Here is a 115,343-nt window from a genome sequence, read left to right on the forward strand (position 1 = left end):
GTGTCGGCCTGGCTGCGTTACCTGCCGTTGGGTCCGCATCGCGAGCCGCCGGAGGATCCCGGCGGCGTGGCCTGCGCCGCTCACAGCAAGGGCACCAGCAGCAATGCCACGATGTTGATGATCTTGATCAAGGGGTTGATGGCCGGCCCTGCAGTGTCCTTGTACGGGTCGCCCACGGTGTCGCCGGTGATCGCCGCCTTGTGCGCTTCGCTGCCCTTGCCGCCGAAGTGACCATCCTCGATGTATTTCTTGGCATTGTCCCAGGCGCCGCCGCCGGTGGTCATGGAAATGGCCAGGAACAATCCGGTCACGATCGTGCCGATCAACAGGCCGCCCAGTGCGCGCGGCCCCAGCAACAGCCCCACCACAATCGGCACCACCACCGGCAATAGCGAGGGCACGATCATTTCGCGGATCGCCGAGCGGGTCAGCATGTCGACCGCACGGTCGTATTGCGGCTTGGCGGTGCCGGCCATGATGCCGGGAATCTCGCGGAACTGGCGGCGGACTTCCTCCACTACTGCGCCCGCCGCGCGGCCCACGGCCTCCATTGCCATGGCGCCGAACAGATACGGAATCAGGCCGCCGATGAGCAGGCCAATGATCACCGTGTGGTCGGACAGGTCGAAGGCAAACACCTCGTTCGGATTGGCGGCCTGCAGGTTGTGGGTGTAGTCGGCAAACAACACCAGCGCGGCCAGCGCCGCCGATCCGATCGCATAGCCCTTGGTCACCGCCTTGGTGGTGTTGCCGACCGCATCCAGCGGGTCGGTGATCGCACGCACTTCCGGCGGTAGTTCGGCCATTTCGGCAATGCCGCCGGCGTTGTCGGTGATGGGGCCATAGGCATCCAGCGCCACGATCATGCCGGCCATCGACAGCATGGCGGTGGCCGCGATGGCGATGCCGTACAGGCCACCGAAATGGAATGCACCCCAGATCGCAGCGCACACCGCGATCACCGGCAGTGCGGTGGACTTCATCGAAATGCCGAGACCGGCAATGATGTTGGTGCCGTGCCCGGTGGTGCTGGCCGATGCCACGTGCTGCACGGGTGTGTATTGGGTGCCGGTGTAGTACTCGGTGATCCATACGATCAGGCCGGTAAGGACCAGCCCGATCAAGGCGCACACGTACAACGACGTGGCGCCATGGCTGTTGTCGCGCATCAGCGCCTGGGTGATCGGCCAGTAGGCCAGTGCGGCCAGGACGCCGGAGACGATCACGCCCTTGTAGAGCGCTCCCATGATCGAGCCGCCCGCCTTCACCTTGACGAAGGCCGCACCGACGATCGACGCGATGATCGACACCCCGCCAAGCACCAGTGGATACAGCACCGCATGCGGCCCGGTCTCGGTCAGTGTGAGGCTGCCGAGCAGCATCGTGGCGATCACGGTGACCGCATAGGTCTCGAAGAGGTCCGCTGCCATGCCGGCGCAGTCGCCCACGTTGTCGCCCACGTTGTCGGCGATTACCGCCGGGTTACGCGGATCGTCTTCGGGGATGCCGGCTTCCACCTTGCCTACCAGGTCTGCGCCCACATCCGCGCCCTTGGTGAAAATACCGCCCCCCAGGCGCGCGAAGATCGAAATCAGCGACGACCCGAACGCCAGCCCGACCAGGGCATGCAGGTTCTGCTCCAGCGGAAGCCCCAGGCGCTGCAGCACGGCGTAATACCCGGCCACACCCAGCAGGCCCAGGCCCACCACCAGCATGCCGGTAATCGCGCCACCGCGAAACGCCACATCCATCGCCTTGCCGATCCCGTGGCGTGCGGCCTCGGCGGTGCGCACATTGGCGCGCACCGAGACATTCATTCCGATATAGCCGGCCAGCCCGGAGAGCACTGCACCCAGTGCAAACCCGATTGCGGTGTACCAGCTCAGGAACAGCCCGACCAGCACAAACAACACACCGCCGGCGATCGAGATCGTGAGGTATTGCCGGTTGAGGTAGGCACGTGCGCCTTCCTGGATCGCAGCGGCGATCTCCTGCATGCGCGCGTTACCGCTGGGCTGCGCCACCACCCAGCGCGCCGACACGATTCCGTAGACGATTGCCAGGACCGCACATCCCAGCGCAAGCGATAACCCGTAATGTTCCAGCATGACCCCTCCCAGAGAATGGATGTCATCCGGTCGGGATGAACCAGGGGGCGATGCACGACGAGTAGACGGCGAATACGAACTCGACGGCCGCAAGGGCCACAATGCGCGTCGCGATGTTCAAGTGGCCGGATCGCGGCCGAGTATGCGCCGCAGCGTGCGTGGCTGCCAGCATCGCGGCTTTGGCATGTCGTTCAGTTGCCGCGTGACAGCCTGCGGCCCATCCGTATCGAGCGATCCAAGGAGTGACCATGTCCCACCATGCCGCGTGCAGCCATGCTGCCCTGCTGAGCGCCCTGCTGCTCACCGGCAGCGCGTTTGCTGCAGACCCCACGCCGGAGCTGAAGGCGCGTGCACCCGGGACCGCGCAGGCGGTTGGGGCGGTACACACCTTGCGCCAGATTCCGGAAGCCTGCGCGCGGCTGGAAGGCGTGTTCACCGGCAATGCCGCGCAGCCGTATACCTTCTCGGTGGTGCGTAGCAGCCCCACGTGTCAGCCGCGTGCACGCTTCGTGGACTATGCCAAGGCCGCGCCCAGCGTGGCGTCCGGCTGGATCTTCAATGATGTGATCCGCGTCCCCAGCGCCACCTGTCCGGGGCAGCAGGCGGTCGTGCGTGTCTGGCGCAAGCCGGTGGATGCCAAGCCGCAGCTCGATGGGCAAGGCCAGTCGCGTATCTATTTGGAAGACGCCAAGCAGCAGGCCGCCGCCGGCAAGATCCCGCAGGTGCCGATGTTCGCCGCGCAGCAAACCATGGAAGGCAAGGCCTGTCGGTAACGGCGGCAGGTCATCGTTCTCGGTGATCCCGCCACCAGCATGTCGATGGAGAATGGGGCGTGCTTGGGCGGCTGACCTCTCCTCATGCGGACGCCGCGCTAGCAGGGCATGTCCGATGAGCTGCCGGTGCCGTGCAAGGCCTGACAAACATCGATGCGTCTGGACGTATCCATCGCGCAGCTGTCGCACTGTCGATCCGGCAATTTAAGTCGCTTCGGTCGCGAATTCCTGATCATTTGAATAAACGCATGAAGCGATTTCGTCATTCTCCCGGGCTGCTGGTAGCTCTTGTCCTATCGAACCCGCTATCGGCGCGCGCGGCGGCCAGCATGGTCGTCGACGATGCGAGCGTCACGCCGCGTGGTCAGTGTCAGCTGGAGGCATGGTCGCGTGCAATGCCGGCCACGGCGTTTAGCACACTGGTGCCTGCATGCAATGTTGCGGGGACGGAAATCGCTTTGGGGCTGACCGATGTTCGGCATGGCACCACGTCCATGGACCTTGGCGCCAAGCGTGTCCTGCGTGATCCTGAGCAACATGTGCTGGGGGTTGCAGTGTCAGTGGGCGTGCAGCGCTCCTGGCAGGGGGCGCGACAACGCGCACGCTACATCACGTTGCCCTTGACCTGGTCGTTCGGCGACGCAGCGGCTACCCGCCTTCATGTCAACGCCGGCGTCACAGCAACCCATGCCGGACCCGACACGACCAATGCCGGCATCGGGATCGAGCACGCGGTCACCGCCTCATGGACCCTGCTGGGCGAAGCATTCGGCGACGACCATCGAGGCCAGGGAGGCCAGGCGGGAATGCGCAGGATGGTTGGCAAGGCGTCCAGCATCGATCTGCTTGTGGGCCGCGACCGACTCAACGCACCGCGCGGATGGATCACCCTCGGGATCAACCTGGCGATGGCGCCGTAGCAGCGCTGGCCACCGAGCTGGATGAACTCACTTGACGAGCAGCGTCGCCAGTGTTTCGGCATGTGACGCAGGCTGCGGGCCGTTCTCGTGCATCATTCTGCCGCAAGCCGCAAGCCGCAAGCCGCAAGCCGCAAGCCGCAAGCCGCAAAGCCGCAGCACCCCGCGACAGGCAGCCCCAATTGCAGCAGCTGCTGCTCCCATGTCGCATCGATGTCGATGCCAGCTATTACGCACATTTTCCGGTGCCGCCGCCATGTCATCGGGCTGGAGCGGGGATGCGGCTGCATGCCATCGTTTGCCTGTCCAGGTGCTGATGCGTCACCACCTGGAGCGTGGCCGCCCGGCTGGGCTCAGCCTTCCCAGGCCGCCAGCTTCTTCGCCACCGCGATGTTCTTCAGGCTGACGTATTTGGGCAACCCATCGCTGCCGTAGGCCAGTGGTGCTTCGCCCTTGATCAGTGGGGCGAAATAGCGGCGGGCGCGTTCGGTGATGCCGAATCCGTCCTTGCGCAGGAAGCTGGGCGGCATCTTCTTTTCATGGTTGGCCACCTTGTGCAGCGGGGCCGGCACGATCTTCCAGCGGTACGGCGCGTCGCTGACGCGTTCGATCACCGGAATCACCGCGTTCATGCCCTTGAGTGCGTACTGCACGGCGGCCTTGCCGACAGCCTGGGCCTGTTCCCAATCGGTCTTGGAGGCGAGGTGGCGTGCCGAGCGCTGCAGGTAATCCGGCAGGGTCCAATGCACCTTGTAGCCGAGTTCCTGCTTGACCTGCGCGGCCAGGAACGACGCCACGCCACCGAGTTGTGCGTGGCCGAAAGAGTCGGCTGCGCCGCCTGCGTCGGCGACGAATTTTCCGTGCGCGTCCTGGATGCCCTCGCTGGCAACCACCACGCACCAGCCGACGTTTTCCACCACCTGCTTCACCTTGGCCAGGAACACCGCCTGCTCGTAGGCGCGCTCGGGCAGCAGGATGATCTGCGGTGCGTCGTCCGGGCCTTGCCCCGCCAGGCCTGCCGCTGCGGCCAGCCAGCCGGCGTGGCGGCCCATCGCCTCGTAGATGAAGACCTTGGTGGAGGTATCGGCCATCGCGGCGACATCCAGCGCAGCCTCGCGCACCGACACCGCGGTGTACTTGGCCGCCGAGCCGAAGCCGGGGCAGGTGTCGGTCACCGCCAGATCGTTGTCGATGGTCTTGGGCACGCCGATGCAGTGCAGCGGGTAGCCATAGGCCTTGGCCAGCTGCGAGACCTTCCAGGCGGTGTCGGCCGAATCGTTGCCGCCGTTGTAGAGGAACCAGCGCACGTCGTGCGCGCGCAACACCTCGAGCAGGCGTTCGTACTTGGCGCTGTCTTGTTCCAGCGATTTGAGCTTGTAGCGGCACGAGCCGAATGCACCGCCGGGCGTCTGCGCCAGAGCGGCGATTGCGGCGGCCGACTCCTTGGAGGTATCGATCAGCTCTTCGCGCAATGCGCCCAGGATGCCGTTGCGCGCGGCCAGTACCTTGATCTTGCGCGCGCGTGCTTCGCTGATCACGCCGGCGGCAGTGGCGTTGATGACGGCGGTGACGCCGCCAGACTGGGCATACAACAGATTGCCGGTGGTCATAGGGGACAGGCTCCTCACAGGGCGATGGCGCAAGGGACAGTGCCGGGACATTCCCCGGATGCGGTAAGCTGCACGACCATACGGTCAGCGCTGGCGAAGACCTGAGTCTAACGCCGCCAACCGCAACGCGTTTTTCTTCGAAAGTGGAGTCCACTGATGCGATTGGTTCTGTTGGGACCGCCCGGTTCGGGCAAGGGCACCCAGGCGACACGTCTCAAAGACACGTTTGACATCCCGCACATTTCCACCGGCGACCTGTTGCGCGCCGAAGTGGCCGCCGGCTCGCCACTGGGCCTGAAGGCCAAGGAAGTCATGGCACGCGGCGACCTGGTGTCCGATGACATCCTGCTCGGCATGCTGGAAGCGCGACTGGGTCAGCCCGACGTCGCCAAGGGGTTCATCCTCGATGGCTATCCGCGCAATGTGGCCCAGGCCAATGCGCTGGACAGCCTGCTCAGCAAGATCGGTCAGCCACTGGATGCAGTGGTGCAGTTGGACGTCGCCAGCGAATTGCTGGTCGAACGCATCGCCGGGCGCGCCAAGGCCGAAGGCCGTGAGGACGACAACCCGGAGTCGGTGCGCAAGCGTCTGCAGGTCTATACCGATTCCACCGCACCGGTGATCGGCTTCTACGAGCAGCGCGGCAAGTTGGCGCGCGTCGATGGCGTTGGGTCGCTGGACGAAGTGCTGGAGCGCATCAGCAAGGCGCTCGGCCGCTGAGTCACCCGGGCCGGGCGCAATGCCCGGTCCTGTTCATCGCGCGCCCGTTGGCCGCGTCGTCTGCAGGTCCAGACCCCAGCAAAGAAAAACCCCGGCCATACGAGATGACCGGGGCAGAATAACGCCAGTAGTGAGCTTGCTCAGAGCCCCGACAGCATGAGCTCCCTGGGGATTTGGCCTCTTGGGGAGTAGGACCAAAGGGATGCTGCGACTGGCGTTCAGCATAGTGATGGATGTGACGCAGTTCGCATATCGGGAAATTCCCGACAGTACGGTAGGTGTTTCCCGACACTGGGGCCGGGAGTGGATTGGAATGTCCCGCAACTCCGGTGATCGGCGACAATGTGCGGCATGACCAAACTCCACATCCTCGGCATCGCCGGGACTTTCATGGGCGGTGTGGCCGCCCTGGCGCGCGAGCTGGGCTGGCAGGTGGAGGGCAGCGACCAGGCCATCTATCCACCGATGTCCACTCAGCTGGAAACGCTCGGCATCGCGCTGGCGCAAGGCTACGCGCCGTCGAACATCGCGCCCGATGCCACTGACGTGGTCATCGGCAATGCCTTGTCGCGCGGCAATCCGGCGGTGGAAGCGGTGCTCGATGCCGGCCGTCGCTACACCTCCGGCGCCCAGTGGCTGGCCGAACAGGTATTGCCGGGCCGCGACACGCTCGCGGTGGCCGGCACCCATGGCAAGACCACCACCACCACCATCCTGAGCTATCTGCTCGAAGCTGCCGGGCGGTCGCCCGGCTTCTTGATCGGTGGGGTGGCCGAGGACTTCGGCGTCTCCGCACGGCTGGGCCAGGGCCGCGAATTCGTGGTGGAGGCCGACGAGTACGACACCGCGTTCTTCGACAAGCGCAGCAAGTTCGTGCACTACCGGCCGCTGGTGGCGATCCTCAATAACCTGGAGTACGACCACGCGGATATTTTTCCTGACGTGGCCGCCATCCAGCGGCAATTCCATCATCTGGTGCGCACCGTGCCGGCGCGCGGGCGCTTGATCGTCAACGGCGACGACGCGCGGCTGGCCGAGGTGCTGGCCATGGGCTGCTGGACGCCGGTGGAACGCTTCGGCTTCGATGCCGGGCTGGAGTGGAGCGCGCGCCTGATCGCTGCCGATGGCAGCGCGTTTGCGGTGGCCCACCGCGGTGTGGAGATCGGCCAGATGCAGTGGCCACTGGTGGGCCGGCACAACGTGCTCAACGGGCTGGCCGCATTGGCCGCAGTGCATGCGGTGGGCGTGGATCCGGCGACGGTGATGCCGGCGCTGGCGCAGTTCCAGAGCGTCAAACGGCGACTGGAAGTGCTGGGCCAGGCGCGCGATATCACCGTCTACGACGACTTTGCGCATCACCCCACCGCGATTGCGACCACGCTGCAGGGACTGCGTGCCAAGGTGGGTGCGGCGCGCGTGCTGGTGGCGATGGAGCCGCGCAGCAATTCGATGCGCCTGGGCGCGCATGCGCAGGCACTGGCGCCGTCGCTGCACGATGCCGATGCGGTGGTGTTCCTGCACCGGCCAGAGTTGCCCTGGGACGCGGCGCCGATCATCGCGCAGGTGCGTGGCGATGCGCGCGTGGCGCATGACGTCGATGGATTGCTGCACACCTTGGGAGAGCTGGCGCAGCCGGGCGACCATGTGGTGTTCATGTCCAATGGCGGTTTCGATGGCGCGCCGCGTCGCTTCCTGGCGCAGCTGTCCTGATGGCGCCGGTCCCCGCCACTGCCGATACCAGCGCGTTGCCGCTGTTCCCTTTGCACAGCGTGCTGTTGCCGGGCGCGGCGATGGGCTTGCGCGTGTTTGAACGCCGCTATCTGGATCTGGTACGCGAATGCGGCCGCAACGGCACCAGCTTCGGCGTATGCCTGATCCTGGAAGGCAACGAAGTCGGCGTGCCCGCTACGCCGGCCGCGTTCGGTACCGAAGTACGCATCGAGGATTTCGATGTGGGCGCCGACGGTGTGCTGGTGCTGCGCTTGCGCGGCACGCGGCGTTTCCACGTACAGCGCTCGCGCATTCGCGACAACGGTCTGGTAGTGGGAGATGTCGCCTGGCGCGAACCGGATCCGGATGACGAACTGCGGCCCGAGCACGGTCTGCTGTCCACGGTGCTGGAGCGCATGCTGGAGCAGGTGGGTGGCGAATTTGCATCGGTGGGGCCGGGGTTGATGGATCAGGCCGCCTGGGTTGGTTGGCGATTGGCCGAGCTGCTGCCATTGACCGAGCAGCAGCGGCTCTCTCTGTTGCAGCAGGACGATCCGCATCGGCGGCTGGATCAATTGCTGGCCTGGATGCCTTAGGTGCGACTCATAAAACGACCGCGCCCGCTACACGGGTGCGGGCTGCGCTCCGAACTTTCATGCGCCACGTGTGCACTGTGTTCCCGCACGCCGTGCACACCCAATTGACTGCCGCTCGCTACGCCTTTTCATCACTCCGGTCGCGTGGGGCAATGGTTTCGATCGGCCCCATCACCGTGCTTGCACCGTGGCAACGGCACACTGCGCACGCTTGAGTGCGCTACCGACCGCATCCATGCACTGGATGCGCGCAATGGCGTCACTCGTTTCTTTTGATGGAGTGTGCCTTTGATTGTCGATGTAAAGCCGCGTGTGGCAGATGTGATCAGCCAGGTCTGGCGGACCCTGGCGGTGTTGTTCGTATGGGATGTGTTGATCACCATCATTTACTACGTGCTGCCGTTCCGTGCGCCGGCGTTGCCGCTGACCATCTTTGGTTCTGCGCTGGCGTTGTTCCTGGGCTTTCGCGCCAATTCCACCTATCAACGCTGGTGGGAGGGGCGGGTGCTGTGGGGCCAGATGATCAATGCCTCGCGCAATCTGGTGCGTCTGAGCGTCAGTATCCTGTCTGCACCGGAAGCCGGCGATCTTGGGCGCACCATTGCGCTGCGGCAGATTGCCTACGTCAATGCACTGCGCTGCCAACTGCGCCGGCTGCCGGTGGCGATGGCGTTGTCCCCGCATGTGGACGCCGACGAAGCAGCGGCGGCGGTGGTGCGCACCAACGTGGCGAACGGCTTGCTCGACACCACCGGGCGCAGCGTCGAACAGGCGCGTCGCGAGGGCTGGATCGACAGCATCCAGCAGGCCAGCGTCGAACGCATCCTGGTGGATATCGCCAACGCGCAAGGCGGCATGGAGCGCCTGAAAAATACGCCGCTGCCGTATCAGTATCGCTTCTATCCGAACCTGTTCACGCGGTTGTTCTGCGTGCTGTTGCCAATCGGCCTGGTGGAAACGCTGCAGTACGCCACGCCGGTGGGATCGACGGTGGCCGGCCTGATGTTTCTGGCGGTGCTGAAGATCGGCGATGAACTGGTCGACCCGTTCGCCAACACCATCCACGACCTGCCGCTGGATACCATGTGCCGCACGGTGGAGATCGATGCGCTTCAGGCCATTGGTGAGCAAGCGCCGGAGCCGATGCAGCCGGTGGATGGCGTGTTGTGGTGAGGCATTGCGTGTTAGGCCAATGCGGCCTTTGCATCGCCGAATTGCGCTGACTCGCAATCTCCCGGTCGCCTTGAGAGGCGATTGAACGATGCAGGCAGTTGTGGAGCGGCCAACCTGCGAGTGTTCTGCAGGGCCCTTGCCCGCCCACCGTCGCGGGACACGCTGCAAGTACGTCCTTGTAAGCTCTTACGCGGCATCCATGTCGCGTAAGGTCCCGCGCCGGTGAGCGGGCAAGGACCAGACGAGGGTGTCGGTGCGCATGGTGCAAGCAGTGCATGACGTGCGTTGTTTGGATAGTGGCGCTTTGGGTCTGCATCTCACTGCAGGCAGAGCAATAGGCGGAGGTCTCAACAAAGCAGCCAGCAAACTGTCTGGTGCGGTGTCCTCATCGCTTGCGGGACCGTGTGGCGGCATGGATGCCGCCACCGAGCCCCCAGGGACGGGTTGACGGCGTGTCCTGCAAGCGGTGAGGGCACCGCGCGCTCAACTAGCCAGGCGTTTGACCTAAACATTCCGCTGCATTTAGAGAGGCCAACAAACCGTGGCGAGCGCCCCGCCTGACGGCCGCGCAGTAGCTTTGTTAGCCGCTCTTCAGCGTGTGCCGCCAAAGATCGCCGCCATTGCCTGATCGATCAACGGCGCTGTTGTAACGGACCTGGCGCAGCCGGATCAGACGCAGTGGTTTCCGTCTGCGGCGTATCATCGACCTCTCCCCGCACCGCATTTCCCGAAGTGCTGTCGATCAGGATCACCGGCACCTGCGAGCGGCGACGTTGCTCCACGCGGTGCGGCAGCGGGCCGAGCGCGTCGCGCAATGCGCTGAGTGCAGGGTCCACACCGCGTAGCGGATACCACAGACCGATGAGGCTGAAGTGGCGGCTGTAGCGCAGGGTCTGCGTGCTGCCTACCCACAGTGGCTGCGCATCGGGTTGCAAGCGCGCGGCTGCCGGCCACAAACGCAATACATGTACATGGCCGGGAGCGGCGTGACGCACCATCAGCAAGGCTTCGACCTGGGTGTCCAGCGTGGCCGGCAGGATCGGCACTTCGTCCGGGCGGCCGCTGACATCCAGCAGATGCAGTGCCTGCTCCCAGCCGGCCTGCGGTTGTGCCCGCCAGCCACGCGCTTCGAGCTGGCGCTGCAGTGGTGCCAGCGGGCCGGCCACCTGTACGTCCAGCGGCCAGCGCTGGTCGTCGTCGAATTCGTTGCGGCGCGCCGGCAGCAGTCGCCATTGGCTGGCCCACCATTCGCTGGCGGGCAGCTCCATCAGCAACGGCGGTGGCGGTTCGAACTTGGCCAGCTTGGTGTCGAGGTTGCGTGGCGCAAAGAAGATCGCGCAGCCCAGGAACACACCATAGAAGATCCATGACACCGGCTTGACCCAGAACGCCCGGGTGGCGCGGCGGCGGTAGGCAATGCCCAGCACCAGCAGCCAGAAGATGCCGAACAACATGCCGCCGACCACGTCGCTGAGCCAATGCGCGCCCAGATACAGCCGCGCAAAGCCAATCAGCGAGACGATGGCGCCACTGACCAGGTACGGCCACACCCGGCGCCGGCCGGGCAATTCGCGTGCGATCAGCAGCGCAAAGAAGCCAAAACCAATCGTGGCCATGGTGACTGCCACCGACGGAAACCCGAACCCGCTGCTGGCCGCAGGTGGGCGCACGACCTGTACGGTCGCGCCCAGCAACTGTGTCAACGCAAGGCCGAAGGCCAGTGCGATCACCCAATGCGTCACCGCCATCCAGCGCCGGCGCCAGGCCAGGTAGCCCATCGCCGCGGCGATTGCCGGCAGCAGCACTTGCCAGTCGCCCAGCGAGGCCAGCGCCACCATCGGGTAATCGGCCAGCGGGTTGCGCAGCGCCAGCATCAGGTCGTGCACGGCCAGGTCCACGCGTAGCGGCTCGCCATGTGCCAACACCACCATCAGCAGCACGAACCAGCCCCAGCCGAGCAGCAACAGCATCAGCGCCATCATCGCCAGCGGCACCGATTCGCGGCGCCGTGGGTCGAACACGCTGACCGACCAGTTGCCCAGTACCGGATGGCGATGCGACCACTCCAGCAACCGCGCCAGCAGTGCATCCAGGTGGCCGGCGGACCAGCGATACGAATACAGCACCATGGCCCAGGCCAGCCCGATCACCGCAGCCAGCAATGCCACCACCACGAACAGCCGCCCGGCCACGGCGGCAACCGCGTCGTAGGCGGTGCCCAGCACCCAGCCCGGCACCAGGAACAGCAGTGCCCAGGAAATGCAGGCCAGCCCGCTGGCGATCAGATAGCGCTTGAACGGCATGTGCGACATGCCGGCGATGGCCGGCACGAAGGGCCGCACCGCGCCCACATAACGGGCGATGAGAATGCTCTTGAAGGCATTGCGCCGGAACAGCAGCTCGCCGCGTTCCAGCAATTGCGGATAGCGCCGGAACGGCCAGTAGGTGTGCAACTGGTGGCCCCATCGGTGGCCCACCCAGAAGCTCAGCGCATCGCCGACGAAGGCGCCCAGCGTGGCGCAGACCACCGCATACGGCCCGTTGATCTGGCCGAGCCCGATCAGCACGCCGATGGCGAACAGCAGTGGCAAGGCAGGCACGATGGCCCCCAGCACAATCACCGCATCACAGAATGCGATGGCAAAGATCACCACGCCAGCCAAGGTGGGGTGGTGTCCGATCCACTCCAGCGTGGCGTCGATCCATGAGTTCATTCCCGAATTATAGGTGGGCATGGCGACGACTGACTTGCGCCACGCTCACATCGGGCGGTTTGCTTCACCTCAGGTTGCAACCGCCCCGGCCTTGCATGCCCCCGGCACGGCGGCGCCCGCATTGGCGATGTGGCGATGCGGACCGCCCGTCTACAATGGGCGATGAGCGACGATCCCGCCGGCAACCTGCCGCTGAAGTCCGATACCTTCGGGCGCATCCTGCTGATCCGCGACGCCGGCCGCGTGTTCGTGCGGCGCGACCTGAGCGTGGCACCGTGGCTGCTGCGCGGTGTGGCATGGTGGCTGGCGCGGCGCGAAGCGCTGGCACTGCGGCAGCTGGACGGCCTGCCGCGGACGCCGCGCCTGTTGCATTGGGACGGGCGTCATCTGGACCGCAGCTACCTGGCCGGCGATGCGATGTACCAGCGCCCGCCGCGCGGCGACCTGGCGTATTTCCGGCAGGCGCGCCGGCTGTTGCAGCAGCTGCATCGGCGCGGCGTGGCGCACAACGATCTGGCCAAGGAAGCCAACTGGCTGGTGCAGGACGATGGCAGCCCGGCGGTGATCGATTTCCAGCTGGCGGTGCGCGGCCACCCCCGCGCGCGCTGGATGCGTCTGCTTGCACGTGAAGACCTGCGCCACCTGCTCAAGCACAAGCGCATGTATTGCCCGGCCGCCATCACCCCGGTGGAACGCCGCGTACTCAAGCGCCGCTCCTGGGTGCGCGAGCTGTGGTTCGCCACCGGCAAGCCGGTCTACCGCTTCGTGACCCGCCGCGTGCTGCACTGGGAAGACAACGAGGGGCAGGGGCCGAAGCCCTGAAGGCGGGGAATTGGGAGTGGGGAATCGGGAATGGGTAATGCAGCATCGCGGACCTGAGGGTACGTCGCGCGATCAAGGCGCTAAGCTCCTCCGATTCCCGATTCCCGATTCCCGATTCCCGATTCCCGATTCCCATGACCTTACAAGGCAAAACCCTCTTCATCACCGGTGCCTCGCGCGGGATCGGATTGGCGATCGCGCTGCGGGCGGCACGCGATGGGGCCAACGTGGCGATTGCGGCCAAGTCGGCGGTGGCCAATCCCAAATTGCCGGGCACCATCCATAGCGCGGCTGCGGCGGTGACTGCGGCCGGCGGGCAGGCGCTGGCGCTCAAGTGCGATATCCGCGAAGAAGCGCAGGTGCGCGCGGCGGTGGCGGCGACGGTCGATGCGTTCGGCGGGATCGATATCCTGGTCAACAACGCCAGCGCGATCTGGTTGCGCGGCACGCTGGACACGCCGATGAAGCGCTTCGACCTGATGCAGCAGGTCAATGCGCGCGGCAGTTTCGTCTGCGCGCAGGCCTGCCTGCCGCATCTGCTGCAGGCGCCCAATCCGCACATCCTCAGTCTGGCGCCGCCGCCCTCGTTGAATCCGGCGTGGTGGGGCGCGCATACCGGCTACACGCTGGCCAAGATGGGCATGAGTCTGGTGACGCTGGGGCTGGCCGCCGAATTCGGCCCGCAAGGCGTGGCGGTCAATGCGCTATGGCCGCGCACGGTGATCGCCACCGATGCGATCAACATGCTGCCCGGTGTGGATGCCGCTGCCTGCCGCCGGCCGGAGATCGTGGCCGATGCGGCGCATGCGCTGCTGACCCGCACCGCAGCCGGCTTCCACGGGCAGTTCCTGATCGACGAGCAGGTGCTGGCGCAGGCCGGCATCACCGACTTCCGCGGCTATGCGGTCGATCCGTCGCGCAGCTTGTTGCCCGATCTGTTTCTCGACTAAGAGCAGCGAACAAAACTACGGCGCAGCCGCCAGGCAGGCGCGGCCGGTGCTCGGAATCGGCATGTACCACGCGTACACTCCGGTTCCTCCGCGCCGTCCGCACACGCCCGACGACCGCCCGTTACGTGTTGTTAGCCGCTCTAAGTGCGACGCGTGCGTGCGTGCGTGCGCGCCGCGGTCGGGTAGGGCGTCGTTGCGTGCAGGGCGTTGTAGCACCGGCATGCACGTGGCGAGTATCGCTGCGGCTGCGGCTGCGCCTGGCGACGGTGCGCCACGCATTGGGCTGCGCAGCCTTGCATCAGCCATTGCCGAGCGCCGGCAGCGGCTCGGCGCACTGCCGGCAATAGCGCGCATCCGGCGCGTGGCCTTCCAACCCGCAGCGAACGCAATTGCGAACGTCGCGCTTGCCGGCATGGCCACCTTCGCGCAGCGTGGTGGCCAGTTCGGCGGTATAGATGCCGGTGGGCACGGCGATGATGCTGTAGCCGATCAGGATCAGCGCCGAGGTGACGAAGCGGCCCAGCGTGGTTTGCGGCACCAGATCGCCGAAACCCACCGTGGCCATGGTGACGATGGCCCAGTACATGCTGGTCGGAATGCTGGTGAAGCCATTCTGCGGGCCTTCGATCACATACATCGTGGCACCGGCGATCACGGTGATGGTGAGCACGCTGAACAGGAACACCAGCACCTTGCGGCGGCTGCGCCACAGCGCGTCCACCAATTGCCCGCTTTCCTGGATGTAGCGGGTGAGCTTGAGGATGCGGAACAGGCGCAGGATGCGCAGCACCCGCACCACCAGCAGGGTCTGCGCACCGGGCACGAAGAACGACAGATAGCTGGGCAGGATCGACAGCAGGTCGATCACGCCCCAGCTGCTGAGCGCGTAATGCAATGGCCGCCGCACCACCGCCAGGCGCAAGGCATATTCCAGCGTGAACAGGATCGTAAAGGCCCATTCCAACGGCACCAGCCAGTGTGCCGAGCGCGCATGGATGCGCGGCACGCTGTCGATCATGATCACTCCCACGCTGGCCAGGATGGCCGCCACCAGCATCAGGTCGAAGTTGCGCGAGGGGCGTGTGTCGTGCCGGTAGATGATGTCGAACCAGTGCCGGCGCCAGCCGTGATCGGTGGCGGGCGTGAGCTGGGGATCGGAAAGAGGGCGCATGCGTGCATTGTGCCGCAGGTGCGCGAATGCGCGAGAATGCCCGCTCCCCTTCCGCTTCTGCGACGATCATCATGAGCACCGCTGCCGATTCGCCCCTGTCCCTTGCGCACTACTACCTGCCGGTGTATCGCCCGCGCCAGGTGGTGCTGGAGCGCGGGCAGGGCAGTCGCGTATGGGATGACGCGGGGCGCGAGTATCTGGATCTGTCCTCCGGCATCGCGGTGAGCGGGCTGGGCCATAACGACCCGGACCTGGTTGCCGCGCTCACTGAGCAGGCGGGCAAGCTGTGGCATACCAGCAACATCTTCTACAGCGCGCCGCCATTGAAGCTGGCCGAAGAACTGGTGGGCGCCTCGCGCTTCGCCGAGAAGGTGTTCCTGTGCAATTCCGGCACCGAAGCCAATGAAGCGGCGATCAAGCTGGTGCGCAAGTGGGCCAGCGACCAGGGCCGCCCGCCGGAGCGGCGCGTGATCGTCACCTTCCGCGGCAGTTTCCACGGCCGCACGCTGGCTTCGGTCACCGCCACCGCGCAGCCGAAATACCAGGAAGGCTACGAGCCGCTGCCGGGCGGATTTCGCTATGTGGATTTCAACGATGTGGCGGCGCTGGAAGCGGCGATGGCCGCTGGCGATGTGGCGGCGGTGATGGTGGAGCCGATCCAGGGCGAAGGCGGGGTGATGCCGGCAGCGCCAGGCTTCCTGGCCCGCGCCCGCGCGCTGTGTGACCAGCATGATGCCTTGCTGGTGCTGGACGAGATCCAGTGCGGTATGGGCCGCACCGGCACCTTGTTCGCGCATTGGCAGGAGCAGGCGACGCCGGACATCGTGACCCTGGCCAAGGCCTTGGGCGGCGGTTTTCCGATTGGTGCGATGCTGGCTGGCCCCAAGGTGGCGCAAACCATGCAGTTCGGCGCGCACGGCACCACCTTCGGCGGCAATCCGCTGGCTGCGGCGGTGGCGCGGGTGGCGTTGCGCAAGCTGGCCTCGCCGGAGATCGCGGCCAATGTGGAGCGTCAATCGGCTGCGTTGCGCGCGGGGCTGGAGGCATTGAATGCCGAGTTCGGCCTGTTCGCACAGATCCGCGGGCGCGGCCTGATGCTGGGCGCGGTGCTGGCGCAGGCGCATGCCGGCCAGGCCGGTGCGATCCTCGACCTGGCGGCCAAGCACGGGCTGCTGGTGCTGCAGGCGGGGCCGGATGTACTGCGCTTCGTGCCGGCGCTGAATCTGACCGATGCCGAGCTGGCCGATGGGCTGGCGCGCTTGCGCCTGGCGATTGCCGACTATGCCGCGCAGCGGTAACGGATTGCTTGGTCGGTTGCGTGTTGGTGGCTGGCAGGGCGCTGATTGGTGTCGACGTGCGGGGACGCGAGAACGCTTGCGTTGTGGATTGGCGAAGGCGGTGGCAGGGGCGTGGCCCTGCGTCGCAACACCGTACCCTCACCCCAACCCCTCTCCCGGCGGGAAAGGGGCGAGTGGGTGCAGTTGGGTTTTGCTGACTGGTCTGGTTGCTTATTTGTGCAGGATTGAGCGTGTTTTCTTCCGTGTGCGCGGAGGAGCGTACGCGGGCGGAAGGATATCGATGACCGCGTGCTCGGCCTGATTCACTGCAGCGTGGCGGCATTCGTCCCCTCGGGTGGCGTGTTGCCTGCCAGCGCATTCGCGTGCAGAGGTCAGGTGCCTCGGGCCACTCGGCAGAGCATTGACGTTCCTCGCACGTGTGCGAACGCTGATCCGATTCCCGATTCCCAATCTCACCCCAACCCATACCGCTTCAACACCCGCCGCAATGCGCGCGCATCGCGCACAGTATCGGCATGCAATCCTGCGGCGCGGGCGCCGCGGACATTGACGAACAGGTCATCGATGAACAGGGTGCCAGCCGCGTGTACCCCGAGCGCGTCGAGCGCACGCTGATACACCTGCACGTCCGGCTTGCGCCCGCCGAGTGCGCCGCTGCACAACACGCGCCCTTGCACTAGCGGAAACAGCGACGGCACGATCTGCGCAATCGCCTCGGCCATCAATGGGCCGTTATTGGTCAGCACGGCCACCGCGGTCGTCGTTGATACCGCCAGTACCTGCGCCACCACCGCAGGGTCTGCACGGCATGCGGCCACGCGTGCAGCGATCCAGGTGGCCTGATCGATCGGGTAGCCCAGACCGTCGCTGAGCTGGCTCAGGTACGCCGGCGTGTCGATTGCGCCGGCATCGTAGGCGCGCTCCAGTCCCTGTTCGAACAGTACCTCCTGCACGCGCTGCGGGCTGCAGGCGGCTGCCGTTGCCAGGGCGGCCAGACGGCGTGGTCGCCAATAGCGCGCGAGCACGCCATCGAAGTCGAGCAGTAGCAAGGAAATCGGTGCGGTCGGCATGCGCAGGCCCAGGACGTAGCGCTGCAGCGTTGTCGATTCGCCCCTGCATGGCAAGCGTGCGAGAGCTGCTATGTCCAAAGTGCCGCACGCGGGTAGGCGCGTTGTGCCACGAATGGTTCACGGCCATGCGGCGCAGTGCCAATGCCTGTGTCGCCAATGCCTTGCCACGGAAATACGCGGGCGCAGAGCACACGGATGCTGCGCATTCATAGGGTTCGATTCGGTAGCAGCCTACCCACCTGCGCAGCGCCTACCCTCCGCACTGCCTCTGCTGCGGAACGGTGCTGGGTATGGTCGATCCGTGCCGCATCCGCGGTGTCAGCCGGTCTTGGGGAGCGGGTCCGGTCACTCAGCACGCACCACACTCCAGGGGTCGATTGCATGCCTAAGCGCTTGAATACCGATCAGTTGGCGGCCGCACTGGCCGCCGTTCTCACCGCCACAACGCGTCGCCACACGCTCGCCTCGATGACCCTGCTGGTGGCAGGCGCGCCAGGCCTGCCCGCGTTTGCCCAGGAGGCGCGCACCCTGGATGCGGTCAGCGTGGTGGGTACCGGGTCCACCCGCACCACCGCCTCCATTTCGATGGACGAGATCCAGGCGCAGGTGCCTGGCGTGGCACCGCAACAACTGCTGGCCAGCCTGCCCGGCGTGAATGTGCAGACCACCGACCCGTTCGGGCTGTACGAGTTCGGTGATTCGATGACCATCCGCGGGTTTTCCGCCAACCAGATCGGCGTGACCCTGGACGGCATTCCGATCGAAACCTTCGACACCCGCGAAGGTGGGCCGATCACCCGCTACGTCTCCAGCGAAAACCTGCTCGATGTGACGGTGTCCGCCGGCTCGGGCGATGTCACCCAGCCTTCCTATCACGCACTGGGAGGTGCGATCCGCTACACCAGTCTTCCGCCCAAGGGCGGTGATACCTGGAGCGGCAATCTCACCCAGACCATCGGCTCGGACGATCTGGTGCGCAGTTTTATCCGTCTGGATACGCCGCAGTGGTGGGCGGGCGGGCCGAGTGCGTACCTCTCTGCATCGCGCACGCAGGGCGGGGTGTGGGACATGGCACCGGCCACGCAAAAAAGCGATCACTTCGAAGCCAAGATCCGCCAGGCCTGGGACGCCGGCAGCCTGACCTTGGGCTGGATCTACAACAATCGCAAGGACTACGACGTGCAGTCGTACAACTCCGACGGCTCGGTGTCGTGGGATCTGCACGAACGCATCACCGGCAATCCGGAAGTGGATGCCGAGCATTACAGCGAGTGGCAGAACGGCCGCCGCGATTCGCTGTTGAGCCTGCATGGCGATTTCGTGGTCAACGACGCCATCGGCGTCACCTTCACCGGTTACTACGAAAACAAGCACGGCTACGGCGTCGGCGGCACGCCCCCGAGCACCGCCACCGGGTTGTACAACGATGCGATTGCCGGCACGCCGGGGCGCACCGACATCGCCATCAACGACCCGCAGAGCGTCGATGCCAACGGCAATGTCACCCGGGTCGGTGCGATGACGCGGCGCGAAGAAATCATGGGCGGCGATCGCTACGGCCTGACCACCGCAGTGGCGTGGGAGACCGAGCACAACAAGCTCGAAGTCGGTGCGTGGTACGAGAGCTACGACTTCGATCAGGTGCGTCCGTTGTACAACCTGGACCCGGCCACCGGCGCCTTGCTCAAGAACGCCTTGCCGATCGTCATTTACTACGACAACCACTTCTCCACCGAAGTGAAGCAGCTCTACATCAAGGACACGCTGCGCCTGCTGGGCGATCGGCTCACCATGGAGTTCGGTGCCAAGGGGCTGGACGTCAAACGCGACTACAACGGCATCGCCAATCTGGACGACTTCAATGTCGGTGTGCGCCGCGATGTCACCATCAAGAACAGCGATTGGTTCCAGCCGCAGGTCGGCGCCAGCTTCCAGCTCGCCGAAGGCGTGCAGGTGTTCGCCAACTACGCGGAAAACTTCAGTTCCGCGCCGCGTCTGGCATTGACCTCCGGTGCCTTCAATCCGGACATCGCGCCGGAAGAATCCACCAACATCGATATCGGCATCCGCGCCGAATCCAGCCAGTGGAGCGGCTATATCGCCGCCTACAAGATCGATTATGAAAATCGCATCATCGCGCTGACCGACCCGGACCCGCTGGTGGTTGCCCCCACCGTCTACGCCAACGTCGGCGACGTGCAGACCTACGGTGCGGAAGTCTCCGGCATGTGGAAGCCGGCGCCGGGCTGGCGGCTGGGTGCGTCGCTGACCTGGAATCAATCCGAATTCCAGGACAATTATTTCGGGCCGGTCAGCGGCAACCTGGTGCAGGTGAAGGGCAACGACGTGCCGGATGCGCCGAAGGTGATGGTCAGCGTCAACGGCGGTTGGGAAGGCGAGCACTTCTTCGCCAACCTCGACACCAAATACACCGGCAAGCGTTACGGCGACACGCTCAATACCGACCAGGCGGACGCCACCTTCATCGTCAACGGCAGCGTCGGTTATCAAGGCGGCGATGCCGGCTTTCTTGCCGGTGGGCGGCTGCAGCTGTCGGTCTACAACCTGTTCGACAAGGACGATGCGATCGGTGCGGTGTTTCCCAACGAGAGTTCCGGCTCGTATCAGCTGATCGCACCGCGCCAGCTGTTCGCCAGCCTTTCCTACCGCTTCTGATGGCTCCGCTGCGCGCGGTGTTGCCGGTGACCGCAGGCGGGATACGCCTTGGCGCCGCGCGCGGCCGGGGCATCGAGTTGGCTTTTGTTCCACTACCTGCAGGGGACGTGCGTTGATGCAAGGCAATCACACTGGGGCGATGACGCGGCGGCAATTGCTGGCGCGCATCGGCATGACCGCTGGCGGGGCCATGATGTATCAGGCGATGAGCAGCCTGGGCATGGCCGCCGAGTCAACCTTCACCGGGCCGTTGCAACTGGATGGCGATGCGAAGGGCGCCTCGGTGCTGGTGCTGGGCGCCGGCCTTGCAGGCATGACGGCCGCCTTCGAATTGCGCAAGGCGGGGTATCGCGTGCAGCTGCTGGAATACAACGCCCGTCCGGGTGGGCGTAACTGGACCTTGCGCGGTGGCGATCGCTACACCGAGCTCGGCGGCGCCACCCAGCACTGCAAGTTCGACGAAGGCCATTACCTCAATCCCGGGCCATGGCGCATTCCGCATCATCACCGGGCGGTGTTGAGCTACTGCAAGCAGTTCGGCGTGGCGCTGGAAGCCTTCAACCAGGTCAATTACAACGCGTTGCTTCATAGCCAGAACGGCTTCGATGGCAAGCCGCAGCGCTTTCGCGCCATCGATGCCGACTGCAAGGGGCATGTGTCCGAGCTGCTGGCCAAGTGCACGCAACAGCACGCGCTGGACACGCTGGTCAGCAACGAGGACCAGCAGATCCTGCTCGAATCGCTGCGTACCTGGGGTGCGCTGGATCAAAAGTTCGGTTACGTCAAAGGCAAGGACAGCAGCGAGCGGCGCGGTTTTGCGCGCTATCCCGGCGGCGGGTTGTCGGGCAAGCCGGAATTCTCCCAGCCCTTCAGCGTGCAGGACGTATTGCGCTCGCGGCTGTGGACCACGCTGGCAGCCGGCAACAACTACGAGATGCAGACCACCATGTTTCAGCCAGTCGGTGGCATGGACCAGATCGGCAAGGCGTTTGCGCGTCAGCTCGGCGATGCCATTACCTACAACGCCAAGGTCACCAGGATCGACCAGGATGGCACCGGCGTGCGGGTGTCCTGGCAGGACGCGGTACGCGGCGGCGAAGAGCGCATCGCCAGTGCGGACTGGTGCATCTGCACGATTCCGCTGTCGGTGCTGAGCCGCATTCCGGTCACTGCCAGCGATGCGATGACCACCGCCATCGGCAAGGTGCCGTATGCGGCGTCGGTGAAGGTGGGGCTGCAGTTCAAGCGCCGCTTCTGGGAGGAGGACGAGGCGATCTACGGCGGCATCAGCTACACCGATCTGCCGATTACCTTGATCAGCTATCCCAGTACCGGCTATCACAGCCCTGGCAAGGGCGTGCTGCTCGGCGCCTATGTGTGGGGGCTGGATGCCTACCAGTTCACGTCAATGAGCCCGCAGGAGCGCGTGCGCAAGGCGGTCGAATACGGCACGCAACTGCATCCACAGTATCCGCGCGAATTCGAAACCGGGATCGCGGTCGGTTGGCATCGCGTACCGTTTACCCATGGCTGTTTCGGCATGTGGACCGAGCAGGCCCGCGCCGAGCATTACGCACCGCTGTGCCAGATCGATGGCCGTCTGGCACTGGCCGGCGAGCATGTGTCCTATATCCCGGCCTGGCAGGAGGGCGCGATCCTGTCCGCGCATGATGTCGTGGGCCGGCTGCATCGCACCGTCATTGCCGCAGGAGTCCGCGCATGAGCTGGTTGCCCCGTACGCTGGTTGCCACCGTCGTGCTCGTCATCGGCACGTTGCTGCTTCCACCCGGCATGCGCAGTGCCCGCGCGCAGAGTTCCGATGCCACGGCGCTGTACCCGCAGAAAGGGTTCGCCACCGCGTCCGGCGAGCACGTCTATCGCGCGGTGTGCCAGGGCTGTCACATGCCGGCCGGCACCGGTGCGCAGGGTGCGGGCGAATACCCGGCGCTGGCCGGCAATCCCAAGCTGGCAGCTGCGCCCTACGTCACCATGATGGTACTCGACGGCCATGCGGGCATGCCGGGATTTGGCGACATGCTCACAGACCGTCAGGTGGCCGAAGTGGTGAGCTATGTGCGCACCCATTTCGGCAACGACCATGCCGAGCGCGTTACTGTCGACGACGTCAAACTGCTGCGCCACTGACCTTTCCCAGCCAAGGAGTTGCCATGTCCCGTTCCACGTTGTTTGCCGTCACCGCTGCCGCATTGTGGTGCGCAAGTCTGACCGCCGCGCACGCTGCCGATGTCATCCGCCACAAGATTCCCAATAGCGATTTTCCGATTGCCGCCGCGGTGGAGATTCCTGCCGGCAAGGCCACTGTATACGTCAGCGGCAAGGTGCCGGCGGTGGTGGATGCGAGCGCACCGAAAGATTCACCTGCGGCCTATGGCGACACCAAGGCGCAGACGGTCAGCGTGTTGAAGCAGATCCAGGACCAGCTGAAATCGCTCGGACTGGGCATGGGCGATGTGGTGAAGATGCAGGTGTTTCTGGTCGGCGATCCGGCGATGGGCGGCAAGATGGATTTCAACGGGTTCATGGAAGGCTACCGGCAGTTCTTCGGCACCAAGGAACAGCCCAACCTGCCGGCGCGCTCGGCGTTCCAGATCGCTGCATTGGGCAACCCGCTGTATCGGGTGGAGATCGAAGTGGTGGCCGTACGTCCCTGAGTTGGTGTCGTTGCCTTGCCGGAGAAGCTCATGAAAACCGCCGTGTCGCGTCGCAGATTCCTGCGTGATTCCGCCCTGTTCGCTGGCGCTGCCGGAACCGGTGCCCTACCGCTGCTTGCCAGTGCCGCCGAACGTCCCGCCGCCATCGCGCCACCAACCGCCGGCGCGTTGTCGCCGGTGATGATCGGCTCCAACGAATATCCGGACGGACCATGCCCGGCGGCGATCCGGGCGATCACGCAGATCGCTCCGCAAGGTGGGCGCTATCTGCGTGACGTGCAACTGGAGCTGATGACCACGCTGGCAGCCGAACTCAGGTTGCCGTTGGATCACCTGATGGCGTATGCCGGCTCCACCGAGCCGCTGGACTACACGATGCTGGCGTTTACCTCGCCTGGCGCCTCGCTGGTGACTGCCGATCCCACCTACGAGTCGGGCTGGCGCGCGGCCACGCGCAATGGCGCCAAGCTGATCAAGGTGCCGCTGCGCAAGGATTTTTCGCACGACGTGCAAGCCATGTGCAGTGCCGATGCGCATGCCGGCGTCATCTACATCTGCAATCCCAACAACCCCACCGGTTCGGTGACCGCGCGCAAGGACCTGGACTACGCACTGGCGCACAAGCCCAAGGGCAGCGTGCTGGTGGTGGACGAGGCCTACATCCACTTTGCGCAGAGCACCCGCAGCGTGGTGGACATGGTGGCGGCGGGCGAAGACGTGGTGGTGCTGCGCACCTTCTCCAAGCTCTACGGCATGGCCGGCATCCGCCTGGGCTACGCCGCAGCACGGCCAGAGTTATTGGCCAAGCTGATGTTCTACAGCGTCAACAGCCTGCCGGTAACGGCAGCCGCTGCCGGGCTGGCCAGCTTGCGCGACACCGCATTGGTGCCGCAACGGCGCGCCCGCACCACCGCCACGCGCGAGGACGTGATCGGGTTCCTGCGCGCGCAGGGCTACGCCTGCACCGCATCGGAGAGCAATTGCTTCATGGTCGATGTGAAGCAACCGGCGGCAGGCTTCAAGGATGCCATGACCAGCTTCGGCGTGTTCATCGGACGCAGCTGGCCGGTGTGGCCAACCTGGTCGCGCATCACCGTGGGCACACCCGAGGAGATGGCGCACTTCAAGCAGGCCTTCGTGCAGGTGATGGCCGGCAAGCGCGGCACGTTCCAGGCGCCGCAGGTGGCGTCGGCCACGGACGCGCACATGGACGCATTCTTCCTTCATGCCTGATGCAGACGGTTGAGCCACGCCTGCAGGGTCATGGCGAGGTGTGGCGGTGATACGTGGCACCGGTCATCGCCTGCGCACTGCGATAGCGGCCCGTGGATGGTTCTGTTGACCTCGACAAGGCGTTACCCTGCAAGCGCCGACGCTGTGCGCGCAGCGATGGTTGCCTTGGGCGCGTGGTGTATTTCTTATTGCAGGAGTCATGCCTTGAAACTATTTTCGACGATCGCGGTACTGGGTTTGCTGGGGCTGGCGCCTTCGGCCTGGGCAAAGACCTGCGCGGTGACCATCACTGGCAACGACCAGATGAAATTCGACCAGAGCGCCATCGCCATCGCGCCCGACTGCACCCAGGTGGACGTCACGCTCAAGCATACGGGCAAGATGGCCGCCACCGTGATGGGGCATAACTGGGTGCTGACCAAGACTGCCGATTTCCAGCCGATCGCCAATGCCGGCGTGCGGTCCACCCTTGCCGACAGCTATCTGCCCAAGGCCGATGCGCGCGTGATCGCGCATACCAAGGTCATCGGCGGAGGCGAGAGCACCACGGTCAGCTTTGCCACCGGCAAGTTGACCAAAGGCGGCGCGTATACGTTCTTCTGCTCGTTCCCCGGGCATTGGGCGATGATGAAGGGCACGCTGAGCTTCGGCTGATGTGGTCGCGGGGCGGCGTGCATCTGTGGCGTGTGGAGTGCCGATGCATTGACTTGAGCGTTGCTTGCAGCAGTCACGCGCTGCAGGCGCAGGCGCCGCCGTCGCCGTCGGTGAAGGACGCAGGTCGGGCGAACGCCGCCAGGTGCCCCGCCACTCAGCGCGGTGCATCCTCTGCTTGCTGCGGATCCTGGCCACGCAACACGCCCCGCTGCTGAGCCTGCGCCAGTGCGCCCTCGCGGCTGCGAGCATCGAGCTTGCGATACAGGTTCTTGAGGTGGAACTTGACGGTGTTCTCCGACAGGTGCAGGTGGCGGGCGATCTGCTTGTTGGAGTAACCGCGCGCCAGCTGCGCCAGCACTTCCAGTTCGCGCTCGCTGAACATCTCGCTGGCCGGGTCTTCGTCGCCGCTGAGCCGTTCTAGCAAGGCCTGGATGGTCAATGCACGCGTGGTGCCGCCAACGGTGTGGGGGTCATGCTGGCGCAGCGAACGCAGCATCGCCTTGGCCGGCAGGCCCAGCTCGACGATGGCCTGCCAGCTTTGGGTCAGCGCTACGTGATCCAGTGCGCTGTACAGCGGCGGCAGTGCCTCGAGCAGTTCGCCACGCTGCTGCAGCACCAGTGCCATGCGCGCACGGGTGCGCGCGAGGTGGCAGGCATTGTCGTTGCTCAGGCAGGCGTGCTCGATCTGGCCAAGAATGCTCAGTGCCGCACTGCTGCGTCCGGCCAGCCGATGCCAGCGCGCCAGTGCAAAGCCCATTGCGGCGCGGTCGCGCCAGCGGTGCGCGGCGCGCAACGTGTGGGCCAGGCCGGATTCGCCGCCGGTGCGGGCGATCAGCAGGTCGATGGCCGTCGTGCCGGGGTGCTCCAGCAGCACCATCAATCGCCACGCAGCGGCCAGTTCGGACAGCCGCGCCAGCTTGCGCCCGTGGGCGATCTGTTCGATGTGTTCGAGCAACCCCAGCGCACTGCGTCCGCTGCGATCGCGCATGCGTTCCAGGCCCAGTGCGGTGTCGTAGGCAGCTGCCAGGACATCGGCGCTGCCATCGTGTTGCTCGAGCAGTTCCAGCGCCGGATGCAGCAGGTCGGCCGCATCGTCGTGGTGGCCACGCTCGTAGTGCAGCTGCGCAAGCAGGCACTGACCTGCGGCTTGCACTACACGGTCCAGCTGCGGTGAGCGCGCGCAGCACTGCAGGGCTTGCTGGTAGCAGGCTTCGGCGTCGCCGAGCTGGCCGCGGTAAAACAGACTCTGCCCCAGCGACAGCAACGCCTGGCTGGCACCGAGATCGCTGCCGCCGCGGCGCATGGCATCGCGCGCGGCCAGTGCATGGCGCTCGGCAACTGCAAATGCACCTTGTGCAAGCGCGGTGTTGGCGCAGATGCACAGCAGCATGCCGCGGCCCAGGTGGTCGTCTTCGTCCAGTGCGCCGGCTTGCGCGGCGATCTGACTGAGGCCGTGTGAATTGCCGCAGATTTCATCCAGGCGGTCGCGCAGCAGCGCCACCACCACGGTGTAGTCGCGTTGCTGCGGCTCGCGCAGTGCGGCCGGGAAATCACGGAAGCGCTCCAGCAGCAGGCGTGCGTGGCTGAATTCACCCAGTTTGAGGTGCAGGTGCGCCTGGGTGAGATTGAGCGCCGGTGTGTCGCGGATGGTGCGGTGATCGAAGTGGCGCAACAACCCACGCACCGCGTGCGTACCCTGCGTCAGCAGCAATTGCCAGGTGCCGGCACGCGCGATGTAGCTGGCGGCCAGGTCGCCGCATTCGCCATGCGCGGCATGCCGTACCGCGTCGGCCAGATGCTGGTGCTCGCCAAACCAGCGTGCCGCGCGTTGGTGCAGGTGCACGGCCTGGCCGGGATGCTCGCGGTCGAGCAGTTGCTGCAGGAAGTCGGCAAACAGCGGGTGATAGCGGAACCATTCGCGCTCGCCGTCCAGCGGCACCAGCAGGCCGTGGAAGTGTTCCAGGCGCGCCAACAGCCGACCGCTGTCCTCGCGCTGGCGCAGTGCATCGGCAAGGGACGCATTGACGCGTTCCAGGTGGCTGGTGCGCAGCAACAGGTCGCGCGTGTCCGCATCCAGATCGTTGACGACCTGTTCGGCCAGGTAGGCGGCGATCTGCGCGCTGCGGCCGGAGAAGCGCGCCGTCACTTCCTGCTGGCGTTGCGCATCGCCTTCCAGCCAGAGCCGGGCCAGATGCAAGGCCACCGGCCAGCCCTCGGTGTAGCGCAGCAAGGCGTCCACCACCGGTGCAGGGATCTGCGGTCCCAGCAACGCGCGCGCCTCGTCTGCGTCCAGTGCCAGTTGCGCGCTGCCAAGGCGGCTGAGGTGCGCCTGCAGATCCAGGCGCGCCAGCGGCAGTGCCGGGATGCGGCGGGTGGCCAGCAACAGATGCAGCCGCCCGCCGCCGTGTTCGATCAACCGCAGCACCAGTTCATCGACCGGTGCGCTGCCAACCCGGTCGTAGTCGTCGAGAATCACGCTGATCGGGCGCGGTGCGTTACGCAAGGCGCGGATCAACAGGGTGACGGCGTTGCGTGGGTCCTGGTCGCGGCCGTGCAGCACGCTGGCGCACAGTGCGGCATCCGCACCCGCGTGCTGCAGGGCCACCGCAAGATGGCCGAGGAAGCGCGCGGCATCTGCGTCTTCCTCATCCAGCGACAGCCACGCCACGGCCATGTGCTGGCTTGCCTGCAGATGGGCATGCCATTGCGCCAGCACGGTGGTCTTGCCGAAGCCGGGGGGCGCCAGCAGCAGGGTGAGCGGGCGTGCCTGCGCTCGATCCAGGGTGCTGAGCAGTGCCTCGCGCAGCACCGCACCCGGGCGCGGTAATGGCGGCTCCAGCTTGCCGGCAAGCAGCCAGTCGGGAAGAAGGTGGTCGCGCGACGGTGACGGGCGCGGAGTGAGCAACGCAACAGGCTTGAGCATGAGGCGAGGGCGGCCGTGGCAAGCGTCGGCAGCGCGCCGGCTCGATGCGCTGCATGACAGGATGAAACAGCGGCGACGGCCAACCAGTCACGGCGAAGGTGACAACGGCGGATCGGCTGCTTCGAGGGTCCCCACCCATGCCCGTCCGTGAGCACCTTTCAGAAAGGTATGACAGCCACAAGACAAAAGCAAAGGCGTTTTGCCGCATACCGCCGCTATCGCGACAATCGATGAGGCCGGTTGTGCGCTGGGTCAAGCAATGCGTACTGCAGACGCCCACGGTCGGCAGTGATGGGGAAGATCGGCGAGGGCATGCATCGATGCTTGCGAACGGTGGTGACGGATGCGCCCGACCGCTGAGTTGTCACCCAGGCTCGTTGGACAAAGCAGGTAGCCGACCAGGTGCACTGCATTCGGCAACGCAGGCAGTCATGTCACCTGGCGGGGCAATGGCGCAACGTGTCGCACCTGCGCAGCGCGATAGCAGCCCGCCCAATCACCGTGCGCTCCATGTACGCATCCTTGCCAACGTGGGGAGCACAGCTCTGCTGTTGCGCGCAGGCATGATCGCAACCGGCCATGCACACGCCTTGGCGACCACGGTCTGCTGCCAGCTCGGGTTGGCCCGAGCTGGTCATGCATCGACAGCGCCTGAGAAACCCGCTGCACAGCTGGCAGGCGTGAGCGGCCGGTGCTCGACATCGGCACACGGCATGCGTGGATGCCGGTGCTGAATGCACGGTCCGCACCGGCCTGATGACCGCGCGCTACATCGCGTTGGCCATCACCAACGCGTGCGGTTCAGCGCGCCACGTCGGCAAAGGCCTCGCGCGCAGCCGCCAGCGTGGCATCGATCACCGCCGCATCGTGCGCGCTGGACATGAAGCCGGCCTCGTACGCCGAGGGCGCCAGATAGACGCCCCGCTGCAGCATCGCGTGGAAGAAGCGATTGAAGGTGGTGACATCGCATGCCGTGGCCTGTGCGTAGCTCTCCACGATCTCGTCGGTAAAGAACAACCCGAACATGCCGCCCACCTGGTTGGTGGTGACCGCAATGCCGGCCGCACGCGCGGCATCTTCCAGCCCCTCGCACAACGCGCTGGTGGCCTCGCTCAGATGCGCATGGAAGCCCGGTTCCTGTACCAGCTCCAGCATCGCCAGGCCGGCCGCCATCGCCACTGGATTGCCCGACAAGGTGCCGGCCTGGTAGATCGGCCCGGCCGGTGCGATCTGCTCCATCAGCTCGCGCCGGCCGCCATACGCGCCCACCGGCATGCCGCCACCGATGATCTTGCCGAAGGTGGTCAGGTCCGGCGTCACCCCGTACAGCGCCTGCGCGCCACCCAGCGCGACGCGGAACCCGGTCATCACCTCGTCGAAGATCAGCAGCGCTCCATGCCGCGTGCACAGTGTGCGCAAATGCTGCAGATAGCCGGCCAGCGGCGGAATGCAGTTGGCGTTGCCCACCACCGGCTCGATGATCACCGCCGCCACATCGGCGCCGATCTCGTCGAACAGCGCGGTGGCGCCTTCGAAGTCGTTGAAGCTCAGCGTGGCGGTCAGCTCGCTCAAGCCCGCCGGCACGCCCGGCGAGGTCGGCACGCCCAGCGTCAGCATGCCGCTACCGGCCTTGACCAGGAACGAGTCGCCGTGGCCGTGATAGCAGCCTTCGAACTTGATGATGCGATTGCGCCCGGTGGCGCCGCGCGCCAGGCGCACCGCCGACAGCGTGGCCTCGGTACCGGAGTTGACCATGCGCACCATCTCGCACGACGGCACCAGCCGGGTGATGGTCTCGGCCATGGTGACCTCGGCCGCGCACGGCGCACCGAACGACAGCCCATCGCGAATGGCGCGCTCCACCGCGTCGCGCACGGCGGGGTGGTTGTGGCCGGTGATCATCGGGCCCCACGAGCCCACGTAGTCGATGTAGCGGTTGTCGTCGACGTCGTACAGATACGGGCCGTCGGCGCGCGCCACGAAGAACGGCTCGCCGCCGACCGACTTGAACGCCCGCACGGGTGAATTGACGCCCCCGGGTAACAGGGTCTGCGCCTGGGCGAACAGGGCGTGGGAGCGGGTGTGATTCATGCGCGCAGATCCTTGAGGAATACCGATGGGGGCATCGATGCCCGGCAGCGGGCATCGCGTCCGCCATTGTCAGGCCTGCGGCCTCGCGCGCCTACCCGGCAAAGGCTCGCCTACCCGTCGGAGCCGGCGGGTAGGGCAACCCGGCTGCCTATGATCGAACGCGACGGTCTCGACGGTTGGGCATGAGCTGATGGCATGCGGTCATTGGCGCCCTGCTGCGGATGTTCAGAAAGTGTGATTCCGGTGGCCGTTGGCCCCGTTCATTTAGCCGCGTTGCCGGCAGTGTCCATCTTGGGGAGAAAGCATGAACCGTAGTATCCAGAAGCGTGCCTTGGCGTTGGCGCTGGTTGTGGCCATCGGCAGTGCACACGCGCAGTCGACCACCGGCAGCATCGTCGGCAGCGTGGGGCAGGGCAATGGCACCAGCGTGGTGGTGGAAAACAACAGCGGCCTCAGTCGCGAAGTGCCGGTGGATGCACGCGGCCGCTACACCGCCGGCAACCTGCCGCTGGGCACCTACAAGGTGACGGTCAAGCGCGACGGCGCAGTGGTGGAAACCCGCGAGAACATCGCCATTACCGTCGGCGCCAACACCGACGTCTCGTTCGCCGCCAGCGCTGCGGAGAGCGGCTTGCAGACCCTGGACAGCGTCACCGTCAATGCCGCCAGCCTGGCCACCATCGACGTCAGCAGCGTGGACACCCGCACCGTGGTCACCTCCGAACAGCTGGCGCAGCTGCCGCTGGGCCGCACCGCCGAGGCGATCGCGTTGCTGGCGCCGGGCGTGGTGGTCAACAGCGGCGGCTTCGACAACGGACCGCTCGGCGGCTCGCTGCCCAGCTTCGGTGGCTCGGCCGCCAGCGAAAACGCCTACTACCTCAATGGCTTCAACACCACCACCATCAGCAACAACCTGGGCGGCCTGACCCTGCCCTACGGCGCCATCGACCAGCAGGAAATCTTCACCGGCGGCTATGGCGCGCAGTTCGGCCGCTCCAATGGCGGCGTGATCAACCAGATCGGCAAGCGCGGCACCAACGAATGGAAGTTCGGCGCCGCCGTCATCTGGGAGCCCAACGGCCTGCGTGCCAACCAGCGCGACATCTACTGGCGCCCGGACAGCCAGGCCAGCACCGTCAACAACGCCGCCTACCGCTACGCGCGTGCGGCCAACGGCCTGTACCAGCCGGCCAGCGAAGCCGAAGCCAACCAGACCACCTACAGCGCCTATGTCGGCGGACCGATCATCCAGGACAAGCTGTTCTTCTTCCTGGCCGCCGAGCAGGTGGATTCGGACGGCGTGCGGGTGGGCACCAATCGCGACACCGACAATGGCCGCACCGGCGGCCTCACCGATTACGACTACAAGCAGAAGCGCTGGTACGCCAAGGTGGACTGGAACATCACCGACAACCACCTGATCGAGGTGACCGGTGCCAGCGACGAGGCCGAGACCAACGGGTCGATCTACCGCTACGACTATGTCAATCGCCAGCGCGGTAGCTATTTCACCGACGAATCCACCTGGAAAACCGGCCCGACCCTGTTCACCGGCAAGTACACCGGCTATCTCGGCGACAACCTCACCGTGACTGCGCTGTACGGCAAGATGACCACGCCTGACGAGCTGACACCATTCAACTACAACGCGGCTGGCGGGCCCGTCATCAATAGCGCCGCACTCCAGAATCCGGCCTACACCGGTGGCACGCCGCGCATCGGCAACCAGCTGGTGACATCGGTCAGTTCGCCCGACCGCGAGTACAAGAAAGACAATCAGCGCCTGAATCTGGAATGGCGCATCGGCCACCACACGCTCAACTTCGGTATCGACAACCAGAAGTCCGAAGGCATCGACGTCGGGTCGGTGCTGTCCGGCCCCGGCTTTGCGTGGACCTATGGCCAGACCAACGATCCCAACGGGCTGGCCACCGGCGGGCTGGTCAGCCAGTCCGCCAACGAAGCTGGCGGCATCGGCGCTCCCAGCCCGGGTCTGGTGGATCCGGTCAACGGCTCCAGCGGCTACTACGTGGTGCGCAACATCAACACCAGCCTGTATTCGTACGAGGCGAAACAGCGCGCCTACTACATCGAAGACAAGTGGCAGGTCACCGACAACCTGCTGCTCAGCCTGGGCTTGCGCAAGGACGAGTTCACCAACTACACCCCGTTCGGCGACCCCTACATCGAGGTGGATAATGCCTGGGCGCCGCGGCTGGGTTTCAGCTGGGACGTCAATGGCGATTCCAGCCTGAAGGTGTTCGGTAATCTCGGGCGCTATTACCTCGGCCTGCCGTTGTCGGCAGTGAGCCTGTTCACCCCGGCCACCACCACCGACACCTACTTCACCTACAGCGGCATCAATGCCGACGGCACGCCGATTCTGGCGCAGCAACTGGGCTCGGCGGTCTCTGCCAATTCGCGCTTCGGCCGCATTGCCGACGTGCGCACGGCCGTTGCCAAGGACATCGAAGGCGAGAACCAGGACGAACTCATTCTCGGCTTTACCAAGCAACTCGACAGCGGCTGGGTGCTGGGCGTGCGCGGCACGCACCGTCGCCTCAATGCCGGCATCGACGACCAGAACTACGATGTCTCCAATACCGCGCTGATCGACGCGGCGGCCGCGCAAGGCGTGACCATCGATTTTTCGAAGGTGGCTGGCGCATCGCTGATCAATCCTGGCCAGACCAACACCTGGGGCGTGATCGGCACCGATGGCCAGTTCCACGAGGTGTCGGTGACGCGCGAGGCATCCGGCTTTCCAAAGCTCAAGCGCAATTACTCGGCCGTGGAATTCAACCTGGAGCGGCCGTTCGACGGCCAGTGGTACGCCAAGGTCAACTACGTGTGGTCGCACAGCTACGGCACCACCGAAGGGCAGGTGCGATCGGACCTGTGGCGTACCGGCGGCGCACTGGGTAGCTACCAGGGCCAGGCCTCGGTCTCGACCACGCAAAGCTGGGACCATGCGGCGTTGATGGAGCACTTCAACGGCGATCAATCCAACGACCACCGTCATCAGCTCAAGCTGTTCGGCTTCTACCAGTTCAACCCGCAATGGGGGGCCTCGGCCAACTTCAGCCTGATCTCCGGCGCGCCGCATAACTGCCTGGGTAACTACTACGGCACCGAGTACAGTGGCCGCGATCCGGCCGGTTACGGCGGCAGTGCGATCACCGGTGGGCCGTATCACTACTGCTACAACCCGGAAACCGGTACCGGCAGTGCATCGCCTCCGGGCTCGCAGGGCCGCCTGGGCTGGATCGCCCAGCTCGACATGGGCGTGACCTACAAGCCGTCCTTCGCCGACGGCAAGCTGGCGCTGCGTTTGGACGTGTTCAACATCACCAACGAGCAGACCGCGACCAATATCTACCCGTTCTCGCAGCTGCCCGACAACACCACCAATCCGTTGTGGAACCAGGTCGTGGCCTACCAGGCGCCACGCTCGGGTCGGGTGACCTTGAGCTACGACTTCTAATCGGATCAAGCAACAAAGGCAGCCCCGGCAGCGACGCGTGAAAGCACGCGTCGCTGTTTTTTTTGGGGGAGATGGCTTGGCTGACGACGCGATGTCTTTGGCTCTTCAACAAAAACACCAGCCGACTGTCCCTCCGCTTGCGGGACCGTCGGGCGACATGGCTGCAGCCATCGATCGCCCATGGACGGGTGAACGGCGTGTCCCGCGCGCGGTGAGGGCACTACGCCCTGGACGTTGCGACTGCTGCAGGGCCCTTGCCCGCCCACCATCGCAGGACACGCTGCAAGTACGTGCATGTAAGCTCCTTGGCGGCATCCATGCCGCCCAGGGTCCTGCGACGGTGGGCGCGCAAGGGCCTGTCGAGATGGTCGGTGCGCAGCTTTTTAAAAAACCACCAGCGACGCGCTGTCTTGAGCGTTCCAACAAAAACCACCAGCCAGCCGTCTGGCGTAGTGTCCTCACCGATTGCGGGACCGTTGGCGGCATGGATGCCGCCATCGAGCCTCCACGGACGGATTGACGGCGTGTCCCGCGCGCGGTGAGGGCACCACGCCCTCGACGCTGCGAGCTTACTGCGCGGCCCTTGCCCGCCCGAGACGGTGGGCTGGCAAGGACCCGTCACGATGGTCGGTGCGCTTGGTGCAAGCAAGGCATTCCATCCTGCGCGAGCGGCGTACGACGCAGCCAGCATCAATCGTCTTCAACGTTTACAGCACTACCACGCAAACCCGGCGCGATACGCCTGCACTGCAGCGACCGGATCCGGCGCCGCATACACCCCGCTGACCACGGCAATCAGATCGGCGCCTGCAGTGACGAGTTCGGGCACCTGTGCAGGTGCGATACCGCCGATCGCCACCCGCGGCAGGCCCAGTTCGGCAGCCTGCTGTAACAGGGCAGGGGTGGCGCGCCGGGTGGTCTGCTTGGTGGTGGTGGGGAAGAATGCACCGAACGCCACGTAGCTGGCACCGGCAGCCGCTGCGGCGCGGGCGCGCGCGATCTCGTCGTAGCACGACACCCCGATGATGGCCTGCGGCCCCAGCGCAGCGCGTGCGGCCGCCACCTCGCCATCGTCTTCGCCCAGATGCACGCCTTGCGCACCGACCTGCACGGCCAGCTGCGCATCGTCGTTGATGATCAAGGGCACGCCGTGCGCCGCACAGGCCTCGCGTAGGGCGCTGGCCTGGCGTAGCCGTAACGCCGCATCGGCCTGTTTGTTACGGTATTGCAACCAGGTGATCGCCGACAGCAACGGCGCGGTGCGCAGCAGCAGGCGCTGGGTGTTGGGCTCATCGGGGGTGATCAGGTACACGCCGCGGGCATCAAGGCGGTTGGGCATGGCAGCGCTTCCGAAAGCGGTGGATGGAGTGGGACAATGTAGCCCCACCGTCACATGACCGCGATTATCCGATGAGCGACACATCCACGACCATCTACCGCACCTGGATGTGCGTTGTCTGCGGGTTCCTCTACAACGAGGCCGACGGCATTCCCGAAGAAGGCATCGCGCCCGGCACCCGTTGGCAGGACGTGCCCGACACCTGGACCTGCCCGGACTGCGGCGTGACCAAGGACGACTTCGAGATGGTGGAGATTGATTGAAGAGACACTATCGAGAAATTTGATTGATCTGATGTCTGGAGAAGAATGGAATCATCTTTTTGGGTAAAAAGTTTCATGTGTGGAGCTGGAAATCCAAATTTTGGGAGAGTAGCCTTCGTGTGCAGCCAATAATGTCTGCCTGAGCGGGCACTGCTCCCTGGTTGCTTGCATGCTTGCCTGATTCTCCAAAGTATTTTCAATAATAAAAGGATTTTTTATGTTGAAGATATCGATGCGTGGGACGACGTTGGCCTTCCTCCCTATAGTGCCGTTCGGGGCGATTGGTTCCACGACTGCTCAACAGTCCCTTATTCGGGGCATGGGTGAGAGGTTGCCTGCGGGCAAGGCCAATGTCAGCCTCTCGCCGTTGTTCAAGGTCTATGTGTTCGAGAAAGCCGGATTGAAATTCGTCCAAATCAATTCTGTTAAGGACGACGTGTTGACCTTGCTGTCCGTGGCGCCAGGCGCGGCTGCGCAGTTGCCGATCGGACCCGGCGCGCAGCAGGAGATCGTCATCGCCAAGGATGAAAACGCGCAGGCGAGTGGATTGGCGACAATTCAAGCCACTTGTCCTTGCAGCGCACAGGTGGTTTATCGCGATGCGAACTACAGCATCGTCGGTGTCTATGGCACGAATGGGGAATACATCACTTCTCACATGGTGCCGACCACGCCACAAGCCAACTAAAAGTCGACCATCAGTTGGTCCATGCGAGGCCGCCAGTAAACGGGCGTCGTCTGTATTTGATTCGCACCCAGCGATGGTGGATGTGGATGGAATCTTGTTTGATATGCCACTCGGCAGTGCGTTGCAGCACTGCCAAGCGTTTGCTGTCTTTGCTGCCTCAGTGCGCGCGGGCGCGCTGACTGTTCAGCTCAACCAGATGCTCGTGCAGCTTTGCAGCATCCTGGGTGCTGGGATTGAGCAGCAGATAGCGCGACAGGTCATGCCGGGCACCGTTGCGGTGGCCCAGGTGCAGATACGCCATGCCGCGGTCGCGCAGCGCTTCGGGCTGGTCGGGCACCAGTTTCAGGATGCGGTCGGCGCTGCGTGCGGCGCGGTCCCAGTGCTCGGCGTCGGCGTAGACGCCATGCAGGTTGCGCAGGATGCGGATCAGGATCGCCCGGTGCGGGGCGGGGTCGAGGATCTGCGCCAGCGCGCGGTCGTCGGGAATTTCGCCGCCCAGGTGCGGACGCGCGCGTTCGCGCAACTCGTCTACGCCCAGCGGGCGGCCGCCATTGAACGGGTCCATCACCAGCACGCCGTCGTCCACCGGCAGACGCACCAGGAAATGGCCAGGAAACGACACCCCGGCCAGCGGGATGCCCAGGCGCCGGGCCACTTCGATCTGCACCATCGCCAGCGAGATCGGGTTGCCCAGCCGGCGCTCGAACACCTGGTTGAGATAGCTGTTGCGCGGGTCGTAGTACTCGTCGTGATTGCCCGAATAGCCCAGCTCATCGAACAGGTAGCGGTTGACCGCCGCCATCTTCAATGGCCACAGATCGATCGCGTCCACTTCGCGGCGCAGGTGCTCGACGTGGCTCTGCACCAGCGTGTCGTACAACTCGGCGTCCAGCTGCGGATACTCGTCGCGCGCAATCAACAGCGCAGTGGACATCAACGGCACCGCATCGTCGTCCAGGCTGGCGAGCGCGGTCCAATGGGGAAGTGGGAGCATGTCGACCATGCCGACAGAGTGTCGGCAAGCGGCGCGGGGTTCAAGTCCGGTACTTCCTGACAGGAGACACCGCATCGCTGTGAATCACTTCAGCTTGGGAATATCTGGGCTGAAAACAAGCTCGGTCCCGTCCTGGAGGTTGAGCTTGGCGGCCTGGCCGGCATTGAGCTCCAGCACATAGCGGGCCGGCGCCTTGCTGGGATAGGGCGGGCAGGCATCGCCGGCCGAACACGGCGGCACATCGCGCTGCTGGGACACCAGCCGGCGCTGGTCGTCGAAATACAGGATGTCCAGCGCGATCTTGGTGTTCTTCATCCAGTACGCCATCGGTTCCTGGCGGTCGTGGATGAACAGCATGCCGCGGTCTTCGTCCATGGCATCGCGGAACATCAGTCCCTTGGTGCGGTCGGCAGCGTTCTGCGCCAGTTCCACCTGGTAGCGCGTGCCGGCCAGTTCCACCCACGAGCCGCGGCTGGCGCAGCCAGCAAGCAACATCAGGCAGGCAAGGGCGAGGAAGCGGACAGGGCGCATGCGGCAGACCGGCGGGACAGGGGATGGCGCACCATCTGCCATGCGCCGGCGTGCGTCAAGCCGCTGGCATGCAGTTGCCGCCGAGCCATGCGGGTCCATCTATCGCCGGGTGCAGGCTGCGTGGTGCGAGGCGGGCGGTGTGACTATTGGAGTTTGCAGGCGCGGCGGTCGCTCCTGCCTGCGCGTGTGCAGGGTGCCGCCGGGAAGCAGGCTGCGTGCGGTGATCGCCCGGATGGCCTCGCAACGACCTGGCCCGAGGAAGAGGCGCCGGCACCATCGCAGACGCTTACGTGTGCAAGGTCGGTGGGTTGGCGCCGGGCGTCGTTGCGGGTGTCCGCGCATCGCAGGGGCGCGCGAGCATGGTGCGCGCGGCGTGCGTCAGAGCACGCGCGGCGGTTCGCCGCCGACGATCACCACATCGGCCGGGCGGCGCGCGAACAAACCCACGCAGACCACGCCGGGAATCTGGTTCAAGCTGCGCTCCAGCGCCACCGGGTCGGTGATCTGCAGGTTGTGCACGTCCAGCACCACGTTGCCGTTGTCGGTGACCACGCCGTCGCGCCACACCGGCTGGCCGCCGGTCAACGCCAGGATCTGGCGGGCCACCAGGCTGCGCGCCATCGGAATCACTTCCACCGGCAGCGGAAATTTGCCCAGCACCGGTACCTGCTTGCTTGGGTCGACGATGCAGATGAAGCGCTCGCTGGCTTCGGCAATGATCTTCTCGCGCGTCAGCGCCGCGCCGCCGCCCTTGATCAGGCACCGGTTCGGGTCGCACTCGTCGGCGCCGTCTACGTACAGCGACAGGTTGCCGGTGTGGTTGAGGTCCAGCACCTCGATACCGTGCTGGCGCAGGCGCGCGGTGCTCTGCTCGGAGCTGGACACCGCGCCCTTGATGCGATGGCCGATGCGGCCCAACGCATCGATAAAGTAGGCCACCGTCGAGCCGGTACCCACGCCGACGATCATGCCGTCTTCCACGTAATCGATCGCCTTCTCGGCGGCCAGGCGTTTTGCTTCGGACATTTGGGGGCTCGGGATTGGGGAATCGGGAATCGGGATTGGGGAATCGCAAGAGCGGCTGGGCTGGGCCAGGATTTGCAAATCGCAAATCCCGAATCTCTACTCCCGGCTACTCCATCGCCAGCAACAATTTCCACTGCGCGGCGGTCACCGGCAGGATCGAGAGCCGGTTGCCGCGTGCGATCAGCGGGAAGCCTTCGCCCAACGCATCGGCGTGCTGCTTGATCTCGTCCAGCGAAATCGTGCGTTTGAGTTTGCGCTCGAACGCCACGTCCACCAGCATCCAGCGCGGGTCTTCGCGGCTGGCCTTGGGGTCGTGGTAGTCGGATTTCGGCTCGAACTGGGTGTCATCCGGGTACGCGGCGCTGGCCACCTTGGCGATGCCGACGATGCCGGGCACCTTGCAGTTGGAGTGATAGAAAAACACGCCATCACCGACCTGCATGCCATCGCGCATGAAATTGCGCGCCTGGTAATTGCGCACCCCATTCCACGGTTCGGTGCCGACGCGTTCCAGATCGTCGATGGAAAAGGTGTCCGGTTCGGACTTCATCAACCAGTAGCGCTTGCGGGCAGTCATACGGAAACGGCGTCGTCGTTCAGGAGAGTGGCGTGTTCGGTGCAGATGGCATCCACCGTCACGTCCCAGGATTCGGTCGGCAAGGCAGGCACCTGTTGCGCGGCGAAGCCGACGCCGACCAGCCAGGGTGGCGGCGCCTGGCGATGCCGGAACGCGAAGCTGCGATCATACCAGCCGCCCCCCATGCCCAGCCGCCGACAGCCCGCGTCAAAGCCGGTGAGCGGAGTCACCACCAAGGCCATGTCCTCTGGTGCCAGGGTGTCGGCGCGGGCTACATCCGGCTCCGGGATTCCGTAGCGGTTGCTGACCAGCGCCTGGCCTGGCCGCCATGGCGCAAAGCGCAGCACGCGCCCGTCCAGCACCGGCAGGCAATAGCGTACGCCCGCCGGCAGGCTGAGTTGCCAGCGATGCAGCGCGATCTCGCCATCCATCGCCCAGTACCCCGCCACCGCGCCGGTGTGCGGCGCAAACGGCAGCGCCAGCAAGCGCTCCGCCAAGGCATCGGCGGCGGCCAGGCGCTGCGCGGCCGGCACGCTGCGCCGCTGCGCGCGCAACTGTTGGCGCAACGCCTCTCGATCCTCGGTCATCGGTGTCTCGCAGCGGTGAGGGAGGCATATTGTCGGTGGCAGGACTCCACCTGCCTAGCGGCGCGGCCGGATTGGCGCGATGACGGTGTGCCGCGTCTGCTGCAAGCTGCGTTGTCGCATGTGTCGTCGTTGCGGATCCCTCTCGTGGCAGGTCACGTCATTGCAGCGCTTACCCGGTGGCATGTGTGGGTGCCCAGGTGCGCGGCCGCGCCATTGGCAGGTCCGCATGCTTGCGGGAGCGCGTGGGCATGATGGGGCGGGCGATCGCTGCACGCGGCAAGGTTCTGGCTTCCTCAAAGGAGCGGGTGAGGGGGGACGGGTCCGAGCGTGTTTCACCAGCGATCGCGGAAAAAAGATGGCGAGGTCAGGCGTGCCATGCCCAAGCGCATCGGTGCAGGGCGCCCAGATCGCACTCGGTGCCGATTCGATGGTGTTGGGCGCGGGTTCGCGCCCCCCGCGCTGACAGCACGGGGCGATGGGCAGCGGCATGGTCGCGGCAATCCAGCGACGCGTCGCATCGCTGCAGTGTCCATCGGCGTGACCGTGCCAGGACGTCGCTGCGCGAGCGCAGCTGCGAACGCACATCCCGGCACTGCGGCAAGGTCATGCCCACGCCGCCGGCCGCAAGCGATGGACCGCAAAAGACAAACCGCGGACGCACAAAAAGAAACGACGCCCGAAGGCGCCGTTTCAGATTTGCATTCTCCGCCGTGACGATGCGGGCGAAACGACCTTGAACCCGGGGTTCAAGTGGGGACGTTGTGAGGCCATCGGGCTTCCCGCTACAAGGCGGACCTGCACACCCGGCTTCGTCGCGCCCCCGTGGTCGTAATTAAGGGACAAGGCGAATGTTTTGCACGCTGTCGTTTACAGCAGAGAACGCAGGCGAATTATAGACCTCTGCCGCGCCATGGCTAGCCCATTCGTCGGTGCGCGCGTTCGAAAGTTCATCTTTGCGACGGCAGTGCGACGTGCGCCTCAACGCGGCGTGTCGGCCACGCTGTCCAGACGGCGATTCAAGGTGTCCAGCGTAGTCGCCAATTCACGGTCGTACAGCGCCTGCTGGTCGCGCAGTTGCTGCAATTCATGCGCCAGGTTGAGCGCTGCCAGGACCGCGACGCGGTCCACCGCAGCCATGCGGTTGCTGCCGCGGATCTCGCGCATGCGCAGATCCAGCAGGCGCGCAGCGGCCGTCAGGCTCTCGCGTTCTTCGGCGGTGACGCCCACCGTGTATTCACGATCCAGAATACGCACGCTGACCGGTTCGTTGCTGCTCACGTGTGCTGCTCCAGTGACTTCAACCGCGTGATCATCGCTTCCACGCGCGAGCGCGCCTGCTCGTTCTTGGTCAGCAACTGCGAACGCTCACCGATCAGCTGCTCCTGCTGATGTCGCAGGCTGCGGTTCTCGTCGGTCAATCGTTGAGTACGCTCGACCAACGCCTCCACGCGGGCGGCAAGTGCGCGGATCTGGGCGAGGGCGGCGGCGTTGTCCATGTAGTCACGATAGGGGGCCGTGCGCGCGGCGGTCAAGCGCTCGATTGACGGACGGCGGTACCCCGCAAGCGCAAGCCTGCCAAGGCTCGGCGTCGTGTGGTCCCGGCCTGGCGCGGCGGGCGTGGAACGCTGCATGGAGCCATGTGATGGCGGCGGAGGGGGAGGGCACCTTGGTACACTGGTAGGTCAAATCGCCCGGCGTGCGCGGGCACCTTACTGCCCTTAACTGGATGACTCGATGGATCTGCCTGACGTGACCGCTGTGCAAACCGAAAGCCGCCAGCTCGCGCTGGCGTCCTCTGCGGCGGAACTGCATGGCGGGCTGTGCGGGTGGCTGTCTGGCGGCGGCGCCGACAGCGCCGACTGGCTGGCACGCATCCTTGCCGAACCCTCCCAGGTGGCGCCAACGCAGGGCGGCGCGCTGGATCAGCTGCGGCAGGCCACGGTCGCGCAGTTAGAAGACCGTGACTTCGCCTTCGAGCTGCTGCTGGTCGAAGACGGTGCCCCGCTGCCGGCGCGCACCGACGCCTTGTTCGACTGGTGCCGTGCGTTTTTGGGCGGCTTCGGACTGGCCGCGCAACAGCGCCCGGCGCTGACCGAGGAAGGCGAGGAGGCGTTGCAGGACCTGGCGCGTCTGGCGCAGGCCTCCAGCGAGGATTTCGATGCCGGTGAGGAAGACGATACCGCGCTGGCCGAGATCGAGGAATTCGTGCGCGTGGCGGTGCTGTTGCTGCATGGCGACTGCGTGATGGGGCCGCGTTTCCGCCAACGTCTGAACTGATCGTCGCTCTATGAAAAAGCTCACCGGGATCGGCGCGGCCGAATATGCGCGCCGGCGCAAGCAGCTGATGCAGATGGCCGGCGAGCACGCCATCCTGATCCTGCCGGCTGCGCCCGAGCGCGTCCGCAGCCACGACACCCATTACCCGTATCGACAGGATTCGGACTTCTGGTACTTGAGCGGGTTTCCCGAACCCGAAGCGGTGCTGGTGCTGGTACCCGGCCGCAAACATGGCGAGGCGATCCTGTTCTGCCGCGAGCGCGATGCCGAGCGCGAAGCCTGGGACGGCCCGCGCGAAGGACAGGACGGCGCGGTGGAGCGCTATGGCATGGACGATGCCTATCCCATCGACGATGTGGACGAGATCCTGCCGGGCCTGCTCGAAGGCCGTAGCCGTGTGTACTACCACTTCGGCCGCGACGTCGATTTCGACCTCAAGCTGATCGGCTGGCTCAAGCGCGTGCGCGAGCAGGTGCGCCACGGCGCGCAGCCGCCGCACGAATTCCTGGAGCTGGGACACCTGTTGCACGAGCAGCGCCTGTTCAAGTCGCGCGACGAGATCGCGCTGATGCAGCAGGCAGCCGACATCAGCGTGCGCGCGCATCGTGCGGCGATGCGGCTGGCGCGCCCGGGCGTGCACGAATACGAGTTGCAGGCCCAGGTCGAGCGCGAATTCCGTGCCGCCGATGCGTGGCCGGCGTATGGCAGCATCGTCGGCACCGGCAGCAACGCGTGCGTGCTGCACTACCGCGCCAATGCTGCGCGCAGCCGCGACGGCGAGCTGGTGCTGATCGATGCCGGCGCCGAGTACCGCGGCTATGCCGCCGACATTACCCGCACCTTTCCGGTCAACGGCCGCTTTACCCCGGCGCAGCGCGCCCTGCACGATCTGGTCGGTGCCGCGCAGGCCGCCGCGCTGGCGCAGGCGCGCCCCGGCGTGGCCTACGAGGCGGGGCATCTGGCCGCGGTGGAGACCCTGACCGAAGGCCTGCTGCGCCTGGGCCTGCTCAAGGGCAAGCTGGAGCGCAACATCGCCGAAGGCCATTACAAGCGGTTCTACCGGCACAAGACCGGTCACTGGCTGGGCCTGGACGTACACGATGTCGGCGACTACAAGCTGGCTGGCGAGTCGCGGCTGCTCGAACCGGGCATGGTGTTCACCATCGAACCGGGGCTTTATGTGTCCGCCGACGACACCTCGGTGGATGCCAGGTGGCGCGGGATCGGCATCCGTACCGAAGACAACGTGCTGATCACCGCCGACGGTCACCGCGTGCTGACCGATGCGTTGGCGCGCAGCGCCGATGAGATCGAGGCGGAAATGGCCGGCACCTGAGCGGTTGCTCCGGTGCGGTCAGCGTGCCTGGGTAGCGGTGAGGGCTTGCGGGGCGCATACGCTCGCCGCTGATGGCGACCGCCGGATTACCTCCGGCGACCGCCGGATTACCTCCCGGTGAATCCAGCGGAGCTGGCGCCCACACCGAGACCTCTGCCAGATCGGGGTTTGAAGGAGTCTACGGTCGGCAATGGCGCACGCTGCCGCGACGCACGCTGCCGCGACGCACGCGCCGCACGTAGCGCTGGTGCGATGCGGATGCGTGGATGCCGCGCCTCACCTGCCCATCTTTCTGTTCGCCGCGATCAGTGCAGCGCCAGCTGCGGCGCCTTGCGCGGGCTACTGCCCCAGCTGCGGCGTCTGGCTGCGCTCCGGTTGCTGTTCCTGCTCGCCGGGGCCGGCGAGTTGGCGCGCACGCTCAAAGGACTGCGCTTCGGGGGTGCTCAGTGCCTGCTCGGTCTTCATGTGCGCGCGCAGATGCGCCGGGTTGCCTGGCTCGCCCTGCACCACGAATACGTTCTCGCCGCCGTGCACACCGGTGCTGTTTGCCTCACTCATCAGCACGTGATCCACGCGCGACAAGCCGTTTTCCTTGGCCAGCGGCAACAGCGCGGCGGTGAGCCGCGCGCTGGCCTGATCGGGGGCGCGTCCGTGCGCGGCGTCGATCGCGTGCACGCCGCGTTCGATCTGCTGATACATCGGATGATCCGGATGCGAGGCCTGACGTGGGTCGTTCATGGGAATGTTCCGTGTGGCACAGGGCCGGTCATGCGGCGGCAAAGACCGGGCGCGTCAGGTTTTCCGGCGCGTCATCGGTACACACCACTTCGTCTTCGATGCGGATGCCGCCATAGGGCGAGAACTGCTCCACGCGCTGCCAGTTGATGCTGGCGGCGTGGCCGTTGCGTTTCACTTCCTGCAGCAGCATGTCGATGAAATACACGCCCGGCTCGATGGTCACCACCATGCCCGGCTCGAGGACGCGGGTCAGGCGCAGATACGGATGGCCCGCCGGCCGCTCGATGCGTCCGCCCTGGTCACCGGCAGCAAACCCCGCCACATCGTGCACCTGCAGGCCGATCAGGTGACCCAGGCCGTGCGGGAAGAATGCAGCGCTGACGCCGGTGGCCAGTGCAGCCTCGGGCGAGACGGTGAGGATGCCGAACTCCTTGAGGATGCCCATCAACGCCAGATGCGCGTCCACGTGCAGTTGCTTGTAGTCCACGCCGGCACGCACGCTCTGCCCCATGCGCACCTGCGCGGCGTCCACTGCCTCGATCAGCGCCTGGAATTCGCTGCCGGTATCGGCGGCATAGGTGCGGGTGATGTCGCTGGCATAGCCGTAGGCCGAGGCGCCGGCATCGATCAAAAAGCTGCGCAGCGGTTGCGGCGGTTGCTGGCCCAGCTCGGTGTAATGCAGCACCGCGCCATGGTCGTTGAGCGCGATGATGTTGCCGTAGGGCAGGTCGTTGGCGTCCTGGCCCACCGCGGCGCAATACGCCATGTGGATGCCGAATTCGCTCTGGCCGGCGCGAAACGCGGCTTCGGCGGCGCGGTGGCCGCGGACGGCCAGTTGCTGGGCGATGCGCATCAGCGCCAGTTCGTATGGCGTCTTGAAGGCGCGCTGATACTCCAGGTAATCGAGCACCGGCTGCGGGTTGTTCGGCACGTAGGCGCCGAGCGCGCTGTGCGCCTCGCCCAGGATGGCGCAGCGTTCGCTACGCGCGGGCAGCAGCGCCAGCGCCTCTTCGGGTGTGCGGATGACATGGATATCGCAGTGCTCCACCCACCAGCCGCTGGGTGCGTCGGGCACCACGTGCCAGTAATCGAACGGCTGATGGAAGATCACCGTCGGGCGCTGGCCCGGGGTGTAGACCAGCCAGCTGTTGGGCACCCGCGTCAGCGGCACCCAGGCCTTGAACTGTGGGTTCACCGCATACGGGTAATCGCGGTCGTCGAACACCTGGTAGTGCAGGTTGCCGCTGGGCACCACCAGATGATCGAAGCCGCCGCGCTGCAGCGCCTGGTCGGCGCGCGTGGTGAGCGTGCGCAGGTGGTCGGAATACAGGTGGCTGAGGGACGGCTGGGGCATGCGGGACTCGATCGGCGATGCAAAGGCAGGACGCGATTTTGCCGCAAACCCGGTGACGCGGTCAGCCCACCATGTGTTCTTCGGCGATCCAGGCGCGCAGGCGCAGGCGATGCGGCTCGGACATGCTCAGGAACCGAAAGCCGGCCCAGGCCTGGCCGGGTGCGTGCGCCGCGTCCGACCACAGCAGGTGCACGCCGACATCGATCTCGGTGGCGCGGCCGATGCGCTCGGGCAGGCTGAAGCGCAATTGGTACAGCGCATCGTCGTGCAGCGGAACCGAAGCCAACAGCAGCATGCCGGTTTCGGACACGTTGCCGACGCGGCCGATCTGCGCCTCGCTGAGCATGTCGATGACCGGCACCAGGTCGCTGGGCTGGCGGCGTGGCGCGCGGCGGGTGTCCTGGATCATGGGCGAGCCTCTGCAGGGGAATGGCCGGCCAGGCTGCGCAGGGTCCGCACGGTGGCGTGCCAGGCGCGATCGATCAGCCGCGATTTTTCTTCCACCAGCAGCCGCGCCTGGCCGCTGGCCATCAGCCGTGCCAGGCCGTCGAGCGAGTGGTCGCCCACCTTCTGCCCGCGTTGATTGACGAACAGCGCGTGGTCGGTCATCGGGCTGTACCAGGACAGCCGCTGCCGTCGCAGGTCGCCCTGCTGGTTGATGGTGAATTCGAACCAGGTCCCGAACGGCAGGCTGCGCAGCTGCGTGTAGTAGTCCTCTTCCGCCGGCGTGCGTGGCGCCGTTGCCGGCTTGCGCGCTGCGCCCTCGCCCTGGTCGCCCAGCCGTGCACGCGCCTTGAGTTTGGCGGTGAGCTCGGTGCGCGACGTGAGTTCGTCCTCGCCGCCGGGCGTGGACAGGCGGCGCGCGATCGCCGCCGCTTCGTCGTGGTGGTAGCCGACCTGCAGCAGCGCGGTTTCCACATCGGTGGCAAGCGCGGTGTCGATGGGCTCGCCCTTGCTGCGGCAGGTGACCTCGGCGATACGCGCGGTCAAGGCCTGGCGTTCGTCCCATTCGGGCGACTGCTCGCCCTGGCGCAGCAGGGTGAGGGTGAGCACATCGGACCAGGCCTGGCGCAGTAGCGACTGCACGAATCGTGGCGGTGCGCTGCGTTCGCACAACTCCTCGATGCGGGCCTGTGCTTGCTGCTTGGCCGATTCCAGCCGCTCCATGCCGCGGGCGGCATCCACATGCCGGCGTTCGGCAACCTCGGCCTTGCGGCTGAGCGCGCGCAGATGCGCCTGGATGTCGTCGTTGGCGGCAGCAAACACCGCTTCGTCGCCCTGGTAGGTGTCGACGATGCGGTCGACCGCGCTGCCCAGCTTGTGCAGCAGCTGCGGGTCGATATCTTCTTCGCCCAGCCACACCGCGCCGGACTCGGCCACGGTGTTGAGCAACTCGCGCACCGGGTGTTGGTCGCGCACGAAAAAATGCGTGTCGGTCAGTGCGGCGCGCACCACCGGGACCTGCAATTTGGCCAGCAGCGCCTGCGCCGGGGTGTGCTCGCGCACCTCGCGCTGCATCTGCGCATACAGCAGGCCGAGCAGGTCGAAGGTGTCGGTGTCCTGCGGCGACAGCGCCGCGGTGGGCCCATGTTGGGCACGCAGCACCTCCAGCACCTGACGCTGGACCGCATCGATACCGCTGGCTGGCGAGGCCGGGTTGGCCTGCGCGCGCAAGGCGCCTTGCAGGCTGGCCAGTGCCTCGCCAAGCGCGGCCTTGGGCACCGCAACCGAGGCCGCCGCAGCGGGCGGTGCGGCAGGCTGTGCCGCGGCGGCCTGTACCAGGCTGCCTGGCGCGGCGCCCTGGCGTGCGTTGCCGGCGCGCTGTGCCTGGCGTGCCGAGGACATCAGGCCGCCGAGCGCCTGCGCGGCATCGGCCAGTACCGGTGAGCCGGCCACTGCACCAGTGGCGGCGTCAGCCGGTGGTGCAGCGGCTGCGCCCTGCGGATCGAGCAGCGCGCTCTGCCAGGCGGTCGGTGCGGATGCGCCACTCCAGCCGGTGGCCGGCCGCCCCGCACGCTGTGCGTTGCCGCGCGCGGTAGCCTCCTTGGGCGTGGTTGCAGCAGCCGGGGCCGTGCGCCGGGTCTGGACCTGGGTGGGTTTGACCAGATACGGGTGATAGATCAGCCCCGGCAGGATGCCCTCGTGTTCCAGGGCGCTGTTGGCGCGCTCGAACAGATCGCCCAGCCGGTCCATGACCTGGCGCTCGAACACCTTGTACAGGGTCAGCTGCCCGTCCAGGTTCAGCCCGAGCGCGTGGCCGCATTCGCGCAGGATCCGGCACAGCGCGTACGGCCCGAGTGGCAGGGCTTCCAATTCGAATTCGGGCACCGCGCCGATCACCGCCAGCCGCTGCGCGAGCAGTTGCAGTGCATCGGCGCGCCGCGAGGTCTCGCGCCGGGCAATCTCGCTGAGCACGATGTCGCGGTCGATATCGGTGTCTTCCACCAGCGTGAGCATCTGCGGATGCGCAGACGCATCCGGCGGCGGCATCAACGCAGGGCGTGTGTGCAGGTTGGACAGGTCCTGCGCCAGTTCCTGCAGGAAGCGCTGTGGAAAACGGTCGATGTGATCGCGCAGCCCGCGTGTCTGCGCATAGGTGTCGGCCTGGATCTGGCTGTTGCGCGCATGTTCGGCCTGGTGCAGCAGCTCGCGCTCCAGCTCGACGATGGTCAGCCGTAACGGTCCGCCAAGCGCCTGCACGCAGTGCGCATGCAACATGCCGAGCAGGCGCCGGCCGCGCGCGGACACGGGCGCTTCGGCGATCGGGCCGCTGAGCGTGGGCTGCAGGGAAGAGGCGGGCGTGGACATCCGGGGGTGGGCTCGGTTCGAAGCGTGAGCTATGTAGCATGTTTTTCCGTCGCCCAGCGAACCGGCGTGCATTGGCTGGCGTGCTGCATGTTGCTACAGACGGCGATGACTGCAGCCACGCAAGCTGTCCTGCCTGCGGCCGCCGGGCAGACCGATGCAGCGGTTGCACAGTCGCCAGGCAGGCGCGGCCGTTGCCGATCTGCAAACGCGTGGATGCAGCGTCATGCTGCCGCCAGCTGCATCTGGGGGATGATGATCTTGCAGCGCGTAGTCGCAAGTCCTGCGTGGCGCAGGCAGCTCAGCTGTGCGCGGTGGCAATCAGTCCAGGAACAGCTCGACCACGTCGTTGGTGAAACGGCGGCCCAGTTCGGTGGGCAGCATGCGTCCGTCGTGCTCGACCAGCCAACCCTGCGCCAGCGCACGCGCCAGCGGTGCGGCAATCGCCGAGGCCGGCAGCCCGGTGCAGGCTTCGAAGTCGCCCAGCCGGAAGCCTTCGTGCAGCCGCAGCAGGTTGAGCATGTATTCGAACGGCAGCCGTTCGCGCTGCACGATGTCGTCGCCGCCGATCGACGCCGCCGTGCCGGCACTGGCCAGATAGCTTTGCGGATGCTTGTGTTTCCAGCGGCGCAGCACCTGCTGCTGCGCACCGGAGCTGATCTTGCCGTGCGCCCCGGCGCCGATGCCCAGATAATCGCCAAAGCGCCAGTAATTGAGGTTGTGCGCGCATTGCCGCCCGGGCCTGGCGTAGGCGCTGACTTCGTACTGCGCATAGCCGGCCTCGGCCAGCAGGCGCTGGCAATGTTCCTGGATATCCCAGGCCGCATCGTCGTCGGGAATGCCCTTGGGGGGCCGCGCGAAGAACACCGTATTGGGTTCCAGCGTGAGCTGGTAATGCGACAGATGCGTGGGCTGCAGCGCGAAGGCGCGTTCCAGATCGTGCTCGGCCTGGGCCAGCGTCTGCTCTGGCAGGGCGTACATCAGATCGATGTTGAAATTGTCGTAGCCGGCATCCTGCGCCAGCTTGATCGCACGTTCGGCCTCGCCGCTGTCGTGGATGCGCCCCAACCGTTGCAGGGCCACATCGTCGAAGCTCTGCACGCCAAAGCTCAGCCGGTTCACGCCCGCTGCGCGGTAGTGCTCGAAACGGCCATGTTCGGCGGTGCCCGGGTTGGTTTCCAGGGTGATTTCCAGATTCGGCGCAAACCGCAGCCGCGCCGCGGCCGCCTGCAGGAACCGGTCGATCGCCGCGGGCGGAAACAGGCTGGGCGTGCCGCCGCCGAAGAACACCGAATGCACCACCCGGCCCCACACCAGCGGCAGATCCGCATCCAGGTCGCGGGTCAGCGCATCCACGTAGTCTTCGAACGGCAACGCACCCTTGGCCGCATGCGAATTGAAATCGCAATACGGGCATTTGCGCACGCACCAGGGCAGGTGCACATAGAGCGAGAGCGGGGGCGGAATCAGGTCAGGCATGGCGCGACGCGTTGGTCACAGCGCCAGCGCATGCAGCTTGTGCTGCAGCGTGGCCAGCGCCACCGCGCGGTGGCTCAGGCGGTTCTTCAGGGCGCTGTCCATTTCTGCTGCGGTCAGGCCGTACACCGGGTCCAGAAACACCGGGTTATAGCCGAACCCACCGTCGCCGCGCGGCGCAGTGGTGATCACGCCTTCCCAGCTGCCTTCGGCGATCAGCGGTTGCGGATCTTCCGGATGGCGCAGCAGCACGATCACCGCATAGAAACGCGCGCTGCGGCGTTCGGCCGGCACCTCGCGCATCGCCTCGAGCAATTTGGCGTTGTTGGCGTGTGCGTCGGTGGGGCTGCCGGCATAGCGCGCGCTGTACAGGCCGGGCGCACCGCCAAGCGCATCGACGATCAGGCCGGAGTCGTCGGCCAGCGCCGGCAAACCCGTCACTGCGCTGGCATGGCGCGCCTTGATCAGCGCGTTCTCGACGAAGGTCAGGCCGGTTTCCGGCACGTCGTCCACGCCCAGCTCGCCCTGCGCCACGATCTGCAGCGGCAGACCGGCCAGCATGGCACGCAGTTCTTCCAGCTTGCCGGCGTTGCCGCTGGCCAAGACCAGTTGCTTCATTGGCTGGGCTCCAGTAGATCCCACTTGGTGCCGTACAGGTCGCGGAACACCACGACCGTGCCGTACGGTTCTTCGCGCGGGGTTTCTAAAAACTCCACGCCAAACGCCTGCATCGCCGCGTGGTCGCGCCAGAAGTCGTCGGTGTAGAGGAAATGATCGACACGCCCGCCGGTCTGGTCGCCGATGCGCGCCCGCTGCGCGGCATCGCCTGGCTGCGCGAGCAGCAACGCCGCCTCCTGCGCGCTGCCCGGGCCGATCACCACCCAGCGCTTGCCGACGCCCAGTGCGCGGTCTTCCAGCACCTGGAAACCCAGCGCGCCGGTGTACCAGGCGATGGCCGCGTCGTAGTCGGCGACCAGCAGGGTGGTCAGGGCGATGCGGCGCTTCATCCGGCCAGCGCGGCGCGTTGCAGCGCGAACAGCTCGCCCATGCCTTTTTCGGCCAGCGTCAGCAGCGCATTGAGTTCTTCGCGACGGAAGGCATGGCCTTCGGCAGTGCCCTGCAGCTCGATGAAACCGCCGCCATCGTTCATCACCACGTTCATGTCGGTGTCGCAGTCGCTGTCTTCCGGGTAATCCAGGTCCAGCACCGGCTCGCCGCGGTAGATGCCTACCGACACCGCCGCCACCGCGCCGATCAGCGGGTGCTTCTTGATGTCGCCACGCTTGAGCAGCAGGTTCACCGCATCGGCCAGCGCCACGTAGGCGCCGGTGATGGCAGCGGTGCGGGTGCCGCCATCGGCCTGCAGCACGTCGCAGTCCAGGGTGATGGTGCGCTCGCCCAGCGCATTGCGATCCACGCAGGCGCGCAATGCGCGGCCGATCAGGCGCTGGATTTCCAGCGTGCGTCCGCCCTGCTTGCCGCGTGCGGCTTCGCGGTCGGAGCGGGTGTGGGTGGAGCGCGGCAACATGCCGTATTCGGCGGTGACCCAGCCTTCGCCCTTGCCGCGCAGGAAGTTCGGGACGCGGTTTTCCACGCTGGCGGTGCACAGCACGCGGGTGTCGCCGAAGCTCACCAACACCGAGCCTTCGGCATGGCGGGTGAAGGAGCGTTCGATGCGCACCGGGCGCAGCTGATCGGCCATGCGGCCGCTGGAACGGGAAAAGGTCATGCGTGAGTCCGGAAGTCGGGAGGTGGTCGGTCGGCGCGTGGCGGGGCGGTCAGCCAGCGCGGGCGGCTAGGGTACCATTCGCGCTTTGATGGAACGGGATTGACGATGATCCGAAGCATGACCGCGTTTGCCGGCGGCGAACGCATCACGCCCTGGGGCACGCTCGGTTGCGAGCTGCGCTCGGTCAACCACCGCTTTCTGGAAGTGGGCACGCGCCTGCCGGAGGAATTGCGTGCGCTGGAGCCCCTGCTGCGCGAGCGCGTGGCAGCCAGGAACAGCCGCGGCAAGCTGGACCTGACGCTGCGCCTGCGCGCGCCGGACAACGCGCAGACCCTGGCGGTGAACGAGGCGCTGCTGCAGGAACTGGGTGCGCTGGCCACCCGCCTGGATGCGAGCTTCCCCCGGCTGCAGGTGGGCTTCACCGAGCTGCTGCAGCTGCCGGGCGTGCTGCAGGTGCAGGACGTGGATGCGCCGGCCCTGCAGGCGCAGGCGCTGGCGTTGCTGGATGAGGTGGTGGACAGCTTCGTCGGCGCACGCGAGCGTGAGGGCGCCAAGCTGGCCGAGGCGATCAGCGAACGGGTGGACGCGATCGAGCGCATCGCCGCCGAGGTGCGCAGCCTGATCCCGGTGATCCGCGAAGGCCAGCGCGCCAAGCTGGCCGCACGCCTGGCCGACCTGCCGCACCCGGTGGATCCGGGCCGCGCCGAGCAGGAACTGGTGCTGTGGCTGCAGAAACTTGATGTGGACGAGGAGCTTGACCGGCTGTCCAGCCACATCGGCGAGATCCGCCGCGTGCTCAAGCAGCGCGAACCGGTGGGCCGCCGGCTGGATTTCCTGCTGCAGGAGTTCAACCGCGAGGCCAACACGCTGGGCTCCAAGTCGGTGGACAGCCGCACGTCCAATGCCGCGGTGGATCTGAAGGTGTTGATCGACCAGATCCGCGAGCAGGTGCAGAACATCGAATAGCCGGGAATAGGCAATCGGGAATGGGGAATCGTCAAAGCAGGTACGATTCACCCTTGGCCTGCTTGCTTTGCGCGGTGCCCCATTCCCTATTCTCGACTCCCTATTCCCTAAAATGCGCGGCACTCTCTATATCGTTGCGGCCCCCTCGGGCGCCGGCAAGAGCAGCATCGTCAACGCCACCCTGGCACGCGACCCGAAGATCGCCTTGTCGATCTCGTTCACCTCGCGCGCGCCGCGGCCGGGCGAGCGGCATGCCGAGCACTACCATTTCGTCTCTGCCGACGAGTTCCAGGGCATGATCGAAGCGGGTGATTTCTTCGAGTACGCGCTGGTGCACGGCGACTGGAAGGGCACCGCGCGGCAGTCGGTGGAGCCGCAACTGGCCGCCGGCCATGATGTGCTGCTGGAGATCGACTGGCAGGGTGCGCGCCAGGTGCGGCAGAAGGTGCCCGATGCGGTGAGCGTGTTCATCCTGCCGCCGTCGCGCCAGGCGCTGGACGAGCGCATGCGCAAACGCGGTCAGGACAGCGAGGACGTGATGGCGCAGCGCCTGGCGGCCGCGCGCGAAGAGATGCTGCATTTCGAAGAGTTCGACTACGTCATCATCAACGAGACCTTCGACACCGCGGTGTCGGAAATGTGCGCCATCTTCACCGCCAGCCGCTTGCGTCGGCAGGCGCAGCAGCAGCGGCATGCGCAGCTGATCCAGGCCTTGCTGGACTGAGGGCAGCTGACTCCCCGTCGCCAGCGGCCCGCGCAAGCGGCGTGGGTAGCGCCGCGGAGTCGCGTGCGTGTCGGCGGGAGTTTCACGCAGTTCCGCTCGCCGGCCGGCCGCTGCGATTGCTGGGCGCGCCAGTCTTCAATGGCTGCAGATGGGCTCCTGTTGCAGGGGCGCAGTGGTAGGAAATCCCGATGCGCAGCTGCCAGTTGGCTGCTGGCCACCATTGACTGTCATTGGCAACCACACCCCGCATCGAGTGACGGGCAACCCGTCACCAGCAGGTGTGTCGCGCTTGTCTCAAGGCGATTGGGTTGGATGCTTTCCCCGTCATCTGCCAGCCGCGTGTATCACGCCGGTGTCCAGACCGGGTAGGGCAGGCGCATCGTTCTGCGCACTGGAACAGCCGGTTGGGCCGGTTGCCATCGTTCAAGTCGCTGATTCCAAAGGAAACTGAACGGGCGCCGGTTGCCCGGCCCACAGTGCAGGCGTACACTCCGCCCCCTTTCCCTCATTCGATGCGCGGCCATTGCTGGTCGCCGGGAGCCCGCATGGCCCGCATTACCGTAGAAGATTGCCTGGAAGTCGTGAACAACCGTTTCGAGCTGGTCATGATGGCCTCCAAGCGCGCCCGTCAGCTTGCCAACGGCGTGCAGCCGCTGATCGAGAACGCCGATGCCAGCGACAAGCCCACCGTGATGGCGCTGCGCGAGATCGCTGCCCGCCGGATCGACAATGCGCTGATCGATGAAGTCGAGAAGGCCGAACGCGAGCGTGCCGAGCGCGAAGCGCTGGAATGGGCCGCCGCCGAAGTGGTGGCCGACGAAGACATGTCCAAGAACGACGACTGATCGCTGCTGCATGGCCGACGCGCAATGCGTCGTCGGCAGGCGATCTGCAACCGGCCCGCCCTGTGCGGGCCGGTTGCGTTATGGGTAGCAGGATGAGTGCCCGTCTGTGTGCGAATCGCCATGGCCCAGGTCGCAAGCCGCGACATGGGAACAGGCTCCTGGCCGCAGCCCGGCCGTAGCGGACGACTGCAAGCACTGGTCAGACAGTGCTCGACATCCTCAGGCAGTTCTAGACATCCGCCATCGCCATCGCCATCGCAGTGCAGCGCAGTACGAGCGCACCGCTGCCTGTAACTGGTGCAGCTGCCAGCTCGCAGCCCAGGCACGCCCGACGACTACACGTCCTTCGGCGGCCGCACATCCTCGCAAGAACGTGCTCGCCCTAAGCGGCATTAGCCGCCTTGCCATTTCGGCGCACAGCGAGCCAGCACCACCGTCATCGACGCAGATGGCAGGAAGTGGCCCGTCTGCAACGGACGACCGAGCACATACCCCTCAAACAGCAGTCGTCAGCCGGTGGGCGTCGCCTGCGCCATCGCACTCCGCAGCGAGCGCTCCAGCGCTTGCATGGCGGTGTAGCCGCGGCGTTTTGCAGCGTGGAAACGTGCGATGTCTGCCGGCGTCGGCGCGGTGCCAGCGCCCAGTGCGCTCATTGCCGCCATCGCTGCAGGCAGGTCGGCGTAGGCGCCGCTGGCCACCGCTGCCAGCATCGCGCTGCCCAGCAGCACCGGTTCGGCCGTGGCGGCCACGTCCATCCGGATGCCGCAGGCGTCGGCCATCAGTTGGCGTACCAGCCGGCTGTGGCTTGCCCCTCCGCTCATGATCACGCTGTCGATGCACACGCCTTGCGCGCGCAGCGCATCGAGGATGTCGGCCAGCCCGTAGCCCAGTCCACAGATCCCCGCGATATACAGCGCCTCCAGGCCATCGAGATCGTGGTCGATGCCGAGCCCGACGATGACCGCCCGGGCGCTGGGGTCGGCGGCGGGTGAGCGGTTGCCCAGGTAGTCCGGCAGCACGTGCAGCCCGTGCGCGCGCAAGGCGGCGTGCGAGGGCGTCCGCGCCTGCGCCAGGATGCGTTGCTCCAGCCACTGCAGGACATCCAGCCCGGCTGCCGTGGCCTGCGCGCTGGCGTCGGCGTACCCCGGATGCGAGCGCACCAGCGTGTCGATCGCCACGCCGGCCGCGGACTGCCCGCCTTCGTTGAGCCACAGCCCCGGTACCAGTGCCGCGCCATACGGTCCCCAGACGCCGGGCGTAAAGCACGCGGCCTGCGTACTCACCAGCACGCAGGCCGAGGTGCCCAGGATGTAGGCCGCGCGCGCGGTGAGCGGCACCGGCTGGCCGTCCGCGGCGGGGCTGGCGAGGGTGCCGACGGCGCCGGCATGCGCATCGATCAACGCCGCGCCCACCGCGATCCCGGCCTGCAGACCGAGTTCGCCGGCCGCCGTGGGCGTCAGCCCCTGGCCCAGTGCGGTGCCCGGCGCAACGATCCGGCTGCCGATCCGCGCAGCGTGATCGCCGAGCAACTCGGCCATGCCGATGCGTTCGAAGAAGGCCGGGCTCCAGCCGCCGGCATGCTGCACATAGGTCCATTTGCAGGTGACCGTGCACAGCGAGCGGTCGGTGCTGCCGGTGGCGCGCCAGCTCAGCCAGTCGGCCAGGTCGAACAGGTGCGCGGCACGCGCATAGCTGTCGGGCAGATGCTGCTTGAGCCAGAGCAGCTTTGGGATCTGCATTTCCGGCGAAATCTGCCCACCGACATAACGCAGTACCGGGTCGCCGGTGGCGTTGATGTGGTCGGCCTGGGTGACGGCGCGGTGGTCCATCCACACGATCACGTCGCGCTCGGGCTGGCCGCCAGGGCTGATGCACACCGGTCCGCCGTCGGCGGCCACCGCCACCAGCGAGCAGGTGGCGTCAAAGCCAATCCCGGCCACCCGCGCGGCATCCACGCCGGCGTGCGCCACCGCCGCGCGGATCGCCTGCACGCAGGCCTGCCAGATATCCGCGGACGATTGCTCGACCATCTCCCCGGGCAAATACCAGGTCTGGATGGGATGGCGCGCGCTGCCGAGCAGGTGGCCGCGCGCGTCGAACAGCCCGGCGCGCGCACTGCCGGTGCCCACGTCCACGCCGATGAACACGGCCTTGTTGGTCGAAGACATGGCTTACCAGCAGGTGTAGCCGCCGTCGGCCAGCACGATACTGCCGGTCATCAGGCTGGCGGCAGGGGAGGCCAGGAATAGCGCGACCGAGGCGATTTCTTCCACTTCGCCCAGCCGCCCCATCGGCGTGCCGCCGATCCAGGCGGCGTACATCGCCGGGTCTTCCTTGACGAAGGCGTTCAAGGGCGTGGCGATATAGGTCGGCGCCACCGCGTTGACGCGCACGCCGCGGCTGCCCCATTCGGCGGCCAGCGATTTGGTCAGGTGGTGCACCGCCGCCTTGGAAGCGTTGTAGTACGCCTGCGCCTGCGGCTTGTTGACGATGAAGCCGGACATCGAACCGACATTGACGATGGCGCCGTCGCCGCCGTCCAGCATGTGCTTGCCGAAGGCGCGGCAGCACCAGAAGGTGCCGTTGAGATTGACGTCGATGACATTGAGCCAGTGCTCGTCGGTGACGGTTTCGGCCGGGGTCTGGCTGCGCGCGATGCCGGCGTTGTTGACCAGGATGTCGACCTTGCCGAACCTGGCGTGCAGCTCGTCGGCCACCTGGGTCACGCGCGCCGAATCGGTGACGTCCATCTGCACGATCTCCGCATCCAGGCCCTTGCTGCGCAGGGTGGCCAGACCTTGCTCGGCCACGGCGATGTCGTGGTCGGCAATCACCACCTTGGCGCCTGCTTCGGCCAGCGCGTCGCAGATGGCCAGGCCGATCGCGCGGCCGCCGCCAGTGACGACCGCCACGCGGCCATCGAGTTTGAACTTGTCCAGATACATCGCATGTCTCCTGCTGGGTCTTGCACGTGGGGGAGGGAACGGGTGAACGCTGCAGCGCTCAGCGCATGGCCTGCTGGCCGGCGTCGAAGCGATGCAGGTGCTGCGGATCGGGTATCAAGGTGACGGTGTCGCCCACGGCAACGCGCAGGTCGCCGGTGCAGCGCGCATCCACGGTGCCCACGCCGGGGATCTCCACGTAGACGAAGGTGTCGCTGCCCAGGTGTTCGGCCTGGATCACGCTGCCCTGCCAGGCTTCGCCGCCGGCAGTGGCCGGGGCGCTGCCGCGGTGCACGGCGATATGTTCTGGGCGCACGCCGAGCGTGACCGCGCCATGGCGCGCGGCCACCTCGCCCTGCAGCAGGTTCATGCGCGGGGAGCCGATAAAGCCGGCCACGAACACATTGGCCGGGCGCTCGTAGAGTTCCAGCGGCGTGCCGACCTGCTCGATGCGCCCGGCCTGCAGCACCACGATCTCGTCGGCCATGGTCATCGCCTCGACCTGATCGTGGGTGACGTAGACCGCGGTGGTCCTGAGTTGTTTCTGCAGGCGGGTGACTTCCAGCCGCATCTGCACGCGCAAGGCGGCGTCCAGGTTGGACAGCGGTTCGTCGAACAGGAAGCCCTTGGGTTCGCGCACGATGGCGCGGCCGATCGCCACGCGCTGGCGCTGGCCGCCGGACAACTGCCCGGGCCTGCGGTCCAGATAGTCGGTGAGGTTGAGCACGGTGGCGGCCTGCGCCACGCGCCGCTCGATCTCGGCCTTGGGCACGCGCGCCATCTTCAGCCCGAAGGCGATGTTCTTGCGCACGCTCATGTGCGGATACAGCGCATACGACTGAAACACCATCGACAGCCCGCGCCGGGCCGGCGGCAGCGCGGTGACATCTTCGCCATCGATGAGGATGCGCCCGCCGCTGACGTCTTCCAGCCCGGCGATCAGCCGCAACAAGGTGGTCTTGCCGCAGCCGGACGGGCCGACGAAGACCACGAACTTGCCGTCGTCGATCTCCAGGTCGGCACCGTGGATGACCTGCGTGTCGCCGAAGGATTTGCTGACAGCTTGCAGCGTGATGTGTCCCATGAACCACCTGTTGCGTGAGTTGAGTTATTTCACGGCGCCGAAGGTCAGCCCGCGCACCAGTTGCTTCTGGCAGAACCAGCCCAGCACCAGGATCGGTGCGATCGCCATGGTCGATGCGGCCGACAACTTGGCCCAGAACAAGCCCTCCGGGCTCGAGTAGGAGGCGATGAAGGCGGTCAGCGGTGCGGCCTTGGACGAGGACAGATTCAGCGACCAGAACGCCTCGTTCCAGGCCAGGATCACGTTGAGCAGCAGCGAGGAGGCGATGCCGGGCACCGCCATCGGTGCCAGGATGTAGAGGATCTCCTTGCCGATGGTGGCGCCGTCCATGCGCGCCGCTTCCAGGATGTCCCTGGGGATGTCCTTGAAGTAGTTGAACAGCATCCACACCATGATCGGCAGGTTGCCCAGGCACAGCACGATCACCAGGCCGAGCTGGGTATCCAGCAGGCCCCAGTCGCGGTACAGCAGGTAGATCGGCACCAGCACGCCCACCGGCGGCAGCATCTTGGTCGACAACATCCACAGCAGGATGCTGCGGGTGCGCCGGGTCGGTGCGAATGCCATCGACCAGGCCGCGGGAATGGCGATGACCAGTGCGATCAACGTGGAGCCCAGCGCCACCACCACCGAATTCCACGCGTGCGCGAGGTAATCGCTGCGGGCCTGCACGGCGGCGTAGTTTTCCAGCGTCCAGTGGAAGAACAGGAAACTGGGCGGGGTCGAAAACGCATCGATCTCGCGCTTGAAGCTGGTCAGCAACATCCACAGGATCGGGAAGAACATCACCCCGCCCAGCGTCCAGGCGGCGAGGGTGGTGGCAAGCACTTGCATGGCGGGCGCGCGACGGGCCATCTCAGGTCTCCAGGTTCTTGCCGACGATGCGGACCAGGAAGATCGCCGCCAGGTTGGCCAGCACCACCGCGATCAGGCCGCCGGCGGAGGCGGCGCCGACGTCGTACTGCAGCAGCGCCTGCGAATAGATCAGGTAGGCCAGGTTGGTGGTCTGCATGCCCGGGCCGCCGCCGGTGGTGACGTAGATCTCCACGAAGACCGTCAACAGGAAAATCGTTTCGATCAGCACCACGATGGTCAGCGGGCGCGCAAGATGCGGCAACGTGAGATGGAAGAAACGGTCGAACACACCGGCGCCATCCATCAACGCCGCTTCCTGTTGTTCTTCGTCCAGCGATTGCAGCGCGGTCAGCAGGATCAGCACCGAGAACGGCAGCCACTGCCAGGCCACGATCAGGATGATCGACAGCATCGGGTATTGGGTGAACCAGTCGATCGGCGTCAGCCCCAGCGACTGCCAGAGCCACGCCAGCAAGCCGGACACCGGGTGCATCAGCAGGTTCTTCCAGATCAGCGCGCTGACCGTGGGCATCACGAAGAACGGGGCGATCAGCAACAGGCGCACGATGCGCCGGCCCACGAATGCCTGGTCGAGCAGCAAGGCGATCGGCACGCCGCATCCGGCGGTGATCGCCAGCACCGAGCCGACCAGCAGCAAGGTGTTGCCGAGCGAGGATAAAAAGGCGGGGTTGCTCAGGAAGTAGCGAAAGTTGCCAAGCCCGACGAAGGTCTTGTCCGGGTTGAGCAGGTCGTAATGCAGTGTGGAGAACCACACTGTCATCGCCAGCGGCACGATCATCCACGCCAGCAACAACAGGATCGACGGCGCGATCAGGAAGCGGGCGAGGCGTTGGGTTTGCTGCGTGGCCATCGAAAGGTCCGTTGCAGGGGCGGTGAGGCTCGCGCGTGACGGTGCGCGACCGACGTTGGAGCGACCTGGCTCGCCGCGCGGATGCAGGCGTCGGCCAGGCGCTGCGCGACTAGAAGTTCAGGCTGACCTGCAGGCCGAGCAGGGTGGCGTGATCGACATCGCGTCCGCCGGGATGCCGGATGTACTGCACGCTGGGCATGATCTCGATGCCGCGGCTGACGGCAATGTTGTAATTGAGTTCGATCGGATACTCGTAGCGCTGCACCTCGATCGCGCCCGCGCCGCTCGGCAGCTGGTTGTAGGCACGCTGGGCGTTGCGCAATCGGTCGCTGAGTGCATTGCGGCCGAATGCCAGGCCGATGCGGTCGTTCGGCCGTGCGGGCAACACGCCCTTCCAGAACGCGCCGAGCGCCACGACCTGGCCCACCGTGCTGACCTCGTCGTCGGCATCGATGACGCTGGCGAAGATGCGCAGGCCGCCACCTTCCCCATTGCTGGTGAGTTGCTGTTCGGCGTTCGCGTAGAACGCGCGATCGGTGTCCTGCAACGTGGCCGGGCTCGCACTCAGGCTGGTGGGCAGGCCGATCTGGTTGTAGACCCGCGGTTGATCGTTGCTGTTGCGCACTGCACCGATGCGGTAGTCGCCATCCAGGCCATTGCCGTAGTCGGGTTTGAATTCCACCTCGGCCACCATCAGCGTGCCGTGGTCGTCGCCGGAGGTGCGCAGTTTCAGGCCCTGGTCGGTGGAGCGATTCTGCGGGTTGGCATCGTAGCCGCCGACGCGAAAAAACCAGCGTTTGTCCGGGCTGAAGGTGACCACGCCGCCCCAGGCACTGAGCGGGTCGCCATACCAGTTGTTGCTGATGGTGTTGGACGAGCCGCCGCTGCAGAAGGTCAGGTGCTGGAAGTTGCAGTTCAAGGCAAAGAAGTCCGCGCTGGGGTAGATGCGGCCGGCCTTCAGCGACAGGCGGTCGTCGAGCAGGCGCTGGGTCAGCGAGAACTGGGTCAGGCGCGTGACCGGGCCGCGGCCAAAGATCTGCTGTGCCTGCAACAGGGTGGGAATGCCGGCCTTGGTGTTGATCAGGTCGCCGTTGCGGTTGGTGATCTCCAGCTTGAAGTCGGCGCCGGTCCAGCCCCAGAGCCTGTCCAGGTCGAAGTAGCCGCCAAGAAAGAATTGATCGGCGTAGGCGGTGGTCTCGCGTTCTCCGCCGGAGAGGTTGTGCGCGGTCTGGCTGAAATGGGCCAGTTTGAATTCCACGCCCTGTTCGGCGAGTGCGCTGCGCGCCCCGCCCCAGTCGCCGCCGATATGCTTGCCCGGGTCGAATGCATCGGCGGCCTGCGCGGGGGCGCAGAGCAGGCTGGCGGCCAGGGTCGGCAGCGCAGCAAGGGTGTGCCTGATCTTCATCGATTGCCTCGCATGATGAGGCCCGGCGCGTCTGCGCCGAGCGTGCAGCGGTCTCCAGGCCGTGCGGCGGTGCCGCACGGAAAGGTAGGCGTTACTTCTTCGGGTAGCCGGCGCGCAGCATTTCGCGCTCGGTGCTGGCCTGGGCGTTTTTCAGCGCGTCGTCCACGCTGACCGAGCCGGTGAGCGCCGCAGAGAACTGCTGGCCGACGGTGGTGCCGATCGACTGGAATTCCGGGATGGCCACGTACTGCACGCCGACATAGGGCACCGGTTTGACGGCGGGATGATGGGTGTCGGCGCCCTGGATGGCGGCCAGGGTCGGCTTGGCGAACGGCGCGGCCTTCAGATACGCGGGGTTGGCATACAGCGATTGACGCGTGCCCGGCGGTACGTTGACCCAGCCGTCCTTGGCGGCGACCAGGTCGATGTAGTGCTTGCCGGTGGCCCAGGCGATGAAGGTCTGCGCCTTGTCTGCCTTCTTGGAACTGGCCGGGATTGCCAGATTCCAGGCCCATAGCCAGCCGGTGGTCTTGCCCTTGCCGGCATCGGGCGCAGGTGCGAAGCCGACCTTGTCGGCCACCTTGGATTCGCTCGGGTTGCTGATGAACGACGCCGCCACCGTGGCATCCACCCACATGGCGCACTTGCCGGCGTTGAACAGCGCCAGATTCTCGTTGAAGCCGTTGGAGGCCGCGCCGGGCGGGCCGGCCTGCTTCATGACATCCACGTAGGTCTGAAGTGCGGCTTTCCATTCCGGCTGATCGAACTGCGGCTTCCACTGCTCATCGAACCAGCGCGCACCGAAGGCGTTGCCCATTGCACTGATCAAGGCCATGTTCTCGCCCCAGCCGGCCTTGCCGCGCAGGCAGATGCCGTACACGCCGTTCTGCTTGTCGGTGAGCTTGCGCGCGGCATCGGCCACGAAACTCCACGACGGCTGCGCCGGCATCTGCAGGCCGGCCTTCTGCAGCAGGTCGGTGCGATACATCAGCATCGAGCCTTCGGCGTAGAACGGCGCTGCGTACAGCTTGCCCTTGTCGCTGACCGCATCGCGGATCTGCGGCATCAGGTCATCCACGTCGTAGTCGGCGTCGAAGGTCAGCGGCTTGAGCCAACCGCGCTCGGCCCAGATCGGCACCTCGTAGGTGCCGATGGTCAGGACATCGAATTGCCCGCCCTTGGTCGCGATGTCGGTGGTCACGCGCTGGCGCAGCACGTTTTCTTCCAGCGTCACCCACTCCAGCTTGATGTCCGGATGCTTGGCGGTGAAGTCGGCGGTGAGCTTCTGCATGCGGATCATGTCGCCGTTGTTGACGGTGGCGATCACCAGCGTGTCCTGGCTGGCCGCCGCATTGCGGTCCTGTTGTCCGCCACCGCCACAGCCGGCCAGTGCGGTGCTCAGTCCCACGCAGATCAGCAACTTGATCGAAGTGTTCATACCGGTGCCTCGGGTCGAGGTTGGTTGAGCAAATGCCCGTGTGATGCGCATATGCCCACGCTGCCGGCACGCTGTAAAGCACTTTCGATCGTGCAACGCAGCATCGCCGCGCACGCCAGGGCGCCCGCAGCCGGATGACAAATTTCACGAATGAACCGTCTTGCGCTGTGGCGCGCGGGCGTGACTCAGCCCGCGAGCAAGGCCTTGGCGGTGTGCTCGTCGGTGATCAGGCCATTGAGGATGCGGCCCTTCAAGGCGGCCTTGATCGGCCCCACCTTGACCGTGCCTGCGGCCACGCCGATGGTCAGGCTGCGCGACGGCACGCTGTGCGGCATGCTGGTCAGGCGCAGGTTGCTGCCGCCGTCGATGATCTCGCCGTCGGCATTGATGGCCCAGCCGATGACCTCGCCCACGGCGCCCAGGCGGATCAGTTCCAGCAGCTCGGTCCGGCTGATGAAGCCGTCCACATGCAGCGGGGCGGTCTGGTCCAGTTGCCCGACACCGACCAGGCGCAGATCGGCCTTGTCGGCGATGGCACGCACCCTGCGCACCACTTCGATGCCCAGCAGGCTCTTGCGCTCGGTCTGCGAGGACAGGAACACCGGCAGCGGCATCGGGTAGTGCTGGGCGCCGGTCAGGTCGGCCAGCCGCGCCACGGCATCGAATGGGCTCGCCGAGCCGTCCGGTGAAATATTGCCGACCAGCGACACCAGCTGATGATTGCGCGTCTGCATCGCCGGAATCCGCTCCACCGCCGCGCGCATCGAGCGGCCGGTGCCGATGCCGATGATGCTCGGGGTGTCGCTGCGCAGCGTGGATTCCAGCAGCGCCGCCGCACGCTCGGCCACGCCGGTGACCAGGCCCGGATCGGCCGGATCGGTGGGCGCCACTTCGCAATAGCCGATGCCGAAGCGATCCTGCAGCTGCGCGGCCAGATCCATGCAGGCGGCGATCGGGTGTTCCAGGCGAAAGGTGATCAGGCGCTGGCTCAGGCACAACGACACCAGCCGCTGCGCGGTGGCACGCGAGACCTTGAGCTTGCGGGCGATTTCGTCCTGGGTGTTGCCTGCGATGTAGTACAGCCAGCCGGCACGGGCAGCGGCGTCGAGTCGCGTGGTGTCGCTGTCGGAGTTGACCATCTTTCACATGTGGACGCGTGGACGTCTCAGCCTAACGCAGTGCCCGGGCGTACGCAGCCGGCGGCATCCAGCGCAGCGGACACGGCCGCCATGCTGTCGAACACGCGCACCGCACCGGCCGTGGCCAGCGATGCAGCAGCGTCGGCCGTGGCGCCGTGATGGCTACCACCAGTGAACCCCCAGCCCTGCATGCCGGCCGCGCGTGCCGCCTGCAGGCCGCTGGGGCTGTCTTCGATCACCAGGCAGTTGCCGGGCGCAACCTGCATGCCCTCGGCGGCGAACAGGAACAGGTCCGGCGCCGGCTTGCCGTGCGCTACGCGCTCGGCGGTGTACAGGTGCGGGCCAAAGTAACGCGCCAGCCCGGTGACCTGCAGGCATAGCCGGACCCGTTCCAGATGACTGGACGAGGCCACGCACAGCGGCCGGTCCAGCGCCTCCAGCAGTGCGGCCACGCCGGGGACCGGCTGCAGTTCGCTGCGCAGGCGCGCCAGCAGTTCGGTGTTGAGATCGGGCTCGAAGGTGTCGGGCAGGGCGATGCCCAATGTCTGTGCATGCGCACGGACGCTGGCCAGGCGACGCCCGAGAAAGCGCTGCTTGACCGCAGCGGCGTCCATGTCCACGCCATGCCGGCGCAGCGTCTGTGCCAGGACCGCGCAGGCCAGCGGCTCGCTGTCGACCAGCACGCCGTCGCAGTCGAAGATGATCAGGCCGGGTGGGGCGTGCATGGATCGGCGTCTCGCGGGGCAATGGATCTGGAGTGTAGCAACCGGGCAAATGTCGCTTGGTCTGGGCAATGGCGCAGGGCGTGCGGACCAGGCCTCCGCAAGGCCGCACGACCAGCGCTGCGGCCGTCGACGCCCTTGCGCGTTCACGTGCCGCATTGCCGCAAACCGGCCACTGGCATAGTCTTCCGCCATGAACCCAGGCCCCACTGCCCAGGCGAGCGTGGCGACGTCCCCGTCCTCCGACCCGGCGATTCCCGACTACGTCCTGCACTTCGAGCGCGCTGCCAGCTACCTGCCCAAGGAGCAGCTGCCGATCCTGCGCCGTGCCTGGGAAGTGGGCGCCACCGCGCATGCCGGCCAGACCCGCAAGTCCGGCGAGCCCTACATCACCCACCCGGTGGCCGTGGCCGGGGTGCTGGCCGAGCTGGGCCTGGACATGGAGTCGCTGATCGCCGCGATCCTGCACGACACCATCGAAGACACCCCGCTGACGCGCGAGGAGCTGGCCTCCGAATTTGGCGAAGCGGTGGCCGAGCTGGTCGATGGCGTCACCAAGCTGGACAAGCTCAAGTTCCGCGACCGCCAGGAAGCGGCGGCCGAAAGCTTCCGCAAGATGTTGCTGGCGATGTCGCGCGATTTGCGCGTGATCATGATCAAGCTGGCCGACCGCCTGCACAACATGCGCACGCTGGGCGCGCAGAGCACCGAGGCGCGCGGCCGCATCGCGCGCGAAACGCTGGAGATCTACGCGCCCATCGCCCAGCGCCTGGGCATGAGCCTGATCAAGTCCGAGCTGCAGAACCTGGGCTTCCGCGCGTTGTATCCCTGGCGCCACGCCATCATCGAAAAACATATCCGCAGCCAGCCGGTGGTGCGGCGCGAATCGATGGCGCAGGTGGAGGTGCAGCTGTCGCAGCGGCTGGCCAAGGAAGGGCTGGAGCATCGTCTGGTCAGCCGTATCAAGACACCGTGGAGCATCTATTCGAAGATGCATGAAGAGAACAAGTCCTTCGACCAGGTGATGGACGTGTTCGGCTTCCGCCTGGTGGTGCGCACGGTGGCCGATTGCTACCACGCACTGGGCGCGGTGCACGCCACCTTCAAGCCGCTGGACGGGCGCTTCCGCGATTTCATCGCCATTCCCAAGGCCAACGGCTACCAGTCGCTGCACACGGTGTTGTTCGGGCCGTATGGCTCGCCGATCGAAGTGCAGATCCGTACCGAAGAGATGGACCTGATCGCCGAGCGCGGCGTGGCGGCGCACTGGACCTACAAGGTGGGTTCGGCTGCGCCCAACAGCGCGCAGAGCCGTGCGCACGACTGGATCGTGGAGCTGATCGATTCGCAGCGCGCGGCGGGCTCGTCGCTGGAGTTCCTGGACAACGTCAAGGTCGACCTGTTCCCGGACGAGGTCTATCTGTTCACGCCCAAGGGCAAGATCCTGGCGCTGCCGCGCAACTCCACCGCGCTGGACTTCGCCTATGCGGTGCACACCGACGTGGGCAACCGCGCGGTGGCCTCGCGCGTGGACAAGAAGCTGGTGCCGCTACGCACCAAGCTGGTCAGCGGGCAGGCGGTGGAAATCATCACCGCGCGTTCGGCCACGCCCAAGCCGCAGTGGCTGGAATTTGTGGTCAGCAGCAAGGCGCGCACTGCGATCCGCCACCAGCTCAAGCAACTCGAACACGAAGATGCCGTGCAATTGGGGCATCGCATGCTCGACCGCGCGCTGGAGGCGATGGACAGCTCGCTGGAGCGCCTGCCCAAGGGCCGGCTGGACGCCTTCCTCAACGAGCACCGTTACCCGCGCCTGGAGGCGCTGTTGGCCGATGTGGCGCTGGGCAACTGGATGCCGACCCAGGCCGCGCAGGCGCTGATGGCCTACGCCGAACTGCGCGGTGGCGGGCATTCCAAGCATTCGCACGAAAAGATCCTGATCGACGGCAGCGAGCGCGGCGTGATCAGCTTTGCCAACTGCTGCCAGCCGATTCCCGGCGACGAGATCATGGGCTACCACACCGCCGGCAAGGGCATCGTGGTGCACCGGCTCGATTGCCCGAACCTGGCCGAGCTGCGCAAGTCGCCCGAGCGCTGGGTGCCGATCGACTGGGATTCCAACGTCAGTGGCGATTACGACACCGCGCTGATCGTGGAGGTGGAAAACCGCACCGGCGTGCTTGCGCAGCTGGCCGCGGCGATTGCGCAGAGCCAGTCCAACATCGAACGCGTGGATTATCTGGACCGCGACTTCAATGCCGCAGTGCTGCGCTTCAATATCCAGGTGCGCGACCGCCGCCACCTGGCCGAAGTGATGCGCCGGCTGCGTCGCCTGCATGTGGTGCAGAGCGTGGGGCGCCAGTAGGCCGGAGCGTGATCTTGCCAAGCGTTGCAGCAGGCCGGAAGGATCGGCGTGTGCGACGGCGCGCACCATGAAACGCAGTGCATTGATCGCTTCGGCGCAGCGCGTTGCAGTGGAAACAAAGCGGTCAGCCTTACGCGCTGTGTCCATCGCGAGTGGCGCTGCAGGCGATGCGTGAGCGCCGCTTGCTCATACCGGCAGGAACTGGGAGCGCCTTGCGGGTGCTCGCAATCCATCTGAAGTCAGCACTCAACGTGTCCTGCACCGCGCTCACGTCGGGGCGCAGTCTCGGCTGGACCGCAGCCATGCACGGCACCCGCTTTCAGGACGCTCCGGCGCGCGCGAGTCGGACAAGGTCGACGCGGAAACCCTGAGCGCGCATCACTGCGTGATGGTGGCAATGCACAGTCCTGCGCGACCAACGCGCTCGCAGTACTCAGGTGATCAGCCGGCGCAGCGCCGGATTGTCGTTGTCCTGCTTCCACACCAGATGCAATTCCACCGGCGTGGCCGGCGCCTCATCGCGCAGTGGCAGGTACACGATGCCGGCGTAGCGCAGGCCACTCGCGCCTTCGGGCACCAGCGCCATGCCCATGCCGCCGCGCACCAGTGCCAGCACCGAGTGGATCTGGCTGACGTATTGCACCGAGCGCGGCGCGATGCCACGGCTGCCGAACAGCTGCGCCAGCAGATCGTAGAAGTAGCGCGCTTCATCGGGCGCGTAGTTGACCAGCGGCTGGCCGTCGAAATCCTGCAGGCGCAGGCTGTCGTGGCGTGCCAGCGGCGCGTCTTCGGGAAGCGCGGCGATCAGCGGCTCACGCGCCACGCAGCGGCTGTGCAGGCTGGGACGCTGGATCGGCGGGCGCAGCAGGCCGATATCCAGACGCCCTGCGTCCAGCGCATCCAGCTGCGCCAGGCTGACCATTTCCTTCAGCTGCAAATCCACATCCGGTGCCTCGCTGCGCCAGCGCGCGATGGCCTCAGGCAGGAAGCGATAGCTGGCACCGGCAGTGAAGCCCACCGAGACGCTGCCGGCATCGCCGGTGCCGATCCGGCGTGCACGCAGGCCGGCGTTCTCGGCCATGCGCAGGATCGCGCGCGCTTCGGCCAGCAGGCTGCGCCCGGCCTGGGTCAGCCGCACGTGCCGGCTGTTGCGCTCCAGCAAAGCGGTGCCAACGCTGTGCTCCAGCAGCTGAATCTGCCGGCTGAGTGGTGGCTGGGTCATGTTGAGGCGCTCGGCTGCGCGTCGAAAGTGCAGCTCGTCGGCAACGGCAACGAAGCAGCGCAGCTGGGGCAGATCGAACATGACAGCAGCCCCTCGATGGGCGATTTGGATGAATTCGATGCTGCAAGTGCAACATCGTTGCGCGCGATTCGCGGATGAATACGCGGCACACCGGCAAGCCGCCGACAACGAGCACGAGCATCCATAATTACGTAGACCGCAGAAAACCGTTGCAAAGCAGCCATTTGCGCCGGTTTCGCGTCATCCATGATGCGATTGATTCGAATCGTGTATCAAACAATACGTAATTTGGTTTGGACCAGCAATGATCTGCGTTCCTAGGATCAGCCATCCCCCGCCTAGGAGCGTTTGTCCGATGAGCAGCAGATACACCCCGTCCGAAATGGCCCAGGCGCTTGGCGCCGGGTTGCTGTCGTTTCCGGTCACCCATTTCGATGCCGAGCTGGCGTTCGACGAACCGGCCTATCGCACCAACCTGGATTGGCTGTCCTCGCATCCGGCCGCCGGGCTGTTTGCCGCCGGCGGCACCGGCGAGCTGTTTTCGCTGAGCCTGGACGAGGTCAACCGCGCCGTGCGTGCCGCGGTGACCCAGACCGCCGGGCGCATGCCGGTAATTGCGCCAGCCGGCTACGGCACCGCGATCGCCATCGAGATGGCGCAGGCCGCCGAACGCAACGACGCCGACGGCATCCTGCTGTTTCCGCCGTACCTGACCGAGTGCGATGCCGAGGGCGTGGCCGACCATGTCGAACGCGTCTGTAAGTCGACCAGGCTGGGCGTGATCGTTTACGGCCGCGCCAATGCCAAGCTCGACGATGTGACCCTGGCGCGCGTGGCCGAACGTTGCCCCAACCTGGTGGGCTACAAGGACGGCATCGGCGATGTGGATCGCATGACCCGTATCTATGCGCGGCTGGGCGACCGGTTGCTGTACGTGGGCGGCCTGCCCACGGCCGAAACCTTCGCGCTGCCGTATCTGGAAATGGGCGTCACCACCTATTCGTCGGCCATCTTCAATTTCCTGCCCGAGTGGGCGCTGGCGTTCTATGCGGCGGTGCGCGCGCGCGACCACGCCACCATCTACCGCGAGCTCAACGATTTCGTGCTGCCGTACACGGTGCTGCGCAATCGCCGCGCCGGCTATGCGGTGTCCATCGTCAAGGCAGGCATGCGCGCGGTCGGCCGCCCGGCCGGCCCGGTGCGTACGCCGTTGGCCGACCTCAACGAGGACGAATTCGCCCAGCTCAAGCAATTGATCGGAGGACGCCGCTGATGCATGCCATCCAGGGTGAATCGTTGATCGGCCAACGCAGCGTGCCCGGCGCCGGTGCGGTGTTTCAGGGACTGGATGCGGCCAGCGGCGACGCGCTGCAGCCGGTGTTCGCCTCGGCCAGCGCACAGGATCTGGAACAGGCCTGCGCGCTGGCGCACGCGGCGTTCGATTCCTATCGCGACACCTCGCTGGAAGTGCGCGCCGGCTTTCTGGAGACCATCGCCGAGCAGATCCTGGCACTGGGCGATGCGCTGATCGAACGCGCCATGCGCGAAAGCGGGCTGCCGCGTGCACGGCTGGAAGGCGAGCGCGGGCGCACCGTGGGCCAGCTGCGGCTGTTCGCCAACGTGGTGCGCGAAGGCAGCTGGCTGCAGGCGCGCATCGACCCCGCCATGCCGCAGCGCACGCCGCTACCGCGTGCGGATCTGCGCCAGCGCCATATCGCACTGGGGCCGGTGGCGGTGTTCGGTGCCAGCAACTTCCCGCTGGCGTTTTCGGTGGCCGGTGGCGATACCGCTTCCGCCCTGGCGGCCGGTTGCCCGGTGGTGGTCAAGGCGCACAGCGCGCATCCAGGAACCTCCGAATTGGTAGGCCGCGCGATCCAGGCGGCAGTGGCGCAGTGCGGTCTACCCGAAGGCGTGTTCTCGCTGCTGTTCGATGCCGGCATCGAGATCGGCGCGCAGCTGGTGGCCGATGCACGCATCAAGGCAGTGGGGTTCACCGGGTCGCGGGCCGGCGGCATGGCGTTGGTCAGGATTGCCTGCGCACGCCGCGAGCCGATTCCGGTGTATGCGGAAATGAGCGCCATCAACCCGGTCTATCTGTTGCCGCATGCGCTTGAAGCGCGCGCGCCGGCACTGGGCAAGGCGTTCGTGGGTTCGCTCACCCTGGGCGCGGGGCAGTTCTGTACCAACCCCGGCCTGCTGCTGGCGATCGATTCGCCGGCATTGGATGGCTTCATTGCCTCGGCAGCGCAAGCGCTGCAGGAGGTGTCGCCGGCGGCGATGCTCACTGCCGGCATCGGTCATGCGTATGCACAAGGCGTGCAGCGCCTGGACGCGCATCCGCAGGTCGCCACCCTGGCACGTGGCGCGGCCGCAGACACGGGGCGTTGCCCGGCGGCGTTGTTCGGTACCGACGCCGATGCCTTCCTGGCTGAGGAAGCGCTGCAGGCCGAGGTCTTCGGCGCCTCCTCGCTGCTGGTGCGGTGCAAGGACATTGCCCAGTTGCATGCATTGAGCGAACAGCTGGAAGGCCAGCTCACCGCCACCTTGCACATGGACGAGGGCGATACCGAGCTGGCGGGGGCATTGCTGCCGGTGCTCGAGCGCAAGGCCGGCCGCATCCTGGTCAACGATTGGCCCACCGGTGTGGAGGTCTGCCACGCCATGGTGCATGGCGGCCCGTTCCCGGCCACCTCCGACAGCCGCAGTACCTCGGTGGGCACGCTGGCGATTGATCGCTTCCTGCGCCCGGTCTGCTACCAGGACCTGCCGGCGGCGCTGCTGCCGGCGGCCGTGGCGCACGGCAATCCGCTGGGCCTGTGGCGTCGCGTGGATGGCGCATTGGGCCACGACTGACCGACCCGTTTGCAACGTTGCCTGAGGCGTGCCGGAGGAGGGTCCGGCACGCCAACCGCAGGCCCACTTGGAATACCGAAGCGCAGTGCGCTTCCATCGTCATAGGTGAGGAACGATGATGGCTATCGATTCAAAAACGGTCGGTTCAACGACAGTCGGCGCACCGACGGTTCCGCGCAGGCGCTACCTGATCCTGTTGATGTTGTTCGTGGTCACCACGATCAACTATGCCGATCGCGCCACCTTGTCCATCGCCGGTTCCGCGGTCCAGGATGCGCTGGGCATCGACGCGCTGCAGATGGGCTTCATCTTTTCCGCATTCGGTTGGGCCTATGTGGCCGGGCAGATTCCCGGTGGCTGGTTGCTCGACCGCTTCGGCTCGCGCCGCGTGTATGGGCTGTCGCTGCTGATCTGGTCGTTGTTCACCGCGTTGCAGGGCTTCATCGGCTGGGTGCCGGTCGCCTGGGCGGTGACCACGCTGTTCGTGTTGCGCTTTCTGGTGGGCATTGCCGAAGCGCCGTCGTTCCCCGGCAATAGCCGCATCGTGGCGGCCTGGTTTCCCACTGCAGAGCGCGGCCTGGCCGCATCCATCTTCAATTCCGCGCAGTACTTCGCCACGGTGGCGTTTGCGCCGCTGATGGGCTGGCTGGTGCATGCCTGGGGCTGGGAACATGTGTTCCTGGTGATGGGCGGCGTGGGCGTACTGCTGGCGCTGCTGTGGCGCAAGACGATCTATGCGCCGCGCGACCATCCGCGTCTGTCTGCGCAGGAGCTGGACTACATCCAGCGCAACGGCGCACTGGTGGACATGGAACAGGGCAACAAGCCCGGTAGTCAGCCCAAGGGGACGCAGTGGCATTACGCCAAGCAGTTGCTGTGCAACCGGATGCTGCTGGGCGTGTATATCGGCCAGTACTGCATCACCACGCTGACCTATTTCTTCCTGACCTGGTTCCCGGTGTACCTGGTCAAGGAGCGCGGCATGTCGATCCTGGAAGCGGGCTTCGTGGCGTCGTTGCCGGCGGTATGCGGTTTCATCGGTGGCGTGCTGGGTGGCTATGTGTCCGACCGCATGGTGCGGCGGGGCTACTCGCTCACCGTCGCGCGCAAGACGCCCGTTGTGATCGGCATGTTGATGTCGGTGACGATGATCGGCTGCAACTACGTGCAGGTCGAATGGATGGTGGTCGGGCTGATGGCGCTGGCCTTCTTCGGCAAGGGCATCGGCGCGCTCGGCTGGGCGGTGGTGGCCGACACCTCGCCCAAGGAAATCGCCGGCCTGTCCGGTGGCCTGTTCAACACCTTCGGCAATATCGCCGGCATCACCACGCCAATTGTCATTGGCTACATCGTCTCCACCACCGGCACCTTCGAGTGGGCACTGGTCTTTGTCGGGCTCAATGCCCTGCTGGCGGTGGTGTCCTATCTGTTCGTGGTCGGGCAAATCAAGCGTGTGGAACTGAAGGCCCCTCCGGGTGGCCCGGCCGCGCCCATACCTGCACCGCGTTGACCGTCTTCGGAGACCCCTGATGAACATCCATACTTCTGCGGCAGGCGTCGGTGCCACGCCGCGCATTACCGACATCTGCGTGGTGCCGGTGGCCGGCCAGGACAGCATGCTGCTCAACCTCAGCGGCGCGCACGCGCCGTACTTCACCCGCAATGTGTTGGTGCTGCGCGATTCGTCCGGGCGCACCGGCGTGGGCGAGGTACCGGGCGGTGATGCCATCGCCGGCCTGTTGAACGAGGCGGCCGCGCTGATTCGCGACCGTTCCATCGCCGACTACCAGCGCATCCTCAATCAGGTACGCACCGCCTTCGCCGATCGCGACAGCGCCGGACGCGGCCTGCAGACCTTCGATCTGCGCATCACCATCCATGCGGTGACCGCCATCGAAGCGGCATTGCTGGACCTGCTTGGGCAGTTCCTGGATCAACCGGTGGCCGCGCTGCTCGGCGAAGGCCAGCAACGCGATGCGGTAGATGTGTTGGGCTACCTGTTCTTCATCGGCGACCGCCGCAAGACCGGGCTCGACTACCGCGACGGCAGCGCTGCCACCGATGCCTGGGAGACCGTGCGCGACCAGGAGGCACTGACGCCGTCCGCGGTGGTGCGGCTGGCCGAAGCGGCCTACGCCAAATACGGCTTCCGCGATTTCAAGCTCAAGGGTGGCGTGTTGCGGGGCGAGGAGGAGATCGAGGCGATCCATGCGCTGCATGCGCGCTTTCCGCAGGCGCGCATCACCCTGGATCCCAACGGCGCGTGGTCGCTGGAGCAGGCCATCGCGCTGTGCCGCGATATGCACGGTGTGATGGCCTATGCCGAGGACCCGTGCGGAGCAGAGCAGGGTTATTCCGGCCGCGAGGTGATGGCGGAATTCCGTCGCGCCACCGGCCTGCCGACGGCCACCAACATGATTGCCACCGACTGGCGCCAGATGGGTCACGCCATCCAGTTGCAGTCGGTGGATATTCCGCTGGCCGACCCACATTTCTGGACGCTGCAAGGCTCGGTGCGGGTGGCGCAACTGTGCCGCGACTGGGGCCTGACCTGGGGCTCGCATTCCAACAACCATTTCGATATTTCGCTGGCGATGTTCACCCATGTGGCTGCCGCCGCACCGGGGCGCGTCACCGCCATCGACACGCACTGGATCTGGCAGGACGGCCAACGCCTGACCCGTGATCCGCTGCAGATCGAAGGCGGCCAGATCCAGGTGCCGGCAACGCCCGGCCTGGGCGTAGAGCTGGACATGGACGCGCTGGAAGCGGCGCATCGTACCTATCAAGGGTTGAGCCTGGGCGCGCGCGACGATGCCGTCGCCATGCAGGCGCTGATCCCCAACTGGACCTTCGACAACAAGCGGCCCTGCCTGGTGCGCTAGGCGTCCCGATGCCTGCTGCCGGAGCACCGGCCGCAGCGCAAGACCGCGAGTTCACCGCAGGTGGAGAACCGAGCAATGAAAAGCATGATGGCAATCAGCGGCGCTGCGCTGCTGGCAGTCGGCGCGGCCGGGCGTGCGCGTGCACAACAGCCCGATGAGGGATTCTGGAATGGCGCCACGGCCGAGGTCACCGCGCTCAATTTCTATTACAACCGCGATTTCCGCAGTGGCGACGGGCAGGGCAAGCGGGCCGAATGGGCGCAAGGCTTCGTGGTCGATGCCAGGAGCGGCTACACCCGCGGCCCGGTTGGCGCGGGGTTGGACCTGCTGGGCATCGGCGACTTCAAGCTCGATGGCGTGCGTGCCGAAGGGGGCACCGGCCTGCTGCCCAACAACGACGACGGCACCGCGCAGCATGCACTGGTGCGGGTGGCACCGACGCTCAAGCTGCGCGCCTCGCAGACCGAATTGAAATGGGGCAGTTTCATTCCCAACGAGCCGCTGGTGCGCGCCAGCATCACCCGCATCATGCCGGAGACATTTCAGGGCGTGACCCTGGAGTCCAAGGATGTGCCCAAGCTCGATCTGCTGCTCGCCCGCTTCACCAGTGCCTGGTATCGCGACGGCGATTCGCGCGTGCCGATCACCCTGACCAACAAGAACCGCCGCTTTCTCGGTACCCCGGATTCGGACGCGCTCGATCTGGTGTCGGCGACCTATACGCTGGCCCCGAGCACCCAGTTGCGTTATCAGGGCGCGGTGATGGAAGACATCTATCGCCAGCAGCTCTACAACCTGATCCAGACCCAGATGTTCGGCAAGGACCGCCTGCGCGTGGATCTGCGCTATTTCCGCACCGACGATACTGGTCAGTCGCGCGCCGGCCCGATCGACAACCGCATGTTCAGCAGCATGGTGTCCTGGCGCACCGGCGGCCATGAAGTCGGTGTCGGCTATCAGAAGCTGTCCGGCCCCAGCGCCATGCCATGGCCGGGCGGCACCGATGGCAATGTCTTCAACTGGACCTTCATCAACGACTTTCTCGAACGCGGCGAGCGCAGCTGGCAGCTGCGTTACAGCATCGATGGCAAGAGCATCGGCATTCCCGGCCTCAGCGTCATGGCGCGCTACATCAGCGGCGACAATGCACGCCCGGCCACCTATGCCGGCGAAGGCCGCGAATGGGCGCGCGACGTGTTGACCACCTACCAGTTCCAGAGCGAGCGCTTCAAGCATCTGAGCCTGATCTGGTTCAACGGCACCTTTCGCTCCAACTACCAGCGCAATGTCGATGAAAACCGCTTGATCCTGCAGTACCGGCGCCAGTTCGACAGCCCCGATCGCTAACGCATTCCACCCCCATGTTCTGCAAGGTAGCCCCCTGATGTCCGCAACCCAGCACGCCATGCCCTGGCTCAGCATCCGCGCCCATGCGCGCGACAACGTCGCCATTGTCGTCAACGATGGCGGCGCGCCCGCCGGCGCCGCTTTTCCGGATGGGGTGAGTGCCATCGAGCACATCCCGCAGGGCCACAAGATGGCGCTGGTGGCGTTACCCGCCGGCGCGCCGGTGATCCGCCTGGGCGCGGTGATCGGCACCGCCAATGCCGCGATCGCACGCGGCGCCTGGGTCAGCGAGCAGCTGCTGGCGATGCCCGAGGCCCCCGAACTGGCCACGCTGGATCTGGCGCTGCACCCGGCGCCAAAGCCCGAGCCGCTAGAGGGTTACACCTTCCAGGGGTACCGCAACCGCGATGGCAGTGTCGGCACACGCAACATCCTGGGCATCATGACCAGCGTGCAGTGCGTGGTCGGCGTGCTCGGCCACGCGGTGGAGCGCATCCGCACCGAACTGCTGCCCAAGTATCCCAATGTCGACGATGTGGTGGCGGTCAATCACGTCTACGGCTGCGGCGTGGCGATCACCGCGCCGGAGGCCATCATTCCCATCCGCACGCTGCGCAATATCGCGCGCAGCCCCAACTTCGGCGGGCAGGCGCTGATCGTGGGCCTGGGCTGCGAGAAGCTTGCGCCGGAGCGCCTGTTGCCCGACGACGCCAGCGACGACGACAGCGGCGTGTATCGCCTGCAGGAAGCCAGCCTGGGTTTTGCCGACATGGTGGGCTCGATCATGACCATGGCCGAAGAGCGCCTGCGCCATCTGGACCTGCGCCGCCGCGAGACCGTGCCTGCCAGCGAACTGGTGGTGGGCATGCAATGCGGCGGCAGCGACGCGTTTTCCGGCGTCACCGCCAACCCGGGCCTGGGCGTGGCCGCCGACCTGCTGGTGCGTGCCGGCGCCACGGTGATGTTCTCGGAAAACACCGAAGTGCGCGACGGCATCCATCTGCTGGTGCCACGCGCGGCCACTGCCGAGGTGGCCAGGGCGCTGGTACGCGAGATGGCCTGGTATGACGCCTATCTGGCGCGTGGGCAGGCCGATCGCAGTGCCAACACCACTCCCGGCAACAAGAAGGGCGGGCTGGCCAACATCGTGGAGAAGGCCATGGGCTCGATCGCCAAGTCCGGCTCCTCGGCGATCAACGGCGTGGTGCCACCCGGCGAGCGCGTCAAGGGACGCGGCCTGCAGTACTGCGCCACCCCGGCCAGCGATTTCGTGTGCGGCACGTTGCAGGTTGCTGCCGGCATGAACCTGCACGTGTTCACCACCGGCCGCGGAACGCCGTACGGCCTGGGCATGGTGCCGGTGATCAAGGTCGCCACCCGCAGCGAGCTGGCGCAGCGCTGGTCCGACCTGATGGACATCGACGCCGGCGGCGTGGCCACCGGCGCCAAGACGCTGGAGCAATTGGGCTGGGAGTTGTTCCAGCGCTATCTGGACGTGGCCAGCGGCCAACGCACCTGGACCGAGCAGCATCGCCTGCACAACGATCTGGCCTTGTTCAACCCGGCGCCGATTACCTAGTCCTGCGGGGTGCCGGATTCCTGGTGGTGGCGCGGCGGCACCCTGCGACACTCAGTGAGCTGTCGCGCTGTCGCGCAGGTGTGATCGATCTTCTGCGCCGGTGTGGGTGGCGAGGGGCTGCGCGTTCTCGGCATCGTGAGCACTACCGCGTCGTGACGACTGCGCGCCGTATACCGCATCCGTGCATCGCGGCGACGCAGTGCTTGCCGCACATGGCGCAACGTTAACTGGCGTGGCTTCGCCCGGACCCTCACCCCAACCCCCGCTCCGCGCCCCGGCCCCCGCTCGCGGCGCGGGCGCTCCAAGGCACGCACGCCCGTGACGCACAAGCTGTGCCTTCTCGCCCCGAAGGGAGAGGGGCTCGCTGTTCCTTCTCCCGTCGATAGAAGGTGCCCCGAAGGGGCGGATGAGGGTACGTGCGCAGCCTCATATGCCACATCACGCACCGCCCAACTGCGCATGTACAGCCTCATCAAAATCATCGCGCGAAGGCGAAAGCGAGCAGTAACCACCACCACCGCAAGAGGCTCAACCCATCGAGCAACGTGCCACTGCTCGGCTATCCCCCGACCGCGCGCCGTCACCGCGCAGTCCCCATTCGCCCGTCAACGGCATGCGCCGATACAATGCGCGTTCGTTTTCAGTGTTGACGGAGTTCCCATGTCCCAGATCATCCATACCGATCAGGCGCCTGCCGCCATCGGTCCGTATTCCCAGGCCGTGCGCGCCGGCAACACCGTGTATTTTTCCGGCCAGATTCCGCTGGACCCGGCCACCGGCGAGATCGTGCCCGGCGACATCGGTGCACAGGCGCGTCGCGCGTTCGATAACCTCAAGGCAGTGGCCGAAGCGGCCGGCGGCTCGCTGGACAAGATCGTACGGCTGGGCCTGTACCTGACCGACCTGGGCCAGTTCGCCGCCGTCAACGCGGTGATGCAGGAGTATTTCCAGGCCCCGTTCCCGGCCCGCTCCACCATCGAGGTCTCCGGCCTGCCCAAGGGCGCCGGCTTCGAAGTCGATGCGGTGATGGTGCTCGACTGATCCCGCCCGGCTGATCGGTCCCGATCCGTCGTGCCGCGCGCACCCATCGCAACGCCAAGCCTGGCTGTCGCCGGCCAGGTCGCGCTGTCCAGCCTGCCCGGCGTCGGCCCCAAGGTGGCCGAGAAGTTTGCCGCGCGCGGCATCGTGAGCGTGCAGGATCTGTGGCTGCACCTGCCGCTGCGGTATGAAGACCGCACCCGCCTGACCACCATTGCCCAGTTGCAGGGCGGCGTACCCGCGCAGATCGAAGGCCGGGTGGATGCAGTGGAACGCGGCTTCCGCTTCCGCCCGGTGTTGCGCGTGGCGGTCTCGGATGATTCGCACGGCAGCGTGGTGCTGCGCTTCTTCCATTTTCGCGCTGCCCAGGTGGCGCAGTTCGCCGTCGGCACGCGCGTGCGGGTGTTCGGCACGCCCAAGCCCGGCCAGCACGGCTGGGAGATCGTGCATCCCAGCTACCGGGTGCTCGCGCCGGGCGAGGATGCCGGCTTGGGCGATAGCCTGGATCCGGTCTATCCGGTGCTCGAAGGCGTTGGCCCGGCCACATTACGCAAGCTCATCGGCCAGGCGCTGGAGCGGTTGCCACCGGAGGCTGCATTGGAATTGCTGCCGCCGCATTGGCTGCAGGACCAGCAGCTGCCCTCGCTGCATGCGGCCTTGCTGACCATGCATCGCCCGCCGGTCGGCACCGATCCCCAGCAGCTGCTCGCCGGCGGGCATCCGGCCCAGCAGCGTCTGGCGCTGGAAGAACTCTTGGCGCATCAACTCAGCCTGCGCCGCCAGCGCATCGCCCTGCAGCGCTTCCGTGCCCCGCAATTGCGCGGCGGCCGCCTGGTGCAGCAACTGCGCAACGCATTGCCGTTCCAGCTTACCGGCGCGCAGCAGCGCGTCTTCGAGCAGATCGCGCACGACCTCGCACAAGCCTCGCCGATGCTGCGGCTGGTGCAGGGCGATGTCGGCAGCGGCAAGACCGTGGTGGCTGCCATGGCGGCGATGCTGGCGGTGGAGCAGGGCAAGCAGGTGGCCCTGGCCGCGCCCACCGAACTGCTGGCCGAGCAACACCTGAGCAACCTGCGCGGTTGGCTGGAGCCGCTGGGCATTCGCATCGTCTGGTTGGCCGGCAAGGTCACCGGCAAGGCGCGCGCCGCGGCCATGGCCGAGGTCGCCTCCGGCCAGGCCCAGGTGGTGGTCGGCACGCACGCCTTGATGCAGGACGCGGTGGTCTTCCACGATCTGGCGCTGGCCATCATCGACGAGCAGCACCGCTTCGGCGTGCACCAGCGCCTGGCGCTGCGTGACAAGGGTGCGGCCGCCGGCAGCGTGCCGCACCAGCTGGTGATGACCGCCACCCCGATCCCGCGCACGCTGGCGATGTCCACGTATGCGGATCTGGACGTCTCGGCCATCGACGAGCTGCCGCCTGGCCGCACTCCGGTGCAGACCATCGTCCTGAGCGCCGAGCGGCGCCCGGAGTTGGTCGAACGCATCCGCGCCGCGTGTGCCGAAGGCCGTCAGGCCTACTGGGTGTGCACGTTGATCGAAGAAAGCGAGGAGCCGGAGAAGGGCGCGCCGAGCGGGCCGCCACGCATCGAGGCGCAGGCCGCGCAGGTCACCTATGAGGCCCTGTCGGCGCAGCTGCCCGGCGTGCGCGTCGCCCTGGTGCACGGGCGCATGAAGCCGGCCGAGAAACAGCAGGCCATGCTGGACTTCAAGCAGGGCCGCACCGACCTGCTGGTGGCCACAACCGTGATCGAAGTCGGCGTGGACGTGCCCAATGCGTCGTTGATGATCATCGAGAACGCCGAGCGCCTGGGCCTGGCCCAGTTGCATCAGCTGCGCGGCCGGGTCGGCCGCGGCGCCGCGGCGTCCAGTTGCGTACTGCTGTACCAGGGGCCGTTGTCGCTGATGGCGCGCCAGCGCCTGGAAACCATGCGCCAGACCAACGATGGTTTCGTGATCGCCGAAAAGGACCTGGAGCTGCGCGGTCCTGGCGAACTGCTGGGTACCCGCCAGACCGGCCTGGCCAGTTTCCGCATCGCCGACCTGGCCCGTGACGCCGGCCTGCTGCCGCGCGTGCAGGTCCTGGCCGAGCGGCTGCTGGCCGAGGCGCCGGAGATCGCCGACCGCGTGGTGGCGCGCTGGATCGGTGGCGCGGTGCGGTATGCCGCCGCGTGAGTGGCGGGAATCGGGAATCGGGAATCGGGAATCGGGAATCGTAAAAGCAAGGGCTGCTGCTTCGGTGTACTTCCCGGGCGTTCGCGTGACCGGCCGATCCTTGCGAAGATGCTGCAACGAATCCCGAATGCCCAATCCCGACTCCCATGACAAAAAAAATACCGCTGCTGATCGATACCGACCCGGGCGTGGATGACGCGCTGGCGTTGCTGATGGCCTTCAACGACACTCGCCATGAGGTGGTCGGTCTGACCATCGCCGCCGGCAACGTGGGCCTGGAGCACACCGTGCGCAACGCCTTGAAGGTCTGCGAGATCGCCGGTCGCGCGGATGTGCCGGTGTACGCCGGCTGCCCGCAGCCGCTGCTGCACCCCTCGGTGGACGCGGCGCATGTGCACGGCATTGATGGCTTTGGCGACGTCGGTCTGGCGCCGGCCAAGCGCACTGCCGAAAGCGAGCACGCCGCATTGGCCATCCTGCGCCTGTCGCACGCGTACGCCGGCGAGCTATTGCTGGTGGCACTGGGCCCGCTGACCAATCTCGCCCTGGCGTTGACCCTGGACCCGACCCTGCCGCAGCGCGTGGCGCGGCTGGTGGTGATGGGCGGGGCGCTGACCGGGCACGGCAACATCACCCCGGCGGCTGAATTCAACATCGGCTTCGACCCGGAGGCCGCGCATATCGTGTTTCGCAGCTTCCCGCACTTCGATGTGGCCGACTGGGAAGCCACCATCGCGCACGGCCTGCTGCACCGGGACGTGGAGCAATGGCTGGCCGCCGATAGCGCCCGCGCCCGCTTCTACGAGGAAATCTCGCGCAAGACCCGCCTGTGGTCCGAAGACAGCCGCGGCGAGTACTGGTACGCCGCCGATGCCCTGGCGATGGCGTTCGCGCTGCATCCGGACGGCGCGCAGCGCCTGGAGCAGCGCCCGGTGCATATCGAACTGTCCGGCACCCACACCCGCGGCATGACCCTGGTGGACTGGAACCGGCAGGGCGGCGCGCCCGACAATTGCAACCTGTTGCTGGAGTATGACCGCCAGCGGTTTTACGGACTGGTCGGGGCAGCCCTGGCGGCGGGCTAGGGCGATCTTGCGCCGGGAGCCTGCAGGCCGCTATAATACCCGGCTTATCCAGGCAGCCCGGCGCCAAGTCCATGAAAGATAACGTGCATCCCAACTACAAAGACGTCGTCTTTCACGACGTGACCTCCGATTTCAAGATCCTGACCCGTTCCACCATGGGCTCGAAAGAGACCGTGAAGTGGGAAGACGGCCAGGAATATCCGCTGATCAAGGTGGAAATCTCCTCCGCGTCGCACCCGTTCTATACCGGCAAGCACAAGGTGATCGACACCGGCGGCCGTATCGACAAGTTCCAGAAGCGCTACGCGCGCTGAACTTGCAGGACGGGCTGTACCGGCAGCGGCCGCGCATTGCGCGGCCGTTGTCTTTTTGGGGCTGTGCCGCTTCGCCTGCGCACCCCTGCGCTGCGCATCTACGACTTCTGTCCAAGCGACGGCCAAAATGCTGCTGTGCGATAATGACGTGATCCGAGGCGATGCCTTGGACTTCCATCACGTGCCTGCCCATGTGGGATCAGGCGCCTTCCACTGAAGGAGCGTACACAGTGTCCGATCTTGATCAGGTCACGCTCAACGCCGGCGACAAGTCGGTCGTTCTGCCGGTTCTCAAGCCCACCTTGGGCAATGACTGCGTCGATATTTCCAAGCTGACCAAAGAAACCGGTCTGTTCACCTACGACTCGGGCTTCACCGCCACCGCCAGCTGCAAGTCGGCCATCACCTACATCGATGGCGACAACGGCGTGTTGCTGTACCGCGGTTACCCGATCGAGCAGCTGGCCGAGAAGTCCAGCTTCCTGGAAGTGTCGTACCTGCTGATGAACGGCGAACTGCCGACAGCGGACGAATTCAAGAAGTTCGACCACGAAGTCACGCATCACACGATGATGCACGAGTCGCTGAAGAACTTCCTCGGCGGTTTCCGCCACGACGCGCACCCGATGGCCATGCTGGCCGGTTCGGTCGCATCGCTGTCGGCGTTCTACCACGACACCCTGGACCTCAACGATCCGGAGCAGCGCCGTCAGGCCGCCATCCGCCTGATCGCCAAGGTGCCGACCCTGGCCGCTGCCGCGTACCGTTATTCGATCGGCTGGCCGATCCGCTATCCGCGCAACAACCTGAACTACGTCGACCGCTTCCTGCACATGATGTTCGAAGTGCCCAGCGAGCCGCTGGAGATCAACCCGGTTGTCGCCAAGGCACTGGATCTGCTGTTCATCCTGCACGCCGATCACGAGCAGAATGCCTCGACCTCGACCGTGCGTCTGGTCGGTTCGACTGGCGCCAACCCGTACGCATCGGTCGCAGCGGGCATCACCGCGCTGTGGGGCCCGGCACACGGCGGCGCCAACGAAGCGGTGCTGAAGATGCTCGAAGAAATCGGCACTGCCGATAACGTCGAGTCGGCCGTGGCCAAGGCCAAGGACAAGAACTCCTCGTTCCGCCTGATGGGCTTCGGTCACCGCGTCTACAAGAACTTCGACCCGCGCGCCAAGATCATCCGCGAGATGACCCACAAGGTGCTGGGCGAGCTGGGTGTCAACGACCCGTTGCTGGAAGTGGCGCTGAAGCTGGAAGAAGCCGCGTTGAAGGACGACTACTTCGTGCAGCGCAAGCTGTACCCGAACGTGGACTTCTACTCGGGCCTGATCTACAAGGCGCTGAATATCCCGGTGGAAATGTTCACCGTGATGTTCGCCATCGCGCGCACCGCCGGCTGGGTGTCGCATTGGCTGGAGCAGCAGGTCGACCCGGAAATGAAGATCGGCCGTCCGCGCCAGATCTACACCGGTTACGACAAGCGCGACTACACCGACAGCGCCAAGCGTTGATCGGCTCAAGATCGTCTGCGTAAACGAACGCCCCGCACTGCGGGGCGTTTTCGTTGTTGCCTGGGGCGCTTGCCGGAAGAGGTGTGCTTGTCGGTGACGGCTGACAGCCCATGCCAGGCGGCCGTCAGCTGGGTGTGGAAGGCTGCATCAAGCCAATGCGACCTGCGAACCTTGGGGCCTGGGCCGATCCCGCCTTCAAGTGAGCGCGATCGTCTGGCTGTCCTAGAGCTCGGCCGGTGCCTGGATCATGGCAACCAATGCCTGGTCGGCGGCATCGTACATGGATGCAACCCCATCCAGGTCGAGCATGTAGAAGTGCCCGCGATTGGTGAGGAAATGCCAGGCGAGCACCTGGTTGCCGTTGTACCTGTGGCTAGGGTCGCCGGCGGTAATACGGTCCAGTGTGTGTCCGCTTTCCTCGCACAGGCGATCGATCAACTTCATATAGCGCGGTTGGTACGTGCGCGCCAGATCGATCCGCGCCTGGCGTTCTGCGGGGGAAACAGTGCTGGCAAGACGTTCTATTTCCTGGTTCAAACGATCCGGTGGCAATGCAAGTAACCGTGGGTGATGGCGCAGCCATGTCGAATTCAGCTCGATCAGGTTTTCCTCGCGCTCCAGATCGTAGAAGGCGTTGTCGCGCTGAGTTAAAGCGCTGCGCACGGAGCTACCCTCGCCATACGGGTCCTGCATGAAGATTTCCAGGTCCTGCTCTTCAAGGCGAATGAAGTCGGCGTAGTTTTCGGCGTACAAAGCTGCGTGCCTTGGGGCGTGCATCGCCTCCAGGCCGCGCGCGACAAATTGCATGACCTTGGAGCTAGGGTTGGAATTCAACAGGAACTGCGCAAAGCCGCCATTGTTGACCTGTGCCAGATAAAAATCGACGTAGTAGCTGCACAAGGCATTTTCGGAGATTTCATCTTCCCGCATGTAGTTGCCCACCAGGGCATTGACCACGTCAATGTTTGACTGGACCAGTGCGTACGGGCTCGCGCTATCAAGACTTTCCTGCGAAACAATGACGGTATCGTATTTCATGCAGGCGCCTTGATTCTCTGGGTGGACTGAGCCGCCATGATTCCACCGCAGGGGGGAGTGGCGTCAAGGCCTGCTTGGCAGGCCCGCGCGTGGTTGCCCGCTCAGGCCGGCAGGCAAGGCGTTGTCTGCACGCCCGGCATGGTTGCCGGCGCATGGGCGGTCGCGCTGCGCCTGCAATTGTGCAGTTACCGCGTTGCAAGAGATGATGTGGATTCGTGGGCGGGTGGCAGCTCTGCGAGCAACTGCCGCAGTTGTGCGGCCGAGGCGCGTGGCATCGGCTTCTCGTCCAGCTGCGATAGCGGCGCCTGGCGCAGCGCGTCGTAGGGCAGCACCGTCAGGTCGAAGGTCAGCTCCTCGGCACTGAACAGCCACACCGGGAAGTCGCCGTTGCGCTCGCGGTCCAGCCGCAGACGACGGGTGCGCGCCTCGGCAGGGATGCGGTGTTCTTCCAGAAACCGCTGTACCGCGTCCGGATCGTCGCTATGCAGTTGCAAGTGCACCGGTGCATTGGCATCGGCCGTGCCGTCCAGCACCGGGCCGGCCAGTCGTGGCTGGAACGGACTCAGAAATTCCAACGCGCGCAAGGCCGCTTCGCGACGTTGGCGCAACCGCGTTGCGTGGTCGGGCCCGACGAACAGGCGCTGATATTCGCGTAGCGCTTCTTCGATCTCGCGATTGCGCGGCAGCGAGGCGTCGTCGTGGATGCCGAGCCGGCTGGCCGCCTTGAGCTTGGCCTGATGAAAATCGCGGATGCCGCCCTCGGCCATCAATCTGGCCGCCTCGTGGGCGAGCCGATGACGGCGCTCCCGGGTGCGCGTATCGGCGTGTTGGCGTGCGTGGTGCATGACCGGGCTCCCCAGATGAACCTGGGTTCGACTCTACAACAGCCACATGAAGACATGGCGAATGCGTCGCGTCATGTCGAGGACGAATCGTGTCTTACCTTCGATCTGGCTCCATCAGGTATCAGCCGCAAGCGGCAGCTGCCGGGCCGCGTTGCTGCACCTACCTCACCCCTCAAAGAAAAAAGGGGAACCGGAGCAGCCCCGCTGTTCCGAATCCCCAGTCCCGAATCCCCAGTCCCGAATCCCCAGTCCCGAATCCCGAATCCCGAATCCCGAATCCCGAATCCCGGCCCTCAAAAAATATCGAACGCCTTCTCGTCCTGCTGTTCCTGCAGGCCGTAATCGTAATCCTGCAGGCGATCCAGATCCTCGTTCTTCACCCACTCGACCGCGCCATTGATCGTGGCCTGGGTCATGCCATCTGGCGGATCATTGGCGGCGATCGGCTTGTCCTTCAGTGCCACGCGCATGTAGTCGATCCAGATCGGCAAGGCCGCCTTGCCGCCGTACTCGCGGTAGCCCAGCGAGCGGAAGTCGTCGCGGCCGACCCAAACGGTGGTGGCATACGGACCGCCGAAGCCGGAGAACCAGGCGTCACGGTGGTCATTGGTCGAGCCGGTCTTGCCGCCCACGTCCTCACGGCCCAGCACCTTGGCAGCGGTGCCGGTGCCGCGCTGGACCACGTCGCGCATCATCGAAACCAACTGGTAGGCGGTGCGCTCGTCGATGGCGCGCGGGGCGATCTTGGTCTCCGTCGTCGCCACCGGCGCAGTTTCCGCCGCTGCCGGGGCGGCGTTGGCGGCCGGGGCGGGCGGCGCAGCCGGCGCCTGCGCGCCGAAGTTGAAGCCATCCACCACTTGGCTGACCGGTGCGGCGGTACCGCCCTGCGTGGCGCAGGTGCGGCAGGCGACGGCCGGTACTTCCTTGAAGATGACCTTGCCGTCGCGGTCCTTGACCTCATCCACGATCCAGGTGTCCACGCGCGAGCCACCATTGGCGAACACCGCGTAGCCGCGTGCCACCGACAGCGGCGTCAGCGACGCGGTGCCCAGCGACATCGACAGGTTGGGCGGCAACTCGGCCTCCTGGAACCCGAACTGGCTGATGTATTTGCGTGCGAAATCGACGCCGATCGCATCCAGCAGGCGCACCGACACCAGGTTGCGCGATTGCACCAGCGCCTCGCGCAGCCGCATCGGACCGCGGAAGCCGCCGCCATCGTTCTGCGGCGACCAGGTCTTGCCGCGACGGTCGCGGAACACTACTGGCGCATCCAGCACGATCGAGGCCGGGTTGAAGCCTTTTTCGAAGGCGGCGGCATACACGAACGGCTTGAAGCTGGAGCCCGGCTGGCGGCGTGCCTGGGTGGCGCGATTGAATTTGTTGCCGGCAAAGCTGAAACCGCCGACCAACGCGCGCAGCGCGCCGCTGTTGGCATCCAGCGACACCAGCGCCGCCTGGCCGCGCGGCAGTTGGTCGATGATCCACTCGCCGTCTTTTTCGCCAGCACGGATGCGGGTCAGATCGCCGCGGGTCAGCAACTTGGCCGGGGTTTTGCTGGTCCAGCGGCTGGCAGAGGCGGGCAGGGTGAGTTCGGTCTTGTCGTGCTGCACGACGGTCACCCCACCATCGGCGTTGGTGCGCGCCACGATCACCGCGCGCAGGCCGCCCTGGGTGAACACGCCCGACAGATGCTTGGCCAGTGCCGCGGCATCCGCATCGGCGGCAACATCGAAATGCTGCTCCACGCCGTGCCAGCCATGGCGGTGGTCGTACAGCCGCAGGCCTTCGGCAACCGCCGCGTCGGCGCCGGTCTGCAGGGTCGCATCGATGGTGGTGGTGACGTGGTAGCCCTTGTTGAGTACGTCGCCGCCGTACTTGGCGATCATCTCCTGGCGCACCAGCTCGGCCACGTACGGGGCGTACACCTCCACCGGCGGCTCGTGCGGCTTGGCATGCATCGGCACGGCCTTGGCAGCATCGGCCTCCGTCTGGCTGACGAAGCCCAGGTCGGCCATGCGCTGCAGCACGTAGTAGTCGCGGCGTTCGCGCGCGCGCTCGGGGTTGCTGATCGGGTTGCCACTGGACGGGAACTTGGGGATGCCGGCCAGCGAGGCCATCTCGTCCAGGCTCAGCTCGCCCAGCTTCTTGCCGTAGTAGTACTCGGCGGCGGCACCGACGCCATAGGCGCGATTGCCGAAGAAGCTCTTGTTGAGATACAGCTCGAAGATCTCGTCCTTGCTCAGCTCGCTTTCGATCTTGCGCGCCAGCAGGATCTCGGCCAGCTTGCGGGTGTAGCTGTACTCGGAGCTCAGGAAGAACTGCCGCGCCACCTGCTGGGTGATGGTGGAGCCGCCCGGCACCCGCTTGGCATCGGTGGTGGCCAGCAGCCACACCGCGCGGCCAATGCCCTTGTAGTCCACGCCCCCATGTTCGTAGAAGCGCGCGTCCTCGGTCGCCAGGAAGGCCTGCTTCAGGCGCAGCGGCACCTCCTTCATCTGGATCGGGTAGCGCCGGGTCTCGCCATAGACCGCCATCAGGCGGCCGTCGCTGGAATAGACGTACATCGGCTCCTGCAGTTCGACCTGCTTGAGCGACTGTACGTCCGGCAACTTCGAGGAAATGGCGTAATACAGGCCGCCGGCAGCAATAGCGCCAAGCAGTGCGAGCACAACGAGCGTGGCCAGGATCCAGCCCAGCCAACGGCGAATACGGGGCATGTAAGAGAGATTCCGATTGCAGATTTCTTGGTCACAGAGTATAGATGACGCCGAGTTTGGCTGGGGCCGAACTCTGGGGATCGCAGAAGACAGCACTGGGGTCACGGTCGCGGGGTCATTGCCTTGCGCGTGAAGGGCTTGTCAACTGTTAAAATTTGATTATTAATACGAGGGCGCAGAGTGCGTCCAAGTGCCCATCGGCAGGGGAGTTACCGTGGGGCTTCTACCCAAGAGTCAGTCGCCACTGATTGGTGTCGACATTAGTTCCACTGCGGTCAAGCTCTTGCAGCTGTCGCGCAGCGGGAATCGTTTTCGCGTGGAGCACTACGCGGTGGAACCGTTGCCGCCGAACGCGGTGGTGGAAAAGAACATCGTCGAAGTGGAGGCGGTGGGCGAAGCCATTCGTCGCGCTATCAACCGTTCCGGCAGCAAGGCCAAGAACGCGGCGGCTGCCGTGGCTGGGTCGGCGGTGATCACCAAGCTGATCCCGATGCCGGCCGACCTGGACGACAGCGATCTGGAGGCCCAGGTCGAACTGGAAGCCACCAATTACATTCCGTACCCGATCGAGGAAGTGAATCTCGATTTCGAGGTGCTCGGCCCGATGCCCAATAGCCCGGACATGGTCCAGGTGCTGCTGGCCGCCTCGCGCTCGGAGAACGTGGAGCTGCGCCAGTCTGCGCTGGAGCTGGGTGGTCTGACCGCCAAGGTGATGGACGTGGAGGCCTTCGCGGTCGAAAACGCCTTTGCCCTGGTCGCCAGCGAACTGCCGGTGGCCGCCGATGCGGTGGTCGCGCTGGTGGACATCGGCGCCACCATGACCACGCTGAGCGTGCTGCGCTCCGGCCGTAGCCTATATAGCCGCGAGCAGGTGTTTGGTGGCAAGCAGCTGACCGACGAAGTGATGCGCCGCTATGGCCTGACCTACGAAGAGGCCGGCCTGGCCAAGCGTCAGGGTGGGTTGCCGGAGAGCTACGAGGTCGAAGTGCTGGAGCCGTTCAAGGAGGCGACGGTGCAGCAGATCAGCCGCCTGTTGCAGTTCTTCTACGCCGGCAGCGAATTCAATCGTGTGGACTGCATCGTGCTGGCCGGCGGTTGCGCCGCGTTGGCGCGGTTGCCGGAAATGGTCGAGGAACAGCTGGGCGTGACCACCGTGGTGGCCAACCCGCTCGCACAGATGACGCTGGGTCCGAAGGTCCAGGCCCACGCACTGGCGCTGGATGCGCCTGCCCTGATGATCGCCACCGGCCTGGCCCTGAGGAGCTTTGACTGATGGCAAGAATCAACCTACTGCCCTGGCGCGCCGAGCGCCGGAAGGCGCGCGAGCGTGAGTTCTATTCGATGCTGGGCTTCGCCGCGTTGGGCGGCGTGTTGTTGTCGGCCTTGATCTGGTTCTACTACGACGCGCAGATCAGCGGCCAGACCGAGCGCAATGCGTTTCTGACCACCGAGATCGAAAAGGTCAAGGCGCAGAACGAAGAGATCAAGGAACTCGACAAGAAGAAGGACCGCCTGCTGGCCCGCAAGAAGGTCATCGAGGAACTGCAGGCCAATCGCTCGCAGATGGTGCACCTGTTCGATTCGCTGGTGCGCACCATTCCCGATGGCGTGGCGCTGACCAACATCAAGCAGGACGGCGACATCCTGACCCTGGAAGGCCGCTCGCAATCCAATGCGCGCGTCAGTGCGTACATGCGCAACCTGGAAAGCTCGGGCTGGATGACCAATCCGGACCTGTCGATCATCGAAGCCAAGAGCCAGGACAAGGCCGCTGGTCAGCCTGCCTCTTCGGCGATGGACAGCAAGACTTTGCCGTATGTGTTCACGCTGAAGGTCAAGCTGGCCAACCCGAACGAGGCCGACAAGAACGGCACTGCGCCGGTTGACGGGCAGGCACCGGCAGCACCGGGCGCGGCGCCTGCGGGCACGGCGCCGGCACCTGCTGCTACGCCGGCCACACCGGCGCCAGCCGCACCGGCACCTGCTGCTCCGCCTGCACCCGCACAAGCGGCACCGGCGCAAGCCACTCGGCCGCAGGAGGGGGCGGCGTCATGAGTAAGAAATCATTCAAGCTCAGCGATCTGGATTTCAACAACATCGGCGGCTGGCCGCAGCAGGCACGCATCGTGTTCTGCGTGGTCGTGGGCTTGTTCATCATGGTCCTGGCCTGGTTCCTGCTGATCAGCGGCAAGCGCGACGAACTGGAAGGGCTGGAAGGCACCGAAACCCAGCTGCGCACCGAGTTCGAAACCCAGCAGGGCCGTGCGGTCAATCTGGAGCCGCTCAAGCAGCAGCTCGCGCAGATGGAACAGGTGCTGCAGCAGATGTTGCGCCAGCTGCCCAGCAAGACCGAAATGCCGGATCTGATCATCGACATCTCGCAGACCGCGTTGTCCAGCGGCCTGTCCAACGAGCTGTTCCAGCCGGGCCCTGAGTCACCGAAGGAGTTCTACGCCGAAAAGCCGATCGCCCTGCGCATGGTGGGCAGTTACCACCAGTTCGGCGCCTTCGTCAGCGGTGTGGCCTCGCTGCCGCGCGTGGTGATCCTGACCATGCACGACATCAACCTCAAGCCCAAGGACGCCAAGGCCGGCATCACGCCACGCGGCGCGCTGGAACTGTCCGGCACGGTCAAGACCTATCGTTATCTGGACGATGAGGAAATGGCCGAGCAGGAGAAGGCGGCGGCCGACGCTGCGAAGAAGGGCGGCCAATGACCATGAAATTGCTCAAGATCCTGTCCTGCGTGGCGCTAATTGCAGTATTGCCGGCCTGTAGCCGCGGCATTACCAGTACCCCGGGCGACGCACCGAATCTGGAAGCCTGGGTGGCCGAAGTGCGTGCGCGTCCTGCGCCGCCGCTGGAGCCGTTGCCGGTGATGCAGCAGTTCGAGACGTTCGAATACGCAGCGCAGACGATGCGCGACCCGTTCAGCGATGCCTGGGTCAGCGCGGAAGGCGGCAATGGCACCCGACCGGATCCGAACCGGCGCAAGGAGCCGTTGGAAGCTTTCCCGCTCGACGCTCTCGACATGGTGGGGACCATCGGGGGTGGGTCGGGTCTGATCGCACTGGTCATGGCGCCCGACAAGGTGACCTACCGGGTGCGACCGGGTGTGTATCTGGGACAGAGCGATGGCCGGGTGACCGGGGTCTACGAAGACCGCATCGAGCTGATTGAACTTGTGCCGGACGGTGCGGGTGGATGGCTTGAACGGCCGGCCGCACTCGCATTGGATGATCAATAAAGTGATAGGGGATAGCACGATGACGTTTTCCAATGCCCAGCGGCTGCGTCCGGTTCGACGCCACGCGATGCTCCAGGCCTGCGCGTTGGGGTTCGCGCTGGCGCTGGCCAGTGGCAGCTCGTTCGCGGCTGCCGCGCTGACTTCGCCTGCGCAGGATCCGGCCAAGACCGCTCCGGCGAGCCTGGCGGTGTCCAAGATCGACTTCAAACGTGGCGACGACGGCGCAGGCCGGTTGATCCTGAAGTTCGACGGCCAGGGCGCCAGCCCGGACCTGCGGACCCAGGGCGACAACGTGCTGGTGGACATCAGCAACGCCAAGTTGCCGCCGGAGTTGCAGCGCCCGCTCAACGTCACCGACTTCGCCACGCCGGTGCAGCGCGTGGAGGTCAAGCCGTCAGGCTCCGGCTCGCAGCTGGTGCTGTCGACCAAGGGGGCATTCGATTCGCTGGCCTACCAGACCGGTAACGAATACGTGGTCGAGATCACCCCGCGCAAGGGCCAGCCGGCCGTGGGCGGTGTGAGCCCGGCGGCGGTGACCCAGGCTGCCGCGCAGATCGCCGCGCGTGGCTATAGCGGCCGCCCGGTGACGTTCAACTTCCAGGACGTGCCGGTACGCACCGTGCTGCAGCTGATCGCCGAAGAATCCAACCTCAACATCGTGGCCTCCGACACCGTGCAGGGCAATGTGACCCTGCGCCTGATGAACGTACCGTGGGACCAGGCGCTGGACATCGTGCTGCGCGCCAAGGGCCTGGACAAGCGCCGCGACGGCGGCGTGGTGTGGGTCGCTCCGCAGCCGGAATTGGCCAAGTTCGAGCAGGACAAGGAAGATGCACGCATCGCGATCGAGAATCGCGAGGACCTGATCACCGATTACGTGCAGATCAATTACCACAATGCGGCGGTGATCTTCAAAGCGCTGACCGAGGCCAAGGGCATTGGCGGCGGCGGTGGTGGTGGCGGTCAGGGCGGACAAGGTGGCGCCGGTCAGCAGGACAACGGTTTCCTCTCGCCGCGCGGTCGCCTGGTGGCGGACGAGCGCACCAATACCTTGATGATCAGCGATATCCCGAAGAAGGTCGCGCAGATGCGCGAGTTGATCTCGCATATCGATCGCCCGGTGGACCAGGTATTGATCGAAAGCCGTATCGTGATTGCGACCGATACGTTTGCGCGTGACCTTGGTGCACGATTCGGCGTAACCGGTGCGACGGGTCGGGGTATCTTGAGTGGCTCTCTGGAAAGTAACGTCAACTACCTCAACACCTCTGCGCAAGCTGCGCTGGAGCGCGCCAATGGCGGCACGCAGACGACGCTGCCGGCGCATTTGTTTCCGTCTGGTCTGAACCTTGATCTTGGAGCTGGTGGCTTCACGAACAGCGGGGCAGCAGGTCTCGCTTACACCCTGTTGGGCTCGCACTTCAACCTGGATATCGAGTTGTCTGCGATGCAGGAAGAAGGTCGCGGCGAAGTCGTTTCAAATCCACGTATCGTGACCGCCAACCAGCGTGAGGGCGTGATCAAGCAGGGTCGCGAAATCGGCTATGTGACCATCAGCGGTGCGGGCGTCGCGGGCGGTGGGTCGCAGGCCAATGTGCAGTTCAAGGAAGTTCTGCTTGAACTGAAAGTCACGCCGACAATCACGAATGACAATCGCGTATTCCTCAACATGAATGTCAAGAAGGATGAGGTTGCGCGTTTTATCGATCTGCCGCAGTACGGCACCGTGCCGGAAATCAACCGTCGGGAAGTCAATACGGCAGTGTTGGTGGGTGATGGCGAGACGGTTGTGATCGGTGGTGTCTACGAATTCACTGATCGTGAAAGCGTGTCGAAGGTACCTTTCCTGGGCGATATTCCGTTTCTGGGTAATCTGTTCAAGAAGCGTGGGCGCAGCAAGGAAAAGGCCGAGTTGCTGGTCTTTGTCACCCCAAAGGTGTTGCGGGTGGCGAGCGCAGCGCGGTAACCGCGATGCATGAAAGAAGAAGGCCGCGGAAGCGGCCTTCTTCATTTTCAGGATCTACGTCGTTTGAGAGGTGTCTTGAGCGCTGGCAAGCATGGAGCCGGGCGCGGTGTACGCCCTGTCGCATGCTTCCATCCAGAAGTCTGCCCCTCAGCTTTGCGCTGCGTGGTTAGATGGTAGCGCCCGCGGTGGCTTGGGTAGGAGCATGACCTTCATCACTCACTGAACCTCCGGCCATCGCCAAGTGAACCAATCGCGCCCGGATCGGTCACACTGGGCCTATGAACGCACCGCCGCTCCTCCCCCCAGAAGCCGCTGCCGCGCCCGCCGAGGACCGGCTGCATCGTCAATTCACCTCCCTGCGCGAGTCGCTGGCGCAGCGCATCGTCGGCCAGTCGGCCCTGGTGGAGCGATTGCTGATCGCTTTGCTGGCCGACGGCCATCTGCTGGTCGAGGGCGCGCCCGGGCTGGCCAAGACCACGGCGATTCGTGCGCTGGCCTCGCGGCTGGAAGCGGACTTTGCGCGGGTGCAGTTCACTCCGGATCTGCTGCCGGCCGATCTGACCGGCACCGAGATCTGGCGCCCGCAGGACAGCCGGTTCGAATTCATGCCGGGGCCGATCTTCCATCCCATCCTGTTGGCCGACGAGATCAACCGCGCGCCGGCCAAGGTGCAGTCGGCCCTGCTCGAGGCGATGGGCGAACGGCAGGTCACCGTGGGCCGGCATACGTATGCGCTGCCGCAGCTGTTCCTGGTGATGGCAACGCAGAACCCCATCGAGCAGGAAGGCACCTTTCCGCTGCCCGAGGCGCAACTGGACCGCTTCCTGATGCATGTGCGCATTGGATACCCGCAGGCCGACGCCGAGGCGGAGATCCTGCGCCTGGCCCGCGAGGCGGCGCGCGATACGCTGGAAAAACACGAGACCGTTCCCGACAAGATTCCGCTGGAAGATGTGTTCGCGGCCCGGCGGGTGGTGCTGGACGTGCATCTGGCGCCGCAACTGGAACGGTATCTGATCGAGATCGTGCTGGCCTCGCGCGATGCACAGCGCTATGACCCTGCATTGGGGCGGCGGATCGCCTGGGGCGCCAGCCCGCGTGGCTCGATCGCACTGGAGCGCTGCGCGCGTGCGCGTGCATGGCTGGCCGGGCGCGACTACGTGACTCCGGACGATATCCGCGCCATCGCTCCGGATGTACTGCGCCATCGCGTGTTGCCCAGCTACGAGGCGACTGCCGAGGGCTGGGATGGCGAGCGTCTGGTGGCCGCCTTGCTGGAAAAGATCCCGCTGCCCTGATCGGGTAGCGCGTTGCCGAGGTATGCCGTCCTCCCGCCCGACTCCGATGTCTTCGATGCCGTCTCCGCCCCCCGCACATCCCGCCTCGTCCGTTGCCGGCGATGGCCTGCGCCCGAGTCTTGCGGAGCTGATCGCATTGCGCGGCACCGCGCTGCATCGCGGGCAACCCGGACGCGGCCGGCATGGCCTGGTGGGTCCGGTGCCTGCCGCAACACGTGGACGCGGGATGGAGTACGCCGAGTCGCGCGACTATGTGGCGGGCGATGACGCACGGCATATCGACTGGCGTGTCACCGCCCGCACCGGGCGCGCGCATACCAAGTTGTTCCAGGCCGAGCGCGAGCGCTTGAGCCTGATCGTGGCCGACACCTCGCCGGCGCTCTTCTTCGGTACGCGGGTGCGCTACAAGTCGGTACAGGCAGCGCGCGCTGGAGCGGTGGCGGCGTGGCTGGCGCAGCGACAGGGCGACCGCATCGCCGCCTTGCGCGGTACCTCCAGCGAAGCGCCGATTGCGCCGCGGTCGGGGCAGCGTGGCGTATTGCCGGTGCTGGATGCCCTGGCGCGCTGGTACGCCCAGCCACCGTCCGGCGATGCCGGGCTGGAGGTCGCGCTGGACCATGCCGCGCGCCTGCTGCGTCCCGGTGCGCGGCTGACCGTACTGGCCGATGCGCGCAGTGCCAGCACGATTTCCGCGACCCGGTGGTCCGGCCTGGCGCTGCATCACGAGGTGGTGGTGATCGTGCTGGTCGATCCGCTGGAGTTGTCGCCACCGGCGCGCGCGCTGAGTTTCGATGTGCGCGGTGAACGCATTGCGGTGGACCTGGCCAGCCAGTCCGCGCGCGCGCGCTGGCAGGCCGAGTTCGTGGCGCCACTGGAACACATGGCCGCGGTGCTGCAGGCACGCGGTGTGCGCCTGCATCGCCTGTCCACCGACGATGCCAGCGATGCCTGGCTCGGTGGCGCATCCGTGCGGGGCGCATGACGATGGCACCGCAATCGCTCTCGTTGCGCGATGTGCACCTGCCGCCATCGCCGGGCTGGTGGCCGCTGGCGCCGGGCTGGTGGCTGGTCATCGCGGTTGTCGCGCTGGTGGTGGCCGGTGCATGGTTCTGGTGGTGGCGCCGTCGCCGCCAGCAACGCCGCTGGTTGGCGGCGTTCGATGCCGAGCTGCAACGCGCGGCGACGCCGGCGCAGCGCCTGGCAGCGCTGTCGGCATTGTTGCGACGTGCGGCACGCACGGTGGATGCGAACGCCGATCGCCTGCAGGGCGAGGCATGGCTGCAGTTTCTGGACGGCCGCAAGAGCAAGGCGCAGGCGTTCTCGCAGGGGCCAGGACGCGCGGTGCTTGAGGGGGGATTCCAGCGCACGCCGGCAGTGGCCGACATCGAGGCCGTCCAGGTGCTGGTGCGGCAACGCTTCCTGGCGCTGATGCGGGGGCGGCGATGAACTGGCTGCAGTGGTCGCAATGGCAAGACGCGCTGGCGCATTGCGCATGGCCATGGGCGTGGTGGCTGATGCCGCTGCCGCTGCTGATGTGGTTCTGGCCGCGCCGCGCCGTCGATGCGGCGGCATTGCGCGTGCCGTATGCCGATCAATTGCACGCGGTCGCGCAGGCGCAGCGTATGCCCGCGCTAAGGATGCCGCGCTGGTTGGCCTGGCTGGGCTGGTTCCTGCTGTGCGCCGCGTTGGCGCGCCCGCAGCAATTGGGTGAGGTCATCCAGCCGCCGCGTGAGGCGCGCCAGATGATGCTGGCGGTGGACCTGTCCGGCAGCATGAGCGAACCGGACATGGTGCTGGGCGGCAACGTGGTGGACCGCCTGACCGCGGCCAAGGCGGTGCTGTCGGATTTTCTCGATCGCCGCGATGGTGATCGCGTCGGCCTGCTGGTGTTCGGACAGCGCGCCTACGCGCTCACCCCGCTGACTGCGGACCTGACGTCCGTGCGCGATCAACTGGCCGACAGCGTGGTGGGGCTGGCCGGGCGCGAGACCGCCATTGGCGATGCCATTGCACTGTCGGTCAAACGGCTGCGCGAGCAGGAGCAGGGCCAACGTGTGGTGGTGTTGCTCACCGATGGCGTCAACACCGCTGGCGTATTGAATCCCCTGAAGGCGGCCGAACTCGCCAAGGCCGAAAGGGTGCGCGTACACACGATTGCCTTCGGCGGCAGCGGCGGCTATTCGTTGTTCGGCGTGCCGATTCCGGCCGGCGGCAACGACGATATCGATGAGCAGGGGCTGCGCAAGATCGCCCAGCAGACCGGCGGGCGCTTTTTCCGCGCGCGCGATACCGCAGAGCTGGCCGGCATCTACGCCGAGCTCGATCGCCTGGAGCCGGTGAAGGCGCTGGGCCCGTCGGTGCAGCCACGCGTGGAGCGCTACTACTGGCCACTGGGTGCGGCCTTGATAGTCGCGTTGCTGGCGTTCGTGTTGCCGCGGAGATGGCAATGACTGCGCTGAGCGGGCTGCTTGCCTCGTTGCATCTCTTGCGTCCGGACTGGTTGTGGGCGCTGCTGGCGATCGTGCCGGCGGCTGTGCTGTGGCAACTGCGTCGCCGCAGCGCCAACGCCTGGCGGCAGAGCGTGGACGCACATCTATTGCCGGGCTTGCTGGTCGCCGGTGGCCGACGCGGGTGGCTGGGCTTCGTGCTGGCCGCCGTGACCTACGCGCTTGCGGTGGTGGCGATGAGCGGGCCCAGCTGGCGGCAGACCGAGCGCCCGACGTTTCATTCGAGCATGCCCCTGGTGGTGGTGCTGGATCTGTCCTCCAGCAGCAATGCAACCGATCTGCCGCCATCGCGCCTGCTGCAGGCGCGCGCGAAGCTGGCCACGCTGCTGCGCAAGCGCGCCGGCGGCGACGTCGCACTGCTGGTGTACGCCGGCGAAAGCTTTACCGTCGCCCCGTTGACCGAAGACGCCAGCAATGTGGCCTTGTTTCTGGACGCGCTCTCGCCGTCGGTGATGCCGGTGGATGGCAAACGCGCCGACCGCGCCATCGATGCGGCGACTCGCCTGCTGCAACAGGCCGGCTTCAAGCAGGGCGAGATCCTGCTGCTGAGCGATAGCGCGGACGGCTCGGCAGAAAGTGCGGCACGCACGGCGCGTGCGCGGGGATTCCGCGTGTCGGCCCTGGGCGTGGGCAGTGCACGCGGCGCTGCCTATCGCACTGCAGGTGGCGAGATCGCGCAGGCACGGCTGGACGAACCCGCCTTGCGCGATCTGGCCGGTCAGGGGGGCGGACGTTATGCGCGTATCACGCCCGATGACGCGGATCTGCAGGCGCTGGGCGTGCTCGATCCCGCGCAACAGTCGTTGGCCGAAGAGACCGCCGACGCCAACGGCGGCAAGACCTGGCTGGACGAAGGCTATTGGCTGGTACTGCCGGTGATGTTGCTGGCACTGCTGGCATTCCGTCGGCGTGCGGTGGTGGCACTGCTGGCGCTGGTAGGCGTCCTGCCGCTGGCCCAGCCCGCACAGGCAGCCGATGGCACGCTGTGGCAACGCGCCGACCAGGTACAGCAGCAACGCCTGGATGCTGGCGTGCAGGCCTACCGGCGCGGTGATTTCGCCGCTGCGCAAAAAGCCTTCGAACACGTCCCGACCGACGAAGGTTTCTACAACCTCGGTAATGCACTGGCGCGGCAAGGCCGCTACGACGAGGCGATTGCGGCCTACGATCGCGCCCTCAAGCAACATCCGAACCAGGCCGATGCGATCGCCAATCGCGCCGCTGTCGATGCGGCGCGCAAGCGGCAGCAGCAGGGCAACAAGGACGGGCAGGGCAAGTCCAAGGATCAGAATCAATCCGGGCAGAACAGGGCCGGCCAGAACCAGCAGAACACTCAGGGCGCGGGCCAGAACGGACAGCAGCCGCAGGACGCGCAAGGCAAGCAGGAGGGTAAGGATCCATCGTCTGCCACGCCTGAGTCGCAGGATGGAAAGACGCAGGACCCGCAGTCCGGCGATGGCAAGGGCGAGCCGAACAAGCAGGACGCACCACCGAAGTCGGCCGACGCCAAGGCGCAACAACAGGCCGACGAAGCGCAGCGCCGCAAGATGCAGCAGGCCATGGCGCAGGCCGGCGACAAGGGCGCCGATGCCAAGGGCAAGGCGGAAGCGGCAGTGGCGGACGAAACGCCGGAACAACGCGAACAGCGCCAGGCGGTGGATGCATGGTTGCGGCGGGTACCGGACGATCCGGGCAGCCTGCTGCGGACCAAATTCAGGCTGGAATACGAACGCAGGCAACGGGACGGACGATGATCGGCACATACCACTTGCGCCGCGTGGCGATCGGCATGCTGAGCAGCGCCGCGCTGGTGTTCTGCGCACCGCTGGGTGCGGTGACGCGCGCCTGGCTGGACCGCGACAGCGTCAATAGCGGTGATGCGGTGACGTTGAACATCGAAACCGATCAGCGCGGTGTCGATCCGGACTACTCGCCGTTGCGCAACGACTTCGCACTGGGCGCCAAGAGCGCCAATCAGCAGATGCAGGTGGCCAACGGCGGGGTGACGGTCCGCGCGTTGTTCGGCGTGGTGCTGACGCCGCGCAAGCGCGGTGAGGTGATCGTGCCGGCGATTCGCGTTGGCGGCGAGCGCACCGAGCCGCTGCGGCTGCAGGTGGTGGGCCCGGCGAACGAGGCGGCAGACAGCGGCGCCGGTGCCGCGAACGGGCCCAGTGCGGCGCAGGGCAACGAAGAGGCCTTCGTCCAGACCCAGGTGGACGACCCGCAGCCCTTCGTGCAGCAAAGCGTGGGCGTGGTGGTGCGCCTGTATTTCGCCAACCAGCTGGCCTCCGGCGAGTTGGATCTGGAAGCGCCCGATGGTGCGTCATTGCAACGCGTTGGCGACGACGTCAGTTCGGTCAAGCTGGTCAACGGGCGTCAATACAACGTGGTGGAGCGGCGTTATCTGCTGGTGCCCGAGCGCAGCGGGCGTCTGCTGCTGCCGTCGGCGCGCTTCACGGGCCGCTCCGTGGGCGGTTTCTTCGACGATTACTTCGGCCGCGGCACGGGCGAGCTGAGCGCGCGCAGTGCCAGTATCCCGCTGCAGGTGCGGGCGCAGCCGGCCAACGCACCGCAACCGTGGTTGCCGCTGCGCAGCCTGCAGTTGCGGTATACAGCCACCCCGCAGCGCGCCACTGCCGGCGAGGCCGCGCAGTTTGTGGTGGAAGCCCGTGCACGTGGCGCCACTCAGGCACAGTTCCCCGACCTGCCCACGCCGAGCGTGCCGGATGCGCAGGTGTTCGCCGAACCGCCGCAATACGAAGAACGGTTCGTGGACGGCTCGCCGCAGTTGCGGCTGACCCGGCGCTATTCGATCGTGCCCAACCGCGCCGGCCCGCTGGTCGTGCCCGGCCTGCAGGTGGCGTGGTGGGATGTGGGTGCGGCTGCTGCAAAGACGGCAACCGTGCCGGACCTGACGCTGGACGTCGCGGCGGGGAGCGGTGCGTTCGCGGTGCCGGCGCCTGCGCCTGAGCCGGCTGCGGGTCCGGTGGCCGCTGGCCCTGCGCCTGCAGCGGCCACCGGCGCGCTGACGGTGCAGCCGCCGTCGCAAGGGCGCCCCTGGGGATGGATCGTTGCAGCGGCAGGCTTCGCGCTACTGTGGGTGCTCACGCTGGCATGGGCGCTGCTGCGCCGACGTGGCGCACCGCCCACCGCGTCCGGTGGCCATGGCGCAGAGATCGTCATGCCAGGTCGGCGCGCCACGCACGGCGTAGCCGAGTTACGCCGCGCGCTGGATGCCGGCGGGATGGACGAGGTGGCAACCGTGCTCTGCGGCATGGCCGGTGTGGCTGACATCGACAGCGTGTTGGCCGCCCTGGCCGATCCCGCACAGCGCGCGGCCGTGGCGCGGATGCAGCGTGCGCGCTGGGGCGGCGACGGCGATGTGGCCGGTGCCCGCGCGGCGTTGCGCGAGGCATTCGCCAAGGGCCCACGCTGGCGGCACGCAAGCGCTGCAGAACCTGAGGTGCTGGCGCCGTTGTACCCGCCGGCGCCTTGATCGCCTGCGTGGCGTGGGCATTGGCAGCGACTGAGGGTCAAGAAGCGGCGTCTCGTTGTGCATCGCCATAGCGCCTGGATCAGCGCACGCGAAGGATGCGGCCGCCAGGCGTGGCTGCCGCTCGAAACTCGCTCTCATCCATGCACTCCGGTTCTGAGCGCTTCGCCACATCCATCCGGCACTGCGCATGACGTCTCGTTAGCGCGCTTGATTCCGGATATCTGATGTGGTGCCGAGGGCAAGGCGTTGCGGCTGCCATTGGGCTGCAGGGCGCTTGCCCACTCGCCATCGCCGGACACGCCGCAAGTACGTCCCTGTAGGTGCTTTGGTGGCATCCATGCTGCCAAGGTCCCGCGACGGCGAGCGGGCAAGGGCCAGTTGCGTTAGTCGGTGTACATGGGCGAGCAGTGCACTACGTCGCTGTGCGATCCATGGTGCTCGCTGGCTACGCCTCTCGCGTCTGCACCAACGTCCGTCTGATGCGAATGCGGACGCCTGCATCGGCACGTCAGCACGCGCGCCGCGATCAGCTCTGTGAAGCAGGCGCCGACCAACGTCATGGTGCGGAGTCCTTGCCGCTTGCAGGAGCCCGTGGCGGCATGGATACCGCCACGTCGCGTCCAGGGATGGATTCACGGCGTGTTCCGCGAGCGGTGAGGGCACCGCACGCTCAACCAGCTCGGCTGTAGCGCATCGATCTGACGTCAACGCTCACGATCTCGGCCGCAGTGAACTTAGGTGGTCGCAACTCCCAAGGGCAGTGCCAGGCACGAGCTGCAAGTCGCCAATCCCTGATCGCCAATCGCGCTCTGCATGCATGCGTGCAGATTGCCGCGAGCAATCAACGACTCCACCTACCAACGCGGTGCTGCAGCAAGCGAATCGCTCCCTGATTCACGCCAAGCAAGCAACTGCCTTACCCGCAAGGCTTTGCCCGCGATCACGTGTTTTGCTGTTGCACCACTCGCACCTGTCCTCGCAAGGCAGACCTACCCGCGGGCAGTTGCAGCGCGGCGTGGCCGCCTCGATGGCATTTGTTAAGCTCCGGTCTTTGTGTTCACATCAAGGCCGACCAGATGACTGCATCCCCAGCCGCACGCCGCCCGGGCCTGCCCCTGCATTGGAAGATGGGTATTGGCTTTGCCGTGGGCCTGGTGCTGGGTCTGGCCGTCTACTACCTGGCCGGCAGCGATGCCGACTGGGTGCGCATGGCGACCAAGTACGTCACCACGCCGTTCTCGCAGATCTTCCTCAATCTGATCTTCATGCTGATCGTGCCGCTGCTGTTTTCGGCACTGGTGATGGGCATCTCCGACATGGGCGACGTCCGCGCGCTGGGCCGCGTGGGCTGGCGCACCCTGGGCTACACCGTCGTGCTGTCCGGTATTGCAGTGCTGCTCGGTCTGGTGCTGGTCAATGTGCTCAAGCCCGGTGCGGGTGTGGACCCGCAACTGGCCAATCAGTTGATCCAGGAAAACGCCGAGCGCACCCGCGAGATCATTTCCAGCTCCGGCACCCAGCCGCAGGGCATGGACATGCTGTTGTCGATCGTGCCCAGCAACGTGATTGCCGCCGCGTCCAGCAATGGCGCCATCCTGTCGCTGATGTTCTTTGCGGTGATGTTCGGCGTCGGCATGGTGCTGACCGCCGATGAAAAGGTCGCCACGCTGCGGCGCGGGATCGAAGGCGTCTTCGAGATCTCGATGACCCTGATCGGCCTGGTGATCCGCCTGGCCCCGTATGCGGTGGCCTGCTTCATGTTCAACCTGGCCGCGTTGTTCGGCTTCGATCTGTTGATCCGCCTGGGCGCCTACGTGGGCGTGGTCGTGCTGGCGTTGGGGCTGCACATGGTGGCGAGCTACGGGCTGGCGGTGAAGTTTGCCGGGCGCTCGCCGCTGGGCTTCTTCAAGCAGACGCAGGAAGCCACTTTGATGGCGTTCTCCACTGCGTCCAGCAATGCGACCCTGCCCACCGCGCTGCGCGTGGCCGACGAGATGGGCCTGCCGCCGCGGGTGTCGCGCTTCGTGCTGACCGTGGGCGCCACCGCCAACCAGAACGGCACTGCGTTGTTCGAGGGCGTGACGGTGATCTTCCTGGCGCAGTTCTTCAACGTGGACTTGAGCCTCGCCCAGCAATTCATGGTGATGCTGGTCTGCATCCTGGGCGGGATCGGCACCGCCGGCGTGCCGTCCGGCTCGCTGCCGGTGGTGGCGCTGATCTGCGCGATGGTGGGGGTCAACCCGGTGGGCATCGGCATGATCCTGGGCGTCAATCACTTCCTGGACATGTGCCGCACGGCCTTGAACGTGACCGGGGATCTGGCGCTGACGACTTTGGTCGCCAAGGGCGAGGAATAGGGAATCGGGAATCGGGAATCGGGAATCGTTAAAGCGGGCTGGTGTGAGGGTAAGGAGTAATGCGTGGTCTTGCCTCGTCGCCGAAGCGGCCCGGCGCGGAGGGGGCATCGACCAACCCGCAACGCTGCATCCGATTCCCCATTCCCGACTCCCGATTCCCGTAACGCTGTGTATGGGAGAATAGGGGTCTCCGCTTCCAGCGGTGTTCCCCTCCGCTTCCATAGACGCCCATGACCCAGCCCACCCGCCGCCAGCTGGCCAACGCCATCCGTTTTCTTGCCGCAGATGCGGTCGAAGCCGCCAAGTCCGGCCACCCCGGCATGCCCATGGGCATGGCCGATATCGCCGAAGTGCTGTGGAACGACTTCTACCGGCACAACCCGAACAACCCGCAGTGGTTCAACCGCGACCGTTTCGTGCTGTCCAACGGGCATGGGTCGATGTTGCAGTACGCGTTGCTGCACCTGTCCGGCTACGACCTGCCGATCGAGCAGCTCAAGCAGTTCCGCCAGCTGCACAGCAAGACCGCCGGCCACCCGGAGCGCAGCGAGACCCCTGGGGTGGAGACCACCACCGGCCCGCTCGGCCAGGGCTTCGCCAACGCGGTCGGGTTCGCGCTGGCCGAGAAGTTGCTGGCGCAGCGCTATAACCGCCCGGAGCTGGAAATCGTCGACCACCGCACCTGGGTGTTCATGGGCGACGGCTGCCTGATGGAAGGCATTTCGCACGAAGCCGCCTCGCTGGCCGGTACCTGGGGCCTGGGCAAGCTGGTGGCGTTCTGGGACAACAACCAGATCTCCATCGACGGCAACACCGCCGGCTGGTTCAGCGACGACACCCCGGCGCGTTTCGAAGCCTATGGCTGGCACGTGATCCGTGACGTGGATGGGCACGACGCCGAGAAGATCAAGGCGGCGATCGAGGCGGCGCTGGACAACAGCGACAAGCCCACGCTGATCTGCTGCCGCACCAAGATCGGCTTCGGTGCGCCGACCAAGGCCGGCAAGGAATCCTCGCACGGCGCACCGCTGGGCAAGGACGAGCTGGAAGGCGCGCGCAAGGCACTGGAGTGGCCGTACGGCCCGTTCGAGATTCCCGAAGAGATCTACGCCGGCTGGCGCGCCGGAGGTACCGGCACGCTGCGCCAGGCCGAATGGGAACAGCTGTTCGACAAGTACGCCAAGCAGTACGCCAGCGAAGCCGATGAGCTGACCCGCCGCTCGCACGGCGAGCTGCCGGCCGACTTCATCGCCAAGGCCGATGCCTACATTGCCAAGGCGCAGGAAGACGGCCAGACCATCGCCTCGCGCAAGGCCTCGCAGCTGGCGATCGAAGCGTTTGCGCCGCTGTTGCCGGAACTGATCGGCGGCTCGGCCGATCTGGCGCATTCCAACCTGACCCTGTGGAAGGCCAGCAAGTCGGTGGCCACCGACGACCCGGATGCCAACTACGTGTACTACGGCGTGCGCGAGTTCGGCATGACCGCCATTGCCAATGGCCTGGCGCTGCATGGTGGCTTCATTCCCTTCGATGCCACCTTCCTGGTGTTCAGCGACTACGCGCGCAACGGCGTGCGTATGAGCGCGTTGAATCCGGCGCATGCCATCCACGTGTACACCCACGACTCGATCGGCCTGGGCGAAGACGGCCCGACCCATCAGCCGGTGGAACACCTGGCCTCGCTGCGCTACATCCCCAACAACGATGTATGGCGCCCGGGCGATGCGGTGGAATCGGCGGTGAGCTGGAAGGCTGCGATCACCCGCAAGGACGGCCCGAGCTGCCTGATCTTCAGCCGCCAGAACCTGCAGCACCAGCCGCGCAGCGCCGAGCAGCTCAAGCTGATCGAGCGCGGTGGCTATGTGCTGGCCGATGCCGAAGGTGGCACGCCCGACGTGATCCTGATCGGTACCGGTTCGGAAGTGGGTCTGGCGGTGGAAGCCAAGAAGACGCTGGATGCGGCCGGTTTGAAGACACGCGTGGTGTCGATGCCATCCACCGACGTGTTCGATCGCCAGGACGCGGCCTATCGCGAATCGGTGCTGCCGAATGCGGTGCGCAAGCGCGTGGCGGTGGAAGCGGGCGTGACCGGCTTCTGGCGCAAGTACGTGGGCCTGGATGGCGATGTGGTCGGTATGGATACCTTCGGTGCCTCGGCACCGGCCGATCAGCTGTATGCGTACTTCAAGATCACCGCCGAGCATGTGGTGGCGGCAGCCAAGGCGCTGTAAGACCTGGCGTGTTGCGTTAAAGAAAAAGCCGGCGAAAGCCGGCTTTTTTGTTGGATCTCGTGAGCGATGCGCGGTACGTCATCGTTCAACGAAAGTGTTGCGTGTTTCAATGCGCGTCGTTGGCCAGCGCCGAGGCGCGGATCCCGGTCAGCACGTTCAGCTGTGCGTCCATCATCGGCGGGTTGGGGTCGTGCCCGGTGCGTGGCAGCAGAAGGAATTCCTTGCTCGGTGCAGAAAGTCCATCGAAATAGGCTTTGCTGATCTGCGCCGGCGTGACCAGATCCTGTTCGCCCTGAATCAGATAGACCGGCATGGCGAACTGCGGCCCGAGTTTGCGCAGGTCGATCTGCGGGCCCATGCCGTCGCCTGCCAGCCCGACGAACTGCAGGAAGGAATAGTCTTCTCCGGCCTCATAGGCTGCGCGGTAGTCGGGCGTGTCGTACTCCGCTGCGAAGGTGAACCAGTCTTCCGGTGCCGGGTCGGTACTCAAGGCTTCGTACTTGCGCGTCAGGCGCCTCAGCACGCCGAAGTTGCGCGGGTTGGTCCATGGCGGCGGGCCGATCGTCTCCAGCTTGCTGATCGCGTCCGCATCGCTGGCTGCGCGGGCCAGGCTCAGCGTCTTGTTGTAACTGGCCGCCATATCGTCCTGGTAACTGACCAGCTGAGCGGTGCCAACATAGGCATGGAACAGGCTGGGATTTGCCTTGGCGATATTGACCGACAATGCCGAGCCCCACGATCCACCCATCAGGATGAGCTTGGATTTGCCCAGCCGTTGCGTGGCATAGCGCGCGACCGCGCTACCGTCCTGGGTCAGCCGCTGCATTGTCAGCGTCTCGCCGTCGGCAGGTTTGCTTGCGGCGTAGGTCTTGCCGGAGCCGCGTTGATCCCACTGCACGATGGTGAAGTCGCGCGTCCAACTGCCGAACAGGCGATGCGCGAACGGCGTGTTGGGGTTGCCCGGCCCGCCATGCACGATCAGCACCACCGGATTGCGGCAGTCCTGACCTTCGATTGTCACCCATTGCTGGATGCCTCCGATCTGGACAAGGCCTGCCTCGTGTACGGCGTTACCGGGTGCCCGGCAAGCGTCACTCAATCGCGTTTTTTCTTGCTCCGCAGCGCTCACTGCTGGCGTGCACAACAGCAGTAGAGCGACAGTCATCCCGCATTTCTTCATGTAAACCCCTGTTGTAGTGCGTTCCGTCAGTACGTCAGCCACCTGTTCGGCAGCTCCCGTTCCGAGTGTCGCGTCCATGCGCGTTCGGCTGCAATGGCTGCGGTCAGACCATGAGTTGCGCAATGCACCGTTCAGCCAGGTAGCGCTCGCTTGTGTCAGGCAAATGCTAAAAATATGTCAATCCAGCTATTTAAAATGTGAATCATTCCCATTAAAATGTTGCGCTGCCGCGGTTTCGTGGCACGTCTTTCCCCCTGTTTACCGCCGCCTCCGCGTGGCGGCTTGCCCTCGACTGTCTGCGCCGGAGCTGTGATGAATCGTCCTACCGTAATGCGTCTTCTTCCCATTGGGCTGCGCCAGCGCGCGCTATCGCATGCGGTGTTCGCCGCGCTGTGCACGGTGTCGGCAGGCCAGGCCATGGCCGAAACCCCGGCCGGCGAAGCCGAAGTCACCACCCTGGACCGGCTGAACGTGCAGGGCGAGCAGGTCAAGGGCTACACGGTGGAAAAGACCACCGCCGGCACGCGCATGAACCTGTCGCTGCGCGAGATCCCGCAGTCGGTCACGGTGGTCACGCGCGAGCGCATGGACGATCAGAACCTGCAGAGCATCACCGATGTGCTCAACAACGTCTCCGGCATCTCGGTGGCGCAGAGCGACAGCGAGCGGCTGGAGTTCTACGCGCGCGGTTTCTACATCGACAACTACCAGTTCGACGGCATCCCGGCGTACATGGAACAGGCCTGGAGCTATGGCGATTCGGCGCTGGACGTGGCGTTGTACGACCGCGTGGAAGTGGTGCGTGGTGCGACCGGTCTGTTGACCGGCTCGGGCAACCCGTCGGCGTCGATCAACCTGGTGCGCAAGCATGCAGTGAGCCGCGACTTCACCGGCACCGTGTCGGTGGGTGGTGGCGACTTCAACAAGACCCGCAGCGTGGCCGATGTCACCGTGCCGCTGAGCCCTGAAGGCACCGTGCGCGCACGTGTGGTCGGCGTGTATCAGGACGGCGAATCGGACATGGATCGCTACAACCTGCGCAAGAAGATCGGCTCGGCGATCATCGATGCCGATCTCACCGACAGCACCTTGCTGAGCGTGGGCTACGAATACCAGAAGAAGGAATCGGACGATGTCACCTGGGGCGGCTTCCCGCTGTTCTTCAGCGATGGCACCCGCACCAACTACGACCGTTCGTTCAACCCGGCCGCCGACTGGACGTTCTGGGATACGCGTCTGCAGCGGACCTTCGCCAGCCTGCAACAGAGCTTCGACAGCGGGTGGACCCTCAAGGCCAACGTGAGCCACGAGAAGACCGAAGCGGCCAATCACCTGTTCTATCCGTTCTATACGATCTTCGGTTTCGACCGTGCCACTGGCGGCGGCGTGGTGCCGTATTCGGGCAACTACCAGACCGAGCGTAAGGCCGATGGCGCCGATGTCTACGCGGAAGGTCCGTTCCAGCTGTTCGGCCGCGAGCATCAGTTGGTGGCCGGCGCCAGCTACAACCGCCGCGAGTACGTCAACAACGGCACCTTTGACTTTCCGGCACCGCTGACCAGCTATTTCGGCTGGAATGGTGCCTATCCCGAGCCGAACTGGAGCCCGCGCACGGTGCAGAGCGAAGGCACCATCAAGCAGAAGGCCGCTTATGTGGCTGCGCGTTTCTCGTTGGCCGATCCGCTGACATTGCTGGTGGGCGCGCGCTATACCGATTGGCAGATCGATGGCGGCAACTTCGATGCGGCGCAGGGCTTAGTCCCGTTCTCCGATAGCCAGACCGAAGTCACTCCGTATGCCGGTCTGGTCTATGACCTCAACGATGTGTGGTCGACCTACGTCAGCTACACCGAAATCTTCAACCCGCAGACCTTGCGCGATGCCAACGGCGGTTACCTGGACCCGTTGAGCGGAAAGGGCTACGAGGCCGGCGTCAAGGCCGCGTGGTTCGATGATCAGCTCAATGCCTCGCTTGCCCTGTTCCGCATCGAGCAGGACAACCTGGGCGTGGCCACCGGCGGATTTGTGCCGGGCAGCAGCGAGTCCGCGTTCGTGGCCGCCAATGGCGTGGTCAGCGAAGGTTTCGATTTCGAGGTGTCCGGGCGCCTGACCCAGGGCTGGAATGCCACCTTCGGTGCGTCGCACTACACCGCGCGCGACGACAGCGGCACCTCGATCAATACCCATCTGCCGCGCACCACCCTCAAACTGTTCAATAGCTACACCCCGCAAGGTGCGTGGAGCGACCTGACCGTGGGTGGCGGCGTCAACTGGCAGAACCGCTCCTACTACGTGGACCCGGTGTATGGCACGTTCCAGCAGAGTGCCTATGCCCTGGTCAGCGCATTCGCGCGCTACCGCCTGTCGCCGCAGTTCTCGGTGCAGCTCAATGTCGATAACCTGCTCGACAAGCGCTACTACGCGCAGTTCAACGGCGGCTATGGCGCATGGGGCGCGTCGCGCAACGGCATGCTGACCTTCAACTACACGTTCTGACGGCGCACCGCATCGGGCGTTTTGTCGCCCGCTGTGATCGACGCCTGGCACAGGCATCTTGCGAGAGATGCCTGTGCTTTTTTGTGTGAGTCTGATGTGTCGCAACGTGCAGAGATCACGTAGCGCGTCCTGATCTGGCAGCTCCACGTGCTGACCGGGCACATGGTGGGCGTCGGTGACGGTCGGTGCCCGGCGACAACTGGCACGGCAACGTGTGAACGATGCGGCCGCATATCGCGTGACTATTTTGCGCCCTGCATATCGCGCACGGAGTGTGCCAGGCGTACCTATCGAGCAATCACGGTGTCTGGCCGACACGCAGGCGTGTGCATTGCGACGGCGAACTACGTCGTTGGAGGCACGGCCGTGCGGCGGTGCGGCGCATGGCCGTCGACAAGGCCGCGACTGCGATGCGGGAGCTGCATTGCCCGCGTTCGCGTCGCACGCCGCCCTCGGCTACTTGGCAGGCTGGGCATCGACGCATGCGGCTCAGGGCACGAGCGGCTGCAGATGCGGTGCCATCACCTCTGCCACCCAGTCCATGAAGGCACGCACGCGCTGCGGGAGATGACGGCGCTGCGCATACAGCAGGGTGACCGGCATTGGTTCGGCAGCGAGTTCGGGCAGGATCTCCACCAATGCACCGCTGTCCAGGTGTGGGCGCAACGGGCTGGCGGGAGCCTGGATGATGCCAAGCCCGGCCAGCGCCGCGGCAAGATAGCCGTCGCCGTTGTTCACCGTGACTGGTCCACGCATCGGTAGCAACCGGTAGGCCTGACCATCGTGGTATTCGAAGCCCGGCGAGCGTTGCCCCAACGTTGGCACGTAGTGCACCAGATTGTGCCGGGCCAGATCGTCCAGACACTGCGGTGTACCGCGAAGGGCGAGATACCCGGCGCTGGCACAGCTGACGATCCGGAACGCACCCAGCGGACGCGCGACCAGGCTGGTGTCTTCCAGTGTGCCGACCCGCAGCACGCAATCGAAGCCTTCGCGCACCACATCCACGCGGCGGTCGGTGCCGCTGATTTCCACTTCCAGCTGCGGGTGCTGCGCGAGGAACGCGGGCAGGGCCGGAATCACGAAATTGCGTGCGATGCCGGCCGACATATCCACCCGCAACCGACCGCGCAACTGGCCACGCTCGCGCTGAAACATGCCTTGCAGTTCGTCCATGTCGTCCAGCAGATCGCGGCTGCGCTGGTAAAACGCGCTGCCATCGCCGGTGAGTTGCACGCGCCGTGTGGTGCGATGCAGGAGCTGGGTGCCCAGCGAGGCTTCCAGCCGTTGCACGGCGGTCGACACGCTTGCCTTCGGCAATCCCAGCGTTTCGGCAGCCTGGGTGAAGCTGCCGAGTTCGGCCACGCGCAGGAAAGCGCGTAGCGATTCCATGGTGTCCATCGATTGGTCGATTATCTTGAACGGTGCAATCAGCGTGAGCCGATTTATGTGCCACAGCAAGCGCAATAGGCTGCAGGTTCTTATTGACGGAGTGCTCCCATGTCCACCACTACCCCCATCACCGTGATCACCGGCGGCAGCCGCGGCCTGGGCCGCAACGCCGCGTTCGCGCTCGCTGCGGCGGGCAGCGATATCGTGCTGACCTACCGCAGCCAGGGCGGGGAAGCGGCCGACGTGGTTGCGCAGATCCAGGCACTGGGGCGCCGCGCGCAGGCAATACAGCTGGATGTGGCGGAGGCAGAGACCTTCGCCGCGTTTGCTGCACAGCTGAAGGACGTGCTGGCCGATTGGGGCCGCACGCAGTTTGATGCACTGGTCAACAACGCCGGCACCGGCCTGCATGCGGCCATTGCCGATACCACGCCCGCGCAGTTCGACGCGCTGGTCAATCTCCATCTGAAGGGGCCGTACTTCCTGACCCAGACCTTGTTGCCGCTGATCGCCGATGGCGGGCGCATTCTCAACGTCTCCAGCGGGCTTGCGCGCTTTGCGCTACCGGGGGCGTCGGCCTACGCGATGATGAAGGGTGGGGTGGAAGTGTTCACCCGCTACCTTGCAAAGGAACTGGGCGCGCGTGGCATACGCGCCAACACGCTGGCACCGGGCGCCATCGAAACCGACTTCAATGGCGGCAGCGTGCGCGACAACGCGCAGATCAATGCGATGGTTGCCTCGGTGACCGCGTTGGGCCGTCCCGGCTTGCCGGACGATATCGGCCCGGTGGTGGCGGCACTGCTTGCGCCGGGCACCGGCTGGATCAATGCGCAGCGCATTGAAGTCTCCGGCGGCATGTTGATCTAGTCGTCGCCAATGCTGCCGTTCGGGCATCGGTAAGCGGGCCGGCGTGAGGAATCGGAACGCACCAGGCGCGGTTTCGACGCTAGTTCGAGCGTGTGCGGCGTGTGCGGTGACTGCTCGTGCAGGCCTGCATCCCGCACGCTCGGTGGTGTGCGTGCGACGTTCTCAAATGCATGAGGCGTCGCCAGCAGTTCTCTCTGCATCAGCCATGATGAGCAAGCGCGCACCCAAAACGTGGGCCCCGGTGGCTTATTGCAATGGCTGGTCGCCATGCAGGATGGGGTAGGGATTCAACGCCTCGCCCTTCCACCACTGCTTTTCCGGCCCGAGCCGATGGATTTCGAAATGCAGATGCGGTGCGGCCGGATTGGCGTTGCCGGTGCTGCCGACATAGCCGATGACCTGGCCGCGCTTGATCGTTTGCTTCTCGGTCAGGCCGTCGGCATAGCGCTCCAGGTGCGCGTAGTAGTAGCAATAGGTGCCGCCGGGTTCGAATTGATACACGGTCAGGCCGCCGCGTTCGCTGGTAAACAGCTTTTCTACCGTGCCATCGGCTACAGCCAGAACCGGTGTGCCGGTGGGGGCCAGGATATCGATCGCATCGTGGACGCGGCCTTCGCTGCGTGCATCGGTAAAGGTGTCCTGGAGCTGGTTGCTGCCGATGCCTTGTACCGGAATCAGCAAGCCGGACGTTGTCGCCGACGTGTCCGTTGTCGGTGCAGGAGTGGGAGCGAGTGTAGCTGACGCCGCCGCGGCCGCTGGTGTCGTACTCGCAGGTGCAGGAGTCGCAGGCGTTACCGGTGGCGCTGCAGGTGACGGCGCCACAGCGACTTCCATCCCGGTAGACGGCGAGGCAACCGTGCTCGCGGCAGGCGGTATCTTTGCTCCCGGTGCATGACGTTCCAGCCACCAGTAACCACCGGCGCCGATCGCCACACCCGCGATCAGGATCATCAGCAGTCTCATGGCTACTCCTGCATCACCACCGGCACCGATGGGCCAACCACGCTGGCCAGGTTCACCACGTCCCAGTTGGTCAGGCGCACACAGCCGTGTGATTCGGTCTTGCCGACATGGCCGGGTTCGGGCGTGCCGTGCAAGCCGTAATGCGGTTTGGACAGGTCGATCCACACCCGGCCGACCGGGTTGTTGGGACCTGCCGGAAGCGTGGCCTTCTGCTCGCCCTTCTTCGCATCCCAAAACAATTTGGGGTTGTACTTGAACACCGGATCACGCGAGATGCCAAGGATCTTCCAGCGGCCGATCGGCAGCGGGTCGTGCTTGCTGCCGGAGGACACCGGGAACTGCGCATACACCTTGTCGTTTGCGTCAAACAGCCGCAGCGTCGAGTCGGACTTGTCCACCACCAGCTTGGCCGGTTTGGCCAGCGGCGCAACGCCATCGATGTTGGGCACCTGGATCACGCCGCCGGCCTTGCCCAGGTCCACGCCCGGATTGAGTTGGCGCAGCAATGCAGGATCGGCGTGGAAACGCTCGCCCAATGCCTCATCGACCGACGCATAGCCCAGCGCGGACAGCTTGGCCTGCTCGGCCAGGCCCTTGGGGATCGGTTGGAACGGGCCGGCAACATCGGCATCGGTCAAGGTGTATTGCACCAGCGCCGGTGTGGTGTCGGCCTGCAATGCCTGCCAGGTTGCGTCATCCAGTTCGCCGGTGACCTTGATGTCGTGCGCTGCCTGGAACCCGGAGACCGCACGCTTCTGGTTGGAGCCGCGCTCGCCATCGATCTGGCCGGGCGAAAAATGCGCACGATCGAGCAGTACCTGCGCGTGCAGGTCCGAGCGCGGACCGGTTTGAACGGCCTTCACCGCAGGCGTCGCGGCAGCGGCGGGCGCAGCTTGCGGTGCCTCCTGCGCCAGCGCCGGCAATGAAGCGCCGAGCGCCAGGGCGAGCAAGCAGACACGAGCGTAAGAGCGTGGTGGCATGGGCAGGTCCAAAAGATGCATGGGCGCACCTTGCCGCAGCCGCCTGCGTTTTCCGTGTGAAATGGCTGCACGCGGACTGACTGGAGACACCCTGCGCGCATTGACTGCGTGACAGCGCAAGACCACGTATCCGCTCAGCACGAGTCGTCTGGCCCGACTTTTCATACCTCAGGACGCCACACGGCGCAGGCCTTCCCACGCGCGAGTCGGCCGGGCGGTGTGCCGGCGTCGTCTTCATGGCGAATGCACCTGCGCCCAGCCAGCAGCAATGAGCAATGCAGCCGACAGCGTTCCCGCACCAACCAGGAACGCCGCTCCGGCATTGCCGTACCGTTGCCCTCAGTAGGTGTAGCCCAGCGTCAGCATGTACACCCGCCCGGTCTGCACATAGGCGCCGTCGGCGCCGGGATCGTAGGCCATGTAGCGTTTGGACTTGCCTTGGGTTTCGTAGAACGTGGCTGCGTTGAGCAGGTTCTTCGCCGACACGCCCACGTCCACATGGTGTGGCAGATGATAAGTGGCGTTGAAGTCCAGCGACTTCACCGGCTGCAGGTAGTAATTGAGCCGGTCGGTAGTGAGCCCCAGCAGCTGCAGGCCGGTGTAGTTGTAGCTCAGGTCGGTGCGCAGATGCGTGTCGTCGTAGAACAGGTCCAGGTTGTAGAGGCGCTCCGGAGCACGCGGCAACCAGGTCTTTTCGGGTTGATCTGCGCGCCTGCTGTCCGCTTCGCTGTGCTGCAGGGTGACATTGGCGGTGACGCCAAGATTGCTCCACAGCCCCGGCAGTTGCTGCAGGCGCTTGCTCGCTGCCAGCTCCAGGCCATAGAGCTTTGCGGTGCCGCCATTTTGCGGCATGGTCACCGGTACGCCGTTTTCGAACGTGGTGCCGGTTGGTACCAGGCCGCCGAGCGTGTTGTCGTTGCTGGTGGCCGACTGCGAGGTATACACAAAGCCGGTAATGCGCTTGTAGTAAGTGGAGGCGCTCAGCACGCCGCCCTGGTGATCATAGAATTCGGCAGACAGGTCTGCATTGTCGGCCTTGCTCGGCTGCAGGTCCGGATTGGGTCTGGAGATGCCCACCACCCGTTGCGTGTCGTCGATGGTGTACACGGTCTGGCCGGAAATCAGGCCAAACGCCGGGCGGCTGAAACTGCGACGCAACGACGCGCGGTACACCGTGAGCGCGTCCGGGCGATAGTTGAGGCTGACGCCGGGCAGCACCTGCCCATAGGTGCTGCCATTGCCCACGAAGCGCCCGCTGGCGCCATCGCCGTTGGATTGCCAGGCGTCGGCCGAATACCGCGTCAGTTCATAGCGCACGCCGGGCAGCACGCTCACCGCGCCGAAGTGCAGTGCGGCCATCGCATAGCCGGAGGTGATCGCCTCGGTGCTGGAGGTGGTGTTGGCGTTGTAGTCGTTGGCGGTATAGGTGCCGGCGCCATTCGGATCGTTGATGTACTTGTAGGGCACCGCCTGTGCGCGCATCCAGCGGCGGTCCAGCAGCTTGAACGCACCGGCGTAGTGGCCGTCGAAGGCGTTGTAGGTGAGGCGGCCAGGAATCGCGCTCAGCGGTGGGCCACCGGCGGTGGGGAACGCATAGTTGGGGCCGCCGAAATACGGCCCATTGGTGACCAAGTTGCCGTCCTTGTGGAAGAACGGATGGTCGTATGCGTCACGCCCGGAGTGATCGGCCGACAGGCCGACCTTGACGCTGTCCAGCACATCCCCGTCCACGCGGTAGGTGATATCGGTGTGCAGGTTGACGCGGTTGTCGTGACTGCCGGCATCGTGGCCCTGCACCTTCCACAGCAACGACGAATCCAGGTTGTAGAAGAAGTCCTTCAATGCCTGGGAACTTGGTCCGATGCTCGGGTAGGTAGGGTCGCTGAGATCGAAGGCGAAACTGCCGGGCGTGAAGCCATACAGGCTGGCCGACACATAGTCCGGCCGGCTGCGGGTGCCGCGGCCGAACGCGCTGCCGTAGTCGAAACGTAGCCGGTCCAGCGTGGTGTGTCCGCCCAGTTGCAACGTCGCCAGGGTCTCGTCGATGTCGTGCGTATTGAAGTAGCCGCCGCGCACGGCAGTGGGCTGGTTACGGAAGGTTTCCAGGCGTGCGCTGGACTGGTCCTGCTGCCCGGTGACGCCGTAGCTGCCATAGATCGCGCGTGCGTACAGCGCGCTGGTGTCGCCCTGCCAGTCCAGCGACAGGTTGCCGCCATAGCGTTCGATCTGGCTGGTGTAGAGGCTGTACTTGTAGCGGGTGCTGATCAACGGCCCCACGGTGCGCAGGTCGGTGGCGTTGGCAAGCGCGGGGTCGGCCGGCAGGTACTTGCTGTTGGGCGCCGGTGCCTGGGCCATGGTGTTGTTCTTGCCGTAATAGGCAGAGGCGTAAATGCCGAACGCATGGCCGTCGCCGAACTTCCAGGCCAGTTCCTGCTGAAGGGTGCCGCCGCTGTCCTTGCCGTCCAGATGCGTGGCCAGGTCGTTGAGCTGGCCGCGTGCGGTGGTCTTGGCATACACGTCCTGCGCGAAGTCGAACGCGTTGGGTGTCCGCATGTCGATGGCACCGCCGATGGAGTCGCCGGGCATGTCCGGCGTTGGCGATTTGGACACCTGCACCGACTGGATGCCGAAGGGCGCGAGCATGTTCAACGAAATGGCGCGGGTGGAAGAATCGGTCTCCGGCATGCCGAAGCCGTTGAGCGTGTAGGCGTTGTAGCTTGCATCCATGCCGCGGATGCTGACGTAGGCGTTCTCGCCGGTGGTGGCCTGGCCCAGATGCATGTCGCTGTACGCCGACAGCCCCGGCATGTGCGCCACCACATCGGCAATGCCGCCGGATGGAATCGCATCGATCTGCTGCTTGTTCAACACGCTGTTGACGCTGCTGGAGGCGCGTTGCTCGTCGAGCGAACCCGGCGCGGCGGTATGCGTAGCCTGCACGTTGACCGAATCCAGGGTGGTGGTGGCTGTGCGCAGGTCCGGATTTTCTGCAAACGCCGGTGCCGACAGCGCCAGGGCGATGGCGCAGGTCAGGCGATGAAAAGGACGAAGATGCGGCATTGGAAGGACTCACTTAAGGTGGGGAGGGGAAAGGCCCGGCCCGGCACGCGGACACAGCCAGGTCTGGCCGACGCCATCCATTGCGACAGGACGTGATTTGCGTGTGGGCAGCCGCGGCGCGGTGCGCGGCGCCGTCGTTCAGTGGGTCAGGTCGAGGCCCTTGCACAGTGTCTGCGGCCGCTGCGGATTGCAGCGCGCCACCGCACCGCCGGCAAAG

General features: G+C 65.9%; 91 protein-coding genes, 2 other RNA genes and 2 pseudogenes (1 of these 95 cut by a window edge). 52 read left to right on the top strand and 43 right to left on the bottom strand.

Going from position 1 to position 115,343, the window contains the following annotated elements; genetic code table 11:
- Positions 1–80: 80 nt before the first annotated feature.
- Positions 81–2,108, bottom strand: coding sequence for a sodium-translocating pyrophosphatase (locus A7D17_RS18575; RefSeq protein ID WP_064510450.1), 2,028 nt, complete (start codon positions 2,106–2,108; stop codon positions 81–83).
- Between the two features lie 248 nt (positions 2,109–2,356).
- Here A7D17_RS18575 and A7D17_RS18580 point away from each other — a divergent pair, with 248 nt between their 5' ends.
- Both A7D17_RS18580 and A7D17_RS18585 read left to right on the top strand, forming a co-directional pair.
- On the top strand, positions 2,357–2,881 hold the full coding sequence (locus A7D17_RS18580; protein WP_064510451.1) for a hypothetical protein: 525 nt from the start codon (positions 2,357–2,359) through the stop codon (positions 2,879–2,881).
- Between the two features lie 248 nt (positions 2,882–3,129).
- Entirely contained in the window at positions 3,130–3,801 is a 672-nt protein-coding gene (locus tag A7D17_RS18585) for a hypothetical protein (protein WP_064510452.1), read from the top strand.
- Positions 3,802–4,151: 350 nt separating this feature from the next.
- On the opposite strand, the gene A7D17_RS18590 is transcribed toward A7D17_RS18585, so the two are convergent.
- Entirely contained in the window at positions 4,152–5,408 is a 1,257-nt protein-coding gene (locus A7D17_RS18590; RefSeq protein ID WP_064510453.1) for a 6-phosphofructokinase, read from the bottom strand.
- Positions 5,409–5,564: 156 nt separating this feature from the next.
- On the opposite strand from A7D17_RS18590, the gene A7D17_RS18595 reads away from it, so the two are divergent.
- The 5 genes and pseudogenes from A7D17_RS18595 to A7D17_RS25135 all read left to right on the top strand — a co-directional run.
- Positions 5,565–6,128 carry an adenylate kinase gene (locus A7D17_RS18595; protein WP_064510454.1) on the top strand — a complete coding sequence of 188 codons (564 nt, stop codon included), beginning with the start codon at positions 5,565–5,567 and terminating at the stop codon, positions 6,126–6,128.
- Positions 6,129–6,470: 342 nt separating this feature from the next.
- A complete protein-coding gene (gene mpl, locus A7D17_RS18600; RefSeq protein WP_193395365.1) occupies positions 6,471–7,838 on the top strand; it encodes a UDP-N-acetylmuramate:L-alanyl-gamma-D-glutamyl-meso-diaminopimelate ligase in 1,368 nt (455 codons plus the stop codon).
- Positions 7,838–8,434 carry an LON peptidase substrate-binding domain-containing protein gene (locus A7D17_RS18605; protein ID WP_064510455.1) on the top strand — a complete coding sequence of 199 codons (597 nt, stop codon included), beginning with the start codon at positions 7,838–7,840 and terminating at the stop codon, positions 8,432–8,434. The genes mpl and A7D17_RS18605 overlap by 1 nt, the downstream gene beginning before the upstream one ends.
- Before the next feature lie 288 nt (positions 8,435–8,722).
- Entirely contained in the window at positions 8,723–9,607 is an 885-nt protein-coding gene (locus A7D17_RS18610; RefSeq protein WP_064510456.1) for a bestrophin family protein, read from the top strand.
- Between the two features lie 349 nt (positions 9,608–9,956).
- Positions 9,957–10,168, top strand: a pseudogene (locus A7D17_RS25135) (hypothetical protein); the annotation flags it as partial.
- A gap of 71 nt (positions 10,169–10,239) precedes the next feature.
- Here A7D17_RS25135 and A7D17_RS18615 read toward each other — a convergent pair.
- On the bottom strand, positions 10,240–12,321 hold the full coding sequence (locus tag A7D17_RS18615) for a bifunctional DedA family/phosphatase PAP2 family protein (RefSeq protein WP_064510457.1): 2,082 nt from the start codon (positions 12,319–12,321) through the stop codon (positions 10,240–10,242).
- 162 nt (positions 12,322–12,483) lie between these two features.
- On the opposite strand from A7D17_RS18615, the gene A7D17_RS18620 reads away from it, so the two are divergent.
- From A7D17_RS18620 to A7D17_RS18630, 3 genes are all read left to right on the top strand, one after another.
- Positions 12,484–13,143: a serine/threonine-protein kinase gene (locus A7D17_RS18620; RefSeq protein WP_064510458.1), complete on the top strand. Its 660-nt coding sequence runs from the start codon at positions 12,484–12,486 to the stop codon at positions 13,141–13,143.
- Positions 13,144–13,277: 134 nt separating this feature from the next.
- The gene (locus A7D17_RS18625; protein WP_064510459.1) at positions 13,278–14,093 is read left to right on the top strand and encodes an SDR family oxidoreductase; all 816 of its coding nucleotides are present in this window, start codon (positions 13,278–13,280) and stop codon (positions 14,091–14,093) included.
- Between the two features lie 61 nt (positions 14,094–14,154).
- Positions 14,155–14,230: non-coding RNA, sX9 sRNA (locus tag A7D17_RS18630), on the top strand.
- A gap of 161 nt (positions 14,231–14,391) precedes the next feature.
- Here the strand turns inward: A7D17_RS18630 and A7D17_RS18635 are convergent.
- Positions 14,392–15,264, bottom strand: coding sequence for an ion transporter (locus A7D17_RS18635; RefSeq protein ID WP_064510460.1), 873 nt, complete (start codon positions 15,262–15,264; stop codon positions 14,392–14,394).
- Positions 15,265–15,335: 71 nt separating this feature from the next.
- Here A7D17_RS18635 and A7D17_RS18640 point away from each other — a divergent pair, with 71 nt between their 5' ends.
- The gene (locus A7D17_RS18640) at positions 15,336–16,562 is read left to right on the top strand and encodes an acetylornithine transaminase (protein WP_064510461.1); all 1,227 of its coding nucleotides are present in this window, start codon (positions 15,336–15,338) and stop codon (positions 16,560–16,562) included.
- A 452-nt stretch (positions 16,563–17,014) separates the two neighbouring features.
- Here A7D17_RS18640 and A7D17_RS18645 read toward each other — a convergent pair whose 3' ends face one another.
- A complete protein-coding gene (locus A7D17_RS18645) occupies positions 17,015–17,632 on the bottom strand; it encodes an HAD-IA family hydrolase (RefSeq protein WP_064510462.1) in 618 nt (205 codons plus the stop codon).
- Positions 17,633–18,025: 393 nt separating this feature from the next.
- On the opposite strand from A7D17_RS18645, the gene A7D17_RS18650 reads away from it, so the two are divergent.
- The 6 genes from A7D17_RS18650 to azu all read left to right on the top strand — a co-directional run bounded on the left by A7D17_RS18650 (position 18,026) and on the right by azu (position 24,867).
- Positions 18,026–20,308 (top strand): TonB-dependent receptor, encoded by a 2,283-nt coding sequence (locus tag A7D17_RS18650; protein ID WP_193395366.1) that lies wholly within the window; start codon positions 18,026–18,028, stop codon positions 20,306–20,308.
- A gap of 115 nt (positions 20,309–20,423) precedes the next feature.
- Positions 20,424–22,031, top strand: a complete 1,608-nt coding sequence (locus A7D17_RS18655; RefSeq protein ID WP_064510464.1) for a flavin monoamine oxidase family protein — start codon at positions 20,424–20,426, stop codon at positions 22,029–22,031.
- Positions 22,028–22,453, top strand: coding sequence for a c-type cytochrome (locus A7D17_RS18660; RefSeq protein WP_064510465.1), 426 nt, complete (start codon positions 22,028–22,030; stop codon positions 22,451–22,453). The genes A7D17_RS18655 and A7D17_RS18660 overlap by 4 nt, the downstream gene beginning before the upstream one ends.
- A 23-nt stretch (positions 22,454–22,476) precedes the next feature.
- Positions 22,477–22,980, top strand: a complete 504-nt coding sequence (locus A7D17_RS18665; protein WP_064510466.1) for a RidA family protein — start codon at positions 22,477–22,479, stop codon at positions 22,978–22,980.
- 30 nt (positions 22,981–23,010) lie between these two features.
- A complete protein-coding gene (locus tag A7D17_RS18670) occupies positions 23,011–24,213 on the top strand; it encodes a pyridoxal phosphate-dependent aminotransferase (RefSeq protein WP_064510467.1) in 1,203 nt (400 codons plus the stop codon).
- Positions 24,214–24,417: 204 nt separating this feature from the next.
- Positions 24,418–24,867, top strand: coding sequence for an azurin (azu, locus tag A7D17_RS18675; protein ID WP_064510468.1), 450 nt, complete (start codon positions 24,418–24,420; stop codon positions 24,865–24,867).
- 154 nt (positions 24,868–25,021) lie between these two features.
- Here azu and A7D17_RS18680 read toward each other — a convergent pair whose 3' ends face one another.
- Together A7D17_RS18680 and hemL are read right to left on the bottom strand one after the other, a co-directional pair.
- Complete coding sequence (locus tag A7D17_RS18680) at positions 25,022–27,790, bottom strand: winged helix-turn-helix domain-containing protein (RefSeq protein ID WP_064510469.1); 2,769 nt, start codon at positions 27,788–27,790, stop codon at positions 25,022–25,024.
- A gap of 801 nt (positions 27,791–28,591) precedes the next feature.
- Positions 28,592–29,881 (bottom strand): glutamate-1-semialdehyde 2,1-aminomutase, encoded by a 1,290-nt coding sequence (gene hemL, locus A7D17_RS18685; protein WP_064510470.1) that lies wholly within the window; start codon positions 29,879–29,881, stop codon positions 28,592–28,594.
- A 304-nt stretch (positions 29,882–30,185) separates the two neighbouring features.
- Between hemL and A7D17_RS24495 the strand changes: the two genes are divergently transcribed.
- Positions 30,186–33,365, top strand: a complete 3,180-nt coding sequence (locus tag A7D17_RS24495; protein ID WP_064510471.1) for an outer membrane beta-barrel protein — start codon at positions 30,186–30,188, stop codon at positions 33,363–33,365.
- 715 nt (positions 33,366–34,080) lie between these two features.
- Here the strand turns inward: A7D17_RS24495 and thiE are convergent.
- Positions 34,081–34,704, bottom strand: a complete 624-nt coding sequence (thiE, locus tag A7D17_RS18695) for a thiamine phosphate synthase (RefSeq protein ID WP_064510472.1) — start codon at positions 34,702–34,704, stop codon at positions 34,081–34,083.
- 23 nt (positions 34,705–34,727) lie between these two features.
- On the opposite strand from thiE, the gene A7D17_RS18700 reads away from it, so the two are divergent.
- Entirely contained in the window at positions 34,728–34,967 is a 240-nt protein-coding gene (locus A7D17_RS18700; protein ID WP_064510473.1) for a rubredoxin, read from the top strand.
- Positions 34,968–35,184: 217 nt separating this feature from the next.
- Positions 35,185–35,655: a hypothetical protein gene (locus tag A7D17_RS18705; RefSeq protein ID WP_064510474.1), complete on the top strand. Its 471-nt coding sequence runs from the start codon at positions 35,185–35,187 to the stop codon at positions 35,653–35,655.
- A 157-nt stretch (positions 35,656–35,812) separates the two neighbouring features.
- Here A7D17_RS18705 and A7D17_RS18710 read toward each other — a convergent pair whose 3' ends face one another.
- From A7D17_RS18710 to A7D17_RS18745, 8 genes are all read right to left on the bottom strand, one after another.
- The gene (locus tag A7D17_RS18710) at positions 35,813–36,658 is read right to left on the bottom strand and encodes a SirB1 family protein (RefSeq protein WP_064510475.1); all 846 of its coding nucleotides are present in this window, start codon (positions 36,656–36,658) and stop codon (positions 35,813–35,815) included.
- Positions 36,659–36,733: 75 nt separating this feature from the next.
- Positions 36,734–37,180: a DUF192 domain-containing protein gene (locus tag A7D17_RS18715; RefSeq protein ID WP_064510476.1), complete on the bottom strand. Its 447-nt coding sequence runs from the start codon at positions 37,178–37,180 to the stop codon at positions 36,734–36,736.
- Between the two features lie 378 nt (positions 37,181–37,558).
- Positions 37,559–38,206: a ribose-5-phosphate isomerase RpiA gene (rpiA, locus tag A7D17_RS18720; protein ID WP_064510477.1), complete on the bottom strand. Its 648-nt coding sequence runs from the start codon at positions 38,204–38,206 to the stop codon at positions 37,559–37,561.
- Positions 38,207–38,312: 106 nt separating this feature from the next.
- Positions 38,313–38,783 carry an EVE domain-containing protein gene (locus tag A7D17_RS18725; RefSeq protein WP_064510478.1) on the bottom strand — a complete coding sequence of 157 codons (471 nt, stop codon included), beginning with the start codon at positions 38,781–38,783 and terminating at the stop codon, positions 38,313–38,315.
- Positions 38,780–39,370 carry a 5-formyltetrahydrofolate cyclo-ligase gene (locus tag A7D17_RS18730; RefSeq protein WP_064510479.1) on the bottom strand — a complete coding sequence of 197 codons (591 nt, stop codon included), beginning with the start codon at positions 39,368–39,370 and terminating at the stop codon, positions 38,780–38,782. The genes A7D17_RS18725 and A7D17_RS18730 overlap by 4 nt, the downstream gene beginning before the upstream one ends.
- 698 nt (positions 39,371–40,068) lie before the next feature.
- Positions 40,069–40,252: non-coding RNA, 6S RNA (ssrS, locus tag A7D17_RS18735), on the bottom strand.
- Positions 40,253–40,348: 96 nt separating this feature from the next.
- Positions 40,349–40,648 (bottom strand): cell division protein ZapA, encoded by a 300-nt coding sequence (locus A7D17_RS18740; protein ID WP_064510480.1) that lies wholly within the window; start codon positions 40,646–40,648, stop codon positions 40,349–40,351.
- Entirely contained in the window at positions 40,645–40,866 is a 222-nt protein-coding gene (locus A7D17_RS18745) for a TIGR02449 family protein (RefSeq protein ID WP_039421372.1), read from the bottom strand. Before A7D17_RS18745 ends, A7D17_RS18740 begins: the two co-directional genes overlap by 4 nt.
- Positions 40,867–41,104: 238 nt before the next feature.
- Here A7D17_RS18745 and A7D17_RS18750 point away from each other — a divergent pair, with 238 nt between their 5' ends.
- Both A7D17_RS18750 and A7D17_RS18755 read left to right on the top strand, forming a co-directional pair.
- Positions 41,105–41,647 (top strand): YecA/YgfB family protein, encoded by a 543-nt coding sequence (locus A7D17_RS18750; RefSeq protein ID WP_064510481.1) that lies wholly within the window; start codon positions 41,105–41,107, stop codon positions 41,645–41,647.
- Positions 41,648–41,657: 10 nt separating this feature from the next.
- Positions 41,658–42,983: an aminopeptidase P N-terminal domain-containing protein gene (locus tag A7D17_RS18755; RefSeq protein WP_064510482.1), complete on the top strand. Its 1,326-nt coding sequence runs from the start codon at positions 41,658–41,660 to the stop codon at positions 42,981–42,983.
- 339 nt (positions 42,984–43,322) lie between these two features.
- Here the strand turns inward: A7D17_RS18755 and A7D17_RS18760 are convergent, their stop codons facing one another.
- The 8 genes from A7D17_RS18760 to rph all read right to left on the bottom strand — a co-directional run bounded on the left by A7D17_RS18760 (position 43,323) and on the right by rph (position 51,085).
- Entirely contained in the window at positions 43,323–43,721 is a 399-nt protein-coding gene (locus A7D17_RS18760; RefSeq protein ID WP_064510483.1) for an XVIPCD domain-containing protein, read from the bottom strand.
- 28 nt (positions 43,722–43,749) lie between these two features.
- On the bottom strand, positions 43,750–45,075 hold the full coding sequence (gene pepQ / locus A7D17_RS18765; protein ID WP_064510484.1) for a Xaa-Pro dipeptidase: 1,326 nt from the start codon (positions 45,073–45,075) through the stop codon (positions 43,750–43,752).
- Between the two features lie 61 nt (positions 45,076–45,136).
- A complete protein-coding gene (locus A7D17_RS18770; RefSeq protein WP_064510485.1) occupies positions 45,137–45,484 on the bottom strand; it encodes a PilZ domain-containing protein in 348 nt (115 codons plus the stop codon).
- Positions 45,481–47,883 (bottom strand): DUF1631 domain-containing protein, encoded by a 2,403-nt coding sequence (locus A7D17_RS18775; protein ID WP_064510486.1) that lies wholly within the window; start codon positions 47,881–47,883, stop codon positions 45,481–45,483. The genes A7D17_RS18770 and A7D17_RS18775 overlap by 4 nt, the downstream gene beginning before the upstream one ends.
- 318 nt (positions 47,884–48,201) lie before the next feature.
- Positions 48,202–49,359 carry a radical SAM family heme chaperone HemW gene (gene hemW, locus A7D17_RS18780; RefSeq protein ID WP_064510487.1) on the bottom strand — a complete coding sequence of 386 codons (1,158 nt, stop codon included), beginning with the start codon at positions 49,357–49,359 and terminating at the stop codon, positions 48,202–48,204.
- Between the two features lie 15 nt (positions 49,360–49,374).
- Positions 49,375–49,974 (bottom strand): RdgB/HAM1 family non-canonical purine NTP pyrophosphatase, encoded by a 600-nt coding sequence (rdgB, locus tag A7D17_RS18785; RefSeq protein WP_064510488.1) that lies wholly within the window; start codon positions 49,972–49,974, stop codon positions 49,375–49,377.
- Complete coding sequence (locus tag A7D17_RS18790) at positions 49,971–50,363, bottom strand: VOC family protein (RefSeq protein ID WP_064510489.1); 393 nt, start codon at positions 50,361–50,363, stop codon at positions 49,971–49,973. The genes rdgB and A7D17_RS18790 overlap by 4 nt, the downstream gene beginning before the upstream one ends.
- Positions 50,360–51,085 (bottom strand): ribonuclease PH, encoded by a 726-nt coding sequence (rph, locus tag A7D17_RS18795; protein WP_064510490.1) that lies wholly within the window; start codon positions 51,083–51,085, stop codon positions 50,360–50,362. The genes A7D17_RS18790 and rph overlap by 4 nt, the downstream gene beginning before the upstream one ends.
- Before the next feature lie 105 nt (positions 51,086–51,190).
- On the opposite strand from rph, the gene A7D17_RS18800 reads away from it, so the two are divergent.
- From A7D17_RS18800 to rpoZ, 3 genes are all read left to right on the top strand, one after another.
- Positions 51,191–52,051 (top strand): YicC/YloC family endoribonuclease, encoded by an 861-nt coding sequence (locus A7D17_RS18800; RefSeq protein ID WP_064510491.1) that lies wholly within the window; start codon positions 51,191–51,193, stop codon positions 52,049–52,051.
- 112 nt (positions 52,052–52,163) lie between these two features.
- Complete coding sequence (gene gmk, locus A7D17_RS18805) at positions 52,164–52,775, top strand: guanylate kinase (protein WP_064510492.1); 612 nt, start codon at positions 52,164–52,166, stop codon at positions 52,773–52,775.
- A 545-nt stretch (positions 52,776–53,320) separates the two neighbouring features.
- On the top strand, positions 53,321–53,620 hold the full coding sequence (gene rpoZ, locus A7D17_RS18810; protein WP_002812428.1) for a DNA-directed RNA polymerase subunit omega: 300 nt from the start codon (positions 53,321–53,323) through the stop codon (positions 53,618–53,620).
- Between the two features lie 509 nt (positions 53,621–54,129).
- Here rpoZ and A7D17_RS18815 read toward each other — a convergent pair.
- The 9 genes from A7D17_RS18815 to A7D17_RS18855 form a co-directional block, all read right to left on the bottom strand.
- The gene (locus A7D17_RS18815) at positions 54,130–55,788 is read right to left on the bottom strand and encodes an FGGY-family carbohydrate kinase (RefSeq protein WP_064510493.1); all 1,659 of its coding nucleotides are present in this window, start codon (positions 55,786–55,788) and stop codon (positions 54,130–54,132) included.
- A 3-nt stretch (positions 55,789–55,791) separates the two neighbouring features.
- Positions 55,792–56,565, bottom strand: a complete 774-nt coding sequence (locus A7D17_RS18820; RefSeq protein ID WP_064510494.1) for an SDR family NAD(P)-dependent oxidoreductase — start codon at positions 56,563–56,565, stop codon at positions 55,792–55,794.
- A 58-nt stretch (positions 56,566–56,623) separates the two neighbouring features.
- Positions 56,624–57,646, bottom strand: coding sequence for an ABC transporter ATP-binding protein (locus A7D17_RS18825; RefSeq protein WP_064510495.1), 1,023 nt, complete (start codon positions 57,644–57,646; stop codon positions 56,624–56,626).
- Positions 57,647–57,670: 24 nt separating this feature from the next.
- Positions 57,671–58,501, bottom strand: coding sequence for a carbohydrate ABC transporter permease (locus A7D17_RS18830; RefSeq protein ID WP_064510496.1), 831 nt, complete (start codon positions 58,499–58,501; stop codon positions 57,671–57,673).
- Between the two features lies 1 nt (position 58,502).
- Positions 58,503–59,372, bottom strand: a complete 870-nt coding sequence (locus A7D17_RS18835) for a carbohydrate ABC transporter permease (protein WP_064510497.1) — start codon at positions 59,370–59,372, stop codon at positions 58,503–58,505.
- Between the two features lie 109 nt (positions 59,373–59,481).
- Positions 59,482–60,777: a carbohydrate porin gene (locus A7D17_RS18840; protein ID WP_064510498.1), complete on the bottom strand. Its 1,296-nt coding sequence runs from the start codon at positions 60,775–60,777 to the stop codon at positions 59,482–59,484.
- Between the two features lie 91 nt (positions 60,778–60,868).
- Positions 60,869–62,215, bottom strand: coding sequence for an ABC transporter substrate-binding protein (locus A7D17_RS18845; RefSeq protein ID WP_239692253.1), 1,347 nt, complete (start codon positions 62,213–62,215; stop codon positions 60,869–60,871).
- 185 nt (positions 62,216–62,400) lie between these two features.
- Positions 62,401–63,354, bottom strand: a complete 954-nt coding sequence (locus tag A7D17_RS18850; RefSeq protein ID WP_064510499.1) for a sugar-binding transcriptional regulator — start codon at positions 63,352–63,354, stop codon at positions 62,401–62,403.
- Between the two features lie 26 nt (positions 63,355–63,380).
- Entirely contained in the window at positions 63,381–64,079 is a 699-nt protein-coding gene (locus A7D17_RS18855) for an HAD family hydrolase (protein ID WP_064510500.1), read from the bottom strand.
- A 190-nt stretch (positions 64,080–64,269) separates the two neighbouring features.
- Between A7D17_RS18855 and A7D17_RS18860 the strand changes: the two genes are divergently transcribed.
- Positions 64,270–66,441 (top strand): RelA/SpoT family protein, encoded by a 2,172-nt coding sequence (locus tag A7D17_RS18860; protein WP_064510501.1) that lies wholly within the window; start codon positions 64,270–64,272, stop codon positions 66,439–66,441.
- A 433-nt stretch (positions 66,442–66,874) separates the two neighbouring features.
- On the opposite strand, the gene A7D17_RS18865 is transcribed toward A7D17_RS18860, so the two are convergent.
- Entirely contained in the window at positions 66,875–67,744 is an 870-nt protein-coding gene (locus tag A7D17_RS18865) for a LysR family transcriptional regulator (protein ID WP_064510502.1), read from the bottom strand.
- A gap of 295 nt (positions 67,745–68,039) precedes the next feature.
- Between A7D17_RS18865 and kdgD the strand changes: the two genes are divergently transcribed.
- The 11 genes from kdgD (at position 68,040) to A7D17_RS18920 (ending at position 82,480) form a co-directional block, all read left to right on the top strand.
- Positions 68,040–68,957: a 5-dehydro-4-deoxyglucarate dehydratase gene (kdgD, locus tag A7D17_RS18870; RefSeq protein ID WP_064510503.1), complete on the top strand. Its 918-nt coding sequence runs from the start codon at positions 68,040–68,042 to the stop codon at positions 68,955–68,957.
- On the top strand, positions 68,957–70,537 hold the full coding sequence (locus A7D17_RS18875) for an aldehyde dehydrogenase (NADP(+)) (RefSeq protein WP_064510504.1): 1,581 nt from the start codon (positions 68,957–68,959) through the stop codon (positions 70,535–70,537). Before kdgD ends, A7D17_RS18875 begins: the two co-directional genes overlap by 1 nt.
- A gap of 115 nt (positions 70,538–70,652) precedes the next feature.
- A complete protein-coding gene (locus A7D17_RS18880; protein WP_064510505.1) occupies positions 70,653–72,047 on the top strand; it encodes an MFS transporter in 1,395 nt (464 codons plus the stop codon).
- A 19-nt stretch (positions 72,048–72,066) separates the two neighbouring features.
- Positions 72,067–73,422, top strand: a complete 1,356-nt coding sequence (gudD, locus tag A7D17_RS18885; protein WP_064510506.1) for a glucarate dehydratase — start codon at positions 72,067–72,069, stop codon at positions 73,420–73,422.
- 75 nt (positions 73,423–73,497) lie between these two features.
- Entirely contained in the window at positions 73,498–74,769 is a 1,272-nt protein-coding gene (locus A7D17_RS18890) for an OprD family porin (RefSeq protein ID WP_064510507.1), read from the top strand.
- Positions 74,770–74,806: 37 nt separating this feature from the next.
- The gene (garD, locus tag A7D17_RS18895; RefSeq protein ID WP_064510508.1) at positions 74,807–76,348 is read left to right on the top strand and encodes a galactarate dehydratase; all 1,542 of its coding nucleotides are present in this window, start codon (positions 74,807–74,809) and stop codon (positions 76,346–76,348) included.
- A gap of 660 nt (positions 76,349–77,008) precedes the next feature.
- Positions 77,009–77,389, top strand: a complete 381-nt coding sequence (locus A7D17_RS18900; protein WP_011038342.1) for a RidA family protein — start codon at positions 77,009–77,011, stop codon at positions 77,387–77,389.
- 30 nt (positions 77,390–77,419) lie between these two features.
- A complete protein-coding gene (gene recG / locus A7D17_RS18905; RefSeq protein ID WP_064510509.1) occupies positions 77,420–79,561 on the top strand; it encodes an ATP-dependent DNA helicase RecG in 2,142 nt (713 codons plus the stop codon).
- Positions 79,562–79,707: 146 nt separating this feature from the next.
- Entirely contained in the window at positions 79,708–80,646 is a 939-nt protein-coding gene (locus A7D17_RS18910; RefSeq protein ID WP_064510510.1) for a nucleoside hydrolase, read from the top strand.
- A gap of 71 nt (positions 80,647–80,717) precedes the next feature.
- Positions 80,718–80,960 carry a type B 50S ribosomal protein L31 gene (locus A7D17_RS18915; protein WP_010364531.1) on the top strand — a complete coding sequence of 81 codons (243 nt, stop codon included), beginning with the start codon at positions 80,718–80,720 and terminating at the stop codon, positions 80,958–80,960.
- 230 nt (positions 80,961–81,190) lie between these two features.
- On the top strand, positions 81,191–82,480 hold the full coding sequence (locus A7D17_RS18920) for a citrate synthase (RefSeq protein WP_039409911.1): 1,290 nt from the start codon (positions 81,191–81,193) through the stop codon (positions 82,478–82,480).
- 222 nt (positions 82,481–82,702) lie between these two features.
- Here the strand turns inward: A7D17_RS18920 and A7D17_RS18925 are convergent, their stop codons facing one another.
- The 3 genes from A7D17_RS18925 to A7D17_RS18935 form a co-directional block, all read right to left on the bottom strand.
- Complete coding sequence (locus A7D17_RS18925; RefSeq protein ID WP_064510511.1) at positions 82,703–83,518, bottom strand: DMP19 family protein; 816 nt, start codon at positions 83,516–83,518, stop codon at positions 82,703–82,705.
- Between the two features lie 185 nt (positions 83,519–83,703).
- Entirely contained in the window at positions 83,704–84,363 is a 660-nt protein-coding gene (locus A7D17_RS18930; RefSeq protein WP_064510512.1) for a hypothetical protein, read from the bottom strand.
- 293 nt (positions 84,364–84,656) lie between these two features.
- Entirely contained in the window at positions 84,657–87,083 is a 2,427-nt protein-coding gene (locus tag A7D17_RS18935; RefSeq protein WP_064510513.1) for a penicillin-binding protein 1A, read from the bottom strand.
- A 214-nt stretch (positions 87,084–87,297) separates the two neighbouring features.
- On the opposite strand from A7D17_RS18935, the gene A7D17_RS18940 reads away from it, so the two are divergent.
- The 13 genes from A7D17_RS18940 (at position 87,298) to tkt (ending at position 104,185) form a co-directional block, all read left to right on the top strand.
- Entirely contained in the window at positions 87,298–88,356 is a 1,059-nt protein-coding gene (locus A7D17_RS18940) for a pilus assembly protein PilM (protein WP_011348458.1), read from the top strand.
- On the top strand, positions 88,356–89,138 hold the full coding sequence (locus tag A7D17_RS18945) for a PilN domain-containing protein (protein ID WP_064510514.1): 783 nt from the start codon (positions 88,356–88,358) through the stop codon (positions 89,136–89,138). The genes A7D17_RS18940 and A7D17_RS18945 overlap by 1 nt, the downstream gene beginning before the upstream one ends.
- Positions 89,135–89,800, top strand: a complete 666-nt coding sequence (locus A7D17_RS18950; RefSeq protein ID WP_064510515.1) for a type IV pilus inner membrane component PilO — start codon at positions 89,135–89,137, stop codon at positions 89,798–89,800. The genes A7D17_RS18945 and A7D17_RS18950 overlap by 4 nt, the downstream gene beginning before the upstream one ends.
- Entirely contained in the window at positions 89,797–90,330 is a 534-nt protein-coding gene (locus A7D17_RS18955; RefSeq protein WP_064510516.1) for a pilus assembly protein PilP, read from the top strand. Before A7D17_RS18950 ends, A7D17_RS18955 begins: the two co-directional genes overlap by 4 nt.
- Before the next feature lie 19 nt (positions 90,331–90,349).
- A complete protein-coding gene (locus A7D17_RS18960; protein WP_064510517.1) occupies positions 90,350–92,296 on the top strand; it encodes a type IV pilus secretin PilQ in 1,947 nt (648 codons plus the stop codon).
- Positions 92,297–92,574: 278 nt separating this feature from the next.
- Entirely contained in the window at positions 92,575–93,594 is a 1,020-nt protein-coding gene (locus tag A7D17_RS18965) for an AAA family ATPase (protein WP_064510518.1), read from the top strand.
- A gap of 22 nt (positions 93,595–93,616) precedes the next feature.
- The gene (locus A7D17_RS18970; RefSeq protein WP_064510519.1) at positions 93,617–94,576 is read left to right on the top strand and encodes a DUF58 domain-containing protein; all 960 of its coding nucleotides are present in this window, start codon (positions 93,617–93,619) and stop codon (positions 94,574–94,576) included.
- Positions 94,577–94,578: 2 nt separating this feature from the next.
- Positions 94,579–95,040, top strand: a complete 462-nt coding sequence (locus A7D17_RS18975) for a DUF4381 domain-containing protein (protein WP_064510562.1) — start codon at positions 94,579–94,581, stop codon at positions 95,038–95,040.
- Complete coding sequence (locus A7D17_RS18980; RefSeq protein WP_064510520.1) at positions 95,037–96,044, top strand: vWA domain-containing protein; 1,008 nt, start codon at positions 95,037–95,039, stop codon at positions 96,042–96,044. The genes A7D17_RS18975 and A7D17_RS18980 overlap by 4 nt, the downstream gene beginning before the upstream one ends.
- The gene (locus tag A7D17_RS18985) at positions 96,035–97,855 is read left to right on the top strand and encodes a VWA domain-containing protein (protein ID WP_064510521.1); all 1,821 of its coding nucleotides are present in this window, start codon (positions 96,035–96,037) and stop codon (positions 97,853–97,855) included. The genes A7D17_RS18980 and A7D17_RS18985 overlap by 10 nt, the downstream gene beginning before the upstream one ends.
- Entirely contained in the window at positions 97,852–99,597 is a 1,746-nt protein-coding gene (locus tag A7D17_RS18990) for a BatD family protein (RefSeq protein ID WP_064510522.1), read from the top strand. The genes A7D17_RS18985 and A7D17_RS18990 overlap by 4 nt, the downstream gene beginning before the upstream one ends.
- Positions 99,598–100,673: 1,076 nt before the next feature.
- Entirely contained in the window at positions 100,674–101,954 is a 1,281-nt protein-coding gene (locus tag A7D17_RS18995; protein WP_082862161.1) for a cation:dicarboxylate symporter family transporter, read from the top strand.
- Between the two features lie 230 nt (positions 101,955–102,184).
- Positions 102,185–104,185, top strand: coding sequence for a transketolase (gene tkt, locus A7D17_RS19000; RefSeq protein WP_064510524.1), 2,001 nt, complete (start codon positions 102,185–102,187; stop codon positions 104,183–104,185).
- Between the two features lie 247 nt (positions 104,186–104,432).
- On the opposite strand, the pseudogene A7D17_RS23410 reads toward tkt, so the two are convergent.
- A pseudogene (locus tag A7D17_RS23410) lies at positions 104,433–105,443 on the bottom strand (alpha/beta fold hydrolase); the annotation flags it as partial.
- A gap of 234 nt (positions 105,444–105,677) precedes the next feature.
- Between A7D17_RS23410 and fhuE the strand changes: the two are divergent.
- A complete protein-coding gene (gene fhuE / locus A7D17_RS19015; protein ID WP_064510525.1) occupies positions 105,678–107,861 on the top strand; it encodes a ferric-rhodotorulic acid/ferric-coprogen receptor FhuE in 2,184 nt (727 codons plus the stop codon).
- 489 nt (positions 107,862–108,350) lie between these two features.
- On the opposite strand, the gene A7D17_RS19020 is transcribed toward fhuE, so the two are convergent.
- Complete coding sequence (locus tag A7D17_RS19020) at positions 108,351–109,328, bottom strand: LysR family transcriptional regulator (protein WP_064510526.1); 978 nt, start codon at positions 109,326–109,328, stop codon at positions 108,351–108,353.
- 33 nt (positions 109,329–109,361) lie between these two features.
- Between A7D17_RS19020 and A7D17_RS19025 the strand changes: the two genes are divergently transcribed.
- Positions 109,362–110,123 carry an SDR family NAD(P)-dependent oxidoreductase gene (locus A7D17_RS19025; protein WP_064510527.1) on the top strand — a complete coding sequence of 254 codons (762 nt, stop codon included), beginning with the start codon at positions 109,362–109,364 and terminating at the stop codon, positions 110,121–110,123.
- Positions 110,124–110,369: 246 nt separating this feature from the next.
- Here the strand turns inward: A7D17_RS19025 and A7D17_RS19030 are convergent, their stop codons facing one another.
- From A7D17_RS19030 to A7D17_RS19045, 4 genes are all read right to left on the bottom strand, one after another.
- Entirely contained in the window at positions 110,370–111,086 is a 717-nt protein-coding gene (locus A7D17_RS19030) for a M23 family metallopeptidase (protein WP_064510528.1), read from the bottom strand.
- Between the two features lie 2 nt (positions 111,087–111,088).
- Positions 111,089–112,066, bottom strand: a complete 978-nt coding sequence (locus tag A7D17_RS19035; RefSeq protein WP_064510564.1) for a L,D-transpeptidase family protein — start codon at positions 112,064–112,066, stop codon at positions 111,089–111,091.
- 339 nt (positions 112,067–112,405) lie between these two features.
- Positions 112,406–115,126, bottom strand: a complete 2,721-nt coding sequence (locus A7D17_RS19040; protein WP_064510529.1) for a TonB-dependent receptor — start codon at positions 115,124–115,126, stop codon at positions 112,406–112,408.
- Positions 115,127–115,264: 138 nt separating this feature from the next.
- Positions 115,265–115,343, bottom strand: the end of a protein-coding gene (locus A7D17_RS19045; RefSeq protein ID WP_082862164.1) for a phosphatidylinositol-specific phospholipase C1-like protein. Its footprint extends 1,097 nt past the window's final position; only the last 79 of its 1,176 coding nucleotides appear in the window; the start codon falls outside the window, past its right edge — the gene reads right to left on this strand; its stop codon occupies positions 115,265–115,267.

It is taken from the genome of Xanthomonas floridensis (assembly GCF_001642575.1).
In the GTDB taxonomy this organism is placed as follows: Bacteria; Pseudomonadota; Gammaproteobacteria; order Xanthomonadales; family Xanthomonadaceae; genus Xanthomonas; species Xanthomonas floridensis.

Excerpts from the sequence above, each read along its gene's own strand:
- A7D17_RS18575 (WP_064510450.1), bottom strand. The coding sequence starts at position 2,108 with ATGCTGGAACATTACGGGTTATCGCTTGCGCTGGGATGTGCGGTCCTG.
- A7D17_RS18580 (WP_064510451.1), top strand. The coding sequence starts at position 2,357 with ATGTCCCACCATGCCGCGTGCAGCCATGCTGCCCTGCTGAGCGCCCTG.
- A7D17_RS18585 (WP_064510452.1), top strand. The coding sequence starts at position 3,130 with ATGAAGCGATTTCGTCATTCTCCCGGGCTGCTGGTAGCTCTTGTCCTA.
- A7D17_RS18590 (WP_064510453.1), bottom strand. The coding sequence starts at position 5,408 with ATGACCACCGGCAATCTGTTGTATGCCCAGTCTGGCGGCGTCACCGCC.
- A7D17_RS18595 (WP_064510454.1), top strand. The coding sequence starts at position 5,565 with ATGCGATTGGTTCTGTTGGGACCGCCCGGTTCGGGCAAGGGCACCCAG.
- mpl (WP_193395365.1), top strand. The coding sequence starts at position 6,471 with ATGTGCGGCATGACCAAACTCCACATCCTCGGCATCGCCGGGACTTTC.
- A7D17_RS18605 (WP_064510455.1), top strand. The coding sequence starts at position 7,838 with ATGGCGCCGGTCCCCGCCACTGCCGATACCAGCGCGTTGCCGCTGTTC.
- A7D17_RS18615 (WP_064510457.1), bottom strand. The coding sequence starts at position 12,321 with ATGAACTCATGGATCGACGCCACGCTGGAGTGGATCGGACACCACCCC.
- A7D17_RS18620 (WP_064510458.1), top strand. The coding sequence starts at position 12,484 with ATGAGCGACGATCCCGCCGGCAACCTGCCGCTGAAGTCCGATACCTTC.
- A7D17_RS18625 (WP_064510459.1), top strand. The coding sequence starts at position 13,278 with ATGACCTTACAAGGCAAAACCCTCTTCATCACCGGTGCCTCGCGCGGG.
- A7D17_RS18635 (WP_064510460.1), bottom strand. The coding sequence starts at position 15,264 with ATGCGCCCTCTTTCCGATCCCCAGCTCACGCCCGCCACCGATCACGGC.
- A7D17_RS18640 (WP_064510461.1), top strand. The coding sequence starts at position 15,336 with ATGAGCACCGCTGCCGATTCGCCCCTGTCCCTTGCGCACTACTACCTG.
- A7D17_RS18645 (WP_064510462.1), bottom strand. The coding sequence starts at position 17,632 with ATGCCGACCGCACCGATTTCCTTGCTACTGCTCGACTTCGATGGCGTG.
- A7D17_RS18655 (WP_064510464.1), top strand. The coding sequence starts at position 20,424 with ATGCAAGGCAATCACACTGGGGCGATGACGCGGCGGCAATTGCTGGCG.
- A7D17_RS18660 (WP_064510465.1), top strand. The coding sequence starts at position 22,028 with ATGAGCTGGTTGCCCCGTACGCTGGTTGCCACCGTCGTGCTCGTCATC.
- A7D17_RS18665 (WP_064510466.1), top strand. The coding sequence starts at position 22,477 with ATGTCCCGTTCCACGTTGTTTGCCGTCACCGCTGCCGCATTGTGGTGC.
- A7D17_RS18670 (WP_064510467.1), top strand. The coding sequence starts at position 23,011 with ATGAAAACCGCCGTGTCGCGTCGCAGATTCCTGCGTGATTCCGCCCTG.
- A7D17_RS18680 (WP_064510469.1), bottom strand. The coding sequence starts at position 27,790 with ATGCTCAAGCCTGTTGCGTTGCTCACTCCGCGCCCGTCACCGTCGCGC.
- hemL (WP_064510470.1), bottom strand. The coding sequence starts at position 29,881 with ATGAATCACACCCGCTCCCACGCCCTGTTCGCCCAGGCGCAGACCCTG.
- A7D17_RS24495 (WP_064510471.1), top strand. The coding sequence starts at position 30,186 with ATGAACCGTAGTATCCAGAAGCGTGCCTTGGCGTTGGCGCTGGTTGTG.
- thiE (WP_064510472.1), bottom strand. The coding sequence starts at position 34,704 with ATGCCCAACCGCCTTGATGCCCGCGGCGTGTACCTGATCACCCCCGAT.
- A7D17_RS18700 (WP_064510473.1), top strand. The coding sequence starts at position 34,728 with ATGGAGTGGGACAATGTAGCCCCACCGTCACATGACCGCGATTATCCG.
- A7D17_RS18705 (WP_064510474.1), top strand. The coding sequence starts at position 35,185 with ATGTTGAAGATATCGATGCGTGGGACGACGTTGGCCTTCCTCCCTATA.
- A7D17_RS18710 (WP_064510475.1), bottom strand. The coding sequence starts at position 36,658 with ATGGTCGACATGCTCCCACTTCCCCATTGGACCGCGCTCGCCAGCCTG.
- A7D17_RS18715 (WP_064510476.1), bottom strand. The coding sequence starts at position 37,180 with ATGCGCCCTGTCCGCTTCCTCGCCCTTGCCTGCCTGATGTTGCTTGCT.
- rpiA (WP_064510477.1), bottom strand. The coding sequence starts at position 38,206 with ATGTCCGAAGCAAAACGCCTGGCCGCCGAGAAGGCGATCGATTACGTG.
- A7D17_RS18725 (WP_064510478.1), bottom strand. The coding sequence starts at position 38,783 with ATGACTGCCCGCAAGCGCTACTGGTTGATGAAGTCCGAACCGGACACC.
- A7D17_RS18730 (WP_064510479.1), bottom strand. The coding sequence starts at position 39,370 with ATGACCGAGGATCGAGAGGCGTTGCGCCAACAGTTGCGCGCGCAGCGG.
- A7D17_RS18745 (WP_039421372.1), bottom strand. The coding sequence starts at position 40,866 with ATGGACAACGCCGCCGCCCTCGCCCAGATCCGCGCACTTGCCGCCCGC.
- A7D17_RS18750 (WP_064510481.1), top strand. The coding sequence starts at position 41,105 with ATGGATCTGCCTGACGTGACCGCTGTGCAAACCGAAAGCCGCCAGCTC.
- A7D17_RS18755 (WP_064510482.1), top strand. The coding sequence starts at position 41,658 with ATGAAAAAGCTCACCGGGATCGGCGCGGCCGAATATGCGCGCCGGCGC.
- A7D17_RS18760 (WP_064510483.1), bottom strand. The coding sequence starts at position 43,721 with ATGAACGACCCACGTCAGGCCTCGCATCCGGATCATCCGATGTATCAG.
- pepQ (WP_064510484.1), bottom strand. The coding sequence starts at position 45,075 with ATGCCCCAGCCGTCCCTCAGCCACCTGTATTCCGACCACCTGCGCACG.
- A7D17_RS18770 (WP_064510485.1), bottom strand. The coding sequence starts at position 45,484 with ATGATCCAGGACACCCGCCGCGCGCCACGCCGCCAGCCCAGCGACCTG.
- A7D17_RS18775 (WP_064510486.1), bottom strand. The coding sequence starts at position 47,883 with ATGTCCACGCCCGCCTCTTCCCTGCAGCCCACGCTCAGCGGCCCGATC.
- hemW (WP_064510487.1), bottom strand. The coding sequence starts at position 49,359 with ATGCCTGACCTGATTCCGCCCCCGCTCTCGCTCTATGTGCACCTGCCC.
- rdgB (WP_064510488.1), bottom strand. The coding sequence starts at position 49,974 with ATGAAGCAACTGGTCTTGGCCAGCGGCAACGCCGGCAAGCTGGAAGAA.
- A7D17_RS18790 (WP_064510489.1), bottom strand. The coding sequence starts at position 50,363 with ATGAAGCGCCGCATCGCCCTGACCACCCTGCTGGTCGCCGACTACGAC.
- rph (WP_064510490.1), bottom strand. The coding sequence starts at position 51,085 with ATGACCTTTTCCCGTTCCAGCGGCCGCATGGCCGATCAGCTGCGCCCG.
- A7D17_RS18800 (WP_064510491.1), top strand. The coding sequence starts at position 51,191 with ATGATCCGAAGCATGACCGCGTTTGCCGGCGGCGAACGCATCACGCCC.
- gmk (WP_064510492.1), top strand. The coding sequence starts at position 52,164 with ATGCGCGGCACTCTCTATATCGTTGCGGCCCCCTCGGGCGCCGGCAAG.
- rpoZ (WP_002812428.1), top strand. The coding sequence starts at position 53,321 with ATGGCCCGCATTACCGTAGAAGATTGCCTGGAAGTCGTGAACAACCGT.
- A7D17_RS18815 (WP_064510493.1), bottom strand. The coding sequence starts at position 55,788 with ATGTCTTCGACCAACAAGGCCGTGTTCATCGGCGTGGACGTGGGCACC.
- A7D17_RS18820 (WP_064510494.1), bottom strand. The coding sequence starts at position 56,565 with ATGTATCTGGACAAGTTCAAACTCGATGGCCGCGTGGCGGTCGTCACT.
- A7D17_RS18825 (WP_064510495.1), bottom strand. The coding sequence starts at position 57,646 with ATGGGACACATCACGCTGCAAGCTGTCAGCAAATCCTTCGGCGACACG.
- A7D17_RS18830 (WP_064510496.1), bottom strand. The coding sequence starts at position 58,501 with ATGGCCCGTCGCGCGCCCGCCATGCAAGTGCTTGCCACCACCCTCGCC.
- A7D17_RS18835 (WP_064510497.1), bottom strand. The coding sequence starts at position 59,372 with ATGGCCACGCAGCAAACCCAACGCCTCGCCCGCTTCCTGATCGCGCCG.
- A7D17_RS18840 (WP_064510498.1), bottom strand. The coding sequence starts at position 60,777 with ATGAAGATCAGGCACACCCTTGCTGCGCTGCCGACCCTGGCCGCCAGC.
- A7D17_RS18845 (WP_239692253.1), bottom strand. The coding sequence starts at position 62,215 with ATGAACACTTCGATCAAGTTGCTGATCTGCGTGGGACTGAGCACCGCA.
- A7D17_RS18850 (WP_064510499.1), bottom strand. The coding sequence starts at position 63,354 with ATGGTCAACTCCGACAGCGACACCACGCGACTCGACGCCGCTGCCCGT.
- A7D17_RS18855 (WP_064510500.1), bottom strand. The coding sequence starts at position 64,079 with ATGCACGCCCCACCCGGCCTGATCATCTTCGACTGCGACGGCGTGCTG.
- A7D17_RS18860 (WP_064510501.1), top strand. The coding sequence starts at position 64,270 with ATGAACCCAGGCCCCACTGCCCAGGCGAGCGTGGCGACGTCCCCGTCC.
- A7D17_RS18865 (WP_064510502.1), bottom strand. The coding sequence starts at position 67,744 with ATGTTCGATCTGCCCCAGCTGCGCTGCTTCGTTGCCGTTGCCGACGAG.
- kdgD (WP_064510503.1), top strand. The coding sequence starts at position 68,040 with ATGAGCAGCAGATACACCCCGTCCGAAATGGCCCAGGCGCTTGGCGCC.
- A7D17_RS18875 (WP_064510504.1), top strand. The coding sequence starts at position 68,957 with ATGCATGCCATCCAGGGTGAATCGTTGATCGGCCAACGCAGCGTGCCC.
- A7D17_RS18880 (WP_064510505.1), top strand. The coding sequence starts at position 70,653 with ATGATGGCTATCGATTCAAAAACGGTCGGTTCAACGACAGTCGGCGCA.
- gudD (WP_064510506.1), top strand. The coding sequence starts at position 72,067 with ATGAACATCCATACTTCTGCGGCAGGCGTCGGTGCCACGCCGCGCATT.
- A7D17_RS18890 (WP_064510507.1), top strand. The coding sequence starts at position 73,498 with ATGAAAAGCATGATGGCAATCAGCGGCGCTGCGCTGCTGGCAGTCGGC.
- garD (WP_064510508.1), top strand. The coding sequence starts at position 74,807 with ATGTCCGCAACCCAGCACGCCATGCCCTGGCTCAGCATCCGCGCCCAT.
- A7D17_RS18900 (WP_011038342.1), top strand. The coding sequence starts at position 77,009 with ATGTCCCAGATCATCCATACCGATCAGGCGCCTGCCGCCATCGGTCCG.
- A7D17_RS18910 (WP_064510510.1), top strand. The coding sequence starts at position 79,708 with ATGACAAAAAAAATACCGCTGCTGATCGATACCGACCCGGGCGTGGAT.
- A7D17_RS18915 (WP_010364531.1), top strand. The coding sequence starts at position 80,718 with ATGAAAGATAACGTGCATCCCAACTACAAAGACGTCGTCTTTCACGAC.
- A7D17_RS18925 (WP_064510511.1), bottom strand. The coding sequence starts at position 83,518 with ATGAAATACGATACCGTCATTGTTTCGCAGGAAAGTCTTGATAGCGCG.
- A7D17_RS18930 (WP_064510512.1), bottom strand. The coding sequence starts at position 84,363 with ATGCACCACGCACGCCAACACGCCGATACGCGCACCCGGGAGCGCCGT.
- A7D17_RS18935 (WP_064510513.1), bottom strand. The coding sequence starts at position 87,083 with ATGCCCCGTATTCGCCGTTGGCTGGGCTGGATCCTGGCCACGCTCGTT.
- A7D17_RS18945 (WP_064510514.1), top strand. The coding sequence starts at position 88,356 with ATGGCAAGAATCAACCTACTGCCCTGGCGCGCCGAGCGCCGGAAGGCG.
- A7D17_RS18950 (WP_064510515.1), top strand. The coding sequence starts at position 89,135 with ATGAGTAAGAAATCATTCAAGCTCAGCGATCTGGATTTCAACAACATC.
- A7D17_RS18955 (WP_064510516.1), top strand. The coding sequence starts at position 89,797 with ATGACCATGAAATTGCTCAAGATCCTGTCCTGCGTGGCGCTAATTGCA.
- A7D17_RS18960 (WP_064510517.1), top strand. The coding sequence starts at position 90,350 with ATGACGTTTTCCAATGCCCAGCGGCTGCGTCCGGTTCGACGCCACGCG.
- A7D17_RS18965 (WP_064510518.1), top strand. The coding sequence starts at position 92,575 with ATGAACGCACCGCCGCTCCTCCCCCCAGAAGCCGCTGCCGCGCCCGCC.
- A7D17_RS18970 (WP_064510519.1), top strand. The coding sequence starts at position 93,617 with ATGCCGTCCTCCCGCCCGACTCCGATGTCTTCGATGCCGTCTCCGCCC.
- A7D17_RS18975 (WP_064510562.1), top strand. The coding sequence starts at position 94,579 with ATGGCACCGCAATCGCTCTCGTTGCGCGATGTGCACCTGCCGCCATCG.
- A7D17_RS18980 (WP_064510520.1), top strand. The coding sequence starts at position 95,037 with ATGAACTGGCTGCAGTGGTCGCAATGGCAAGACGCGCTGGCGCATTGC.
- A7D17_RS18985 (WP_064510521.1), top strand. The coding sequence starts at position 96,035 with ATGGCAATGACTGCGCTGAGCGGGCTGCTTGCCTCGTTGCATCTCTTG.
- A7D17_RS18990 (WP_064510522.1), top strand. The coding sequence starts at position 97,852 with ATGATCGGCACATACCACTTGCGCCGCGTGGCGATCGGCATGCTGAGC.
- A7D17_RS18995 (WP_082862161.1), top strand. The coding sequence starts at position 100,674 with ATGACTGCATCCCCAGCCGCACGCCGCCCGGGCCTGCCCCTGCATTGG.
- tkt (WP_064510524.1), top strand. The coding sequence starts at position 102,185 with ATGACCCAGCCCACCCGCCGCCAGCTGGCCAACGCCATCCGTTTTCTT.
- fhuE (WP_064510525.1), top strand. The coding sequence starts at position 105,678 with ATGAATCGTCCTACCGTAATGCGTCTTCTTCCCATTGGGCTGCGCCAG.
- A7D17_RS19025 (WP_064510527.1), top strand. The coding sequence starts at position 109,362 with ATGTCCACCACTACCCCCATCACCGTGATCACCGGCGGCAGCCGCGGC.
- A7D17_RS19030 (WP_064510528.1), bottom strand. The coding sequence starts at position 111,086 with ATGAGACTGCTGATGATCCTGATCGCGGGTGTGGCGATCGGCGCCGGT.
- A7D17_RS19035 (WP_064510564.1), bottom strand. The coding sequence starts at position 112,066 with ATGCCACCACGCTCTTACGCTCGTGTCTGCTTGCTCGCCCTGGCGCTC.
- A7D17_RS19040 (WP_064510529.1), bottom strand. The coding sequence starts at position 115,126 with ATGCCGCATCTTCGTCCTTTTCATCGCCTGACCTGCGCCATCGCCCTG.